This window comes from Erwinia sp. HDF1-3R, from assembly GCF_039621855.1.
GTDB lineage: Bacteria > Pseudomonadota > Gammaproteobacteria > Enterobacterales > Enterobacteriaceae > Erwinia.
In genome coordinates this window covers 1,721,833-1,837,175 of the sequence record NZ_CP155071.1, presented here as the reverse complement: position 1 = coordinate 1,837,175, position 115,343 = coordinate 1,721,833, and the positions used below count along the sequence as shown (strand labels likewise).

Sequence of the window (115,343 nt, the reverse complement as noted above, 5' to 3'; positions counted from 1 at the left end):
AGAAGCTGCCGCTTAACTTCAAAAAATATGCGGCGAAAGTCTCAATCGACACGTCGTCAGTTCAGTACGAAAACGACGACCTGATGCGTCCTGATTTCAACAACGATGATTATGCTATCGCCTGCTGCGTGAGCCCAATGATCGTCGGTAAACAGATGCAGTTCTTTGGTGCCCGCGCTAACCTGGCAAAAACCATGCTGTACGCGATTAACGGCGGCATGGACGAAAAAATGAAAATGCAGGTCGGTCCAAAAGAAGCCCCGATGATGGATGAGGTGCTGGACTACGATAAAGTGATGGCCCGGATGGATCACTTTATGGACTGGCTGGCTAAACAGTACGTGACCGCACTGAATGTGATTCACTACATGCACGACAAATACAGCTATGAAGCCTCGCTGATGGCGCTGCACGATCGTGATGTCTACCGGACTATGGCCTGTGGTATCGCAGGTCTGTCGGTGGCGGCTGACTCACTTTCCGCCATTAAATATGCGAAAGTCTCCACCATTCGTGATGAAGACGGCCTGGCGGTCGACTTCAAAATTGAAGGTGAATACCCGCAGTTCGGTAACAACGACTCCCGCGTCGATGATATCGCCTGTGACCTGGTTGAGCGCTTTATGAAGAAAATTCAGAAGCTGCACACCTATCGCGATGCGGTGCCCACTCAGTCCGTGCTGACCATCACCTCTAACGTGGTTTACGGCAAAAAAACCGGTAATACCCCGGATGGTCGTCGCTCAGGCGCGCCGTTCGGACCCGGCGCTAACCCAATGCACGGTCGCGATCAGAAAGGTGCCGTTGCCTCCCTGACCTCGGTGGCGAAGCTTCCGTTTGCCTACGCGAAAGATGGTATCTCTTACACCTTCTCCATTGTGCCTAACGCACTGGGCAAAGATGATGATGTACGTAAAGCCAACCTTGCCGGATTGATGGACGGGTATTTCCACCATGAAGCCAGCATTGAAGGCGGCCAGCATCTTAACGTTAACGTGATGAACCGTGAAATGCTGCTGGATGCGATGGACAACCCGGAGAAATATCCACAGCTGACCATCCGTGTTTCAGGCTACGCGGTACGTTTCAACTCGCTGACCAAAGAGCAGCAGCAGGATGTGATTACGCGTACCTTTACTAAATCTCTGTAACGTTTACGCTGAGAATAAGGGCTCCACATCGGTGGAGCCTTTTCCAGTCTTCTTTGCCAGCCGCCTTCAGGTTCTACGCTTCTCAGACTGCGGGCAAAAAAGACTTAACGCAGCTCACAGACTGCGACCCGCCACCGCGCGGGACTAACGTGGAGAATTCACCGCAATGTCAGTAAAAGGTCGCATCCATTCATTTGAATCCTGCGGGACCGTCGACGGCCCCGGCATCCGCTTTATCACCTTCTTTCAGGGCTGCCTGATGCGCTGCCTCTATTGCCACAACCGCGATACCTGGGATACGCACGGTGGTAAAGAGATAACCGTTGAAGAGCTGATGAAGGATGTCGTTTCCTATCGCCACTTTATGAATGCCTCCGGCGGCGGCGTAACCGCATCGGGCGGAGAAGCGATATTGCAGGCGGAGTTTGTGCGCGACTGGTTTCGCGCCTGCCATGCTGAAGGGATTAATACCTGTCTGGATACCAACGGTTTCGTTCGCCGCTACGATCCGGTCATTGATGAGCTGCTGGAGGTCACCGATCTGGTGATGCTGGATCTGAAGCAGATGAACGATGACGTGCATCAGATCCTCGTGGGAGTGTCCAACCACCGCACGCTTGATTTTGCCCGCTACCTCGCGAAGAAGAAAATCCGCACCTGGATCCGCTACGTGGTGGTGCCCGGCTATTCGGATGATGATGACTCTGCACACCGCCTGGGTGAATTTACCCGCGACATGGGTAACGTGGAGAAGATTGAGCTGCTGCCCTATCACGAATTGGGCAAGCATAAATGGGTTGCGATGGGTGAAGAGTATAAGCTTGATGGCGTTCATCCACCGAAAGCAGAGACCATGGACCGTGTAAAACATATACTTGAAGGCTACGGCCACAAGGTCATGTACTGACAGAAAAAGCGGTTGGGCCGAACGGCTGTTTGTTATGGCCGCAAGGCTTTGCCGCCGTTTTGAACATAGTACGCCTTCGGCGTGAGCGGCGCAGCTTCGGGGGTTATCATGACTTCTGCTCCGTCTTATACTTTGCCCCATCTATATACCGCGACCCGCCAAACTGCTCTTCACCGGACTGTGCCCACTCCCGTGTCTACTGCCAGAGCTGTAAATATAAAGGCCTGCAGTGCCTGCGGCATGAAATCATTGGAGCAGTGGATTGCTGAGCAGCAGCACATCATCTTTACCATACCTGCTGTGGCCCTTCTTTAACAACAACTGGCCACTACCAAACAGATTGTTCCGCTGCGCCAGGAAGAGATGATCGGACGTTTTTTCAGCCACGTTCCGGCACGCCATTTTAAGATGGTACATTACTCCGATTTTCTGGCTAACCGCAAACGGGGGAAGCTGTTCCAAAGATCTCCGAAACGCTGTCGGTGACTGGGCGGGAGATACCCAAACGTCCGGGATTAACGGGGCTGATGAAAGCGTTTATTGGTACTAATTCGTACCAATGTTTTTTGTGCAGGGACAGGCTGCGTTTAGCGGGATCTGAGGCCCAACCGTACGCAAATGTTTGCTAAGTGCGGCATTTAATCTGCCATCACAAATCAATACTAATAAAAATGCATTTTTTCATAGTGTTAGGATTACTAAGTTGCAAGCCCACTTAGGCTGGTATTTCTCACTTGATAAACAATTACCAGCCTTTTTATATGTTCCCGCTTACATTTTACTTACTTGTAGTTATTAATTTCCTCTCCACGAATAGCGCCCCACTCAAGTAATATACCAATCATTTCTTTCTTAGTGTATTTTATCGCATTATCTAACATTGCCTCAGCAGAATTAACTTTCCTAAATGCCTTATTCGGTTTTACTAGCCCATGATCCAAAAAATCTTTCAGAATTTTCTCATCCGCAGAGTGACCGCTTAGTAAAAACTAGATATCATAAAGAAAATTTGAAATTTTAATTAAATCCCTTCCAGTAAAGCTGAATTTTGATAATAACAAATCGACAACATCTTTTTTAGAGTGTTCTATAGCAAGCCTCATAACTTTACATGCTTCATCCTTGTTTCTAATATGTACTGAAAGAGCTTCAAAATTAGATGCTTTAACCGCATCCTCTGCACTTAATTCTCGTAACTTTACTTCTTTAAAAGTATCAGTGCTAACCATTCTCGGGACATGAAACTCTGGTTGAAATACAAAGTTCAGAATTTTATCTAAATTTTCGCTATCCAGGTTTTTATTCATAGCAAATTTTTTAAACTCTGTATCATTGCTGTTTCGAAGGAAATCTATGAGGTGTAACCCCAGTCCAAGCCTCATGTCTTTAGTATTAAAGATAGGAACATCTTTTATACCTTTTTCCCCATGAACATTACGGTCAATTTCACTTCTTACCTCAGAGAATTGACCTATGAATTTCTTATGTTCGTGCATAAATGCCGGTGGTATTCTGTTATCAAAATGATCAGTCAACGTCAGATACCCATGAGAAAACTGTTCATCAACTATATAAGCATTGGCTCCAAAATCTACAGTTGAATGGCGGGTATTGAGAGGGAGTTGAGCTTTATCGCCAGAAAATTCGACGCCAAAAAAAACAAAATCATGATTACTTAAACATTTTATATCTTCTGGGTAGGTATTTTTTGCAGTGCTAATCTCACTTGATTGCAACTTATTCAACGACATAATGTTAAGTATTCCAGCGGAATCTACCAAATTTGAATTACTTTGATGTCTGAAATGGATTTTGGCATCTACCACTTTACTTAGCAAAACCTTTTCCTGCGCGGTCATATTTTGGATTTTTTCTTTTATTTCAGTTAAATAATTTTTTGATACATTATTAAGATGCTGTAGTGAGTGTAATGAAGCTTTCCGTGCGGATGAATCTGTCAGAGCGATGCCTAATTCTCTGAAGTTAGAACCTTTAGAAAACATTCTATGATAGCTCTGAGCGGCCACTACTTTCTTAAAAAATGCTTTTATTACATCTGCACTTCTGTTCTTTAAATCACTACTCTTAAGAATTGTATCCGGAGAGTTTTGTATAGAAATACAATATTTCATGGTGTTACTTAGTCCCTTTGCAGTTTCTCTATCTGACGGAAGGCAAGCAAAATTATTTTGCTGATCATTTACTAATGAATGTGTTAACTTCATAACTAATTTCTCCTTGTATACATATTAATTTTGACTGAAATTATCGTGGCAGCCTATAATGTCAGGCCTTATTTTTTCAAATGTAAATCACTAATGAATTATTCTTATAATAGCCTGGGTCTTAAAAAATTTTTTTCCGCATCCTGACAACTGAAGTGCATCACTCTGCGAATTCAGGTTCTGGTCATCGGTTGAGATCCTGGCATATCCGATTAACATGATTTCACCCACATATTGTCAATATACTCGTTACTGTGACCTCGATGTTAACATCGTTTAACTTACCCGGTATATTAACAAACGCTCTTCAGTCGTTCTGTTTAAGCACAAAGCGGAAAACAGAAGTAAAGAAAACGACCGTATAGGTGACAGGTGACAGGTGACAGGTGACAGGTGACAGGTGACAGGTGACAGGTGACAGGTGACAGGTGACAGGTGACAGGTGACAGGTGACAGGTGACAGGTGACAGGTGACAGGTGACAGGTGCAAAATGTTAACAGGATATATGCGAGTGTCAAAAAAAGATGGTTCGCAGTCGGATAATTTACAGCGTGATGCGCTGATTGCCGCTGGTGTTATGGTTGCTCATCTTTATGAGGACCGGGCATCAGGCAAACGCGAAGATCACCCTGGGCTAGTAGCCTGTCTTAAAGCACTATGACCCGGCGAACGCTGTACAGACGTAGATCCCCTGATGGTCAACTGCGTTCTGACGGAATAAAACTTCTCAACCGGAATTAGACCTGTTAATTAAATTTTTTTATTGAAAGTATTATATGAATACGAATGGAAAAAATGGTCATTTATATTATATAACAAAATAGAATGGTCCTCTTTTACTATTATTACATGGCTTGCTGATGGATGGAAATTAATGGCTCACTAATGGGTTAGTTGAGACTCATAGCAAAAATTTTGTGTAGCATATCCTGATATGTTGGGGCAAGGAATGCGTGATAAACCAGTTGAAGCTGGTCTTTATGAGCAGGGCAAGCAGAAGAAACGGATGAATGGCCACTGTGACGGTTATAATTGTGTGAAACCAGAATGCGTGATTGTATGAAAACGCACTTAGCGTACGTTATCGTACGGATGGGCTTCAGCCCCCTTAGCCGGCACCCAGGCCTGTGCGCATGCGATGGAATCGCTGTTGGAAAGGCTACGGGGTATGGAGAAAAAGCGATGGCTACGAATGCTGGATCAGTGTGCCTGAAAAATGGATTTAAGGTTAAAATACAATTAAAAAGGCATTTGTACACATAAACTAACACATGGCCGCGCCATCAGCGGATGGTTCGTGCTGATATCCATGGTCAGATACTCTCAAAAGAAGCGATTGAAATTTCTAACCATGAACGAACAGTCAGCCAGCGGCCTCTCTGTTATCTGCCCTTCTCAGGCATGCGCCACCGGCGTAGCCTGCTTGTCTTCTTTACGCAGTAGCATGACCAGATAGACAAGGGCTACGGCTGCAATCATCACGAAGAGTACGCGATCCGAATAGTTTTGCATCAGCACCGAGGTCATTGCCGGGCCGAGCAGGCTGCCAGTGGTATAACTCAGCAGCAGCGCCTGGTTCATCGCCACCAGTTCATGATGCGCCACGGTCTCGCAGGCCCATGACATGGCGACCGGATAAAGGGTGAACCCGGCGCATCCGAGGATAAACAGGGCCGGCGCCATTGCGGCGTGGCTCATCATCGCCAGCGCGCCAAGGATCACCACGAATACCTGCACACGCAGCACCAGCAGGCGACCATAGCGATCGGCCAGGCGGCCCACCGGCCACTGCCCGACAATTCCGGCGCTGACCAGCAGCGCCATCCAGTATCCGACCGTGGCATCGCTCATGCCCTGATGCGAAAGATAGAGCGGCATCAGGCCATAAAGCGAACCGAGAAGGATCCCGGAGATGATGCAGCCATTGATGCCGAGACGCGCGCTGCGACGACGCAGCATCGGCCACATACGTCCGGGAGCGGCCTCCTCATCATCCCCTTTCGCCGTGATGCGGGTAAATACCAGCGGCAGCATGGCAGAAATCACCAGGGCGGTGACCCAGGGGAGAACCGTTAGCAGCGCCGTGCCTCCCTTGCTGACCACCAGCTGTCCGACAACGGTGCCAATATAATAAACGATCATATAGGCGGCCAGCAGCTGGCCGCGATTGCGCAGGGTACCGCTGCACAGCAATGCGCTCTCCACCACCACCCAGATCAGGGCACAGCCTATCCCGGCGACGAAGCGCCAAAGCGTCCAGGCCCAGAAGCCACTCTCCAGCCCCAGCGCCGCCGTTGCCATGGCGAACAGCACCGAAGCCAGATAGTAGCTGCGGTTGAATCCCAGCCGCTTAATGATTATCCCTGCAATTAGCGTGCCCGCCAGGTTACCGGTGTAGTAGGCCGAACTGACCACGCCTACCTGCCAGGTCGGTAAGGCATCATGCGTGAGCCACAGCGGCACCAGCGTATTCAGTACGGCGATGGCAATGGTCATCAAAAGCAGGCCGCAAAGCAGCACAATGACAGGGCGGGACCAGGTGGACATTGTCAGTTAATAACCAGAAATATGGGAGATTTTGCGCGCATAATGCCACCGGCATAATTAATGTCAATGGGCTTAAATCACGCTCAGCACGATTTGCCAGCGGACGCCTCAAACCGCCAATAAAAAAGCCCGCGGGCATCGCTGCCAGCGGGCTTTTAAACAAGGCTAATCCTGTTAGCCGATTGAGGTCAGGCCCTTCATATAGGGGCGCAGCACGTCAGGAACCCTGATAGTGCCATCGGCCTGCTGATAGTTTTCCAGCACCGCCACCAGCGTACGCCCAACGGCCAGACCTGAACCATTCAGAGTATGCACCAGACGTGGCTTCTTCTCCGTTTTGGTGCGGCAGCGGGCCTGCATGCGACGCGCCTGGAAATCACCCATGTTGGAGCAGGAAGAGATTTCACGATAGGTATTCTGCGCCGGAAGCCACACTTCCAAATCGTAGGTCTTACAGGCACCAAAGCCCATATCACCGGTACACAGCAGCACCTTACGATACGGCAGGTCAAGCTGCTGAAGGACTTTCTCGGCGTGACCGACCAGCTCCTCAAGCGCCTGCATGGAGTCTTCCGGACGCGTGATCTGGACCATCTCCACTTTGTCGAACTGATGCATACGGATCAGCCCGCGCGTGTCACGACCGTAAGCGCCCGCTTCAGAACGGAAACAAGGCGTATGGGCCGTAAACTTCAGCGGCAGCGACTCCTCTTCCAGAATTTCATCGCGAACCAGATTGGTCAGCGGAACTTCCGAGGTTGGAATTAATGCGTAGTCGCTGCTGGAGGCCTCTTCTTCCAGCGGCCGGGTATGGAACAGATCCTCACCGAACTTGGGCAGCTGACCCGTCCCGTACAGCGATGCGTGATTCACCAGGTAGGGTACGTAGGTTTCAAGGTAGCCATGCTGCTCGGTATGCAGATCCAGCATAAACTGGCTGAGCGCACGATGCATAAGGGCTATCTGCCCTTTCATCACCACAAAGCGCGAACCGGTTAGCTTAGTCGCAACGGCAAAATCCAGACCACCCGCCATTTCACCCAGTTCAACGTGATCGCGCACGCTAAAGGCCAGGTTTGCAGGCTCTCCCCAGCGGCTGACTTCCAGATTCTCACTGTCGTCTTTACCGTCAGGCACTTCATCAGCCGGTATATTCGGCATCGCCAGCGCAACGTCGCGAATCGCGTTCTGCAGCGTCTCTAGTTCAGCTTTCGCGGCGTCCAGACGTTCACCCAGTGCGTTCACTTCCTGACGCAACGGCTCAATATCTTCCCCACGCGCTTTGGCCTGGCCGATCGTTTTGGATCGGGAGTTACGTTCTGCCTGCAACGTTTCTGTTTCGACCTGCAAAACTTTACGACGCTCTTCGTGAGCACGTAACGTATCAACGTCCAGCTTAAAGCCCCGACGTGCCAGTTTTTCAGCGACTGCGTCTGGCTCATTACGCAGCAGATTGGGATCGAGCATGCTAGTCCTGTGCTTAATATGATTGAGTGAATAAAAGCGGGACGCATTCGATCAGCGAATGCGTTGAATTCCTTGCTAACCTTACCGCAACGCCACTGTCAACGATAGCGTTTTGTCGGGCTATTTTGATCCTGCTCAGCAAGCCAGGTGAGCTTTTCACCAATTTTACCTTCAAGACCGCGAGAGGTCGGCTGATAATAGCGAGTATGGGCCATTTTCTCCGGAAAATAGTCCTCTCCGGCCGCATAAGCATGGGGTTCATCATGCGCATAGCGATACTCCGCGCCCAGCCCCATCTCTTTCATTAGTCGGGTGGGGGCGTTACGCAGATGTTCCGGCACATCATAATCAGGATTTTCCCGCGCATCGCGCATCGCTGACTTGAATGCGGTGTAGACGGCATTACTTTTTGGCGCGCAGGCCAGGTAGACGATCGCCTGCGCGATCGCCCTTTCGCCTTCTGCCGGACCGACGCGGGTAAAACAGTCCCATGCCGAAATCGCCACCTGCATGCCGCGCGGATCGGCGTTGCCGACATCTTCCGACGCAATAGCCAGCAATCGACGGGCAACGTACAGCGGATCGCCACCGGCGGTGATGATCCTGGCGTACCAGTAAAGCGCCGCATCGGGGGCGGAACCGCGAATCGATTTGTGCAGCGCCGAGATAAGGTCGTAGTAGCGATCGCCCTTGTTATCGAATCTGGCGCTGCGTTCACCACTGACCTCATTCAGAAGCTTTGGCGTCAGTTCACGCTTGCCCTGAGCGTTGACTTCGGCCATATCGGCCATCATCTCCAGCGTATTGAGAGCACGGCGTGCATCGCCGCTCACCAGCGCGGCAATCATGCGCCGCGTTGCCTCCGGCAGTTCAATATTTTCCGCGCCGTAGCCGCGTTCGCTGTCGTTCATCGCCTGCGTCAGCACCGTTTCGATATCCTCATCGGTGAGTGATTTCAGCAGATACACTCTGGCACGGGACAGGAGCGCTGAATTCAGCTCGAACGAGGGGTTTTCGGTGGTGGCGCCGATAAAGGTAATGGTGCCGTCTTCAATATGCGGCAGGAAGGCATCCTGCTGGCTCTTATTGAAGCGATGGACCTCATCAACAAACAGGATCGTACGTCGCCCGGCATTACGGTTCTGCCTGGCCCGTTCAATGGCCTCTCGGATATCTTTGACCCCGGACGTCACCGCAGAGATGCGCTCGACATCGGCCTGACCATAATGGCCAATAATCTCGGCTAACGTCGTCTTACCCGTACCTGGTGGCCCCCACAGGATCATTGAATGCAGATGACCCGCCTCTATGGCGCGGGGAAGCGGCTTATCCGTCGCCAGCAGATGTTGCTGGCCGATATATTCAGCCAGCGTACGTGGCCGCATACGGGCGGCCAGAGGCTGAAATTCATTATGGGAGAAATCCAGAGACAGAGTGCTCACGCTGACCTCACTTACGCTGGTCGTCCAGCGTTACGCCTTTCGGCGGCGTAAAACGGAATTTATCGGCAGCGATTGCGCCATTTTGCTGGCTCTTAAGCGCGTAGCTACTGCGCTGACCGTCCTGCTCCACCGCGCTGAACTGATTGATTGTACCGTTGGTGGAGACGTTGATGGTGAACTGTTTCAGATTGCCATCAGCAGATTTTGGCGTCAGCTCAAAGTTGTCACCCAGCTGCTTAATATTGTACTGCTTCCAGTCACTGCCCTGGTTACGCGCAATCAGCATAAAGGGCGTATTGCTGGTGGCATCTTTCAGCCAGGATGCACTCACCTGCTCCACGAACGGATTGTAAAACCACAGGGTTTTACCGTCAGAAATCAGGGTGCTTTCGTCCGGTGCCGTCATATGCCAGTTAAACAGATCTGGCCGCTTGACCCACAGTTCACCTTCGCCGTCCTGCACCGACTGGCCGCTGCCATCGGTCACTTTTTGGGTGAAACTGGCGTGAAAGCTTTTGACCTTATCCAGACGCTGCTGCAGGTCAGAAGAAGCATCGGCGAATACGCTGGCCGATGCAAAAGCAGCCATCACACAGCAGGAAATCATCAGTTTTTTCATTACGGCATCCTTATTAAAACTTTTTTATCCCATAAGCGGGGAAGCATTCGTGGATAACTGTAGCCAGGGCCGGAGGATTACAACAGGAGATTATTCTGGTCGCTGGCAATAATAGTGTTATGGGGGCGTCTGCAGGAAACTCAACGGGCCAGGTTTTCCTGGCCCGTCTGTAGCGGCAAAAAGGTTAAAAACGACGACTACATTTCATGAGGCGGCGGGGAGAGCACCTCGCGGTTGCCGTTATGGCCCGGAGAAGAAACAATGCCCTGTGCCTCCATCTGTTCAATGATCCGTGCAGCACGGTTATAGCCAATGCGGAACTGACGCTGGACGCCTGAAATAGAGGCCCGGCGTTTTTCAACCACGAACAGCACCGCCTGATCGAACAGCGGATCCAGCTCCTCCTCACCGTCCAGACCCAGACCACCACTTTCACTCTCCTCACCGGCGGTAATGCTTTCAATGTACTGAGGACGACCGCGCGCCTTCCAGTCCTGCACCACCGCATGCACTTCCTGATCGCGGACGAAAGCGCCGTGAACGCGCACCGGCATTGATGAGTTCGGCGGCATATAGAGCATATCCCCCATACCCAGCAGGGATTCCGCGCCCGCCTGATCGAGGATCGTGCGCGAATCAATCTTACTGGAGACGGTAAAGGCGATACGGGTCGGAATGTTAGCTTTAATCAGGCCGGTAATCACATCAACCGACGGACGCTGCGTGGCAAGGACCAGATGAATACCTGCCGCACGGGCTTTCTGGGCGAGACGGGCAATCAGTTCTTCAACTTTCTTACCCACCGCCATCATCAGATCGGCAAATTCATCGACCAGCACGACGATGTAGGGCAGTTTTTCCAGCACCGGCGGCGTCATATCCATGCTGTCTCCCGGCTTCCAGAACGGATCGGGAATCGGTCGGCCCATCGCTTCTGCCTGCTCGATTTTCTCGTTATACCCGGCCAAGTTACGTACGCCCAGCGCTGACATGAGCTTATAGCGGCGTTCCATCTCGCCAACGCTCCAGCGCAGCGCATTAGCCGCATCCTTCATATCGGTAACCACTTCGGTCAGCAGATGAGGAATACCTTCATAGACCGACAGCTCCAGCATTTTCGGATCGATCATAATAAAGCGCACTTCTTCCGGCGTGGCCTTATACAGCATGCTGATGATCATGGCGTTAACGCCAACCGATTTACCCGATCCGGTGGTACCCGCGACCAGCAGGTGCGGCATTTTTGCCAGATCGGCGACCACCGGCTGGCCGGCGATATCTTTACCGAGCACCACCGCCAGCGGCGAAGGGTTATCGCGGAACTTAGCGCACTCCAGCACCTCACGCATGTAAACCGTCTGACGATGCTTGTTAGGAAGCTCCAGGCCGACATAAGGTTTACCCGGTATCACCTCAACCACGCGTACCGCAACGGCAGAGAGCGAGCGCGCCAGGTCACGGGAGAGGTTAGAGATACGCGCCGCTTTAACGCCCGGCGCCAGATCCAGTTCGAAACGGGTAATGACCGGGCCTGGAGAGATACCCACCACTTCTGCCTTGACGCGATAGTCGGCAAGACGTGCCTCAACCAGCCGTGCCGTTTGCTCGAGAGCGAACATATCAACCGGCTCTGCCTCAACGGGCGGAGCCGAAAGCAGATCCAGCGTCGGCAGCGGCGTGGTAGGTTTCTCCAGCGGCTGTTCATGGCGAACCAAAAATGGATGGAACAGGCTGTCAGGCGCTTTCGCCACGGGCTCCGGCCGTGGCGCAGCAGGTTCAGCCTGTGGGGCAGCAGGTTCAGCCTGTGGGGCAGCAGGTTCAGCCTGTGGGGCAGAGGTCTGCCACGAGGGAACCGTGGCCGCTGGCTGTGGCGCAGCGGGTTCAGCCTGTGGGGCAGAGGTCTGCCACGAGGGAACCGAGGTTTGCTGAGCGGGCTGCTGACTGTGCTGCTGCCACTGGGGCTGTTCCGCCGGCTGTTCCTGCTCTGACTCCGGCATGGCTGAGAGCGTGAACAGGGGCTCGCGTGGGCCATCATCCACCAGATCGTCAAGCGGAGAGAAATCAAAGGCACCAGCAGTATTCAGCGTAGCGGTCGACTGCGGATGTTCCGCAGCCTCACCGTAACGCTGCTGTTGCTGCTCACTGAACTGACGTGCCAGCGCGGCCTGCTGCTGTGACTCCTCATCCTCCCCGGTCAACTCTTCGCCATAGCGAACCTGCTGCTGCGCCATAAAGGCTTCGCGCAGGTGCGCTTCTTCCTGCATCGCCTCTTCACTCTGAGGCGCGGCAAACGGTGAGTCGGACCCATCCTGCTGCTGTCGCAGCTCCTCTTCTCTCGCTTTCTCCTCGGCAATACGCTGAGAAGGCAGTTTGATGCCATAGGAAGCCAGTTCACGCCGCGTGGGCAGCTTAACCGGGTTTGGCCGGGGCAGCGAGGGTCCGATCCCCTGCTTCACCTGCGGATTGCGACCCTCGCTGGTGGCACTAAAGCCGGGCATAAATGCTGCCGCCGAGGCTGCCGTTGTAGCCAGCGGCGCAGCATTATTCGCCGCCGGGCCAGCAGCGATATCAGCAGGCTGGACGGCAGGTGAGGCCGTGAACTCAAAGGGTGAAGAAGAGGAAGCCTCACGCCAGTTACCCATCTGCGGCCCATCGTCTTCATCCATTACCGGTCTTGAAGGTGCTGGGGTATCGGCCGGGACCTCGAAGCGATAAAGTTCTGGATCAGGTTCTGCCTGTGCAGCAGAGGCGGGGCCAGTGTCGTATACGGACGCGCCCTCTCTTACAGGCGCAAAGGTCGCGGCACCTGTAGACCCAGCAACAGCTACTGCACCGGTTGCTACTGCGGCGGTCGAAGCCAGCTGCGCATTGTTATCATTTCGCACGGATGTCTGACGGGCAGCAGAAGCCAGCAGCGCGTCGTCGTCATTATGCCCGGACGGCTGACGGGCAGCAGAAGCCAGCAGCACGTCGTCATCATTATGACCAGATGTCTGACGTGCAGCGAAAGCCAGCAGCACGTCGTCGTCATTATGACCGGATGGCTGGCGGGCAGCGGGAGCCAGCAGCACGTCGTCATGTCGATCGGCTGGTGGGTGGGCAGCGACAGATGACGCTTCCTCCGCGTCTTCGTCGTCGTAGTCGTCTTCATGCCAGCGGCGATCGTCACGAGAACGATTGCTGGCGAAGGTCAGCACGCCCATCACCGCGCCGCCAATTTTCTCGGCGATAGTGAGCCATGACCATCCGGTATAGAGCGTTAACCCAGCGGCCCAGATGCAGAGCAGCGTTAGTGTGCCGGTAGCGCCGTTGAACCAGGGCGCCATTGCATTGACAATCAGGCTGCCAATGACCCCACCGGAGGCAAAGTACCAGATATCATCCGCGTTAAGGGCTGCCAGGCCGCAGGTCGTGATTACCAGCGCCAGCACGCCAATCAAGCGCAGGCCGACCGCAAAATAGTCAATATAGTCCTGAGAGTGGCGCTGACTAAAGGTTATCCAGCACAGGCCCAGTATCACCGGCGGGATGGCGTAGGCCATTACGCCGAAAATAAAGAACAGCGTATCCGCAAGCCATGCGCCAATACCGCCGCCCAGGTTATGAATAGGTTCATGCCAGGCAGTCTGTGACCAGCTGGGATCGGAGGGATTGAAGCTCACCAGCGCAACCATCAGGTAGATGGCGAAAAGAGCGACAATAATCAGCAACGCTTCCAGCAGGCGACGCCCGCTGCTCAGAGGTTGCAGGGAAACTTCTTTATCTTCTGTGTATTCCTGGCTCAAGAGTTCTCTCCAGGTGCCCGTAAACTATGAAGGAAAAAACGCCGGGCAAGCCCGACGCTGAACCTGTATGAATTCACAGGAGTGTACCCAAATCCGACAGAATTTGCACCTGCCCTGTGTTACCGCGTCTTAATGACCAGGCGGTTACTTTGTTTCACTTCTTCCATCACCACGTAGGTCCGCGTATCGTTCACGCCCGGCAGGCGTAGCAGGGTTTCACCCAGCAATTTACGGTAGGCTGACATGTCGGGCACACGCGTTTTCAACAGATAGTCGAAATCGCCGGAAACAAGATGACACTCTTGAGTTTCCTCAAGTTTTTGCACGGCGGCGTTAAATTGTTCGAATACGTCAGGCGCGCCACGATTCAGAGTAATCTCAACAAATACCAGTAGCGAGGCATCGAGGTAGTGAGGATTGAGCTGAGCGGTGTAGCCCAGAATAAATCCCTGCCTTTCCAGACGACGAACACGCTCAAGGCATGGCGTCGGCGATAGCCCCACGCGTTTAGACAACTCGACGTTTGAAATTCGGCCATCTTTCTGCAGTTCATTTAAAATGTTGCGGTCGATTCTGTCGAGGTCTTTACCCGGTCGTTTTTTATTGTCTACCATTATTATTGTCTCTCTTAATGCCTTCCCTTTACCCGCCATACCCTGAACAATGCCGCTGTTACAGGGTTGTTTAAGTGAAGTCTGGCGCCTGTTGCGATTTTAAAACGCCCATCCGTATGACGCATGCTGTCTGTCCACACCATGCGTCATGACCAATGACAGACTGAGTTTATCCGGTAACGGCTAAAACACGGGATAAACCCGGTTCCGTCGGCCAGGATACCCTCTGCTTCCATTACTGTTTTCGCAAAAGACCAGCCGATTGTCAAAGTAAAACAACTAAAATCAGTACAACATGCCAAACGCGTGACTGCATGACTGTTTTTAAATGAATATTCCTGTATTTCTGCACCACAAAATGGCCTTCACTGCCCCATTTTGGGGCAGTCCTCCCGATAATGGCGCAGCCTGAATGGTTAAACCTTTTACATCTATTGCTAACAAAATTGCAGAACGCTTTTTTTGCTGCGCTAAATTCCCTACAATCAAAAAAAGTATGCCAGTTAAAAAAAGAGGGGCTCATGAGCACGGCCAAACACAGTAAATTACTTATCCTGGGTTCCGGCCCGGCAGGCTACACCGCAGCGGTGTATGCTGCGCGAGCGAACCTGAACCCGGTATTAATTACCGGTTTAGAAAAAGGCGGTCAGCTGACCACCACCACTGAAGTGGAAAACTGGCCCGGCGATCCCCACGATCTGACCGGCCCGCTGCTGATGGAGCGCATGCAGGAACATGCCGAAAAATTTAATACGGAGATTATTTTCGATCATATTCATACCGTCGACCTGCAAAACCGTCCCTTCCGTCTGACCGGCGACAGCGGTGAATACACGGCTGACGCGCTGATTATCGCCACCGGCGCTTCCGCCCGCTATCTGGGCCTGCCGTCAGAAGACGCGTTCAAAGGACGCGGCGTGTCAGCCTGTGCAACCTGTGATGGTTTCTTCTACCGTAACCAGAAAGTTGCGGTTATTGGCGGCGGTAATACAGCGGTTGAGGAAGCACTCTACCTGGCGAATATCGCCGCTGAAGTTCATCTGATTCATCGACGTGACAGCTTTCGCGCAGAGAAGATCCTGATCGATCGTCTGATGGAGAAAGTCCGCACCGGCAATATCGTTTTGCATACGCACCGCACGCTGGATGAGGTGTTGGGCGATCAGATGGGCGTTAGCTCGCTGCGCCTGCGCGCCACGGATGACGTTGAAAAAACGGAGGAGTTACAGGTCGCCGGACTGTTTGTTGCCATCGGTCACAGCCCAAACACCGCCATATTTAACGGCCAGCTCGAACTGGAAAATGGTTATCTGAAAGTCCAGTCTGGTCTGCAGGGTAATGCGACCCAGACCAGCATTCCAGGCGTATTCGCTGCGGGCGACGTGATGGATCATATCTATCGTCAGGCGATCACCTCCGCCGGAACCGGCTGCATGGCCGCGCTGGATGCGGAACGCTATCTCGACGGATTGGTTAAAAACTCTCAGTAAGTTGTTAAAACACTGCTTCAATTTTCCGGAAGGCGACCTTTGCAGGTCGCCTTTTCTTTTTGTGCACGGTAAAATCCCAGGAAATTTCCCCCGTTTATTATCGGGATATGGAGTGCAGCTCTGCCCTCCTCCCGTCGCACCGGCAGGTCATGAACAAAACAAGGCAACAATATCTATTACGCTGGCTAAGAAGTCAGAGCGCACAGGGTAAAGGCTGGCTGCGCCTTTCCATGCTGTTGGGCATGCTGAGCGCCGTACTGGTGGTCGGGCAGGCATGGCTGCTGGCTACGCTGCTTCAGGCCCTGATCGTGACGGGCCAGCCACGCGACACGCTGATCAGCCCCTTTATGCTGTTGTTGGTCTGCTTCTTTCTGCGCGCCCTGCTGGCCTGGGGGCGTGAAAAAGTTGGCTTCGAGTATGGCAAAGCCATTCGACAACGCCTTCGTCGTACCATTCTGGACAGGCTGCATCAGCTCGGCCCGGCCTGTATTCAGGGAAAACCCGCGGGCAGTTGGGCGACGTTGCTGCTGGAACAAATCGAGGATATGCAGGATTATTACGCCCGCTATCAGCCGCAGATGTTACTGGCGGTGTTTATCCCACTCACGATTCTGATTGCCCTGTTCCCGGTTAACTGGGCCGCCGCGCTGATCCTGCTGGCCACCGCGCCACTTATCCCTCTGTTTATGGCGCTGGTGGGCCTGGGCGCGGCAGAGGCAAACCGACGCAACTTTAGCGCGCTGGCTCGTCTGAGCGGTCATTTCCTCGACCGCCTGCGCGGGCTGGAAACGCTGCGCCTGTTTAATCGGGCAACGGCTGAAACCGCGCAGATCCGTGAGGCCTCCGCCGATTTTCGCCGGCGCACCATGGATGTATTACGCCTGGCCTTTCTCTCTTCGGCGGTGCTGGAATTTTTCGCCTCGCTTTCAATCGCCGTGGTCGCGGTTTATTTCGGTTTTTCCTACCTCGGCGAGCTTAATTTTGGTCACTACGGCACCGGTATTACGCTCTTCGCCGGATTTCTGGCGCTGATACTGGCACCCGAGTTCTTTCAGCCCCTGCGGGATATGGGTACCTTCTACCACGCGAAAGCGCAGGCGGTAGGCGGGGCTGATGCGCTGGAAACCTTCCTCAGCAACGCGGACACCCTCCCGGCCCGGCAGGGGAAAACGCTCATTGACCCTTCACCGGGCATCGCCCTTGAGGCGCGCAATGTCGTTATTACCAGCATTAGCGGTAAGGTTCTGGCGGGTCCGCTGAATTTCTCCCTTGCGGCAGGCCAGCGCGTTGCCGTAATTGGCCAGAGCGGAGCGGGGAAAACCTCCCTGCTGGGTCTTATTCTCGGTCATTTACCCTATCAGGGATCGCTGCTGATTAACGGCGTGGAGCTGCGCGACATCGAGCCGGGCTTCTGGCAGCAGCAGCTTGCCTGGGTAGGACAGAATCCTCATCTCCCTGCCCGTACGCTGCGTGAAAATATTGTTATGGACGGCAGCGACCATTCGGATCGCCTGCGTCAGGTTACTGCCCTTGCCGGGGTTGATGAGTTTCTTCCGCACCTGCCCGCCGGGCTGGAGAGCGAAACCGGTGAACACGCCCGGCATCTCTCTGTAGGCCAGGCCCAGCGCATTGCCGTCGCGCGTGCGCTGTACAAACCCTGCCGCCTGATGCTGCTGGATGAGCCGGGAGCCAGCCTGGACAGCCACAGTGAACAGCAGGTCAATCAGGCGCTCCACGACGCGTCATTCAACCAGACGACGCTGCTGGTCACCCATCAGCTTGAACAGCTGGATCGCTGGGATGAAATCTGGCTGATGCGCGAAGGGAAAATTATTCAGCGCGGCACCCATGGTCAGCTTGTTCAGTATCCGGGTGCCTTCACTGAACTGGCTTCACACCGACAGGAGCGCGCTCAATGACTACCCTGGCCCCTTTTTTCGCGCTTTATCGTCGTCATTTCTGGCGTCTGTCGCTGGGTATTGTGCTGGCGATCCTTACGCTGCTGGCCAGCGTCGGCCTGCTGACGCTCTCCGGATGGTTCCTGGCCGCCTCCTCCCTGGCGGGCAGCGCCGGACTTTACAGCTTCAACTATATGCTGCCTGCGGCGGGGGTTCGCGGGGCGGCCATCATCCGCACGGTCGCGCGCTACTTTGAGCGGCTGGTCAGTCATGATGGCACGTTCAGAGTGCTTGAGCATTTGCGGGTTTATACCTTTAGCAGGCTGATCCCCCTTTCACCCGCCGGGCTGGCTCCGTTCCGCCAGGGGGATTTACTGAATCGCCTGGTTGCAGATGTCGATACCCTCGATCATCTTTACCTGCGGGTTATCTCCCCGCTTATTGGCGCACTCTTTGTTATCATCGCCGTCACGGGGGGGCTGAGCTGGCTGGACGGAAGGCTGGCGCTGACGCTGGGGGGCCTGATGCTGCTGACGCTAATCCTGCTTCCGCCGCTGTTTTACCGTGCCGGACGTCCCACCGGAGAAGCGCTGACCCAGCTGCGCAGCCGCTATCGCACCGAGGTCACCAGCTGGCTCAACGGGCAGGCAGAGCTGACGCTTTATGGCGGCGAGGGCGCGTATCGCAGCAGGCTGGATACCACCGAAGCGGCATGGCTACGCGCACAGCGTCGTCAGGCCAGTCTTTCCGGGCTCTCCCTTGCCCTGCTCACCCTGATAACCGGTTTCACCCTGGTGCTGATATTCTGGCTGGCCGCCGGCGAGTCCGCTCTGCCGGGCGCACCCATCGCCCTGTTTGTCTTCTGCACCCTGGCGGCATTCGAGGCGCTGGCGCCCGTGGGCGGCGCGTTCCAGCATCTGGGACAGGTAATGGCCTCTGCCCGCCGCGTGACCCAGATTGTCAGTCAGCGGCCGGCCGTCCAGTTCCCCTCTGCCGGCCCGTCCGTTGGCGAACATGTACAGCTTGAGCTGCAAAACGTCAGCTTCAGCTACGACGGCAGGCATCAGGCGCTGCAAAACCTGTCGCTGACTCTCGCCAAAGGCGAGCATGTCGCGCTGCTTGGCCGTACCGGCTGTGGCAAGTCGACGCTGATTCAGCTGCTTACCCGTGCCTGGGATCCTCAGCAGGGTGTTATCCTGCTCAATAACCAGCCGCTTTCTGCCTGGAGTGAGCAGAGCCTGCGCCGCGCCATTAGCGTGGTCACACAGCGTGTTCACCTGTTTAGCGACACGCTGCGCGGCAATCTTTTGCTGGCGGCACCTGAGGCAACGGATGCCCGGCTCTGCGATGCGCTTCGCCAGGTTGGCCTGGCTGGCCTGCTCGACGATGATCAGGGGCTAAACGCGTGGCTGGGTGAAGGAGGAAGAGCGCTTTCTGGCGGGGAGCTGCGTCGCCTTGCCATCGCCCGTGCGCTGCTGCACGGCGGTGGCTTAATGCTGCTCGATGAGCCGACCGAGGGGCTGGATGCGGAAACAGAGCAGCATATTCTCCTGCTGCTGCGCCAGATAGCTCAACACAGAACCCTGATCATGGTTACCCACCGATTACAGGGGCTGGAGCATTTCGACAAAATTTGCCTTATGGACAGCGGTGAAATTGCTGAGCAGGGAAATCATCACGAATTAATCTCAAAACGCGGCCGCTACTGGGATTTTCACCAGCGGGTTGCGCTATAGTTTCTCCTCTCGTTCGACAGAGATTTTATCATGCGTCTGATCCAGCTTTCGAGGGAGTCGCTTAACTTCCCTCCTCCTGAAATGGCCCTCCGTGAGCCCAACGGCCTGCTGGCAATGGGCGGGGATCTCAGTCCCCCTCGCCTGCTCAACGCTTATCATCGCGGTATTTTTCCCTGGTTCTCACCTGGCGATCCGATACTCTGGTGGTCACCCGACCCGCGCGCGGTACTCTATCCCGGACGGTTTCACCTCAGCCGCAGTATGAAGCGTTTCCACCTGCGATCGCCCTATCGGGTGACGCTGAATCAGCGCTTTGCTGAGGTGATCGAAGGCTGCGCCACCGATCGTGAAGAAGGTACCTGGATCACCCCGGAAGTGAAGCGCGCCTGGCAACGTCTGTTCGAGATGGGCCACGCCCAGTCGGTAGAAGTTTGGCTCGACGGGGAGTTGGTTGGCGGCATGTACGGCCTGGCGCTGGGTCAGATTTTTTGCGGTGAGTCAATGTTCAGCCTGCGTGAGAATGCGTCGAAAACCGCGCTGCTGGTCTTCAGCCACTATTTTGCACAACAGGGCGGCCAGCTGATTGACTGTCAGGTGTTGAATCCGCATACCGCCTCGCTGGGCGCGGAGGAGATCCCCCGCGCCGACTACCTGCAAATTGTTCATGCATTGTCCGATCGTTCACTTGCTGAAGGCTGCTGGCAGCAGCAGACCCTTTTTTGATGCTATTTCTTGATGTTTTCCACGCAACCGGCGAGAACAGTGGTATAATATGCGCGTTTGGTATGTCGTCCGCCCTTCGCCTTACATCACTGGCGAGCCGGGATTGGCCTGGCAGGGAATATTAACGCAACTTGTCTTTACGCTTTTCAGCCCGCGCAGAAGCGGTTGAAAAACGCATTCTTAGCCCGCAATTCCCTCACGCGTTGACACCCATACACTACTCAGAATTAATCGTGAGCTCCTCTCTCAGCCGCGCTGCAGAGGGGCTGATGCTGGTGAATTCACCAACAATTCTTTACATAATACTTGAAATTCGGCATTATCTTGCCGGTTCAAACTAAGGTTGTAACACCCAGAGGATTCGATGGCCAAAGAAGACAATATTGAAATGCAGGGAACCGTACTGGATACGTTACCCAACACCATGTTTCGCGTTGAGCTTGAAAACGGACACGTGGTTACCGCTCACATCTCCGGTAAAATGCGCAAAAACTATATCCGCATCCTGACGGGCGACAAAGTCACTGTAGAGCTGACCCCGTACGACCTGAGCAAAGGCCGCATTGTCTTCCGTAGTCGCTAATACGCATTCAGTCGTGCTGCCGCATCTGCCGCAGCGCCCATAAAAAAAGGCCGGTTTAAACCGGCCTTTTTATTTATCTGCATTTAATGCAGTTCGCGCTCTGTTAGTGAACCGTCCCTTCCGTTTTACGCTTCTCAGCGCTAAGGAAGTGGTAAGTCAGCTTGTTGTTCTCTTTGTCCAGTGCGACAGAGACAGAGCCCCCGTCTACCAGCGATCCAAACAGCAGCTCGTTTGCCAGCGGTTTCTTGAGGTTTTCCTGCACGGTACGCGCCATCGGACGCGCGCCCATCGCTTTATCATACCCCTTCACCGCCAGCCAGTCACGGGCCTCATCACTGACTTCAAGCGACACGCCTTTCGCATCCAGCTGCGCCTGAAGTTCAACAATGAACTTGTCCACTACCTGATGAATCACCTCGGTATCAAGATGTTTGAACCAGATAATGTTGTCCAGACGGTTGCGGAATTCCGGCGTAAAGATCTTCTTAATCTCTTCCATCGCGTCGGTGCTGTTGTCCTGATGGATCAGACCGATGGATTTACGCTCGGTTTCCCGCACGCCAGCGTTAGTCGTCATTACCACGACCACATTGCGGAAATCGGCTTTACGACCGTTGTTATCGGTCAGCATACCGTTGTCCATGACCTGAAGCAGCAGATTGAACACGTCCGGGTGCGCTTTTTCAATTTCATCAAACAGCACAACCGCATGCGGATGCTTGATAACCGCATCGGTCAGCAGCCCACCCTGATCGAAACCGACATAGCCCGGAGGCGCACCAATCAGTCGGCTGACGGTATGACGCTCCATATATTCGGACATATCAAAACGCAGCAGCTCAATACCCAGCGCCTTCGCCAGCTGTACCGTCACTTCGGTTTTCCCGACGCCGGTCGGCCCGGCAAACAGAAAAGAACCCACCGGTTTACGGTCCTGACTCAGGCCAGCACGGCTCATCTTGATCGCTTCGGTCAGCGCTTCAATGGCATTATCCTGACCAAATACCAGCATCTTCAGGCGATCGCCGAGGTTTCTCAGCGTGTCGCGATCGGTCGCGGATACGCTCTTCTCAGGGATACGCGCAATACGCGCCACGACCGATTCGATATCCGCCACGTTAACCGTTTTCTTACGCTTGCTGACCGGCATCAGACGCGCCCGCGCGCCCGCTTCATCAATGACGTCAATGGCCTTATCGGGCAAATGACGATCGTTGATATACTTAACAGCCAGCTCCACGGCGGCGCGTACGGCTTTCGCCGTATAGCGAACGTCATGGTGCGCTTCATACTTCGGCTTCAGTCCGTTAAGGATCTGCACCGTTTCATCCACCGACGGTTCGGTAATGTCGATTTTCTGGAAACGACGCGCCAGCGCACGATCTTTTTCGAAGATGTTGCTGAACTCCTGATAGGTGGTGGAGCCCATTACCCGAATTTTCCCGCTCGAAAGCAGCGGTTTAATCAGGTTTGCGGCATCAACCTGCCCACCCGATGCGGCACCCGCCCCGATGATCGTATGGATCTCATCAATAAACAGAATACTGCTGTTATCCTGCTCGAGCTGCTTTAACAGCGCCTTAAAGCGTTTTTCGAAGTCGCCGCGATACTTAGTCCCGGCCAGCAGAGAGCCGATATCCAGCGAATAGATGGTGGCATCCTTCATCACTTCCGGCACTTCGCCCTGGACGATACGCCAGGCAAGCCCTTCAGCAATGGCGGTTTTACCTACGCCGGATTCACCCACCAGCAGCGGGTTATTTTTGCGACGGCGGCACAGCACCTGAACGGTACGCTCCAGCTCTTTATCGCGTCCAATCAGCGGATCGATTCCGCCGACGCGAGCAAGCTGGTTAAGATTGGTGGTGAAGTTCTCCATACGTTCCTCCCCCCCTGCCTGCTCTTCGTTAACGGGATTTTCCGCACCCGGCGCCTGGCCAGGTTCGTCTTTGCGCGTACCGTGTGAAATGAAATTAACCACGTCAAGGCGGCTGACCTCATGCTTACGCAGCAGATAGGCAGCCTGGGATTCCTGCTCGCTGAAAATAGCGACCAGTACGTTTGCCCCCGCCACTTCGCTGCGGCCGGATGACTGGACGTGAAAAACCGCCCGTTGCAGTACACGCTGGAAGCTCAGCGTAGGCTGGGTATCACGTTCTTCTTCGCTGACCGGCAAGACCGGGGTGGTTTGTTCGATGAAGGCTTCAAGCTCCTGCCGGAGAGCCACAATATCTACCGTACAGGCTTCCAGTGCCTCTCTGGCCGACGGGTTACTGAGCAGCGCCAGTAACAAATGCTCGACGGTCATAAACTCGTGACGGTGCTCGCGCGCTCTGGCGAAAGCCATGTTTAAACTGAGTTCCAGTTCTTGATTGAGCATAGGCACCTCCCCCAATAGATCGCCTTATTCAGGCTTTTTCCAGCGTACACAGCAACGGATGCTCATTCTCCCTGGCGTACTTATTGATATGAGCGACCTTGGTTTCTGCCACTTCAGCAGTAAAAACACCGCAGATCGCCTTTCCCTGATAGTGAACCGTAAGCATCAGTTGCGTTGCACGTTCTACATCATAAGAAAAGAACTTTTGCAGTACGTCAATAACAAATTCCATAGGTGTATAATCGTCATTGTTTAAAATAACTTTATACATCGAAGGTGGCTTGAGGCCTTCACGCAATTTGTCATCTGCAAGCTGTTCAAAATTAAGCCAGTCGTTAGTCTTTCCCATACGTACCCGGTTTGTAAACGTTGTCTGCTCACGCCAGCCCGGCATCATTCAGAGTAAGTTTAACACACTCAGAATTTTGCCCCGGCCCGATGCGTTTTTGTCGCAAAATAGTGCTTAGCGACCTTCATCACAAAATCGTCAATAGCGTTAACTGCCTCATATTTTGATGATTTTGTTGCCGTCATAACGTCCCCGATGCTTGACGCATTAAGCCATTTATCTACAGTACAGGCATAAGCTGGATGCGTTTTAACCAGCTTTGAGGCTATCTGCCTCACCACCCCACTCAATTGAATGTCTTGCGAGGGATGTAGAAGCATGGAGACGGGTACTGTTAAATGGTTCAATAATGCCAAAGGCTTCGGCTTTATCTGTCCGGTCAGTGGCGGCGAGGATATCTTCGCACACTACTCAACCATTCAGATGGACGGTTACAGAACGCTGAAAGCCGGACAGCAAGTCCAGTTTGATGTGCATCAGGGGCCAAAAGGCAATCACGCCAGCCTGATCGTTCCTGTAGAAGAAGCGATGGCCGTCGATGCCTGACCTTATCCTTAACACATTCTGACTAACCCTTGAATAAAATGCCAGCAACTCAGGCTGGCATTTCTATCTGTTACGTTTACCGACTTTACTAAGATTGGGATGCCGCGACATATTTCAAGGCCGCGAAATCAGACTTATTTCTGCTATTTTTCCTGATGCCACTTCCATCTGGTCCTGCGCTTTACTCAATATAGAAATTTAGCTAATTTAATGAGACATTTTTCTCCTCATGGATGACCAGGTGATCTACTCCGGACTGTTAACAATTCTGTTGCCCCTCATCGCTGGCTACCTGCTGCCGTCAAAAAACCCGACAGTCATAAAAGCGGTCAACCGACTACTGGGCTGGATGGTTTACATCATCTTGTTCTTTATGGGCATCAGCCTCGCCTTTCTGGATAACCTCGGTACCAATCTGCTGGCTATCTTCCACTACTGCCTGGTCAGCGCCGCCGCCATTCTGCTTTGCAATCTGCTGGCGCTGCGCGTGCTTGAATCACGTCGCCCCTGGCAGCACGCGCATCGGAGCCAGGCCCTGCCCTCGCGTGTGCATATGGCGCTGGAATCGCTCAAGCTGTGCGGCGTAGTGCTTGCTGGCTTTCTGCTGGGGCTGTGCCACTGGCCGCTGATGAAATTTGCCAGCCAGGCCAGTGAATACGCCCTGCTCTTCCTGCTCTTTCTGGTGGGGCTTCAGCTGCGCGGCAGCGGAATGACGCTGCGCCAAATCCTGCTTAACCGCCGTGGAACGATTGTCGCCATCGTCGTTTTCGTCAGCGCGATGGCAGGCGGGGCAATAGCAGCGCTTATCCTCGGCCTGCCGATAAAAACCGGACTGGCCATGGCCTCCGGCTTTGGCTGGTACTCGCTTTCGGGCATTCTGATGACTGAATCCTTTGGACCGGTTATCGGCAGTGCGGCATTTTTTAACGATCTGCTGCGTGAGCTGCTGGCAATAATGCTGATCCCGGCTCTGATCGCTCACCATCGCTCCAGCGCCCTCGGGCTCTGCGGGGCAACCTCGATGGACTTTACGCTGCCGGTACTACAGCGCAGCGGCGGAAACGAGATAGTCCCTGCGGCTATCGTCCACGGCTTTGTGCTGAGCCTGTTAGCCCCGGTACTGATCGCTTTCTTTTCTGCCTGAGTGACCGCACAGACGTATTCCTGTCTGCCTGAGTGCACGCTCAGTCACATTCCTGTCTGCCTGAGTGCATGCTCAGGCACATTCCTGTCTGCCTGAGTGCATGCTCAGTCACATTCCTGTCTGCCTGAGTGCATGCTCAGGCCTGCTCCTGCCTGCCCTGGTTTATCGCTCAGGCGTATTCGTGCGGTTTCCGGCATGCTGAGACGCCACTTTGCCTCCTGTCGACTATGCTCCAGTATTTATTATTTGTCAGAACGTGACCTGCTGACACCAGAAAGGAGCTACAGATGAAACAGTCCGTTGCCGCCCTCGTGGCTAAAACATTAGAAAATGCCGGCGTTAAACGTATCTGGGGCGTGACCGGCGACTCGCTGAACGGCCTGAGCGACAGCCTGAATCGCATGGGGACCATTGAATGGATGCCCACGCGTCATGAAGAAGTTGCGGCCTTCGCCGCCGGTGCGGAAGCACAAATCAGCGGCGAGCTGGCCGTCTGCGCGGGTTCCTGCGGGCCGGGTAACCTCCATCTGATTAACGGTCTTTTCGACTGCCACCGAAATCACGTTCCCGTGCTGGCCATTGCCGCACATATTCCCTCCAGCGAGATCGGCAGCGGCTATTTTCAGGAGACGCATCCTCAGGAGCTGTTCCGCGAATGTAGCCATTACTGTGAACTGGTTTCAAATCCTGAGCAGCTGCCTCAGGTGCTCGCAATCGCCATGCGGAAAGCCATTCTGAACCGGGGCGTCTCCGTGGTGGTGCTGCCGGGGGATATTGCTCTGCAGGCCGCACCGGAAGGGGCGACCGCTAACTGGTATCCGCCACAGCTGCCGGTTGTTCAGCCGCCCGCAGGCGAAATGGATAAGCTGGCCGCGCTGCTGAACGAGGCTGAAAACATCACCCTGATGTGCGGTGCGGGCTGCGCGGGCGCGCACGACGAGGTGGTCCGTCTGGCCGAAACGCTGAAGGCACCCATCGTGCATGCGCTGCGTGGCAAAGAGCACGTGGAATACGATAACCCGTACGATGTCGGCATGACCGGCCTGATTGGTTTCTCGTCCGGGTATCACGCCATGATGAACGCCGATACGCTTATTCTGCTCGGCACCCAGTTTCCCTACCGCGCGTTCTACCCTGCCGATGCCAAAATTATTCAGATCGATATCAATCCTGGCAGTATTGGCTCGCACTGCCACGTGGATATGGCGCTGGTGGGGGACATTAAATCGACGCTGAGCGCCCTGCTTCCCCAGTTGGAGATCAAAAGTGACCGCCGCTTCCTGGATAAGGCGCTGTCGCACTACGCCGATGCGCGAAAGGATCTCGACAGCCTGGCTAACGCCAATGATAATCAGGCGATCCACCCGCAGTATGTGGCCCAGCAGCTCAGCCGCTACGCCGACGACGATGCGATATTCACCTGCGACGTGGGCACGCCAACGGTCTGGGCCGCCCGCTATCTGAAAATGAACGGAAAGCGCCGACTTATCGGTTCGTTTAACCACGGCTCAATGGCCAATGCCATGCCGCAGGCACTCGGTGCACAGGCTATTGACAGGCAGCGTCAGGTCGTCGCCATGTGCGGTGACGGCGGCTTCAGCATGTTGATGGGCGATTTCCTCACCGTTGCGCAGCTTAAGCTGCCGGTGAAGCTGGTGATCTTCAACAATAGCGTGCTCGGATTCGTCGCTATGGAGATGAAAGCCGGTGGCTACCTGACCGATGGTACCACGCTGGAAAATCCTGACTTTGCTGCCATTGCCCAGGCCTGCGGCGTTAAAGGCCTCCGCGTGGAGCGCGCCTCTGACCTTGACGGCGCCATTCAGGAAGCGATGGCCTTTGACGGCCCGGTGCTGCTGGATGTCATCACTGCGAAGGAAGAGCTGGCGATGCCGCCGCAGATCAAAATGGAACAGGCGAAAGGATTTAGTCTCTATATGCTGCGGGCCATCATTAATGGTCGCGGCGATGAAGTGGTAGAACTGGCTAAAACCAACTGGCTGCGGTAAAACATTTGCAGGTCTTTTATTATACGGACGCTAAGGCGTCCGTTTTCATAAGAGGAACGCACAGATGATTGATTTACGCAGTGATACCGTCACTCAACCGAGCCAGCCGATGCTGTCTGCCATGATGACTGCCGAAACCGGCGATGACGTTTACGGCGATGACCCAACAATGCGTGCGCTGGAAGCGAAAGCCGCCGCGATTAGCGGGAAAGAGGCCGCGCTGTTTATGCCCAGCGGAACCCAGGCCAATCTGGTGGCGCTACTGTGCCACTGTCAGCGCGGGGAAGAGTATATTGTCGGACAGCTGGCGCATAATTATAAGTATGAAGCGGGTGGAGCCGCCGTTCTGGGCAGTATTCAGCCCCAGCCCATTCTGGCCGCTGCCGACGGTACCCTGCCACTCGATGTTGTGGAGCAGTTTATCAAGCCGGACGATTTCCACTTTGCTATCACCCGACTGCTCAGCCTGGAAAATACCCATAATGGCAAGGTGCTACCGCTAAGCTATCTGGCGCAGGCCTGGGAATTTACGCGACCTCACCGCCTGGCGCTGCATATCGACGGTGCACGTATTTTCAACGCCAGCGTGGCGCTGAACGTGCCGCTGACCGACATTACCCGCTACTGCGATACGCTGACCATTTGCCTGTCGAAAGGGCTGGGAACCCCGGTCGGGTCGCTGCTGTGCGGCAGCGCCGACTATATTCAACGCGCGCGCCGCTGGCGCAAAATGACCGGCGGCGCCATGCGACAGGTGGGGATTCTGGCGGCGGCGGGCCTGTATGCGCTTGAGCATAACGTCACGCGCCTGCGGGAGGACCACGATAATGCCGCCTGGCTGGCTGAGCAGCTGCGGGGGATCGGCGTGAACGTGATGGGTCAGGATACCAATATGGTGTTTGTCCGCCTGCCGGATGCACAGGTGGCCCCGCTTAAAAGCTGGATGCGCAAGCACGACATTGTGCTAAGCACCGGGCCGGTCACCCGCCTGGTTACGCATCTGAATATCGATCGTCCCGCCCTGGAGAAGCTGACAGACCACTGGCAGGCTTTCCTGGCGCAGCAGCCTCCGGGACAAACTGTCCACCCCGCTACGCCTGCTCCGAGCCATACTTATCCAGCAGCGCCTTAACAATGGCTTCGCTCTGGGCGTCCGGCAGGCCCCGATAGTCCTCCGGCCGGAAGTGCATCTGGAAGGCAGCAATCACCTGCTGCTGCTGCTGTGCTGACATGCCGGGCGTGACCTGGTAGCCGTAGCGCGCCAGTAACGTCAGCAATGGTCCCGCATCAACCGCCTGCTCAGGCGGCCTGCCTGCAAGCCAGAACGCGACCCGATCGGCGTCTGGCCAGGCACCCACGCCCTGGCTCGCCAGCCACTGCCAGGGAAACAACGGGCCGGGGTCCTGCTTGCGCTGCGGGGCAATATCGCTGTGCCCCACCACGTTTTGCGGCAAAATGCCGTAGCGATGGATGATATCCCGCGACAGCGGCACCAGCGCCGCGATTTGCGGGGCAGCGAACGGGTACCACTCGCGTCCGTGGAGCGCCGAGCGGTGATAGCCCTGATTCTCCAGTTCTATCCCCACCGAGGTATCGTTTATGCGGGTTGCTCCGCGCCAGTAGCTGCTGCCCGCATGCCATGCCAGCAGCTCTTCAGGAACCAGTTGGGATACGGTCGGCTGCCCCCCCTTCCGTGGCGGAGCCGCAGCGATCAGGTAATGTACGCTGACCTCGCGATCGGTCAGGATAGCCAGTGAAGTGGGGTAATCCTGCGCGGTATAGTGGATCACCAGCATTTTGATACGCGGCCGTGCCCCCAGAGCATGTTGACGCGAATCCACCACGTATCCCGCGTGCCGCTCCAGCCCCGTCGGGCTACAGGCACTCAGCATCAGGGCCAGAGTTGTCAGCAAAAGGGGCGTTAAAAATTTCATTTTCCCTACCTTTGGATGTTGATTCCGGCGGTAACCCAGCGGCTTCGTAAGCGTCTATACTTTATGCTAAAACAACGTCATTACTTTATGCTAAAACAACATCATCCCGAAACAATAAGGAAAATAAGATGAAATACCAGGCGATCGCCGTTTTGGCTCCGCTGGCGCTGCTGCTGAGTGCCTGTACCACGGTACAACCGGCGTACAAGGATATCGGAACCCGGATGAGTCCCTGCGTTGATGGTGGCCCGGATACCGTAGCGCAGAAATTCTATGACCTGCGCACCGGGCAGCCAACCCAGGGCTTACCTGATGCCCAGCTGTTGGCAAAATATCGCCCCTATCTCAGTGACAAGCTGTATCAGACGCTGCTGAAAGCCAGTGGTGAAGACGGCAGGGATCCCGCCCTGATGCAGGGAGATATCTTCTCCAGTCTGCCAGCCGGACCGGATTCAGCCAGCGTGGCTGATGCCTCAACCATTCCGAATACTGATGCACGTAATATTCCGCTGCGCGTCTCACTTAGCCGCAACGGTAGCAAGCCGGTGGAATGGCAGGATGAAGTGCTGATGGTGCGTGAAGGCACCTGCTGGGCGGTTGATGATATTCGCTATACCAGTCAGGCTCCCCACCTGGACGGTGGATCATTAAGCCAGCGACTGCTGAAATAGTTCTGCTCCATGCCGCCGCCTGGCGGCATGGGTATTACTGACCTGTTCATCCATCAGCATAGTGTTCCCATTTCCCTGCCTGCACCCGCCAGTCGACGGTTCCTGTTCCCTGCCGTCCCACATCCGTTGCCTGGGCATTCGCTCTAAATGACTGCCCTTTTATAGCGGATGTTAACTCTATATCTGCACAATGATTGCATAACTATGCCGTCAACGTTAAGATTCGCAGAATCAATTGCTATTCACTTATTGCGCATGAGTATTCAACTTAACGGAATTAACTGCTTTTACGGTGCCCACCAGGCACTGTTCGATATTCAGCTCACCTGCCCCGAGGGCGAGACGCTGGTTTTGCTGGGTCCAAGCGGTGCCGGTAAGAGCTCCCTGCTGCGCGTGCTTAACCTGCTGGAGATGCCCCGTTCCGGCACTCTGAGCATTGCCGGTAATCACTTCGACTTCAGTAAACCCCCGTCTGAGAATGCTATCCGCGAGCTGCGTCAGAATGTGGGAATGGTATTCCAGCAATATAATCTGTGGCCGCATCTGACGGTAATGCAGAACCTGACTGAAGCCCCCTGCCGCGTGCTGGGGCTGGGTAAAGACGCAGCGCGAGCCCGGGCGGATAAGCTGCTTGAGCGCCTGCGCCTGACAAAATTTGCCGATCGCTTCCCGCTGCACCTCTCTGGCGGCCAGCAGCAGCGCGTAGCCATTGCCCGGGCGCTGATGATGGAGCCAGCCGTGCTGCTGTTCGACGAGCCGACCGCCGCGCTGGATCCTGAAATTACCGCGCAAATTGTCTCCATCATTCAGGAGCTGGCCCAGACCCGGATCACTCAGGTGATTGTGACCCATGAGGTTGAAGTTGCCCGTAAAACCGCCACCCGCGTGGTCTATATGGAAAATGGTTTTATTGTTGAACAGGGTGATGCCAGTCGTTTTTCACAGCCGCAGACCGATGAGTTTGCCCACTATCTCTCGCATTAATGCAGGACATCATAATGAAAAAAATCGTACTTGCCGCGCTGTTAGCGGGTTTAAGCCTGAGTGCTACCGCCGCAGAAACCATTCGTTTTGCCACTGAGGCGTCCTATCCTCCGTTTGAATTTGTCGACTCTGATAACAAGATCCAGGGATTTGACGTCGATCTGGCAAATGCACTCTGCCGCGAAATGAACGCGACCTGCACCTTTACCAATCAGGCTTTTGACAGCCTGATCCCAAGCCTCAAATTCCGCCGTTTTGATGCCGTAATGGCCGGGATGGACATCACCGCCGAGCGCGAAAAGCAGGTGTTGTTCACTAAGCCGTATTACGATAATTCTGCGCTGTTTATTGCGCAGAAAGGCAAAGTGGCTTCCGTCGAAGCCCTGAAAGGCAAGCGCGTTGGCGTACAGAATGGCACCACCCATCAGCGCTATCTGGCGGATAAAATGAGCGGCGTCACCACCGTTCCTTACGACAGCTACCAGAATGCCGTTCTCGACCTGAAAAACGGTCGCATTGATGCGGTATTCGGTGATACCGCCGTGGTAAATGAGTGGCTGAAGCAGAATGCCAATCTGGCTTCGGTCGGCGATAAGGTTACCGATAAAGCCTATTTCGGCACGGGTCTCGGCATTGCCGTGCGCCAGGGGAATACCGACTTACAGGGTAAATTCAACGCCGCGCTCGAGAAAATCAAAGCCGACGGTACCTTCAAGACGATCTACAGCAAATGGTTCCAGCAGTAATTCCTGAATGAGCGAACTCTATCCTCTCGCAAGCGCCGCCGGTATGACCGTCGGCCTTGCTGTTTCTGCGCTGATCCTCGGTCTGATACTGGCGATGCTATTTGCTGCCTGGGAATCGGTTCGCTGGCGTCCTTTCGCCTGGATCGGCACGGGGCTGATGACCCTGTTTCGTGGCCTGCCAGAGATTCTGGTCGTGCTGTTTGTCTATTTCGGTGCTTCCCAGCTGCTGCTGACGCTGTCGGACGGCTTTACGCTCAATTTTGGCTTCTTCAGGCTGCCCGTCCAGGTGCAGATTGAGAATTTCGACGTCAGTCCGTTTCTCTGCGGGGTCATTGCGCTTTCCCTGCTCTACGCCTCTTATGCCTCGCAGACCCTGCGCGGCGCGCTGAAAGCGGTACCGCTGGGGCAGTGGGAGTCGGGTCAGGCGCTGGGCATGAAAAGAGCGGCGATTTTTTTCCGGCTGATCCTGCCGCAAATGTGGCGACATGCGCTGCCGGGCCTGGGCAACCAGTGGCTGGTGCTGCTGAAGGATACTGCGCTGGTTTCGCTGATAAGCGTCAATGACATTATGTTGCAGACCAAAAGTATTGCAGCCCGCACGCAGCAGCCTTTTACCTGGTATCTGGTTGCCGCAGCAATTTATCTGGTGGTGACCCTGCTGAGTCAGCAGGTATTGAAACGCCTTGATGCGCGCGCCACGCGTTTTGAGCAGGGGAATATCTGATGCTGAGCTATCTGCCTGACCTGCTGAAAGGACTGCATACCAGCCTGACGCTAACCGCCGCCTCGCTGGCGCTGGCGCTGCTTTTAGCCCTGCTGTTTACGGTGATGCTTGCGCTTAAAACACCGGTGCTAAGCCTGCTGGTGCGCGGCTATATCACTCTCTTTACCGGTACACCGCTGCTGGTGCAGATCTTTTTGATCTACTACGGCCCCGGTCAGTTCCCGTCACTCCAGTCAATCCCCTGGCTATGGCATTTTCTGTCCCAGCCCTGGCTTTGCGCCCTGCTGGCACTCTCTCTCAACAGTGCGGCCTACACCACCCAGCTGTTTTATGGTGCCGTACGCGCTATTCCCGCCGGTCAGTGGCAATCCTGCGCGGCGCTGGGAATGGATCGCAAAAATACGCTGCGTATTTTGCTGCCGTATGCATTGAAACGCGCCCTCTCCTCCTGGTCAAACGAGGTGGTGCTGGTATTCAAAGGGACGTCACTGGCTTATACCATTACGCTGATGGAGGTCATGGGCCAGGGTCAGCTGTTATATGGTCGCACCTATGACGTCACTGTGTTTGCCGCAGCGGGCCTGATTTATCTGTGTGTCAATGGCCTGCTGACGCTGCTTATGCGGTTTATCGAGCATCGCGCGCTGGCCTTTGAACGCCGTAACTAACCTTCCCGGTGGGTAGCCACCGGGAATCGTCGGGTAAAAGCCCTTCTTTGTGGGCTAATCCTGGGATAGCTCCCTTTCCGCCTGCGGCATACTGGGTCGCTGAAATAACGCAAGGACCGTTACCCCATGCTTAAAATCGCTCTGGCCCTGGTGCTTGCCTGTCTCAGCATCCAGGCAGAAGCCGGGTCTTCTCTGCGCTTCGCGACTTCCGGTAACAACCCTCCTTTTGAGTATCTGAACGACCGTAATCAGCTGGTGGGATTTGATATCGATCTGGCAAACGCGCTTTGTCAGCGCCTGAAGAGAAGCTGCCTCTTTACCAATAATACCTTTGACCGCCTGCTGCCTTCTCTTAAATATCATCACGATGATGCCATTATCTCCGGTATGGATATAACCGATGATCGCCAGAACGAGGTTGACTTTACCCAGCCCTATATAGGTAACTCAAGCCTGATGGTCGTGCCAAAAGGACGCTTCTGGCAAATTGCCCAGCTCAAAGGCAAACGCGTGGGGGTACGCAATCTCTCCACGCAGCAGGCCTACCTGCGGGACAGATGGCCTGAGATCATTGCGGTGACCTACGACAGCTACCAGAATGCTCTGCTGGATATCAGTAAGCATCGGCTGGATGGGATCATCGGCGATACGGTAGTGATTAGAAGCATGCTGAAAGTGCATCCGCAGCTGGCGACGGTGGGAGGGGAGATTTCCGACAGTCGCTACTTCGATAACGGGATGGGCATCGCAGTGCGCAAAGGGGATGACGAACTGCTAAACGCCCTGAATCAGGCCCTCCAGAGCCTGACCGGGGACGGTACCGTACGCCGGCTGGCGCTGCACTGGTTTGAGCCCGCGCAGCAGGAGTAGCAGCGGCCCTCCTACAGTTTACCCGTCCCTGCGTTTACCCGTCCCTGCGTTTACCCGTACCTGCACTTACCCGCCCCTGCGCGCCCGCTGAATATCCCTCAGCCGCTGCTTCTCTTCGTACGCCATAAATCGCCAGGCGATAAAACCGACGATGCCGACGACAAACAGGATCAGCGACGCCAGCGCATTAATTTCCGGATTCACGCCCCGGCGCACGGTGGCAAAAATTTGCATCGGCAGCGTGGTCGCCCCCGGTCCGGTGACAAAGCTGGCGATCACCAAATCATCCAGCGACAGCGTAAACGCCAGCAGCCAGCCGGTTACCATCGCTGGCGCAATCATGGGCAGCGTTATCACAAAGAAAACCTTAAGCGGCGCAGCGCCCAGGTCCATCGCGGCCTCCTCAATCGAGCGATCCAGCTCGCGCAGGCGGGCATTAATCACTACCGCCACATAGGCCGTACAAAAGGTCACATGGGCCAGCCAGATGGTCAGCATCCCGCGGTCGGCGGGCCAGCCAATGGCATGTCCCATTGCCACGAAGAGCAACAGCAGCGACAGGCCGGTTATCACATCCGGCATCACCAGCGGCGCAGTGAGCATAAAGGCGAAGCCGGTAGACCCTTTAAAGCGGCCAAAGCGCACGATGACCACGGCAGCAAGGGTGCCTAACAGCAGCGCCGCCGTCGCCGCCAGCGCGGCAATGCTCAGGCTTAGCGCCACGGCATCGATCATCGCGTCATCGTGAAACAAAACCTGATACCAGTGCAGCGAGAAACTCTCCCAGGCGGCAAGCTGCGATGAATTAAACGAATAGAAGACCAGCAGTGCCATCGGCGCATACAGGAAAAAAAAGCCCACTATCAGGATCGCGGTACGCCACGGCGAGCGGATTGTTGGCAGGCTGCTCATCCCTTTTCCCCCATCTCTTTATTCTGATGCTTGTGAAACCAGATGATAGGCAGGATGAGGATCAGCAGAATAATCACCGCCAGCGCGGAGGCGACCGGCCAGTCGCGATTGTTGAAAAACTCCTGCCAGAGCACGCGCCCAATCATTATGCTGTCAGGGCCGCCCAGCAGTTCGGGTATCACATACTCGCCAACGGCGGGAATAAATACCAGCATCGATCCGGCAATAATGCCGCCCTTCGTCAGCGGCACAATCACCTGGAAGAAGGTTTTCAGCGGGCGGGCGCCCAGATCCAGGGAAGCTTCCACCAGCGAATAGTCGATACGCGTTAGCGCGGTGTACAGCGGCAGCACCATAAACGGCAGGTAGCAGTAAACAATGCCAATGTAGACTGCGAGGTTGGTATAAAGAATGGCCAGCGGATGATCGATAATACCTGTCCACATAAGAAAACGATTAAGAATGCCATTATTATTCAGAATGCCCATCCAGGCATATACCCGTACCAGAAACGAGGTCCAGGAGGGCAGGATAATCAGCAGCAGCAGAATATTACGGGTGCCAGGTGCGCTATGTGCGACAGCCCACGCCAGCGGATAACCGATCAGCAGGCAGATAATCGTCGACACCGCCGCCACCTGCAATGAGTGTAGATAAGCATCCACATACAGCGGATCGTCAGTCAGGGTCAGATAATTGCCAACGTTCAGCACCATCTGGAGCTGGCCGTCTGCCCAGGTGACCAGATCGGTATAGGGCGGGATCGCGCGGGCGATATCGGCAAAGCTAATTTTAAGCACAATCAGGAAGGGCAGCAGGAACAGCAGCACCAGCCAGAGCCACGGCAGGGCAATTACCAGCCGTCGCCCCTGCCGCCTCTGTAGGCGATCAACGACAATGCCGAAGCGGCCCTGCGGACGGGCGGCGTGTTTCATCTCAGGTTCAGCCATCGCGCCCCCCTATACCGTCAGTACGACGCAGCTGTCGGCATCCCAGCGGAGACGCACTTCATCACCCCAGGTCGGAACGTCCTGGCGGAAGCGATGGGCATTTTGTAGCTGGGCAATGACGGTCTGGCCACTGCGCAATCTGACGTGATAGACCGAGAGATCGCCAAGGTAGGCGATGTGTACCACCTCCCCCACTGCCACATTGCTCTGCTCAGCAGGGATCTCATCGCACAGCATCACTTTTTCCGGGCGAAGCGCAACGTGAACCGGCACGCCATCCACCACCGAAGCATCAGTGCTGACTTTTAACGGTGAAAGCAGTCCCGGACAGTCGATCAGCAGACCATCGGGCTGGCGCTCGCGGAGCAGGCCCTCAAACAGATTTACCGTGCCAATAAATCCGGCGCTGAAGCGCGTGGTCGGGTGCTCATAAATCTCTTCCGGCTCACCAATCTGCACAAACTTGCCGCGATTCATAATCGCGATGCGTCCGGCCATGGTCATCGCCTCTTCCTGATCGTGGGTGACCATTACGCAGGTGGCGCCCACGCGCTCAAGGATATCAACCACTTCAAGCTGCATACGGTCGCGCAGTTTTTTATCCAGCGCCCCCATTGGCTCATCCAGCAGCAGCAGCTTAGGCCGCTTAGCCAGGCTGCGGGCCAGTGCGACCCGCTGACGCTGTCCACCTGAGAGCTGGTGCGGCTTGCGGCTGCGGTACTCCTGCATATGCACCAGCGCCAGCATCTCTGCCACCCGGCTGGCAATTTCCTCTTTCGGCAGGCGGTCCTGCTTCAGGCCGAAGGCAATGTTCTGCTCAACGGTCATATGCGGAAACAGCGCATAGGACTGAAACATCATATTAACCGGCCGCTGATAGGGCGGTACGTGTGAAAGATCCTGCCCGTCCAGCACAATCTGGCCGGAGGTCGGCGGTTCAAAGCCCGCCAGCATCCGCAGCAGCGTTGATTTCCCGCAGCCAGACGGGCCGAGCAGTGCAAAAATTTCGCCTTTATAAATGGTCAGATTGACATCATCTACCGCGTGTTGCCCATCGAAAGATTTAGTCAGGTTGCGGATCTCAAGCAGCGGGGTCAGGGCCCTGGCTGCTTTAGGTTGCGGACGGACAATAGCCTCATTCACTAACTTAACTCTCCGGCACTCTGAGGATTACGGCCAGTACGCCGTATGAAAGAGAGGGCAGAGGCTATTTAACGCCTCTGCGGTGTGAGCTTTACGCTGGCGGCGGTTATCTGCCGCGTTATATGAGCGTTGCCCGGGCGGCCGTTACTTGCCGCTTTTAACGCGCGTCCACGCGCGGGTGCGTACGCGGTCCAGTTTCGGATCCTGTACCTTCAGCACAAAGAGTTTCGCCATTGTCTCGGGCGTGGGGAAGATGCCCGGATTATTGCGGATATCCGCACTGATAAAGGGCAGCGATGCCTTATTACCATTAGCGTAGAACACCTTGTTGGAGATGTCGGCAATGACCTTTGGTTCCAGTAAATAATTCAGGAACTGATAGGCCTCATCGACATTTTTAGCATCTTTAGGAATAGCCAGGGTATCGAAGAAGGCCAGCGCCCCCTCTTTTGGAATACTGTAGGCAATATTGACGCCGTTTTTCGCATCAGCCGCGCGTTTCTTCGCCTGCAATACATCCCCGGCCCAGCCGATCGCCACACAGGTATTCCCGTTGGCAAGGTCGTTTATATACTGAGACGAGTGGAAGTAGCGAATATTAGGCCGGAGTTTCATCAGCAGATCCGTTGCCGCCCCCGAGTAATCTTTGGCATCGCTACTGTTAGGATCTTTACCGAGGTAGTTAAGCACGGTGGCAAAAATCTCTTCCGGCGCATCCAGGAATGAGACGCCGCAGCTTTTCAGTTTTTCGAGATTTTCCGGCTTAAGCACCAGATCCCAGCTGTTAACCGGCGCATCTTTACCCAGCGCGGCCTTCACCTTATCAACGTTGTAACCAATGCCCGTGGTCGCCCACAGGTAGGGAATGGCGAATTTATTACCCGGATCGTGCTGTTCCAGCTTCTTCAGCAAATCGGGATCGAGGTTGTTATAGTTTGGCAGCTTGCTTTTATCCAGCGGCTGAAATACCCCGGACTGAAGCTGACGGGCGAGAAAGCTGGACGAAGGCACCACCACATCGTAGCCGGTACTGCCCGCCATCAGTTTGCCTTCCAGCACTTCATTAGAGTCAAAAACGTCATACACCACGTGGATCCCGCTCTGCTTTTCAAAGCCGGGAACCGTATCGGGTGAAATATAATCAGACCAGTTATACACGTGCAGCGTCTTATCGGCCGCGCCAGCACCCGCTGAAACGGCCAGCAGCACGGCAGCCGCCACGCCCGACAGCCACTTTTTAGGTTGATTAAGCATATTTTCCATTCTCCGCACCAGAGGTAACCACAGCTTTTTCAAACAAGCAAAACGGCAGACGCCCGGCACGGCAGGGGCAATCAGTGAATGTTTATTCACTCTGCCGCCGGGATGAAAAACGCCAGCCCAGTCTACGTCATGCATATAACGTTGCTTCGCAAGAATAGTCCTCAGTGGCACTGGAGGCCAGCCCCTGGCGTAAAAAACAGCATTTATCGAATTTTCATGCACTTTCCCTCTACGGGATCGGCCAGACCCGGCCTGAGTGACGATAAATATCTGGTAGTAAAGGGCATTCGGCAGGATAAAAAAGGGTTTAAGGCAGGAACGGTGCAGGCTGGCGTGAAGATTAGAGTTAACCGCCTGCTAAAAGAAGGCGGTTAGACAGAGAGTAAGGCGTACAGGATGACTAAGCGGACCGGTTAATGGAGTAGCGCGTGTGAGCTGACAATCGCGCTGCGATCCTCTTCGTCGTCATCGCCGACCACCAGTAGCTGATTAGCAAAGGCTTCCAGCACCACCATTGAAATCTGCTCTTCACTCTGCTTCATAAAGTGCGCGAACTGGCCATAGGTCACCCCCGCCGTGACATTCAGCGACTGACAGACAATCAGCTTGGGCAGATTATCATCCTGAATATCGACAAAAGCCTTTACGGTCAGCGAGGATGCATTGATTTGTGACAGGTCGCCTACCAGCGGGATAAGCGCGGTCGGTTTAACTTCTGCAAGCGCGGAAAACAGGATGACGCCATCCATAAGATCGAGCTTGGCATCAAATACCCCATCAAAATTTTGCATATGCGGCAGATGGAGCGCCTGGCACGAGTCACACTCAAACCAGGTGATGCTTTGCTGATCCAGCCAACGTCGTATTACGTCAATATCTGGAACGACGAGTGAATCCATGTGATTTGTCTCATACCGCCTTAAAATTGCGCCCTAGCTTACGGAAAAATGCGGTCAAACACCACGACTGCGACGTAAATAAGCACTCGCTCGCGCGTTTTCAGACAGAAACCAGGGCGCTCCTCTCAGACGACTTTCACTACTAGCGCGTTGCCCAGCCCTGCTGATGCAGATACGCCAGCATAAACGGACGGCTCTCTTTGATAATCGTCTTCTGGATATGCTCGCTCCAGCTCTCGCGACGCGGGTTACTTTCGCGCGTGAGGTAATACTCTTCCTGCGCGTTGTCGTAGTCCGCCAGCACCTGAGGATCGATCGGCTGATAGCGGTTTTCATGGACCAGCATCGCCGTCGGCATCCGTGGTTTATGCTGCGGAGCCTGATCCGGGGTGCCGAGGCAGAGACCGAATAGCGGCAGAACATATTTAGGCAGGCCCAGCAGCTCGGTCACCTCGGCGATGGCATTGCGAATGCCGCCGATAAATACGCCGCCCAGCCCTAATGACTCGGCGGCGACCATGGCATTTTGCCCCATCAAGGCGGTATCGACGCAGCCAAGCAGCAGTTGCTCAGCCAGCCCCAGCTGCGCGTCCGGGCAAATTTGCTGATTACGATTGAAATCGGCGCAGAACACCCAGAACTCCGCTGCCTGGCCGACATACTTCTGACCGCCGGTCAGCGTAACCAGCTGTTCGCGCAGCTGCGGATGGGTGATACGGATAATCGATGAGCACTGCAAAAAGCTGGAGCTTGAAGCCGACTGTGCCGCATTAAGAATCGCCTCGCGCTGGTCATCTGCAATGGGTTTGTCCGTAAAGGCGCGAATTGAGCGGTGGGAGCAAAGCAGCTCGATGGTTGGCGTCATGGTGCACTCCTGTTTTACGCGCGACGGCGTAGTGAAAGCGTTGATACACTGAGGAGACCAAGGGTAGCAGGTGCAGCGGTTACGGGTAACGTTGAAAATGTATAATTCCTTGTCAAACCGCCGCAGCCCCCGCCAATCGCCCTATAGCCTGTGCAAATCAATGCGACAGGCAATACCTTCTTCCCTTATCCATTTGATGCGGGCATCATAGGCACCAGCGACCTATAAGATGTGATCTACATCACATATAAAATTTCGACCCTGAGGAGAAACACATGTTTGCAGTCATTTTTGGACGCCCGGCCTGCCCATACTGTGTACGTGCGAAAGAGCTGGCAGAGAAACTTACCGAAGAGCGTGAAGACTTCAACTTCCGCTATGTGGATATCCATGCTGAGGGGATCACCAAAGCCGACCTGGAGAAAACCGTGGGTAAGCCGGTTGAAACCGTGCCGCAGATTTTCCTCGATCAGACCCATATCGGCGGCTGCACAGAGTTTGAAGCCTACGCCAAAGAGAACCTGGGCCTGTTCCAGTAATCACGCAGAATTCCGCTGCGCCCCGCGCTGAGGGGGCAGCCATAAAAAGAGGGCCGATACCGTATCGGCCCTCTTTTTTTACGCCTTAACTGCCCTGAGTGCATATCTTTGCCCGTCCGGGACGGTTAATCGTGCTGATGCGTAATCAATGAACGACACAGCATCACGACAAGCGCCCCGGAACCACACCAAAACACCCCGCTGGTCATAAACGCCAGCTCCTGAAGCAGCGCGATGCACCCGCTAAAAAGGCGCAGATGCAGAATCAGCAGGCAGCATGGCGTCGCCAGCAGCGGGCCTAACAGGGCTACCGTCAGCGGAGATTCTTTGGTGGTTAGCGCCGCAATCGCACCGGGGATAGCAAACATCAGCAGACCCAGCTGCGCATGAGAATAGGCGTGCGTTTCGCTACCCATTTCATAACGTACCGCCAGAAAAATGACGCAATAAAGGATAAAACAGCCTGCCACGCCCATCCAGGACACACCTTTAAACACCACAGGATCTTCTCCCGGCAATTTATCTCGTATGCTGGCCACAATAGTCCACCGCCTTGTCTCTGTTAAAGAAGTTACAAAGAACCGCGTAAATGAGCGCGGCTTTTACTGGCTGAAAAAGAGTGAAGCGATTAAAATGGCGACCGTTTTACAGATGCTGAACTGTAATACGCGGATAATCCTGAACGTTGCCGCTGCTCTGACGGCAGCGCGTTAAATCTAGCGCAAAAAACCCTTTTTTTCAACACGTTACTAGTAAATAAGAAGTTAAACCGTGAATATAAACGTCGCAGAGTTGTTAAGTGGAAATGACATTCTGTTATTATTTGTCGTTCTGGCTCTTGGGCTATGCCTGGGTAAACTGCGGCTTGGCTCTGTCCAACTGGGCAATTCCATTGGCGTTTTAGTGGTTTCTCTTCTGCTCGGCCAGCAGCATTTTGGTATCAATACCAACGCCCTTAATCTGGGCTTTATGTTATTTATTTTTTGCGTTGGCGTCGAAGCCGGACCTAACTTTTTCTCAATTTTCTTCCGCGACGGCAAAAATTATTTGATGCTGGCTACGGTGATGGTTGGCAGCGCAGTCATTATTGCGCTTGGGCTGGGAAAACTGTTTGGCTGGGACATCGGACTGACTGCCGGCATGCTGGCAGGCTCAATGACCTCCACGCCGGTGCTGGTCGGCGCGGGCGATACGCTGCGACAAACGCTGCACGCCGGACCGTTGCTGACTCAGGCGCAAAATAATCTTAGCCTCGGCTACGCGCTCACCTACCTGGTGGGGCTGGTGAGTCTGATCGTTGGCGCACGCTATATGCCGAAGATGCAGCATCAGGATCTTCCCACCAGTGCTCAGCAGATTGCCCGCGAACGCGGCCTGGACCCTGACAGTCAGCGCAAAGTTTATCTGCCTGTCATCCGCGCCTACCGCGTCGGCCCTGAGCTGGTCGCCTGGACCGATGGCAAAAATCTGCGTGAACTTGGTATCTATCGCCATACGGGCTGCTATATCGAACGCATCAGACGTAACGGCATTCTCGCCAGTCCGGACGGTGACGCCGTGCTGCAACAGGGCGATGAGATCTCTCTGGTAGGCTATCCCGATGCGCACTCCCGCCTTGATCCCAGCTTTCGCAATGGCAAAGAAGTCTTCGATCGCGATCTGCTGGACATGCGGATCGTTAATGAAGAGATCGTGGTTAAAAATAATAATGCGGTGAATAAACGTCTTAGCCAGCTCAAGCTAACCGATCACGGCTGCTTTCTTAACCGGGTTATTCGCAGTCAGATAGAAATGCCAATAGACGACAGTATTATTCTGAATAAAGGCGACGTCTTACAAATAAGCGGTGAGGCACGACGCGTTAAATCCGTCGCTGACCGCATAGGATTTATCTCAATTCACAGTCAGGTCACCGATCTTCTCGCCTTTTGCGCCTTTTTCATTATCGGGCTGATGATTGGTATGATCACTCTGCAATTCAGTAACTTTAATTTTAGTATTGGTAATGCCGCCGGGTTATTATTTTCCGGGATCCTGCTCGGCTTTCTGCGCGCCAACCATCCCACCTTCGGTTATATCCCGCAGGGGGCGCTGACGATGGTGAAGGAGTTTGGCCTGATGGTCTTTATGGCGGGCGTGGGGCTGAGTGCAGGAAGCGGCTTGTCGCATGGCCTGGGAGATACCGGCCTGCTGATGCTGGGGGCGGGCCTGGTGGTGAGTCTGCTGCCGGTGGTTATCAGCTTTATGTTCGGCGCCTGGGTGCTTAAAATGAACCGCGCCCTGCTATTTGGTGCCATTATGGGTGCCCGCACCTGCGCCCCGGCAATGGAAATTATCAGTGATACCGCCCGCAGTAACATTCCTGCCCTTGGCTACGCCGGTACCTATGCCATTGCTAACGTTTTGCTCACCTTAGCCGGGACGCTAATCGTTATAATCTGGCCAATGGCAGGCGGTTAAAAAATATTTAGGAATTTCTGAGAACTTTTAATTAAGCGCGCAGTCCTAATTAGTGCCACTGCTTTTCTTTGAAATCCCCAAATTGTGGAGCCCGTTAATCGAATGATTAGCGGGTTTTTTTCTTTCTGCCACTCATCCCCCTCCCTGTTCTTAATGTTTCCTTAATCGCATTTCAGCACCATGCATTTTTGTCTTCATGAAAAACTCGCTTATGTCACTGCCCTTGATCCTTAACAAACGCACAACCGCTTTACCAATTAGGAATAGGTCTGTTTACCTTTTACCTGTTCGCTTTTACCTTATCCAGCTGTTATGGCTCGCGATTGCCGCCGTCCTGTTTACGTGGATATCGCGAGATGGCCGCTGGGATATGGCTATCAGCCGTGAATGGTTCGACCCGCTCACGCAGCAGTTTCCGCTAAAGGAGAATCGCTGGCTCAATCTGATAAACCATACGCTGCTGAAGGATACGGTGATTGTGCTGGCGGTGGTGGCCCTGATGGCGGGTATCGTCAGGCGGAACAGCAGACTGATATTGGTCACGGTGTTGATCGGCGTCGGCCCGCTGGTTGTCGGGATCCTTAAAGCGACCAGCGCGCACTCCTGCCCCTGGGATCTGATCGAATTTGGCGGCAAGGCAGTCTCTTACCCGCTGTTTTCGGCCATACCGCCGGGGAGCGGCCCGGGTGACTGTTTCCCGGGCGGTCATGCGTCAAGCGGCTTTGGCGTGATGGCGCTATTTTTCTGGTTCTGGCCACAGCGGCCAAAACTGGCCTGGCTCTGTTTTTTTGTCGGCGCTGCGCTGGGGATGCTAATGGGTTTTGGTCAGATTATGCGCGGCGCGCACTTTTTGTCTCACAATTTATGGGCTGGCTGGTGGGTTTGGCTAAGCCAGTGTTTTACTTTCGGATGCGTTTCGTATCTGCTTAATATGACGAGGAAATAATCATGATGGAAGAGCTAAACCGGACGCTGTTTCTCTGGATCAACGCCACACCAGAGTCGCCCGGATGGCTGATCACCCTGGCAACCCTTATTGCCCGCGATCTGATTGCAATCGTGCCAGTGCTTATCGTTGCACTGTGGCTCTGGGGGCCCAAAGGCCAGCTGAACTCTCAGCGCGAACTGGTGTTGAAAACCGGTATCGCACTGGGCTATGCGCTCACTATCTCATGGTGTATTGGCAATCTGTACCCGCATCCGCGTCCCTTTATGATCGGCCTGGGCTATCAGTTTCTGCATCATGCGCCCGATGACTCTTATCCAAGCGATCACGGCACGGCAATTTTTACCTTTGCCATTGCCTTTATGTGCTGGCATCGCGTCTGGTCCGGCATCATGCTGATGCTGATCGGGGCGGCCATCGCCTGGTCACGAATTTATCTCGGCGTACACTGGCCGATGGATATGCTCGGCGGCCTGCTGGTTGGCATGCTCTCCTGCCTGTTCGCTCAGGTGGCCTGGTATTTCTGCGGCAGACGACTGCTGGAAAATATCTCCTGGCTCTATCGCGTAGTCTTTGCGTTCCCTATCCGTAAAGGCTGGGTGCGCGACTAACGTGATAAAAAAGGGTGGAACAGGTTTTCATCCTAAGCTTTCTTCTCCGCATGATATTAGCGGGTTACGATGTAGCCCGCTGATAAAATCCGCAAACAGCCCACGATTTAATCAATCAAACCCGTCGATAACTCAGTTTTATACACCAGTAAAACCCCGTCCAGCCAGCGATTAAACCCCATCAATAACGCGCGACCAGTATATAACCCCAGAAACATTGTCATAACTGTGATTAGGATCGCCAGAAACTCCCTTCTGCCCTCTTCCTTCTTCTCATTCTGGTGGTAGAGTGTCGCCGTCTCGGGAAAAGAGTGAACTAAATTGCGCGACCGCATCAGGTGATATCGCAGGCAGGAGCGGTTTACTTCACTGTTTTTAATATGGAGATCATTATGGAATCATCTAAGGCGGCCACGCTTAATGTGCCGGTAGCAGAAGAGGCTGCGGCCTGGCGCAAAAGCGATACGATGTGGATGCTGGGCCTGTACGGGACGGCAATAGGAGCAGGCGTACTTTTTCTACCGATCAACGCCGGTATTGGCGGACTTATCCCACTGGTCATCATGGCGCTGCTGGCATTTCCCATGACCTTTTTTGCTCACCGCGGCCTGTGTCGCTTTGTTCTCTCCGGTAAAAGCCGCGGCGAAGACATCACCGGCGTGGTGGAAGAGCATTTTGGTGCCGGTGCCGGGAAGCTGCTGACCCTGCTCTATTTCTTTGCCATCTATCCTATCCTGCTGGTCTATAGCGTGGCGATCACCAACACCGTGGAGAGCTTTCTCACCCATCAGCTACACCTAACGGCTCCGCCGAGGGCGCTGCTGGCGCTGATCCTGATCGTCGGGCTGATGACCATCGTGCGCTTTGGTAAAGAGATGATCGTGAAGACCATGAGCGTGCTGGTCTATCCTTTTGTGCTGGTGCTGATGGCGCTGGCACTCTGTCTGATCCCGCACTGGAACAGCTCTATATTCCAGCACGTCAGCATGGCGGGCAGCGGTAAAGGGCTGTGGATGACGCTGTGGCTGGCCATTCCGGTGATGGTTTTTTCCTTTAACCACTCGCCGATTATCTCCGCCTTCGCCGTTGCAAAACGTGAAGAGTATGGCGACTACGCTGAGAAGAAGTGTTCGCGCATTCTTGCCCGCAGCCATCTGATGATGGTGCTAACGGTGATGTTTTTCGTCTTCAGCTGCGTGCTCAGCCTGTCACCAGCGAACCTTGCCGAAGCGAAAGCACAAAATATTTCGATTCTTTCCTACCTGGCTAACCATTTCGATACCCCGCTGATGGCCTGGCTGGCGCCCGTTATTGCGATGGTGGCAATCACTAAATCCTTTCTTGGGCACTATCTTGGCGCGCGGGAAGGCTTTAACGGCCTGATGGTAAAATCGCTTGGCAAACGAGGGAAGGATCTTTCCGAGCATAAGCTGAACAGAATCACCGCCCTCTTTATGCTGCTGACCACCTGGCTGGTGGCGACGCTAAACCCGAGTATCCTGGGGATGATTGAAACCCTGGGCGGCCCGATTATCGCGATTCTGCTGTTTCTGATGCCGATGTATGCCATCCATAAGGTGCCGGCCATGCGCCAGTACAGCGGTAAAATCAGCAACCTGTTTGTGGTGCTGGTGGGTCTGATTGCCATCTCTGCCATCGCCTGGGACCTGTTTTAGCTGTAACAAAAGAGCGGCCACGCAGGCCGCTCTTTCTTACTCACCATTATTGCTGCCGGTCAGGAAAACCACTTCCCAAACACGCTACTCAGCTTCATCATTACGAAATCCCAGGCGCGACTGAAAAAGCCCCCCTCTTCGACTGCCTCCATCGCCACCAGCGGCCGTTGTTCAATCGTCTTGCCGTTGAGCTGGAAGTCGATGACGCCAACCTGCTGATTTTTCTTAAGCGGCGCGGTGAGCTGCGGCTGAGAGAGCGTAAAGCTGGCTTTCAGATTTTTCATCTGTCCCTTAGGCAGAGTAATCGCTGCATCCTTCGCAACGCCGAGATTGACCTCTTTTTTATCGCCAAACCAGACCCGCTGGGTGGAAAAAGGCTTGTCGGCCTTGATCGGCGTAACGGTTTCGTAAAAACGGAAGCCCCAGGTCAGCAGCTTTTCACTCTCACGAAAGCGAATACCGTCGGTCGCCGCGCCCAGCACCACGGAGATCAGTCGCTGATCGCCATCCGTCGCCGAGGCGACAAGATTATTTCCCGCGCCGTTGGTATGGCCAGTTTTAATGCCGTCTACCTTAAGGTTAGTGCTCCACAGCAGGCGATTGCGGTTGTACTGGCGAATATGGTTAAAGGTGAACTCTTTCTCTTTATGCAGGGCGTACTCTGCCGGAACGTCGCGAATTAGCGCCTGGCCAATCAGCGCCATATCGCGCGCGGTACTGTACTGCCCGTCAGAATCCAGGCCATGCACGGTTTTGAAATGGGTATTTTGCAGGCCCAGCGCCTTAACGTAATTGTTCATCAGCCCGACAAATGCATCCTGGCTACCCGCCACATAGTCGGCCAGCGCAATGCTGGCATCGTTGCCGGACTGGATAATAATGCCCTTATTCAGTTCGGAGACCGGAATGCGATCGCCAGGCTTCAGAAACATCAGCGACGAGCCCTGCAGGATAGGATTGCCGGTTGCCCAGGCATCTTTGCCCACGGTGACCATATCGTCGTTGGTAATTTTACCCGACCTGAGCGCCTGTCCGGCCACATAGCTGGCCATCATTTTGGTCAGGCTGGCGGGATCGAGACGATCGTCAGCATGAGATTCCGTCAGCACTTTGCCGCTGTTGTAATCCATCAGGATCCAGGCTTTCGCATTGATTTCGGGCGGAGCAGGTGCCTCTTCTGCATGGGCAAAAGATAAGGTTAGCAGCATTAATGACGCGGAGGCGGAGAGCGTGTAGCTTACGGAGATGAGCGATTTCTTCATGGTGGGACCAGATATCCATTTGAAAGGTAAGAATTTTCACAGCGATGACGGGCACATGTCCTGCTACGCTATCGTTTCTATGCTCAAATTTGAACAGCAGTAGAGTAAAGATTTTTAGAGTTTATTAGATAATAACCTGACAATGACATCGAAGTGGCGGTTTTTTCGCCTTCACCGCCAGCGAAACCAGGCTAAATTCCGAATTTTTCCAAAACAGTTAAGTGCATCACATAATTCCGTTACCCTGAGGTCAATCTGGCTTAGGAGCAACACCATGGATTTAGCCCTTTTCGACCTTGATGAAACCCTTATTAGTGAAGACAGCACCGGTTTGTGGCTACGCTGGCTGGTCTCCCAGGGGTTTGCTCCACCTGAGCTGATCGAGCAGGAGCAGGCACTGATGGAACAATACTATGCGGGCTCGCTGTCGATAGAAGCCTATATGCAGACCATCCTGGCACCGCTAGCCGGCATGGGTACGTTAACCGTTTCCGGCTGGGTTCGTCGGTTTGTTCATCGCGATATCCTTCCCCGCGTTTACCCGGCTGCCCGCGAGCGCATGAGCTGGCATCAGCAGCGCGGTGATACCATTCTGGTCATTTCAGCCAGCGGCGAACATCTGGTGACGCCTATCGCGCAGCAGCTTGGCGCTCATGATGCACTGGCCATTGGCGTTGAGATTGTGGATGACCGCTACAGTGGAAAAACCTACGGCACAATGACCTATAAAGAGGGCAAAGTCACCCGCCTGCAGGAGTGGCTTAACGGCCAGCAGAAAGGGAAATTTAACCGCACCTGGGCCTACAGCGACTCGTTAAATGACCTGGCGATGCTGGAACACGCCGATCACGCCTGGGTTATAAACCCGGCCCAGCCCCTGCACACCCTGGCACAGCAGCGTGGCTGGGAAGTGTGCAACTGGGTCAGATAACCCCTTCTGCCGGGCGTGGCGGTGAGATATTACGCCGGGTCAGAGAGCCGCTTCTCAGGACCATGGCGGAGAAATGTAAAGCTGGGTCAGAGAACTGCTTCTCAGGACCATAGCGGAGAAATGTGACACCGGTCAGAGAGCGGCTTCCACAGCGCGCTACTGGCCGGATGACTCCGCCAGACCAACTTTAAGCAGCTTGCCGTCGTTCTCATCCGTCAGCACATACAGGTAGCCATCCGGCCCCGTTCTCACGTCACGGATGCGCTCCTTACGATCGGCCAGCAGGCGCTCTTTTTCCTCAATGTTTTTGCCGTCCACCGTCAGGTGGATCAGGCTCTGCTGCTTAAGCGCGCCGATAAATAAGCCATTTTTCCACTGCGGAAAGCGCGGGCTGTTATAGAACGCCATGCCGCTGATGGCGGGTGACACCTTCCACCAAAACGCAGGCTGCTCGGTGCCTGCCACCCTGCCCCCTTTCGATCCCGGGACTTTTTCCCCGCTGTAGTCAATGCCCCAGGTGGCGAGCGGCCAGCCGTAATTCTTGCCCTTGCTGAGGATATTAACCTCGTCTCCGCCGCGCGGGCCGTGCTCACTTTCCCACATCTCATGCGTCCAGGGGTTTAGCGCCAGCCCCTGAGGATTACGCATCCCCCAGGTCCAGACTTCGCTCCGCGCCCCGGCTTTGCCGACAAAAGGATTATCATTCGGCACGCTACCATCGGCATTCAGCCGTATTACTTTGCCGGTCAGTGACGCGGGATCCTGAGCCGTTTCAGCGTGGAAATTATCGCCAAAGGTAATATAGAGATATCCCTTATCATCAAAGGCCAGCCTGGATCCCAAATTAGCACCGCTGGAGAGCCTCGGCTGCTGGCGAAGGACCACCCGAAAATCTGTAAGCTGGCGGCTGTCCTGGCTTAGCGATCCGTAGCCCACCGCAGCACCTGCCCTGCCCTGACTGTCCGCTTCGGTCCACGTAAGCCAGACGCGACGACTCTGCGTAAAGTCCGGCGCCAGCGCCACGTCAAGCAGGCCACCCTGACGCTGCGCCCACACCTTCGGCACGCCGCTAACCGGCTGTGACAACCCCTTTCCGGGCTGCCAGAGGCGCAGCTGTCCCGCACGTTCGGTAATCAGCATACTCTGGCCATCCGGCATAAACGCCAGCGACCAGGGGTGATCCAATCCTTTCTGCAGCTCTTCTACGGTCACTTTCTGCGCCGCTGCCCCCTGACTCAGGGTCAGCGCGACGGCCAGAAAACTCAATTTAACGAATCGGGACATACCTTTCTCCTGATGGGAAGCATCAGATAAATCTAGTAAAAGGTGTCAAAGCGCGTGGAAGTTTTACAAAACATTAATCGGGGGTTCAGGGGCCGTCGGGGTTGTTTGGGATCGGATAAGTATTTTGACTATCCGATGCCCATATCACCCGATCCCCCATAAGCCCACATTTTATAGCCCAGCGAGGATTATTGTTTGGGATTAATCTTTATCGGCATGCTATAAAAACTTTACCCCCTATTTGCAGTTATTTAGACAAATCATCACATCTCATTATTTCAATTTAATCAGATGGGAATCTAATATTTTTATTAACGAACCAAAAAGTAAAGAAATTCCTGCCGGTATAACCACAACGAAGATGACTCACGTAATATTTCTTGCAGGTTCCATACGCCATTCGTCATCCCTCATGATAAACTGATTTGTTCTCAAAAAGTAAAACAGTGCTGTGTCCACATTATGCGGGTAAGATCAGGTTACCCTGATGCAAAAATGTTTGCAGAAGAATTTCCAAAGAGCATGCAGGGCTATGTGATATATATCATCTAAGATTCACGCCTTCAAGATTAATATCCCCACCCATACCAATCGTAATCTTAGCCACATAATGCGCATCTTAATCATATATTTCAGGTTTCTACATTAAAAAAGTATGTTAGAATGACACTAATTGGTTAAATTTCATAAGTGGGGTCAATTTTGAACGATATGGATTTTGTAAATGATCTTAAGGCGAACGGCTTCACTGAGAAAGATATAACTCGCTTAAGAGCAATAGTTGAGAATGTTCCAACGAAGGATCAGACGTTAGCTTCCATAGTACTTGACCTAAGCAAGCGTTTTTGGGGTGGTGTCATTGGGATGTTACTAATGGTAGTTATTGCCTTGCTTGGCAGAATATATGACACAGCGGAAAACTTTTTCATCTACCTGTTAGTTATTTGTTTTGGAGTGACGGTTATTTATATCGTCACCCCAATTAAATTGGCATGGAAAGCACATCGCTATATAGCTAAGAAAAAGTAAAAATTACTTGTGGTCAGTATTCATATCGTTAAGATTTTTTCCAATATCTATACCTTTCTTTGCTGCACCAGTTCCTTTGAGTATGAGAGCTGGTTTACTCATTGCCTGAACTTTCCTGTAATAATCGGAAGGAAGATAGTTGAATAGTCTCCAGGACTCAGGTTTCAAAGTTAACTTCAAAACCCCATAATACGATGTTGTAAAATCAATAGCCTGATAAGCTAAAAACCCCAATCTTTTGTCAAAGCCCATAAATTCAGCCACATCTTCATATGCATTTTGCATGAAGCTTGTTGGATTAGCACGTCCAAGAAGTTTTTCCGTACTTTCTATAGCTGAACCAGCACCATTCAGAACCAGACTACCCCCAGCTACAATTCCGATTATATTCCCAGTCGCTACAGAGCCTGCAATTAAAGTCGCACCTGCAACCATCTGCAACCCACCCAGTACAACACCTATACCATCTATGACATAACCGATGATTTTTTCATGATCATGATAGAACTGAACAGAAGCAGAAACTACTGCATGACCTGAACGTAGCATCCTGTCTTGTATAGTCAAATATTCATGCTCTTGCTTGAGATTCTGTATGCAAGCCTGGCACTCATTATCGGTACTCGCAGAGCGAATAACATCAAGCTGAAGAGTGATAAATGATTGAATTTCATCTTTAAAATTTATCCTTAACAGCGCGTCCTGGATATGCAGCAAGGATAGTGTATTAGCAATGCTATACAATTGATTTGCCTGAAGGTTTGCCATTGTCAGATAGTAGTCTGAAAACCTTCTGGGATTCACGTAGTTGTCCATAACCGTGCCTTTGTGTCATCATATGATCAGTACTTTATTTAAACAGATAGTATTGAGTAATCAAAGGGAGTTTTGAATATGAGTACCGATCTTTACCTGAGAATTGATGGCATCAACGGCGAGTCACTGGATTCTAACCATAAGGGCTGGATCAATATTGACTCCTTCTCCTGGGGGGCAAGCCAGGCAGGAAACATGAGTGTGGGCGGTGGTGGCGGAGCTGGAAAGGTTCAGTACCGTGATCTTACAGTACACGCCAGCATCGACAAGGCTATCCCTGCAATTATGCGTTATGTCTCCAACGGTAAACACATCAGCAAGGTTGAGCTGGCAATTTGTAAGGCCGGAGGAACTCAGATTGAGTACTGCCGTATTACTCTTGAGGATGTGCTAATCGTTGATGCAATGTTCAATGGTGCAAGTCAGCGTGATCTTGTTGGCATGACTTACCAGTTCCAGGCTGCGAAGGTCAAAACTCAGTACTGGGAACAATCGACTACTGGCGGTAAAGGACCAGAAACCCAATCAAGCTGGAACATTAAAGAAAACCGCGAATAAGCTTCATAAGACGCATTCTACGGGGTTAAATAACGGTTGTACTGACATTCCAGGCCGTTAGAATGCGTCTGGTCAGTACTGAAGGTCGTTATCCTGGTTCTCGCGACCCATGATTTATGTCAGTACTTCCAGACCCTGTAAATAATTCTGTGAAATTGCCACCGCATTAAAGGTGATCGCTCAGGCGGTCACCGAACTTTGATCTTACCCAGCAATAATGGACACGCGACTAAGTGAGTAAACTCTCAACCAGAGGTGACTCATAACAATTCCCGTGACGCATACGGGGCGACAACAGTATACATAGCTCTTTCAATAAATCATCACATCAAATAATTAAAATTAATGGACAATATTCATATTTTTTTTCGAACAAATCCGAATAGGACTGAAAGTACTATCGCTATAACGACAATGAAGATCACCAGCATGATATTGCTTGCCGGGTCCATACCCCACTCATAGTCCTTTGTAATAATATTATTTGATCGCAAGACATCAAACAGTTCTGAAGAAGACCAGAGATAAAGTTGGTTTATTGGCTTGATCCATGTAGTAACACAGAATGCTATTACTACACAGACAATCGCGGTAATTATTCTAAACATTACACTTCGCAAAATCTGGCACTCCTTTTACAGATACTTTTCCGTAAGCCATCAAACCTGAACGGGATCCAGGTACTTTACATTGCTGAGTACGAAGTAATGCTCTTCTGACTTGTTGAAAATCACTAACCTTGAAGAAAGTTATACATCCCCATGATTCACCTGAGCCATCTGGCCTTAACGGGTGTAGTCTGAACTGCCCACGCTTTACGCCATTTACAAAAACGCTATCTGACATGGTTTGAGCACTAAACAGGCCGAACCATTCATCGTGGTTTGTGTGGTTAACAAGATCCTTTAACTCGCGTAGCACCGTGTTGGCAAAACCTGAGGACGGCATTTTGACTATCCAGTAATCCCCAACTGGGATCGAACCGTAATCAGTAATATAGGAACAATTAATGTTATTGATGAATTTCTCACGTCCAGAAAGTACTGAGAATGTACCTATCCCATACACTGTAAGTACTGCCTTGCCTGAACGTCTGGCATCATCATCATAGGTCATACTCATTTGAATCATTATGTATTACTTTCCTGTAATCCCTATACTTAAGGAAGTATACACACTCATTCTAACTACGATCAAGGATTTAGCCTGGAGGGAAAAACGAGATAGCGCCACAAATAAAGCTTTCTCTTTGCTTAAAAGCAGCTGTAACTATTTGCCAGTAATAAGACTCTTTGAATTGTCCAATGCTGTTGTCAAGCTTCAGTACCTCCTGACGAAACTGGGCCCTGTGCTGTTTACCTGGCTTCCTGTTAGTTGATACAGACATTGTCATATGAGCGACGTCTGATCGAGGGTTTACTCACTTAGCGACGTATCCACTATTGCCGGGTAAGGCCATAGCAATTCTAAGCCTCCCTGAAGGACTCTAGCCCCTTTAATCCCCTCTGTTATTAACATTGCTGTATAAATTTTGCTTCGACCCCGGTAAAATCCCGCGCAAATTGCTGTGCTGAACTGGAAATGAGCTATGTCGCAAACTACAACAATGGCACCACGGGTCGGTTTCGTCTCGCTGGGCTGCCCAAAAAACCTGGTCGACTCTGAACGGATCCTCACCGAGTTGCGTACGGAAGGATATGAAGTTGTGCCGCGCTATGACGATGCGGAAATCGTTATCGTTAACACCTGCGGCTTTATCGACAGCGCGGTGCAGGAGTCGCTGGAAGCGATTGGCGAAGCGCTGAATGAGAACGGTAAGGTCATTGTTACCGGCTGCCTGGGCGCGAAGGAGAACCAGATCCGGGAAGTGCATCCGAAAGTGCTGGAAATTACCGGCCCTCACAGCTATGAGCAGGTGCTGTCCCACGTGCATCGCTACGTGCCTAAGCCACAGCATAATCCGTTCACCAGCCTGGTGCCGGAACAGGGTGTGAAGCTGACGCCGCGCCACTATGCCTATCTGAAAATTTCCGAAGGCTGCAACCATCGCTGCACCTTCTGCATCATCCCCTCTATGCGTGGCGATCTGGACAGCCGCCCTATCGGCTCGGTGCTCGACGAGGCCCGTCGTCTGGCGGAAGCCGGGGTCAAAGAGCTGCTGGTGATCTCGCAGGATACATCGGCCTATGGCGTCGACGTTAAACACCGTACCGGCTTCTGGAACGGTCAGCCGGTTAAAACCAGTATGGTCAGCCTGTGCGAACAGCTGGCGAAGCTGGGCGTATGGGTGCGACTGCACTACGTCTACCCTTACCCGCACGTTGACGATGTGATCCCGCTGATGGCAGAGGGCAAGCTGCTGCCCTATCTCGACATTCCGCTTCAGCATGCCAGCCCGCGCATTCTCAAGCTGATGAAGCGACCAGGTGCCGTAGAGCGTACGCTGGAGCGTATCAAGCGCTGGCGTCAAATTTGCCCTGAACTGACGCTTCGCTCGACCTTTATTGTCGGCTTCCCCGGCGAAACGGAAGAAGAGTTCCAGATGCTGTTGGATTTCCTTAAGGAAGCGCGGCTGGATCGCGTTGGCTGCTTCAAATACAGCCCGGTCGAAGGTGCAACGGCCAACCAGCTGCCGGACCCGGTGCCGGAGTCGGTAAAAGAGGAGCGTTACGATCGCTTTATGCAGCTACAGCAGGCTATTTCTGCTGAGCGTCTGCAGGAGAAAATTGGTCGTGAGATTCTGGTGATTATCGACGAAGTGGATGAGGAAGGCGCGATTGGCCGCAGCATGGCCGACGCCCCTGAAATAGACGGCGCGGTCTATCTGAACGGAGAGTTTAGCGTGAAGCCCGGTGACATTATTCGCGTGAAGGTGGATAACGCCGACGAATACGATCTGTGGGCATCTAAAATCTAGCCTCTATTCCCCTGCTCACCGCCGGTTTCGACCGGCGGTTTTTTGTATCGACAACCTCAGGTGAAGCGGCTGGCTTTAGCCAGCTACACATGACGCGGCAGGGGTTTAGCCCAATACACCTGACGCGGCCAGGCTCAGCCATATTTCGCCTGATGCGCCTTCTTCCGGGCCAGATAGTCCGCATCGGCCCGTAGCTTGTCCCACTCCGCTTTAAAAATAGCAGCCGCCGCGGCCTTCTCTTCGTTCAGCTCACGCGGTAGTACCAGGCGATCCTTATCATACTTGCGGCCGCCCTTGTGATTGGCATAGCGTCTGGCGCGGGTATACCCCATCTGAATAAACTTACGCGCCATATCCATGCCGACAAAATCATCGCTGGCGCGGTAAGCCTCAAACAGTTTCATAATTTCGTCAGCCGAGGCGCGGGCGATTTCAGGCGTGCGAAAGCGCCAGTGAGGGAGGATCTCACCCTTATAAGGCTCCACCATCAACACACCCTGCTCGCCGCGTCCTACCTGATAAAGCTCAGGATGCTGGCGGAAATCAATGCTCTTAAAGTCCTGTTCGTAATCGAATTCTTTCATCAGATCAGCTCTTTAGCTTAGGATCCAGCGCATCACGCAGGCCATCACCCAGCAGATTAAAAGCCAAAACGGTGAGAAATATCGCCAGGCTGGGGAATACCGCCACGTGTGGCGCCATCACCATATCTGCCCTGGCTTCATTAAGCATCGCGCCCCACTCCGGCGTTGGCGGCTGCGCGCCCAGCCCCAAAAACGACAGGCTGGCCGCCGTAATGATCGAGGTGCCGATTCGCATGGTGAAATAGACCACAATCGAAGAGAGGGTGCCGGGCAGAATATGGCGAACCAGGATGGTGAGATCCGATGCGCCGATGCTGCGTGCCGACTCAATATAGGTCATATGCTTCAGCACCAGGGTATTGCCCCGCACCAGGCGGGCAAAGGCCGGAATGCTGAAGATCGCGACGGCAATAATCACATTCGACATGCCGGTGCCCATGATCGCCACCACCGCAATCGCCAGCAGAATGCCGGGGAAGGCAAACAGCACATCGCTGATGCGCATGATAATGCGATCCCACCAGCCTTCGTAATAACCCGCCAGCAGGCCCAGCGCCGTGCCGATCGCAGCACCTATCGCCACCGAGACGAAACCGGAAATCAGCGACAGCCGCGTACCCAGCAGCACCCGGCTAAAAATATCGCGCCCAAGCGAGTCCACGCCGAACCAGTGCATCAGCGACGGGCCTTCCGTCAGCCTGTCGTAGTCGAAATAGTTTTCAGCATCAAACGGGGCCAGCCAGGGAGCCAGCACCGCCACCACAATCAGCAGCAGCACAAACAGACCTGCCGCTATCGCCACCGGCTGACGGCGGAAGCGCCGCCAGAACTCATGCCAGGGGGTGCGCACGCGATGCTGCGTTATAGTCGGCATCGCGGACAGCGCCGCGTTACGTCGCCAGTTTTTCATCGCGGGTCCTTATTTATAGCGAATCGCAGGGTTGATTGCGGCATAGAGCATATCGACAATCAGGTTAATCAGAATAAATTCCAGCGAGAACAGCAGCACTTCGGCCTGTACCACCGGGTAGTCGCGCATTTCAACCGAATCCACCAGCAGCCGTCCCAGGCCCGGCCAGTTAAACACTACCTCGACGACGATCGAGCCCCCCAGCAGGAAACCAAACTGCAGACCCATCATCGTCACCACCGGGATCATCGCATTGCGCAGGCCGTGCTTAACAATCACCCACGTCTCCCGCACGCCTTTCGCCCGCGCGGTACGCATATAGTCTTCCTGCATGACCTCGACAAAGGATGCGCGGGTAAAACGCGCCATGACCGCCGCTACCGCCGCACCCAGGGTTATCGACGGTAAAATATAGTGCCGCCAGCCGTCAGCACCCACCGTTGGCAGCCAGCCCAGCTGAACGGAAAATACCTGCATCAGCAGCATGCCGAGGGCAAAAGCCGGAAAGGAGATGCCCGATACGGCCAGCGTCATGCCCAGTTTATCCGGCCATTTATTGCGCCATACTGCCGACGTAATACCGATGGCCATACCAATAATCACCGACCAGACCATACTGCTTAACGTCAGCCAGAGCGTGGGGAAGAAGCGCTGCGCGATTTCGGTGGACACCGGCCGCTTAGTCACCATCGACTGCCCGAAATCGCCCTGTAGCGCGTGGGTGATAAAGTGCCAGAACTGATGGGTAATCGGCTGATCCAGCCCTAACTGCTGGCGCACCAGCGCTATCACCGTCGCATCGGCCTCCGGCCCTGCCACAAGGCGAGCCGGATCGCCCGGCAGCATATGAACAAACAGGAACACCAGAACCGCCACAATCAGCAGCGTGGGGATCAGTCCCAGTAAACGTCTGATAAAATAATTGAGCATGCGTTATCCTGCGCCTCAGACAGCCGCACCTTCCGGTGTGGAAGGTGCGGGCGTGTATCGGCGGGTTACTTCAGAGAGGCGTCGTCAAAGCTGAACGAGGTGTCAGGCATGACGTAGAAACCCGTCAGGTTTTTAGTATTGGCTGAAACCAGCTTTTCTACCACCAGCGGGGCCCAGGGCTGATCCTTCCAGATACGATCCTGCGCATCCTTATACAGCGACGCTTTTTTATCGCCGTCGGTGGTATTCAGCGCATCGGTCAGATCTTTATCCACCTGCGGATTGCTGTAAAAAGCGGTATTAAAGATGGTTGGCGGCCAGGACTGGGTGGCAAACAGCGGCGTCAGCGCCCAGTTAGCTTCGCCGGTAGAGGCAGACCAGCCGGTATAGAACATGCGTACGCCGCTCTCTTTCTGACCTTTATCCTCCACTTCCGCCGCGCGCTGCCCGGCATCCATCGCCACGACATTAACCTTGATACCGACCTGAGCCAGCTGCTGCTGGGTAAACTGCAACACCTTCTGCGCGGTACTGTGATTATGTGAAGACCAGAGCGTGGTGGTAAACCCGTTCGGGAAGCCCGCTTCCTTCAGTAGTTCGCGCGCCTTAGCCGGGTTGTACTCAGGGGCCGGATAGGCCTGGGAATACTGAATGGCAGGCGGCACAATGCCGCTAGCCGGGGTGGCATAGCCAGAGAAAGCTACCTTCACCAGCGCCTGACGGTTAATGGCGTAGTTAATGGCTTCGCGCACTTTAGGATTATCAAACGGCTTCTGGGTAACATTGAAGCTGATATAGCGCTGCATAATGGACGGTGAGGTCACCAGATCCAGCTTCGGATTTTTCTCCAGCAGCTTCGCCTGCTCATAGGGAATGGGGAAGGCAAAATTGGCTTCGCCGGTTTGCAGCATCGCCGCGCGGGTGTTGTTATCCACTACCGGACGCCAGGTGATGGTGTCCAGCTTCGGATAGCCCGACTTCCAGTAGCCCGCGAATTTCTTCACCTTCACAAAATCGGTTTGATTCCAGGTTTCCAGCTCGAACGGCCCGGTACCCACCGGATGGAAGCCGATATCCTTGCCGTATTTCTTCAGCGCGGTAGGCGAGATCATCGCTGCCGCCGGGCTGGCCAGCGTATTGATAAAGGCGGAGAACGGCTGTTTTAAGGTGATTTTAACCGTGGTGGGATCGACCACTTCCGTGGTGCCAACCGACTTAAACAGGTTGTAGCGCTTGAGATGGTTATCCGGGTTACTGGCGCGGTCAAGATTCACCTTCACCGCTTCAGCATTAAAGTCGGTGCCGTCCTGGAATTTAATGCCCGGGCGCAGTTTGATGGTATAGGTCAGGCCGTCGGGACTGGCCTGGTAGCTCTCGGCCAGCACGTTAGTCAGCTTCATCTCTTTATCAAAGCCAAACAGGCCCTGATAGAAGGATTTGGCAACCGACTGGGACAGCGTATCGTTGGCGTCGTAGGGGTCGAGGGTGGTGAAGTTCGATCCCACGGCAATCACCGCATCTTTTGCCGCCCAGGCCGGTAGCGCCGCCAGGCTGCCCAGAAGTCCGGCAGTTAACAGTATTTTACGTTTGCGGGTTATCATCATTTTGCATTCATCTCCTGTCCCTTCTTATTGTTGTGCTGCAATTCAGGCACCGCCGATAGCATGGCGGGCTACATAGTGTCCGGCGCTCACTTCAACCAGCTGAGCCACCTCCGGCTCGTCCCCCAGCGCACGAACCGCACTGGGAATTTCATCCACCAGCAGCGGCCTTTCGCGTCGACGATGACGGGGATCGGCCACCGGTACGGCAGACATCAGCTTGCGGGTATAGGGGTGCTGCGGATTTTCAAACACCGACTGCCGCGGCCCGATCTCCACAATCTGCCCAAGGTACATCACCGCGACGCGGTGGCTAATGCGCTCAACAATGGCCATATCGTGTGAAATAAACAGGAAGGCAATGCCAAATTCCCGCTGCAGGTCGAGCATCAGATTCACGATCTGCGCCTGAATGGAGACGTCCAGCGCGGAAACCGATTCGTCGGCAATCACTACTTTCGGGTTAAGCGCCAGCGCCCGGGCAATACAGATACGCTGACGCTGGCCGCCTGAAAACTCGTGCGGATAGCGCCGCGCATGTTCAGGGAGCAGCCCAACGCGCTGCAGCAGCCAGGCCACGCGATCTTCTGCCGCCTGGCCTTTAGCAATTCCGTGAACCAGCAGTGGCTCCATAATTGAAAAGCCGACGGTCAGCCGCGGATCGAGCGAGGCATAGGGGTCCTGGAAAATAAACTGGATGTCGCGCCGCAGATGCGAAAGCGCCGACCCGGTCAGCTGGTCAATCCGCTGGCCGTTGAAGGTGATAGAACCGCCCTGGCTTTCCACCAGCCGCAGCAGCGACCGCCCGGTGGTGGATTTGCCGCAGCCCGATTCGCCCACCAGCGCCAGCGTCTCGCCCGCATGCAGATCAAAACTGACCTTTTCTACGGCGTGGACCCGGCGCGTCACGCGGTTAAACAGGCCGCTGCGGATGTCAAAACGGGTCACCAGACCCCTGACCTGCAGGACCGGCTCCCCCTCATTTACCACGGTGTCCTGGGGTACGGCCGGGGCGGATTCGCCCTCGCTGCCCGCCAGCGGGAAATGGAGTGGGAAAGGGGTGCCGGTCATGGCACCCAGTTTGGGGACAGCGGCCAGCAGCGCGCGGGTATAGGGCTGCTGAGGACGCTGAAAAATATCCTCAACCGTGCCGGTTTCCACCACGTCGCCACGGTACATCACCTGTACGCGATCGGCCATTTCAGCCACCACGCCCATATCGTGAGTGATAAAAATCACCCCCATCTGCATCTCTTTTTGCAGTACGCGGATCAGCTGGAGGATCTGCGCCTGGATGGTGACATCCAGCGCAGTTGTCGGCTCGTCGGCAATCAGCAGCGCCGGTCGGCACGAGAGCGCCATCGCAATCATCACGCGCTGGCGCATGCCGCCCGACAGCTGGTGGGGAAAGCGGGAGAGCACGTTTTTCGCGTCGGGAATACGCACCAGATCGAGCATATGCTCCGCTTCTTTCAGCGCCTCGCGGTGGCTTTTCCCCTGATGAAGGCGCAGGGATTCGGCAATCTGCTCACCGACGGGAAACACCGGGTTCAGCGAGGTCATCGGCTCCTGAAATATCATCGCCATGTCTGCCCCGCGAATGCGGCGCAGCTGGGACTGGGGCGCGGACGTCAGTTCAACCAGCTGGTCATTGCGGCGGCGCAGCCATATTTCACCGCTGTCGATACTGCCGCCGCCCTGCTCTATCAGCCGCATCAGCGCCAGCGAGGTAACGGACTTCCCGGAGCCGGACTCGCCGACAATCGCCAGCGTCTCACCGCGCTGGACGTCCAGCGAAAGGTTTTTGACCGCCCGCGTCACGTCTCCTTCCTGACGGAAGCTGACGCTCAGATCCCTGACGGACAGAACCTGGTTCGCGGCAACGGCTGCTTTATTCGTCATCCTCCTGCTCCTTATTGTTCTCCGCGCCAGGTTCTTCCCGATAGATGCCGGTAACAGGCGCCTCGCCGACATAGCCGTAACCGCGATACATTCCCTCGCAGTTAAACGGCAGCGCGACGTTACCGGTACGGTCAATGGCTATCGCGCCGCCGCTACCGCCGAGTTCGGGAACCTTGTGCAGAATAACGCGATCGCTGGCCTGCGCCAGCGTCAGCCCGCCATATTCCATCTGCGCGGCAATGTCATAGGCAGCCAGCAGCCGCATATAGACCTCACCGGTGCCGGTGCAGGAGACGGCAACGGTGGCGTTGTTGGCATAACAGCCCGCCCCGACAATCGGCGAGTCACCTACGCGGCCCGCCTGTTTATTGGTCATCCCCCCGGTTGAGGTGGCGGCGGCCAGATTCCCTGCCAGGTCGAGCGCGACCGCCCCCACGGTGCCTAATTTGCGATCCGCGTCGAGCGGCTCGCCCGCGCTTCCGGCCATGGCGCCCGCTTCTCGCGCCACGTCTCCAGCGCCTCCGGCCACGCCTGCGTTGTCGCGCGGCCAGCCGGCTTTTTCGCCCTCGTCAGACTCGCGATATCCCGCTGCGGCACCGCCATGATCGAGTAGCAGCTGATGGGTGTTGCGCGCACGCTCAAGCTGTTCCCAGCGTGCGGCGGTGGAAAAGAAGTCAGGCGCAACCTGCTCCAGCCCCTGCCCGGCGGCAAACGTCTCCGCCCCGTCTCCAATGAGCAGAACGTGCGGGCTGTTATCCAGCACCGCCCGCGCGGCGAGGATCGGATTACGAATATGGCGAACGCCGGCAACGGCGCCAGCCTCAAGCGAGCGGCCATCCATAACAGAGGCGTCCAGCTCGTGCGTTCCCTCGTGGGTAAAGACCGCCCCTTTGCCCGCGTTGAAGAGTGGGCACTCCTCCAGCAGGCGTACCGCTTCGGTCACCGCATCCAGTGCGCTTCCTCCTGCGGCCAGCACCGCCTGACCACGGGCAACGATATCTGCCAGCGACTGAGTGTAGTGACGTTCCTGCTCTGCGCGCATACTGGCGCGGGCAATCGCTCCTGCTCCGCCGTGGATGGCGATAACTGCTCTGACCATAGCCGGTTTACCCTGAGTGCCAAATCAGCATGGAAAACACTGAGTTAGAATGATTTTATTTAATATTAGGACGTTTTTGACTATAGGCAGGCAATAAAGTGATGTAAAGCGGAATGTTTGCTGGCTGATAATAACGAAAAGTTCTATCTCATAACTGCCGGTGCGCTTACTGCTGCCGGGCGATGCATATCCTTTCCGCCGTTTACGTGACCCTGGCATGGATTCGCGCCATAATATTGCCTTCTGCTTTTACTGCCGCCCCCGATGGGGTGTGCCGGAGACACTATGGAATCCTTTACTGCGGGACTGATCTCCCTGGACGATGCGCTGGCGACCATGCTGGCACAAATTACCCCGGTCAGCGAAAGTGAAACGCTGCCTCTGATTGAGGCCGCTGGCCGCATTACCGCCGCCGACGTGGTCTCACCGGTAAACGTTCCCCCCTTCGCCAACTCGGCGATGGACGGCTATGCCCTTCGCCTGGCCGATGCGCAGGCCGACACGCTGACTGTCGCCGGAAAGGCCTTCGCCGGGGTGCCGTTTAGCGGCAGCTGGCCAGCAGGTAGCTGCATACGCATTATGACCGGCGCTCCCGTTCCTGTGGGTGCGGATGCGGTAGTCATGCAGGAGGAGACCGAACGGCAGGGCGAAGCGATCCGTCTGACGGCCACCGTTACCGCCGGGCAAAATATCCGCCTGCCGGGGGAAGATATCCGCGAAGGTGACAGTGTGCTGCGTGCGGGTACGCGCCTGGGCGCGGCGGAGCTGCCGCTGCTGGCCTCGCTGGGCGTACCGGAGGTTAAGGTGCTGCGCAGGCTTCGCGTCGCCGTTTTCTCCACGGGTGACGAGCTGCAAACCCCGGGCCAGCCGCTGGCACCGGGCCAAATCTACGACACCAACCGCCTGGCGGTAAAGCTGATGCTCGCTAAGCTGGGCTGCGAGGTTATCGATCTGGGCATTATCCGCGATGACCCGGATGCGCTTCGTGCGGCCTTTGACCAGGCAGACAGCCGTGCCGACGTCACCCTGAGCAGCGGTGGCGTGTCCGTTGGCGAGGCCGATTACACTAAACGTATGCTGGAAACACTCGGCGAAGTCACCTTCTGGAAGCTGGCGATCAAGCCTGGCAAGCCCTTCGCATTTGGACGACTCAAAAACAGCTGGTTCTGCGGACTCCCGGGTAATCCGGTATCCGCCGTGCTGACCTTTTATCAGCTGGTCCAGCCGCTGCTGGCGAAGCTAAGCGGCCAGCAGACCGCTGCCCTGCCGCCGCGCCAGCGGGTGAAGCTGGCCGGTAGGCTGAAAAAAACGCCGGGCAGGCTGGATTTCCAGCGCGGGATCCTTAGCCGCAACGATCGCGGCGAGCCTGAAGTGCGTAGCACTGGTCCCCAGGGTTCGCATGTGTTTAGCTCATTCAGTATGGCCAACTGCTTTATCGTGCTGGAGCGCGAGCGCGGCAGCGTAGAGGATGGCGAATGGGTTGAGGTTGAACCCTTTAACGCGCTGCTGGAGGGATAGGATGCTGCCCGAACTGCACCACGATGAGATCCTGCGTTATAACCGCCAGATTGTGCTGCGCGGATTTGACTTCGACGGGCAGGAGCGTCTGAAGGCCGCAAAAGCGCTGGTGGTCGGGCTGGGCGGCCTCGGCTGCGCGGCCAGCCCCTATCTGGCCTCCGCCGGAACCGGGCATCTGACCCTGCTGGACTTTGATACCGTCTCCGTTTCCAATTTGCAGCGACAGACGCTGCATACCGATGCGGATATCGGTCAGCCGAAGGTTGACTCTGCCCGCCAGCGTCTTAGCGCCCTGAATCCTCATATCAGCCTGCGCGCCATTCATGCCCGCTTAGATGACGCTGAAATGGCCGCGCTGATTGCAGAGCATCAGGTGGTGGTCGACTGCACCGACAACGTAGAGACGCGCGAACAGCTCAACCGGCTGTGCTATGCCAGCAAAGTCCCTCTGGTATCCGGAGCGGCAATCAGGATGGAGGGGCAGCTCAGCGTTTTCAGCTGGCAGGAGAGCGAGCCCTGCTACCGCTGTATCAGCAGGCTGTTCGGAGCGGAAACCCTGAGCTGCGTGGAGGCTGGCGTTATGGCACCGCTGGTTGGCGTTATTGGATCCTTGCAGGCGATGGAGGCCATTCGCATTATGGCCGATTATGGCGCGCGTCCGGCGGCTAAGCTGCTGATGTATGACGCGATGACGCTCCAGTTCCGCAGCATGAAAGTGGCAAAGGACCCGGCCTGCGAAGTCTGTGCTGGTCACACATAAATAAGTTTGTGGTCCTGATCTGGGGCTGTTTTGTTATCACTGCTGCATTTCTCAGCTAATTCAGGCGTAAACAGAACATTTCCTCTCACTGGCACTATATTTAAGCGGTAATACCCTGAGGAATTGGAGCGTTTTAATAATGTTTTCGCCACCCCGATCGCCACCTGACGTTAATATGAACAGCCTGCGAACATTAATGATCGCCTTTCTGTTTATCGTCAGCCTGGCCGTTATCCTGGTGAACGGCTGGATGATAATGGATACCTGGCAGCGCGGGGTGCGGGAGACCGAAAATGACGCACGCAACCTTTCCCAGTCAGTTTCAAAACAGTCGGAAGACTCCATTTTGCAGGTGGAACTGACGCTCGAGGATCTCCGCGATCGCATTAATCTGATGGGGCTGGATACCGAGCGGCAAAGAAACATTGCTAACCTGCTTCGTGAGCGTAAAGATTCACTGCCTCAGCTGCATGGCCTGTTTATTTACGATACAACAGGCACCTGGCTGGTGACCTCCGAGGGGGTTTTACAGCAGCACAGTAACAACAGCGATCGTGAATACTTTCGCTTCCACCGACGCAGTACCGATCCCGGAATGCATATTGGTAAGGTTATTCGCAGCCGCTCGACGGGCGACCTGGTTGTCCCCCTCTCCATGCGCTTAAGTAATCTGGACGGTTCCTTTCGCGGCGTGCTGCTGGCCACGCTGCGTATTGATTATTTTCGGCAGATATTTAGCTATTACAATATAGGCGACCAGGGGCTGATGGCGCTGATGCTTAACAACGGCACCGTGCTATATGCGCGTCCTTTCCCGGACAATACCATCAACCTCAATATTTCCAACAGTCCGCTGTTTAATCGACTGCTGAAAAGCGCCTCCAGCGGTACGGCCACCTATAAGGCCACTCTGGACGGCGTAGAGCGAATATTTGGCTATGCCACGCTGAAGCGATACCCATTGGTTGTGACCGTCGCCTACGGCAGTGCACAGCTGCGGCAGGCCCTGATGGCCAATCTGGTGATGTATCTTGTGCTCTGCGTAATGCTGCTATTGGTGATTGTTGCGATGGGCTACCTTCTGCTGCGCAATCTTAGCAAGCATATTCAGGATCAAATGGAGCTGGCGCAGGTTCGCGATCAGCTCACCGCAATGAATCATACGCTGCAAACGCTGGCGCTGGTCGATAGCCTGACCGGGCTTGCCAACCGACGCCGGTTCGATCTGTGGCTGGATCGTGCTCTGTTGCGGGCTAACAAGCTGAAAACGCCGATTGCGCTGCTGATGATCGACGTCGATTTTTTCAAGCGTTTCAATGATACCTACGGACACCTGGCCGGAGACGAGTGTCTGAAGCAGGTCGGCAGCGCCCTGTTGCAGCTGGTGCGCGGTCCTGAAGATCTCGTTACGCGCTACGGAGGTGAGGAGTTTGCGGTCATTCTGCCCGGTAGCGAGCGCGAGGAAGCGCTGCGCTATGCCCATAATGCCGTTGACGCTATCGCAGCGCTGGCGATTCCGCATTCCAGTACCGATATAGAGAGTAAGCTGGTTACCGTGAGCGTTGGGGTGCAGGTTATCGGAGGCGGCAGCGGTGATGCCACGCGTCAGGCGCTGATCGGTCTGGCGGATAAAGCACTTTACAGGGCGAAGGCGTCGGGGAAAAACCGGGTCGGTGAGGCGTAGTCGTAAATTATGTAGCGACAGTGCCGATGCGGCATTGACTCAGTGCTGTCGCCTGCGGGTTGTGCCTGATGCTGCACAGGCCTGGGGTGTCGCCAGCGGGTTGTGCCTTACCAGGTAAAAGCTCAGTAGTGCCGTCGCCAATGGGGCCTGGTTAGCTAAAGGCCTGTTGCATTCGCCTACGGGTGCTGCACAGGCCTGGGGTGTCGCCAACGGGTGGTGCCCGTCTGCTCCTTTGCATTGTGCTGGCTGCGGGTAACGGCAGTTTCGTGAGTCACAGGCGATTCTTGGGCAGGTTTAAAGCAAAGAGAAATCTGCAAATAAGACAACCTCCGTGCCAAAGCTTCAGGGCCGTAGCCTGGGGGTTGCGCACGGTGCGCTAAAGGCTCAGTGCTGTCGCCTGCGGATGGTGCCTTGCCAGGTAAAGGCTCAGTGCCATCGCCAATGGGGCCTGGTTAGCTAAAGGCCTGTTGCATTCGCCTACGGGTGGGGCCCGGTGCCAGGCGGTCCTCGCGCCGCGCGTGGCGCGGTGCCTTCGCTCCGCTCGTCGACCTTTCGGACCGGGCATGACGTGACATCCCTGTCCCGGCATACCCTTGTGCCAGCATCCCTGCTGGCCCATCCGGGTCTTCCTCTCTGCGCTCAGCGCTGCGGATTGCCTGTCACCGGGCCCCACCCGTCGGCTCCTTTGCATTGTGCTGGCTGCGGGTAACGGCGGTTTCGTGAGTAACAGGCGATTCTTGGGCAGGTTTAAAGCAAAGAGAACTCTGCAAATAAGACAACCTCCATGCCAAAGCTTCAGGGCCGTAGCCTGGGGGTTGCGCACGGTGCGCTAAAGGCTCAGTGCTGTCGCCTGCGGGTTGTGCCTTACCAGGTAAAGGCTCAGTGCCATCGCCAATGGAGGCCTGGTTAGTTAAAGGCCTGTTGCATTCGCCTACGGGTGCTGCACAGGCCTGGGGTGTCGCCAACGGGTGGGGCCCGGTGCCTGGCGGTCCTCACGCCGCGCTTCGCACGGTTCCTTCGCTCCGCTCGTCGACCTTTCGGAGCGGTCATGACGTGACATCCCTGTCCCGGCATGCCCTTGTGCCAGCCTCCCTGCTGGCCCATCCGGGTCTTCCTCCCTGCGCTCAACGCTGCGGAATGCCTGTCACCGGGCCCCTCCCGTCTGCTCCTTTGCATTGTGCTGGCTGCGGTTAAGGGCGGTGTCGGAGATTCCCGGAAACTCTTCGTCAGGTATGAATGCGTACAGGAAATATGCAATGACCAAAATAGTTGGGATATGAAGAAAATCAGAAGACTGAGAGTGCACAGTTTATTGTGACTGGTTTTTTCGTGGTGCAGATAAATGACCTGAATAGCGGCACCAAAAACTAAATCGAAAAGTGAGCCGAATCCTGCCCGAGAGCAAACCTTAACGGGGATAGGCTCGGAAATCTGCGGACAGATAAACGGTTTAACCGGAGCAGCTTAGCAGTCCGCGGACAGATAAACGGTTTTACCGGAGCAGCTCAGCAGCCCGCGAACAGATAAACGGTCTTACTCAAAGCGGCCCAGAAGCCTGAGAGGTGGATAATCCCTGCGGGTAACGGGTAATCCGCAGCGCTGCGGCGAAGACGGAAGGCCAGGCGAGGGCAGCAGGGATGCTGCACTCAAGGAGCGGCGGGCAGGGATGCCCGCTCGCGACCGGGCCGTCCGGCCTGAAGTCGGAGCCAAAGGCACCATGCGAAGCGTGGCGCGAGGACGCCCGGCAACCGCTGGGATTATCCACCGGCACAGCAGAAATTGCAGCCAGCACAACCCACCGGCCAAAGCTGGAATTATCCACCGGCACCGCAGATATTGCAGCCAGCACAACTCACCAGCGAACGCTGGGATTGTCTACCGCCACAACACATATTGCAGCCCGTTAGCCACTCCTGTGGGCTCACGGACTGCAAAAAAGTGGCTTACTTAGCTTGAAGTAGCTCAAAAACTTTGCGGATAAGTAAATGGTTTTGCTGGAAGCAGCTCAGCAGCCCGCGGACAGATAAACGGTTTTACTCAAAGCGGCCCAGAAGCCTGAGAGGTGGATAATCCCTGCGGGTGACGGGCATTCCGCAGCGCTGCGGCGAAGACGGAAGGCCAGGCGAGTGCAGCAGGGATGCTGCACTCAGGGAGCGGCGGGCAGGGATGCCCGCTCGCGACCGGGCCGTCCGGCCTGGAGCCGGAGCCAAAGGCACCAGGCAAAGCCTGTAGCTGCGACGCCCGGCAACCGCTGGGATTATCCACCGGCACAGCAGAAATTGCAGCCAGCACAACCAATCGGCTAACGCAGGCATTATCCATCGGCACCGCAGAAATTGCAGCCAGCACAACCCACCGACACAGCAGATATCACAGCCCGGCCCCCCATTCCATGAGCCTGACGCCGGGCTTCTTAAATCAGACGATACCCTGACTACGCAGATAATCTTCGTAATTGCCGGTAAAATCGTTGATCTTGCCGGGAACCATCTCAATCACCCGCGTCGCCAGCGAACTGACAAACTCACGGTCGTGTGAAACGAAAATCAGCGTACCTTCGTACATCTCCAGCGCCATATTCAGCGCCTCGATAGACTCCATATCCAGGTGGTTGGTTGGCTCATCCATAATCAGTACGTTCGGCTTTTCCATCATCAGCTTACCGAAAAGCATACGCCCCTTCTCACCACCGGAAAGAACCTTCGCGGGCTTACGGATATCATCCTGACTGAACAGCAAACGCCCCAGAATGCCACGCACGGCCTGCTCATCATCGCTCTCCTGCTTCCACTGGCTCATCCAGTCGAAAACCGTCAGATCGTCAGCAAAATCATGAGCGTGATCCTGAGCGTAATAACCGATACGCGCATTTTCAGACCACTTCACTGAACCCGTATCAGGCTGCAACTCACCCACCAGCGTTTTCAGCAGGGTCGTCTTACCGATACCGTTAGGACCGATAATCGCCAGCTTTTCGCCCACTTCCAGCAGCAGATTAACGTTCTTAAACAGCGGACCCTGGTCGAAACCTTTACTCACCGCCTCCAGCTCCAGCGCGTTGCGGAACAGCTTCTTATCCTGATCAAAACGGATAAACGGGTTCTGACGGCTTGAGGCCTTAACTTCTTCCAGCTTGATCTTATCAATCTGCTTAGCGCGCGAGGTCGCCTGGCGAGACTTCGAGGCGTTAGCGCTGAAGCGGCTAACAAACGACTGCAATTCGTTAATCTGCGCTTTCTTCTTGGCGTTATCAGACAGCAAACGCTCGCGCGACTGGGTCGCGGCAGTCATATACTCGTCGTAATTACCGGGGTAAACGCGCAGCTCGCCGTAATCCAGATCGGCCATATGCGTGCAGACCATATTCAGGAAGTGACGGTCATGCGAAATGATGATCATGGTACTGTTACGATCGTTTAGCACCTGCTCCAGCCAGCGAATGGTATCGATGTCCAGGTTGTTGGTCGGTTCGTCAAGCAGCAGGATATCCGGGTTAGAAAACAGCGCCTGCGCCAGCAGCACGCGCAGCTTCCAGCCGGGAGCAACCTCGCTCATCGGGCCGTAATGCTGCTCCAGCGGAATACCCACACCCAGCAGCAGTTCACCCGCGCGCGCTTCAGCGGTATAACCGTCCATTTCACCGTACTTCGACTCGAGATCGGCCACTTTATAGCCGTCTTCTTCGCTCATTTCCGGCAGGGCGTAAATGCGATCGCGCTCTTCTTTGACTTCCCACAGCTCACCGTGGCCCATGATCACCGTATCAAGTACCGTGTACTGCTCAAAGGCGAACTGATCCTGGCGTAGCTTACCGATACGCTCATTCGGATCGAGGGAGACATTACCGCCTGACGGAACCAGATCGCCGCCAAGGATTTTCATAAAGGTGGACTTGCCGCTACCGTTGGCGCCGATCAGTCCGTAGCGGTTGCCGCCGCCAAATTTGACAGAGATGTTTTCGAACAGCGGCTTACTGCCAAACTGCATGGTGACGTTACTGGAAACTAGCACAGGATTGCCTTTCGTTTGCGATGTGAGGGTGTGATTCAGCGCGCATTATGCCAAAAAAAAGGGGCGGCGAATACTCCACCGCCCCTCACGCGTTGTTTACTGCCTGTTAGTGGCTTTTTATCTCGCGTTTTGGCGCAGGCATCGGACGCGTTTCTACGTCATTGCTGAGCCAGTCGTGCAGGTAATGCTCAATCTGTTCCAGGCTGCGATTACGGGTTTCCGGTATGCATTTCACCACAAATACCGCGCCGAACAGGCCGATCAGGGCAAAGATAAAGAATGCGCCCGCCAGGCCTACCGTCGACAGCAGTATCGGGAATGCCAGGGAGATCAGGAAATTAGCAATCCACATGGCGAAGACCGCACCGCCCATAAAGATCCCGCGCAGGCGGGTCGGGAAGATCTCCGACAGCAGCAGCCAGGTGACCGGCGACAGCGCACCCTGCTGAAAGCTCAGGAACATCAGCATACCCAGCAGCACCAGATATCCCCGCATCACGTCAGGCTGACCGCCGATCGTTTCAGGCATAAAATAACTGACGCAACCGATAAACAGCAGACAGGCGGTGCAGCCAAACTGACCTATTTTTACCATAGTGCGGCGACCCAGCTTACCCAGCAGCCAGATACCGACAAAGGTCATAATCACCGAGATCGCCCCGTTGCTGATGGTGGCGAATAGCGCCGCATCGGTACTCATGCCTACGGCTTTCAGCATGGTAGGTGCGTAATACATGATGGTATTCACGCCCGAAAGCTGCTGGATCACCGCAATCCCTACACCAATAAAAAACAGCTTTAGCAGCCACGGCTTTCTCAGTTCGCGCAGGCTCGGCTTGCCCTTATTTTCATCCTCGGTCAGGGTTTCCTCAATTTCGGTCAGTTCCCACTCCACGTCACTTTTGGCGCGGGTACGTTCAAGCACCTGGCGCGCTTCCGCCAGCCTGCCCTTCATGGCATACCAGCGCGGGGAGTCAGGCATAAACATCATACCGATCCACAGTGCCACCGCCGGAATGGTGGCAATGGCCAGCATCCAGCGCCAGGTTTCATGACCGCCCCAGGCGGCGTTAAAACCGGCATTCGAGATATAGGCCAGCATCTGCCCGGAAACAATCATCAGCTCCTGAAGGGTCACCAATTGACCGCGCTTGTTCGCCGGGGCAATTTCAGCAATATAGACAGGCACCGTCGCGGCCGCGCCCCCTACCGCAACGCCGAGCACCAGGCGGAAGAAAATCATCCAGTTTACATCGGGTGCCATTGAGGTCCCCATTGCGCCCACGGCAAATATCGCTGCGAGGATAATGATGATTTTCTTACGCCCGGCGGAGGCAGCGAAATGACCCGAGATCAGTGCGCCAAAAGCGGCACCGAACAGCAGCGAGCTGGTCACCAGGCCGGTAGTAAACGGCGTCAGATGGAGCTCATCGCCCATAAACAACAGCGCCCCGGAGATAACGCCGGTGTCGTAACCAAAAAGCAGACCGCCCAGCGTGGCGATACAGGCGACAACCTTAACAAAGGGTTCCGTTTTGGAAGTACTGTTGGGGCCAGAGGCCCGGCTGGGCGTGAGATATTGTTCTTTCGACATAGTGATATCCTAACCTCGTCTTCTAAACCTGATGTAAAGGGATGTCGGAGAATGAAACGTCTTGTCCGACAATAGTCTGCTACCGCATTAATTTAGACCTTTTCTTTCATTTTAATTAACCATGAAAATTAAATTTTGCAACACAGCTCCCATCATCAGCTTGAAATTGTGACAAAAAGCACAGAGAGCGGCGTATACGGTTGTCTCAATTCTCACGCCATGCTATGGAACAGAGTCACCAACAAAGTGTTATTTTGGCCTGAATATTTCACTTTTACCCGGTATAAAATCCTCAGACGGGCAGTGTGTAAAATTATTATTCGATTAATCCTCCTTATCACCGATCCGGGAAGCCGCGCAACATCAGACAAAGGGCGTGAAAGCGAAGGCGGGAGAAGTGAGAGCCAAAGACAGGCTGAGTGAAAGCAAAAGCCCAAGAAGTGAGCACCAAAGAGAGGCTGAGTGAAAGCGAAGGCGGGAGAAGTGGTCGCGAAGGCAGTGGATGCAAGGCCAAAGACAGTCGCGATAAGCCCTTACTCGCATGGATCGATAACAGCGTGTAGTCGGGAAGACGGCCGCCCGGTTACTCGTCTGACGCAGGCAGTAGCAAGGGAGGCGCATCCCTCATCTGGCGCGCGCCGTTGCTATGGAGGTACATTCCTCGTCTGGCGCGCGCCGGTTATGAGGTGATCCTAAGGTGTTTTACTGCCGCTCACGGCCGGGCCGAAGACCGAATAATTTGGCAGCTGAACGTTTTGATACAGCTCCCAGCCCCCGCCAAGGGCTTTGTAAAGCGCAACCAGATCCAGGCTGGTCTGCACCCTGGCCGAGGCGGCCTGCTGCTTCGCCTGAGCCAGCTGACGCTGGGCATCCAGCGCATCAATAAACGTCGAGAGCCCCTGACGATAGCTGTCGTTAGCCAGATTAAAGGCGTTCTGTAGCGCATCGACCGTCTGATCCAGTCCCTCCACCTGCTGCTGATCGGTACGGTAGCTGACCAGTGCGTTTTCCACATCCTGCAGGGCGGTCAGGACCGTTTGTCGGTAGCCCAGCGCGGCATTAGCCTGTTCGGCGCGAGCCAGCTTAACGCTGGAAACCAGCCTGCCCCCCTGGAAGATGGGAATCGACAGGGACGGACCAAAGCTATAGAAATTACTGCTCCAGTTATCCAGGTAGCTGGCATCGGTATTACGCATGCCAAACTGCCCGGTTAACGAGAGATCGGGGAACAGCTGCGCTACCGATACGCCGATATTAGCGGTGGCGGCATGGAGCTGCGCTTCCGCCTCACGGACGTCGGGCCGTCGGCGGGCCAGCGTGGAAGGAATACCCACCGGCACCACCTGCGGCAGCGGTGGCAGGGTCTTAGACTGAGTTAGTTCAGCATCCAGCGCGCCCGGGGGCTTACCGATTAACACCGCCAGCCCGTTCATCGCCTGACGCATCTGCGCCTGATACTGCGGCAGCTGGGCTTTAAGTGAGTTCAGCTGCGCGCGCGCGTTTTCCACATCCATTTGTGGGGCCAGACCGTTACGCTGCTGACTTTGGGTCAGCTCCAGCGTCTGCTGCGCCACGTCAATCTGGCTTTGCAGCGTCTGACTGATTGACTGCGCGCCCCGCAGCTGCAAATAGGTACGGGCAACTTCGGCTTCCAGAGAAACCAGGGCATCGTTGCGGTTCTCAATCGACTGCTGTTGCTGCGCCTTCGCCATCTCAACCTGACGACGCACTTTGCCCCACAGATCTATCTCCCACGAGGCGTCAAAGCTCCCCTGGTAAAGCGTAACCGGCTTGTTCAGGCCATCCAGGGCCGAACGGGCCTGTGGGTTGAGCTGATCGGCCTGGTCATACACGCCGTTCGATTCCAGCTCGCCCTTAAGACCAAGCTGCTCACGATTGAGTGAGGCATTGCCGTTCACCGACGGGAACCAGGCTCCACGCGCCTGATTAAGCTGCTGGCGGGAGCCAGCGATGCGCAGCACCGCCTGTTGCAGGCTGATGTTGCCCGCAATGGCGCGATCGATCAGGCTGTCGAGCTGGGGATCGCGAAAGGATTTCCACCAGCTGGGATTGGTCTGCGTCGCCTGTGGGCGGGAACCGCCATCGCCCTGCATATCGTTGAAGGCCACTGGCGTCACCGGCTTCGGCGCCTGATAGTCTGGCCCGACGGAACAGCCCGACAGCGCCAGCAGAGTAACCATTAGCGTCGCTATCCGCGAATGCCGGAATAAAGGAGAAACGTTCATGTCAGTGTGCTCCAGCACTGCCCTCGCTCTTAATCGGCGCAAGCAGAAGACAAAAAGGGATAAGGATCAGGGCAACGATACTCATGCCCAAAAAGACGTCGATATAGGCCAGAATGCGCGCCTGGGCGATCATCTCTTTATACAGCTGTCCGGTGGCAATCGTAACCGGATCGCCTACCGCCGAGGTGAAATCTTTCACCCCCTGCGCCCAGCGTGCAACCGTCAGGTTAAAGGGTTCGTTCAACGCTGACATGTTGTGCACCATATTGGCACTATGCGTCTGTTCCCGTTCGGTGATCATCGCTGTCGAGAGCGAAATCCCAATCGAACCGGCCACGTTACGGCACATGGTGAACAGCGCCGAGGCATCAGCGTTAAGGCGCTGCGGAATGGTGACAAAGGCGACGGTGCTTAACGGCACAAACAGGAAGCCCAGCCCGATAGTCTGTGCGCTACGCATCAGTACCAGGGTGGTGAAATCCACATCTGGCGTCAGCGTCGCGGAATAGAGAAACGAGACGAACAGGCAGGTGAAGCCGAAGGCAATGATCCACCTGGCCTGCACGATGGGCATCAGCTTTATGACCAGCGGGATGGTCAGGACGATCAGCAGAGCGCCAGGCGAGAGCACCAGCCCGGACCAGGTGGCGGTGTAGCCCAAATCCTGCTGTGCCAGCTGAGGTATCACTACGGAGGTGCCATAGAGGATCATCGCCATCCCCCCCATCAGCAGGCTGGCAACCGCGAAATTGCGGTCTTTCAGACAGTGAAGATCGACCACCGGCTTTTTCGCGTACATCAGCCAGTAGACGGCTCCCACCAGCCCGATGGCGGTCAACAGGGCAAAGGTGACAATGAAGGGTGAGCTAAACCAGTCATCATCCTCCCCGCGATCGAGCATCACCTGCAGGCAGCCCAGCCCCAGCGTAATCAGCCCAATCCCGATATAGTCGATGCTGAGCTTACCTTTCGCCCATTTACGCTCCCACGGCGGATCTTCCAGCAGATGGTAAATAGCCAGCACGCTGAATATCCCAACCGGAATGTTGATAAAGAAAACCCAGCGCCAGCTGTAGTTATCGGTGATCCAGCCGCCGAGCGTCGGACCGAGGACCGGTGCCACAATGATCGCGATTGAGGACAGGCCAAACGCCTTACCGCGATCCTCTGCTTTGAAGTAGTCCAGCAGCACGGACTGCTGTACCGGCTGGAGTCCACCGCCGAAGAAGCCCTGCAGCACCCTGAAAAGAATGATCTGCCACAGCTCCGTTGCGATGCCGCACAGGAAAGAGCAGATGGTAAACATCACGATACAGATCAGGAAGAACTGCTTGCGGCCAAGCATACGGCTGAGGAAGGCCGAAATCGGCAGCACGATACCATTCGCCACCAGATAAGAGGTCAGTACCCAGGTCGATTCATCGTAGCTGGAGGAGAGCGTACCGGCGACGTGAGGCAGCGCCACATTGACGATGGTGGTATCCAGGATCTCCATGAATACCGCCAGCGTCACCGTTATGGCAACCAGCCAGGGGTTACTGGCTGGCTGCCAGCTCTGGCTGTCACTCATTCCACCGTCACCTTCGGTTCAACTGACAGACCCAGCGGCAGCGGTTTATTCGCATCCAGCCCTTTATCAATGATGATTTTAACCGGGACGCGCTGGACAATTTTCACGTAGTTGCCGGTGGCGTTTTCTGACGGGAAGGTCGAGAAGCGCGAGCCGGAGCCCATCTGGACGCTGTCAATATGCCCTTCAAGCTTCATATCCGGCCAGGCATCAACGGTGATATCAACCCTGTCGCCCGGTTTCATGCGCTCAAGCTGGGACTCTTTGAAGTTGGCGGTGACCCATACATTGGGTGAGACCAGCGAAAATAGCGCACTCCCTGCCTGCACCAGCGTCCCCACCTGAACGTTACGCTTGGTCACGAAGCCATCGTAAGGGGCGCGGACTTCGGTGTAGGAGAGGTTCAGGTTAGCGGTATTAAGCTGCGCCTGTGCCTGCTCTACCTGCTGTTGACGCGCTTCGACGTTGGTTTCCTGCTGACGAATTTGCAGCTGGATTTGCGAGGCAACTTCAACCTGGGCCTTTGCGCTCTCCAGTTCAGCGCGCGCACTTCTTAACTGCGCGCTGGCCGCATCAATATTACGCTGCGAGGTGGCACGAGGATCCACCCCACGCTGACGTTTGTAATCTTCCTGAGCGTTAAGCATATTCGCTTCGGCTTTCGCCTGCTGCGCCAGCGCCTGGTCTTTCTGCGCCGGATACTGTACGCGGGACAGCTCCAGTGCAGCCTGGGCCTGATGAAGCTGTGCAACCGCCAGCCCGAGCTGGGCCTGAGCCTGATCGCGCTGGGCGGTGTTATCACGCGGATCAATCACCACCAGCAGATCGCCTTTTTTCACCCGCTGGTTATCCTTCACCCGCAGCTCCGTTACGTAGCCAGACGCTTTCGGGGCAATAGTGACCGCATCCGATTCGGTAAAGGCATCGTCGGTGGTTTCGATATTGCGGTTGGTTAGCCAGTACCACAGCCCGATAATGATCATCACCACCACCACTATCCCCAGGATGATGAGCGGTTTCTTGCCCGGGCGCTTGCGCTCAGGCTCACCGTTATCCTGCTGGTCGCCATCACCCTGCTGATTATCGTTGCCCTGCGGGTTCTGGTTATCCTGCGGGTTACCGTTGTTCTGCGAGTTTTGATTACCCTGCGAGTTACCGTTGCCCTGCGAGTTTTGATTACCCTGCGAGTTACCGTTGCCCTGCTGGTTTTGGTTACCCTGCGCATTACCGTTGTTCTGCTGGTTTTGGTTACCCTGAGAATGCCCGTTATCCGGTGAATTCTGGTTAGCCTGTGAGGGTTGATTTTGCTGCTGATTGTTATTGCGACGACTCAGGTCATCATCTGAGGAAGAAGTTGATTGATTAGCCATAGTTCTCATCAGTTTACAGCGGGCCCCGTTCAGGCCCGGAGGATTCATTCTGCTATAACAATAGGACGTAAATTGACAAATGCCAGCGTTTCTTTACGAAGTCAGACCAGGCTGACTTTATACCGCATGAATGCCTAAAAATAGCGCCCAGCCGATCAGCAGCGCCCAGCCCAGCAGCGGCACGGAATAGAGGTGGAACTGCCACCAGATAGTACGGTCTTTAGCCATACGCAGCGCAATCAGATTCGCCAGTGAGCCGGGCAGCAGGCCAAACCCGCCAATATTGACCGCCCAGGCCAGCAGCGTGCTGGCAGGCAGCGATCCCAGAAGCAGAATGGTGGCAGGCACATTACTGATAACCTGCGACAGACCCGTCGCCATCAGATACTGGCCACCGGGAGGCAGATGCGCGATATAGCCCAGGGCGGACTGCACCACCGGCAGGCGGGTAAGAAGAAAGACATCAACAAACATCATGATAAACACCGCCAGCAGGCTCCAGTCCAGCGACAGCAGGATACGACGCGCCCGTAGCAGAAAGACGGCAAACACCAGCAGCAGACCCCAGACGGCCAGATCCACTTCCAGCGCCGTGATAAACAGCAGGTAGAGTCCGGCGCTGATCCACAATAGTGGACGCTGCCACTGCGGCGGGCTGCTCTCCTGCGAAGTGGACTGGATTCTCTCTGCGGCGAAAGCCACCCAGGTTAGCAGCAGCAGGCTGGTCACCAGTACCGCCGCCAGCGGCAGCATCTGCCAGATAAATGCGGCAAAACCGGCCCCGCCGTGTCGCCACAGCAGGATATTTTGCGGATTACCGATCGGCGTCAGCAGCGATCCGGCATTTACCGCCAGCGCCTCAAAGATGATCAGACGATTTATGGGCAGCGCGGAGTAGCGCTTGAGGGTCAGGGTGAGCGGCACCAGGATAAAGAGTGCGACATCGTTGGTCAGCACGGTAGACAGCAGCGCGGCAGCCGCCACCAGAAAAAGCGCCAGCCTTCGCTGGGTATGAAAACGCAGCACCAGCCGACGGCCCAGCACGTTGAAATAACCGCTGGATTCAATTCCCCGGGTGAGGATCAGCAGCCCACAGAGCGTGACGATAGTGGGCCAGTCCACGGCTGCGGGAAGCTGTGCCAGGGTAAAGGGTGCGAAGCAGGCCAGCGCCAGCCCCAGCAAAATTAACAGATGCAGTAAGCGATCCTGCAGAAAAGGCCGGAGCAGCGTTGCCATAGAGACTCACAAAGAGGACAGCGTTATTGTTGGTTTTCGTAAAACTGCTTAAAAATGGCCAGCGTCTCATCACTCACATGATGTTCTAGACCTTCGGCATCCCGCCGGGCGGTTTCCGGGCTGATACCGAGCGCCAGCAAAAAGGTTTCCACAATATGGTGTCGCTCGCGGCTCTCTTCCGCCAGCGCCTCCCCCTCTGCGGTAAGAAACACACCGCGGTAAGGAACCTGCTCGACAAGACCACCACCCGCCAGCCTTTTCAGCATTTTGGCAACGGTGGGCTGCGAGACGCCCAGGCGGGCGGCCATATCCACCTGGCGCGCTTCACCAAATTCACGGATCAAATCTGAAATAAGCTCAACGTAGTCATCAATCAGCTCACGACGATGGGCTTCACGTACCTGGCGGAAGCCTTCGACATGCTCTTCGATCTCTTTCAGTTGCGCGGGCACTGCACTTTTTGCGCGACGACTCATTCAGCTTCCTCTTAAGTATTCCTGACGCGTAGCTTCAGCCTCAGTAGTGTGTGCCACATTGTAAACGAAGCACGACGAAGCACAAATATTCGCTACATAGCACTGGCTACGAATTATAGCTCATGCTATAACTGTCTATAAAGCGTACGTATGACTGCGGAGGCCCATCTGATGAAAACACCCCTTTTGCTAAAGCTGCTCTGCCGCTCACCGTTTACGCTGCGGCTGATGCTGCTGGAGATGCTGACGCATCAAACGCCTGCTCCCTCTAAATGAGTTTTTAAACAGCCATAAAAAAATCCGCCACGAAGGGCGGATTTTTTTCGTGCCAGCCGGACCGGCTGTGGCAGTAGCAGCTTAGAAGCTGTAACCTACGCCAGCGATCCAGGTGCCAACGTCAACGCTACGGATACGGCTCTGCTCGTAACCTACGTCCAGAGCAACGTTCTGGATTGGGTTGAACTGCAGACCAGCACCGTAGGAGAAACCTACGTCGCTTGAATCAGCTTTGTCACGTACGGTAGTGTCGTTTTCCTGGAATTTGCCGTAGCCAATACCCACAACGCCGTAGATGCTAGCCCAATCGTTCAGGCGGTAAGCAGGACCACCAGTGATACCGTAGTACTGGCCTTTGTTATAAACGCCTGCATCGGTACGATCTTTTTCGGTGTAAGTGAAAGAACCGATCCAACCCAGTGGATCGCTGCCGTTTTCATAGCGATACTTCAGGTTAAAACCGTTAGCTTTGTTTGCTACACCCTGATAATCGCTCTGAGCGTAACCGCCGGTAACGGTGCTTTGCGCCATTGCTGAACCAGCAGAAACTGCCAGTACACAAGCCAGTGCTGAAAGACATGCAATTTTTTTCATAACCACCTCAAATGTGAAAGTACTTCTCTCCTGACAACGCTGGAAATATAACAAAACTTAGCCAGAAACTCTGCCCTGATTTTGTTGTCCAACACAATGTTTGGTGTAACAGAAGGTTAATGGAGTAACCTATGTCATTCTTTTTACTTATAAATACCCCCTTCAAACCAAAGTTCCGTAAAGGCGAAAAAAAATTGCTCATTAAGATTATTCCTAATTAAAAAGGCCCTTTCCTGACATAACTACACACTTGACTGGCCTTATCGCGACTTTTTTTCACCCTTCTTTACCGCTATCACTGCCCATCAAGTAGACTATTGTGAACGTTTACCTCGCTTCACTTACATGAACAAGGATGGTCACAGGATGTCTGCCGCTTCACCTTCATCTTCTGGTACAACCCCGCCCTGGCTCCCGGTGCTAGTGCTGCTCATTGCGATGACCTCAATTCAGGGCGGGGCCGCGCTGGCTAAAACGCTCTTCTCTGACGTAGGTGCGACCGGTATTACCGCGCTGCGCCTGGCCTTCGGCACCGTTATCCTCTGCGTTATTTTTAAACCCTGGCGGTTGCAGTTCAGCCGTCAGCAGATTACACCCCTGCTGCTCTATGGTCTGGCGCTGGGTGGAATGAATTATTCGTTTTACCTGGCGTTACGCACTATCCCGCTGGGCGTCGGCGTGGCGCTTGAGTTCACCGGACCGCTGGCGCTGGCGCTGGCTGGCTCCCGCCGTCCGCTGGATTTTCTGTGGGTGGTGCTGGCGCTTGCAGGGCTATGGTTCCTGCTGCCGCTCAGCAAGGATATTTCAGGGGTGGATCCTACAGGTGCAATGCTGGCCGTGCTGGCAGGCGGCTTTTGGGCAGTTTACATTCTCGCGGGCAAACGGGCAGGCGCTCATCACGGTCCGGCGACGGTGGCGATGGGATCGCTGATCGCGTCGGTGATATTTGTTCCCGTCGGACTCGCTTTTGCGCATAGCGGTATCTGGAGCCTGTCGATCATTCCGGTCGCACTGGCTATCGCCGTTCTCTCCAGCGCCCTGCCCTACTCACTGGAGATGGTAGCCCTCACGCGTCTACCCGCGAAAACTTTTGGCACCCTGATGAGTCTGGAACCGGCGATGGCGGCGATGTCGGGCATGCTGTTTCTTGGCGAGGTGCTATCGCTGGTGCAGTGGCTGGGCCTGCTGGCGATAATTCTGGCCTCCGTCGGTTCCACGCTGACGCTGCGTCCGCCAAAGCAGAAAATTATCCGGGTCGGTAAGTAAGTAGCCAGGCTCGCTTATCAGCCGGCCCGGGAGGTGAAAGGCGTATGCTATTCAACCAATAGGCATCACCTTTCCGGCAGGGTTAAAAACCGGTGCTATACTTAGTTCCGTACTTAATTAGGACAACCAACATTAAGAGGATATTAATGATGAGTACCGCTAAACTGGTAAAAACGAAATCTTCTGATCTGATTTTCACCCGTAACGATGTGGCTGACGACGAGAAAAAAGCCACCATAGAGGTGCTTAATCGTCTGGTTACCGAATTTATTGATTTGTCTTTGATTACCAAGCAGGCGCACTGGAACATGCGCGGTGCGAACTTTATTGGTGTACACGAAATGCTTGACGGTTTCCGTACCACCATTATTGACCATCAGGATACCATTGCAGAACGTGTTGTTCAGCTGGGCGGCGTCGCACTGGGGACCACCCAGATTGTTAACGACAGAACGCCACTGAAAAGCTATCCGCTGAACATCCACAGCGTACAGGATCATCTTAAAGCGCTGGCAGAACGTTACGCTATCGTGGCAAATGACACCCGTAAAGCCATCACCGAAGTTGAAGACGATGATACGGCTGATATCTTCACCGCCGCGTCGCGCGATCTGGATAAATTCCTGTGGTTTATCGAGTCTAATATCGAATAACTTTCGGTTACCGTGCGTCCGGCACGGTTAACATCAAAGGGTTCAGGAGCAGATGAATTTTCATCTGCTCTTTTCACGTCTGGAGGCAAACATGGCAAGCGGATGGGCGCACGACGACGCCGTACAGGAGCAGATCGACTCCACCATTGATGATGCAGTCAGCCGGGTACGCCGGGCGATACACCATGGCCCCAGCGCGGAGTATTGTGAGGAGTGTGGCGAACCCATACCCGAAGCCCGCCGTCTGGCTTTGCCTGGCGTACAGTACTGTGTGCAGTGTCAGCAGGCGCGGGATGAGCATCAAACCGCTACGTCCCTATATAACCGACGCGGCAGTAAAGACAGCCAGTTAAGATAAATATTCTAAAACCTCGATCGCTTTAGCATTTCTGCTACTGCATGCCGCTGCGTCTGTTGTTTTGCCGCACCGGTTTGCTACATATTATCCTGCACCATAAAGCATCAGGCGCACCACGTTAATGCACCTTCGTGGTGCGGTCACTTTGCTTTCTTCTCTTCTGATGATTAAAACGACTTTAATAGGCTGATTTACATAATATTCGTAAACCTGGCATAGTTTTTTCATATGGGAGCTGGCATACGTTTGGGTAAAGAGCTTGCCCGACTGCAATAAGGATAAAATGATGAAGTCGATTGTTAAGTTTTCCCTGGCTGCGCTGACGCTGGCGTTTGCCGTTTCTTCTACCGCCGCAGAAAAAAAACTGATTGTCGCGACCGATACCGCTTTTGTCCCGTTTGAATTTAAACAGGGTGACAAGTATGTCGGATTCGATGTCGACCTGTGGGCGGCTATCGCTAAACAACTCAATATTGACTATCAGCTGAAACCCATGGATTTCAGCGGCATAATCCCCGCCCTGCAAACCCATAATATCGATCTGGCGCTGGCTGGCATTACCATTACCGACGAACGTAAAAAGGCCATCGAATTTTCCGACGGCTATTACAAAAGCGGCCTGCTGGTAATGGTGAATGCCAACAACGATTCGATCAAAAGCATTGACGATCTGACGGGCAAAGTCGTCGCGGTTAAAAGCGGCACCGGCTCCGTGGATTACGCCAAACAGCACATCAAATCGAAGGATCTTCGTCAGTTTCCTAATATAGATAACGCCTATATGGAGCTGGGGACCAACCGTGCGGATGCCGTGCTGCACGATACGCCAAATATCCTCTACTTTATTCACACCGCCGGTAAAGGCCGCTTTAAGGCCGTTGGCGACTCCATCGAAGCCCAGCAGTACGGAATTGCTTTCCCGAAAGGCAGTGACGAACTGCGTGAAAAAGTGAACGGTGCGCTGAAAGTGCTGCATGAAAACGGCACCTATAACCAGCTGTATAAAAAATGGTTCGGTAGCGACCCAAAATAAGCTGACGGCCTTCTGGCAATTTTACGCGGGTACAGCCGTGCTGCTGCCCGCGTCTTTACTCCCCCTTAGCGGGTTTTTATCCGGAGAATAAATCATGCAGTTTGACTGGAGCGCCATCTGGCCATCAATTCCGGCCCTGCTCGAAGGCGCCCGCCTGACCCTGTGGATTTCCGTCCTCGGACTGATTGGCGGCCTGATTATCGGCCTGGTCGCCGGATTTGCCCGTGCCTATGGCGGCTGGCTGTCCCGTAACGTGGCGCTGGTCTTTATTGAGTTGATTCGCGGTACGCCGATTGTCGTGCAGGTCATGTTTATCTACTTTGCGCTGCCGATGGCCTTTACCGATTTACGCATTGACCCCTTTAGCGCGGCGGTAGTCACGATTATGATCAACTCCGGCGCCTATATTGCAGAGATCACGCGCGGTGCGGTGCTCTCCATCCACAACGGCTTTCGTGAAGCGGGCCTTGCGCTGGGGCTGTCGCGCCGGGAAACGCTGCGCTATGTGATTATGCCGCTGGCGCTGCGCCGGATGCTGCCCGCACTCGGTAACCAGTGGATTGTTAGCATTAAAGATACCTCACTGTTTATCGTGATTGGCGTGGCTGAGCTCACCCGCCAGGGTCAGGAAATTATTGCCGGGAACTTCCGCGCGCTGGAGATCTGGAGCGCCGTGGCCGTTATCTATCTGTTTATCACGCTGGTGCTGAGCTTTGTTCTGCGTCGCATTGAAAAAAGGATGAAAATCCTGTGATCGAATTTAAAAACGTCTCCAAGCATTTCGGCCAGACTCAGGTGCTGCATAACATCGATCTGACCATTAAGCAGGGCGAAGTGGTGGTGATTATTGGGCCGTCCGGCTCCGGCAAGTCAACCCTGCTGCGTTGTATCAATAAGCTGGAAGAGATAACCGAAGGCGAACTGATTGTCGACGGCCTGAAAGTCAACGACCCGAAGGTCGATGAACGCCTGATCCGCCAGGAGGCGGGTATGGTATTTCAGCAGTTTCATCTCTTTCCGCAGATGAATGCCCTTGATAACGTCGCCTTTGGCCCCATCCGCGTACGCGGCGTCAGCAAGGAAGAAGCGCGCCAGCAGGCGCAAGTGCTGCTGGCCAAGGTGGGTCTGGCCGAGCGGGCACACCATTTTCCCTCTGAGCTATCCGGCGGACAGCAGCAGCGCGTAGCGATAGCCCGCGCACTGGCGGTTCGGCCAAAAATGATGCTGTTTGACGAGCCGACATCTGCGCTGGACCCGGAACTGCGCCATGAAGTCCTCAAGGTGATGCAGGATCTGGCCGAAGAGGGCATGACCATGGTTATCGTAACCCATGAAGTGGGCTTCGCCAGAAAGGTCGCTTCACGTCTGATCTTTATCGACAAGGGTCGCATTGCTGAAGACGGTGCGCCCGATGAACTGATTGATAACCCGCCTGGCCCGCGTCTGCGCGAGTTTTTGCAGCACGTTTCGTAACAGACACAGGGTGGACGCGCGTCCGCCCTGCTCCCTCCTTGATCCTTAAATGCGGTGCACGCCTCTGGCAGGCGCTGAGCAGTCTATACTTTTTGGTCGACGCTGTTGTTTGCGCCACAAAGGAAGATAAAGATGTTGGTTACTCCCCCTCGCTGGCATTTCATTGGCCGGTGGCTGGTGATTTTTATGCTGTTTTGCATACCTGAACTTTCAAAGGCCGTCACCCTGCCCGCCGCCGCCGTTGCGGCTTCACAATCTCAGTCGTCCACTACCGACCAGCAGAGTGAGCCCAGCAGCGATCAGAAAAAGGCCGCCTGGGCTGCGCTGGCCGCCATTTTACAAAATGACAAGTCCCGCCAGGCGCTGATCGACCAGCTTAATCACGCGTCTGAAAGCCCTTCATCCACCGCAACGCCCACCCTGACGCGACCGGAAGACACTGAGGACAAAACCGTCCTTGAGAGCGTCACCGACGTCAGTCGCCATTTTGGTGGCCAGTTTCTTTATCGCGTGCAGGAACTCCAGCGCAATATCTCCGATGCGCCTCATAAGTCATTTAATCAGCGCACTTTTTTCAATGCCGTCAGCCACTTTGCAATGTTGGCTGTTGCGCTGTTCACCTTCTATGAGGTCACGGGGTGGCTGATGACGCCGCTTTACCGCCGCATGGGCGAGTGGGGAAGAAAGAAAAACAGTGACCGTACCAGCTGGCTGCATCTGCCTGCGATGATCGTCGGGGCATTTGTTATCGATCTGCTGCTGCTGGGCATTGCGCTATTTTTTGGACAAATACTAAGCGACAGCCTGAACGGCGGCAGCCGCACCATCGCCTATCAGCAGGGACTTTTCCTTAACGCCTTCGCGCTGATAGAGTTTTTCAAGGCAATCCTCAGGCTGATGTTCTGCCCGCGCTACGCGCAGCTTCGCTTTTTTCACCTGCCGGATAACCGCGCGAACTACTGGAACCGACGGCTGAGCTGGCTAAGCGGCGTTATCGGCTATGGCCTGCTGGTGGTGGTGCCTATCGTCTCGAATCAGGTTAATCTACAGGTTGGCGCGCTGGTGAACGTGGTGGTGATGGGGCTGATGACCGTCTGGGCGCTCTATCTGATATTTCATAACCGCCGCAATATTCAGCTTGAGCTACAGCGGCTGGCTGACCGTTCCCTGTCATTCTTTGCGCTGTTTATTCGCGCCTTCGCATTGGTCTGGCACTGGCTGGCAAGCGCGTATTTCATCGCGCTCTTTCTGCTTTCCATGTTTAATCCCGGCGACAGCCTGAAGTTTATGATGGCCGCTACCGTCCGATCGCTGGCAATTATCGGTATTGGTGCGCTGGTGTCGGGTATCCTGACCCGCTGGATCTCGAAGAAAATCACCCTCTCGCCCGATCTGCGCCGCAACTATCCTGAACTGCAAAAGCGCGTTAACGACTGGATTTCGGTGATGCTGAAGCTGGCGCGCATCCTGACCGTGTTTACCGTCAGCCTGATGCTGCTAAGCGCCTGGAACCTGTTCGACTTCTGGCACTGGCTGACCCAGGGCGCGGGAGTGAGGCTGGTCGATATCATCATTCGTATCGTGATGATCCTGTTCTTCTCTGCCGTCGGCTGGACGCTGCTGGCCAGCCTGATTGAGAGTCGGCTCGCTTCCGACTCCCACGGACGACCGATGCCGAGCGCGCGCACCCGCACGCTGCTCACGCTGTTTCGCAACGCGCTGGCGGTGATAATCACCACCATCACCATAATGATTCTGCTGTCAGAGATTGGCGTAAATATCGCGCCGCTGCTGGCCGGGGCTGGCGCGCTGGGCCTGGCGGTTTCATTCGGTTCGCAAACGCTGGTAAAGGACATTATCACCGGCATCTTCATCCAGTTTGAGAACGGTATGAATACCGGCGACCTGGTCACCATTGGCGCGATCACCGGCACGGTAGAACGAATGTCAATCCGCTCGGTAGGCGTACGCCAGGATACCGGGGCCTACCATATTATTCCCTGGTCATCGATCACCACCTTTGCCAACTTCGTACGCGGCATCGGCTCTTTTGTGGCGAACTATGACGTGGACCGCAGCGAGGACAGCGATCGCGTGAACGCCACGCTACAGGCGGCGGTCACCGATCTGATGCAGGATAAGGAGATTCGAGGGATGGTGATTGGTGAACCCGCCTTCGCCGGACTGGTCGGTCTGACCGACCACGGCTTTACCGTTCGCGTCTCCTTCACCACCCAGCCGCTTAAGCAGTGGACCGTGCGCTTTGCCCTGGACGATAAGGTCAAAAAGCATTTCGATGCGGCGGGTATTAGCGCACCGCACCAGCGGCTCCAGGTGATGCAAAGCGGAACAGAAGTTGACGGTGCGGCCAGCTTCCAGTCCCTGCCCGCACCGGAATAGCAGCATCTGGCCTAACGACGGCTCATCTGACGTTCGCGAAGCGGTTTATCCATAAAGCTCCAGGCGATAAACCGGCTTTGCTTCTGTCCCTGTGCCATATCAATCGTGCGCACCGCAGCGGCACCGACATTTTCCAGCGCCCGCCAGATCTCTGGCAGATTTTCCTTGCGTGAGACCAGCGAGGTAAACCAGATGCACTGGCGGGAGAAGGTCACGCTTTCATCAATCATCCGGCTGATAAAGGCTTTCTCGCCGCCTTCGCACCACAGTTCATCCTGCTGGCCACCAAAGTTGAGGGGCGCATGTTTATCCAGACCCAGATTGCGAACTTTACGCTGGCTACCCTGCTGCGCCTCTTCGGCAGAAGCATGGAACGGTGGATTACACATCACCGCGTGATACTGTTCATTTTTGTGAATGATACCGCTGAAAATAGCCTGGGGATCTTTCTGCCGACGCAGACGAACCCCGCGGTTCAGCCCCGGGTTGGCGGTGATAATCGCGCTGGCCGCCCGCATCGCCTCTTCGTTGACCTCACTGCCGGTAAAGCGCCAGCCATATTCACGGTGGCCGATCAGTGGATAAATGCAGTTAGCCCCGCAGCCGATATCCAGCAGGGTGAGATCGCGTGGCACAACGCCTTTGTTATCTTCGGCCAGCAGGTCCGCCAGATAATGCAGATAGTCGGCGCGGCCTGGGATCGGCGGGCAGAGAAATCCTTCCGGGATCGCCCAGCTTTCAATCTGGTAAAAATGGTGAAGCAGCGCCTGGTTGAGCACTCTCACCGCCGCCGGATTGGCAAAGTCCACCGTCTCATCACCGTACTGATTGACCGACACAAAGGTCGCCAGCGGCGGATGGCTGGCGATCAGCGCGGGGAAGTCATAGCGTCCGCGATGGCGGTTACGTGGGTGTAGCTGAGTTTTTACGGCGGTATTTTTCATGGGCGGCTCTCTTATCTTAAGGCGCGTAAGATACCTGCTGGCGTAAAAATCGTAAACCATTCCCGGCTTTTTTCCCTGCGGGAGCGGCTATTATAGTGAGTCATTCATTTTCTGAGGAGATACCATGTCGCGTACCCGCCACTCTTATCAACCCCGGCTTGGCCACGGCCTGCCGCACGACCCGCTGAATGCTATCGTTGGCCCGCGTCCAATTGGCTGGATCAGCTCGCAAAGTGCCGCCGGTGTCCGTAACCTCGCCCCCTACAGTTTTTTTAACTGCTTTAACTACCAGCCCCCGATTATCGGTTTTTCCAGTCAGGGCTGGAAGGACAGCGTGGCCAATATTGTCGCGACCGGCGAGTTTGTCTGGAACCTGGCTACCCGCGAGCTGGCGGTGGCAATGAATGAAAGCTCCGCCAGCGTGCCGCCGGGTGAGGACGAGTTCGCCCTGGCTGGCGTGACGGCCATCCCCGGTACGCAGGTGGCGGTGAGTATGGTGGCGGAAAGCCCGGTGAATTTTGAATGCAAACTGACGCAGGTGCTTCAGCTGGAGGGCGCAGACGGCGCGAAGCTCCAGCAGTGGATGGTGTTGGGTGAAGTGGTTGCCATTCATATCGATAACGACCTGCTGGAAGAGGGGATTTATCAGACGGCTAAAGCCCATCCTATCCTCCGCGCGGGCGGCCCGAGCGCCTATTACGCTATCAGTGACGATTTGCGTTTTGACCTGGTGCGCCCGGACGCCAGAAAATAGTGCGTTGCGGGTTAACCGTCAGTAAATGGATGGCGCTTAACCTGCCCGGCTGCGCCGCCGGGTGGTAGCCGGGAGGCAACTGCTGTATCCTGGTCAGGCACTACAATGTCTGGCCGCTTTCAACAACAGGAGTGAACGAGAGTGACAATGCAAAGAATTGCCATCGATATGGATGAAGTTATTGCCGATTTCCACCTTAAAATGCTCAATACCGTCAACGCACATTTTTCTCTGTCGCTGACCGCTAGCGAGTTGAACCTCTTCGATTTGCGCCATAAAAACCCTGAGATGCTCAATGAGATGATGGTGCTGGCCAGCGATCCAGACTTTTTTGCCGACCTGGATGTCATCGGCGACAGTCAGCGGGTGATTGCGGAACTGAGCAAGCGTTATGAGATATTCATTACCACGGCGGCAATGGAAGTTCCCTCCTCATTTAACGCCAAGTTCAGCTGGCTTAAGCGGCATTTCCCGGCCATCAGGCCCACGAATATTGTGTTCTGCGGTCTTAAAAGCGTTATCAATGCCGATTACATGATCGACGATAATGCCTTTAACTTTGAAAATTTCTGCGGTGAAGGCATTTTGTATACTGCCCCGCATAATTTGCAGGTGACCGGCTATCGTCGGGCAGATTGCTGGCAGGATATTGAGAGGATGCTGCTGTAGGCGCACGGTGCGGGCAGCCATTTTATGCTACTTTACATCAGCCAGATGACAGGACTAACACCCGGAAGGAGAGGACGATATGGCTATCCCCGTTTCGCTCATTGAAGACGCTATCGGCTGGCGCAGACAGCTGCATGCGCAGCCTGAACTGGGCTACCAGGAGATTAAAACCTCCGGCTGGGTGGCCGAACAGCTGCGCGCTGCCGGGCTTCAGGTGCATACCGGCCTGGGCGGGACAGGCGTGGTCGGTACGCTGGAAAATGGCCCCGGCCCCACCATTGGCTTTCGGGCCGATATGGACGCGCTGCCGATCACCGAATCGGGCAATCCAGTCTGGCGCTCGACGCAGCCGGGCGTTATGCACGCCTGTGGTCACGATGGACATACCGCGATGCTGGTAGCGGCGGCGAAGCATCTCAGCGCGACGCGGCGCTTTAGCGGCACCCTGCATTTCGTTTTTCAGCCTGCCGAAGAGAATCTTGGCGGCGCGCGTAAAATGGTGGCCGATGGCCTGTTTGAGCTGTTTCCAATGTCGGCTATCTATGGCATGCACAACTGGCCGGGCCTGCCCGTGGGCCATATGGCCGTAAACAGCGGCGCGATGATGGCGTCGCTGGACGCGTTTGAAATCACCCTGCACGGCAAAAGCTGCCATGCCGCCATGCCGGAAAACGGAGCCGACCCGGTGGTCGCGGCTGCCCAGCTAATTCTGGCGCTGCAAACCATTCCGGCCCGGCGTCTCTCTCCCCTCGCGTCCGCCGTGGTCAGCATCACGCAAATCAACGGCGGCGAGGCGATCAACGTTATTCCGGAGACCGTGGTGCTGCGCGGTACGCTACGCTGTCTTCAGGCCGATGTGCGGGCAAAAGTGAGGGAGATGATCGATGCCTTCGTCACCACCTTTACCGTCCCGCTGGGGATCGAGGGGCGGATCGAGTACCTGACGGACTATCCGGTGACCACCAATAACGCGGCCGAGGCGCTAAAGGTGCGTCAGTGTGCGCTGTCGCTGCTTCCGGCGGAGAACGTACACTGGGAGGTCAATCCCTCAATGGCGTCAGAGGATTTTGCCTGCATGCTGGAAGCCTGCCCCGGTGCCTATTTCTGGATTGGTGCAGATGGCGCGACGCCTTCGCCGCCGCTGCATAACGCGCAGTACGACTTCAACGATGAGATGATCGGCGAAGGCATTGCGCTGTGGAGTACGCTGGCTGAACAGCTCCTGCCGGCAAGCTAGTCAGCATTCAGCTTAATATCCGGCCTGTTCAATCTGCGCAAGCGCGCTTTCAACATCTCTCGCTCGCCCGGTTGCCACATAACAGCAGGCAATCTGCTGACGCAGCGGCTGCGGTATCGCGATTTCACGCTGCATACAGCGCGCGATCCACGCGGCCGTGATGGCAGCATCCTTCTCTGCCGGCAGCGCATCGCGGCCAGTCCCACTCTCTTCCTGACGCGGCAGCAGAACAACCGGCTTAGCACCGGCGATCAGGCTGATAGCCGGGCAGCGCTGCGGATTAGCATACACCTCACCTTCCGTACCGTTAAGCAGCAGCGCCCTGCCGCCGGTGGCGTGGAAAAACTTCGCCACCCGGGGAATATACTCCGGGTGAGAAACGCTGGAGAGGCGCAGGGCCGCGTCTTCGGCAAAGGGCGTGAGCAGCTTCGCCAGGGTATGCGCACTGTTACGTACGCCCATCCGCCAGCGCAGAGAGAGCTGTTTTTCCAGCGGCGGGCAGAGCGTGCCGACGGAGATAAACACCAGTTCCCCCCGATTAAGTTTATCCTGCGCCTGGGTCGCATCCGTTACCGCATCAATGCCCAGCGCCCGGAAAACCGCTTCGCTGGTCACTCGGGTAGGGTCGTCGCTCACCCCATGCACCAGCACCGGAAACCCCAGCGCCGAAAGCAGCAGCGCCAGCAGCGGCGTCAGATTCCCCTGCCTGCGCGCGCCGTTGTAGCTGGGGATCACCACGGGCATGGGCCGGCCGCTCGGGGGGGTGAGACGCGTTACCCGCTCCTGCATCGCCGCATAAAATCCCGGCATCTCTTCTTCGCCCTCACCCTTAATGCGCAGTGCGATAAGCATGCCGCCCAGCTCCAGCTCGGGCACCTCGTCCGCCAGAATGTGTCGATAAAGATCGCGCGCGGTAGCAAAATCAATATCGCGGGCGTGATTTTTCCCTCGCCCAATCTCTTTAATAATCTGTTTGTAGTCCATGCGGTTGCTCTGTTGATTCATTAACGTTTACGGCGCGTGGTCGATTTCCTGCCGCTCAGCATCGGGCTGACCGTGGGCAGCTTACCCTCGGGCATCGCCGGTTGTTCAATCGGGAACACCGGGAGTGCGCCCAGCAGGCGGGCGCCGTAGCTTTTCGTCAGCAGACGCCGATCGTAGATTACGATTTCACCGTAGCAGGTATGGCTGCGGATCAGCCTGCCGACCTGCTGAATCAGGTTAAACGAGGCGCTGGGCAGGCTCTGCACTTCAAACGGATAGCGGCGCAGGCTTTTCAACCACTCTCCCTCGGTCAAAATAACCGGACTGTCCACCGGTGGGAAAGCAATTTTATGAATATGCACCTGAGAAAGCAGGTCGCCCTTCAGATCCAGCCCTTCGGCAAAGGACTGTAGCCCAACCAGCACGCTGGTTTCACCCTGCTCAACCCGCTTACGGTGCAGCGCCACCAGCGCCGGTCGCGGTCTGTCCCCCTGCACCAGCATCATTAACCGCAGCTCGGGCAGATAAGCCAGAAACTGCTGCATCGCCCGCCCGCTGGCAAACAGCACCAGCAGTCCTTTGTGCTTTGCCTCTTTAATTTGCTGGCGGAAGAAGTGCGCCATCTCCGCCAGATGCTCGACCTCGGTAGCCAGCATCGGCTCGTAGCGCATTTGTGGTATCACCAGCCTGCCCTGCTCAATATGGTTGAAGGGAGAGTCCAGCGCGACAAAGCGATCGCTCACCTTTTCACTCAGACCGGACATCTCCTGTAGCCGCTGAAAGCTGTTCAGCGAGCGCAGCGTGGCCGAGGTCAGCACCACATGAGGAATTTTACGCCACAGCAGCTTTTCCAGCTGCTCGCTAACGCGGATCCCGGCACAGTGAAAGGTCAGGTGGGCGCTGCCCTCGCGGAGGTCGCGCGTCACCCACTTCGACACCGGCGCACCCGACGCCCGCTCCATTGCTGCCAGCCGCCACAGCTTGCTGCTGGCCTCGAACCAGCCCAGCGCCTTATTCATCTGGATCAGCGTTCGGTGCAGACGAACGACATCATACTGCCCGGACTTTTCGCTTAAATCGTTCAGCAGCGCCTCTGCCAGCCCGCGCAGGCCGTCGCTAAGCTTAAACAGCCGCGCGCACAGGGTGAGGATCTCCTCGGGCAGCAGACCCATTTCAAAGCGGTACTCCCCCTCCTGATTACCCGGCGGCAGAAACTGCGCCAGCAAATGTGACAGCTGCTGGAGCTGTTCACGCACTTCTTCACAGTGGGCTTTAAGCCGCTCCGGATTGCTTAGTGCGGGCGGCCTTTTCGGACGGAACTGCGCCATGCACTGCTCAACCAGACGGCAAAAAAGATCGAGCTGGAGCGTGGTCCAGCCGGGCGTGATATCACCGCTCATTTCCAGCGCATCGCGGGCGACGTCCGGCAGATGGTGTCCTTCATCCAGCACCAGCAGCAGATTTTTGGGCGGCGGGAGCACCGATTCCGTTTCCAGCGCCGCCATCACCAGCGCGTGATTAGCGACGACGACATCTGCCTGCTCAATTTCGCGGCGGGCAACGTAAAAGGGGCACTCGCGATACCAGTGGCAGTTACTGCCAAGACAGTTGGCCTTGTCGGTGCTCAAACGCTGCCACAGCGACTCTTCGATGGTGTCATCACAGTGGTCGCGCAGACCATCCCACTGATGGCGGTTACGCTTCTGTTCCAGCCCGGTGCAAAACGCCCGCTCCTCCTTACTGGCGGTCATATCATCATCAAGAAACAGCAGCAGATCGCCCTGCTTCTCTTCGTCGGTGGCCAGGGCAGAAAGATTGCGCGGGCAGACATAGCGTCGACGGCCAAAGGCCGCGGTGAAACGCAGGTCGGGGATGATTTTTTTCAGCAATGGCAGATCCTTGCTGAATATCTGATCCTGAAGGGCGACGTTGGCAGTACTGACCACCAGCGGCTTTTCCTCAGCCCGGCTGACGGCAATGCCGGGGATCAGGTAGGAGAGCGTTTTGCCGACGCCAGTTGGCGCTTCAATGGCCAGATGACGCCCATCGTCACCCGCCAGCGTTTTCGCCACTTCAGCGATCATCTGCCGCTGAGGAGCGCGGGAGATGAAATCAGGTATTTGCTGCTGGAGGGCCTTGTACCACTCCGCAATTTGCGCTTTTAACGCGACTGTTAGCGCCATGACAACCACATTTGTTCAGAATGGCCTGTATTTTTACACAGTATTCGGTCGGCGTCAGCTCTCCTCTGCAATCATTCGCCCGATCCCCGATGTCATTTCGACTTTGACTGACGCTACCTTGCCAGAAGCGCTCAGTAAGGTCCCGGAAGCACTCCTCACCCTCCCGCAGGCGCGTCGGTAATGACTTTACTCGCCCCCATCCGGCCAATAAAGGGCAAACGCAGCGCAGGCGACTTAACGTCGATACCAAAATTGAGGCCGGAAATATTGAACTCAATTCCCTCTTCAGCGCCCAGCGTCAGGCCTAAAACCCCCAGCAGAGAGATCTGCACGCCTCTGCCCGACGGCGGCAGGCCAACCAGATTATGCAGCGGGCGGTAATCCTTCCCGATGGCATTCGCGGGCAGATCCAGCCTCAGCGCAGGCACTTTCCTGCCAATATGCGCCAGAAATGTGTTGCTGTTTGGGCCGGGCCAGACGCGATAGGTATGAGGCCAGGGATAGCTTTTGATGGCGGCCTCAATATGCGGGATCATCGCCTCGGCCGCACTGCCGCGATGGTCTACCAGCAGACGAGGGGTAGCGCCAAACCAGTAGCCGTCGGGAAGCGCGTAGTTACGCCGCACCACGTTGCTGCTGCCCCAGCTGACCACCTCGTAACGGCTGTATACCGTTTCCCCTGCTTTTTTGAAGATAATCCAGGGATGAACTGCCACCAGGCCACGCCAGCCAAAGGTCGGCGCGGTGTAAACCTGCACTATCGCACTGTTGCGAAATGCGGCTGCGTCCGGGGCAATTCCGGCAGAATCACGACGGGCGCCAGACCAGCTCTGTCCGCTCAGCGCCACGCCGCTGTGGCTCGCACTGAGATAACTTTGCGCAAACGACAGCAGCAGCAGGCAGATAAAACCAATAATAAATATCTTCAAATAGAGCATGTGACGGGCCCGGGGAAGCAAAGTAAAGGGAGGGTCTTACAGAGTAGGCGATTCCGGCTGCGCCTGCCAGGGCGCTGTTACCGGCCGCATATGATGTTAGAGCACCCACCACCGCGTGGGCTATCGCCTGCGCTTCAGGATTCCCTTCGGTCAGTTTGTGGATCTGCTCTGCCAGATAAGGCGATGCCGCACCACTGATGGCCTGCCCAATATTTCCACCCATCAGTCCCTGCACAGCAGCGGTGGCCGCCTGGATAGCCTGCTGGATGGCACTGCCGGTGCCGTAAGGAGCCATCGCCGTGTTGTAAGCCTGATCGGCTATCTGTTTATCGGTAGGATTCAGGTTACCCTGACCGACGAGTTGTTCTCTGGCGGCCTGAAGGGCAGCCGGATCTTTCTTCGCTTTCGGCCCCTCTATCTCACCCTGCGTCCGCGCGATATCCCCAACCTGGCTTCCTATCTCCCCTATCAGCTGAAGTGTGATCGGCAGGTAAAACGATCCCGGCTCTATGGCCGGGATTATGGTGATTAGAATAGTTTAATTTTTATTAATCAGTGAGATACATGATGTCTTTTTTATTACCCATTGCAACAACTTCGCAAGAGGGTTCATCAAAAAAACCTAGCGGAAAGAAAATGATACCGCCATTTTTCCACGTTTCATTCATCCAATTTGATTTATCCATTTCATAATGTATTGTGTTTTTTTTATTTTCATCAATAGAAAAATAAACATTTTTTTCAATATTAATCAGGCTGTTAATTAATCCTTTTTTAGCTAAATTAATAGTTCCTATTCCGGAAAGGATTAGCCCATCCATACCTTTCCTAATAAAGTTAACTTTATCTAAAATGTCTTCAGTCTGAATGCCTCTATCTTTTAGTAAGCCCCATAGTTTTTTATGATTAACAACAGCATTGTCAGGCTGCGTAGCCGATAACTCAACTATAACTCTTAGTGTAATCTTTTCGATTTCATGGCATGGAAGCAACTTTTTGAGCATGACTTTTAATAAGGCTTCACTTCCTTCTCGCCTTGTCTGGCTCTCTATTTCCCAGCTAACAGCTGAGATGCCCGGACCTTTGATTGAGTAACGAGCATCAAAATTGGCTATCTCATTGGGAGAGGATATATTTTCTGCATACCTATATACAATATTAGTAATCATAATGATTCCCTTGTGGGTCATTAAAATGTGAACCACGATTTTGAGGATCATCTACACCAAAGAAATGTCCACCTGCATCATCTCTAATATAAACTTTCTCTGTGCCGCCTCCAGACTTTGGTAAATCAAATTCATATATATATCCGGGTTGTGGATTACCTCGTTTATCGACATTAGGATAAACATTACTTGGGCTTTGGCTAACAGGGATGCCTGACTGGCGCTTAGCCTCATTAAATGCACCAGCTCTACCGCTTCCTTCAGGCGATAAATTCGCAGGTTTATCACCTTCAGCAAGATAAACGTAGTCATCTTTATTTTGCTCAGGGATCGGGGTAACCGTGGTATTCCCGCCAGTATCCGGCGCTCCGTCAGTATTTCCGGTATTGCTGGCTCCCTGATCGTCAGACTGATCCGGCGTGATCAACGATATCCCTTTACTCTCACCCTGGCCTGGGTTAACCAGTTTTCCACCGGTCAGATCGTCATTCACCGGCACGGTTTCGGTTTTGCTGCCTGCTCCGCCTGCGTGTTGCTGACTCTGTGCTATCGCCATCATGACACAGCTGGTATTCGCCAGACAGGCCGCATCAAGACCCTGCTTAACAGCTTTGGTCAGCGCCAGCGCCGCCTGTTCATTCGCGCCGCCCTGGCCTGCTTCAGCCATTGCAGCCGCATCCAGCAACGATTTGGCCTGCATCATCTGCAACATGCCCATACTGGTCATATTATTGCTGATTTCGTTCTGGCCTGCCTGCGCCCCGGCTACGGCATCCGCTGTACTGTCACCGGCCAGACCGCCCGCAAGACCTGCCGCCAGGCTTCCCAGCCCAACCAGCGTCTGTTTCTGCTCCTCGCTCAGCTGGCTGACCGGCACGTCACCGTACAGCGCATTTGTAATGGCTTCACCCATTATCGCCGTGGTGGCTGCGCCCGCTGCGCCTGCTGCCGCAGAGTTACCCTGTGCGGCGGCGATAACGCCCGCCACTGCCGCATGGGCCATCACCCGGCTGGCTTCATCCGGTGCATACTGTTTGATGACTTCTGCGATATAGGGCGCTGAGGCTCCGGCTAATGCTGCACCGATATCGCCACCCGCCAGACCCTGCACCGCCGCCGTGGCCGCCTGGATACCCTGCTGGAGGGCGCTGCCTGTGCCCCATTTCTGTTGAGCCGTTTTGTAGCCGGAGGTTTCCGTCAGGGCTTTATTCCAGGCGGCACGCTCTTCCTCCTTCGTGGCATTCTCACCCGGCTCTTTAACGCCTTTCGCAGCCAGCTCTGCTTTACCGGCTTTTGTGGCTTCTATCTCACCCTGCGTCCGCGCAATATCCGCAACCTGACTCCCTATCTCCCCTATCAGCTGCGCCTCCCTCAGCCGCTGCTGCTCCTTATCCTTATCAAAGATTTCCGCCAGCCCCGGATTCGCATTCTCAACATCGCGGCTCAGCTCGGCCGGGATATAATGTTACTGATCCAATAGCTTTCTCTTGGCTTCATTTAATGCATTTTGAAGCCAATCAAAATTCATTGCACTAATATTAGATGAAAATTCAACCTTTATATCGTTTATCCCATCTTCTTGTTGTAAAAGTGCAATAAATTCATCATTTTGATAAATTTCAGCTATTAGATTTTCATAATCGACATCACTAGCGATAACAATTTTTAAGTGATTTTTACAATTCATAATTATGGTTCCAAAAATCCACGGAAGTTACCTTGAGGGTCAAATCTGGCCCCTCGTCCATCAAGGGCGATAACATCAAACCCTCCAAAACGATTCCCTTCTTTTACCGATGCTCCAGGTGCTTTTACTATCCCGTCTAATATTTTCTGTCCCTGTTCGTTGATTTGAGCAGGAGTACCTTTTGCAACAGGATAGACACTTCCTTCACGGCTGCCGTGTTTCTGTAATGCTCTGCCTGCAACGGCAAAATTGCCAGATTTAGCCGCTGGATCAATATTGGTTCCAGTTTTAGAAAGAGAATTTAATTCAAGCTGACCAAATTTACCGGCATTAATTTTACCTATATCTGCAGAGAGACTCTTCGCCACATTAGCAGCAACTGCCTCAGCTTTTGCCGCCGTTGCCTCTGCCGCTGTTTTGCCAATACCAACCGCACTGCCAGCACCCACGCCACCCGGCACGATAGCTTCCGATACCTGGATGCCGACGCTGTTCAGACATAGCACAACATTTCCTGCGCATGACTGGATTGCTGCATGGGCTGCCGCCGCGATTTCCGGTGTAGCCGCAGCCAGTAAACCACCGCCAAGCCCGGCAGGAAGTGCCACCATCAGCGCATCCTGCATCGCCAGCCCTTTCTGGCAGGAGGCTGAGCCAGGATTATCAGCACAGGATAGGATATTTTTCGCATGCTCCTGTGCAGCTTTTACCTGTCATTCCTCGGTTCCGCCACACAGAAGATTATTCTCAACAACAACGTTCCAGGCGCAAGGACTGGGATTGTTGTGCTATCTGCTTCGATTTTTCCTGTAATGCTGGTAGTAGATCCACCAACTGCCTATTGCTATCAACGATCCGGCGAAAGATGCAGCTTTGGTATATTTCCATATATCAGCCCAAACCAACTCAAATGGAATTTGATACATCAGCAGGATATAACCTCTTGTAAGAAAATATAAAAATAAAAAAACTATTATCATTGCTATGTTACATGCAACAAATAAGTATAGAAAAATGATGAACCACGATTCTTTTTTCATCATTGCTTCTTCCCATTACTATTTACGGCCTTACCAAGCTGATCATTAAGGATTTCTGTCGCTGCACTGGCTGATGTATTGCCTGCCATACCAGGTACTGGATTAACTGGTAAAGGCTTCGATATCCCCATCCCAACATCAACCCAGATCCAGTCTTTCCACGGTTTCATTGGGTTTAAAACTTTATCAAGAGGCAACTCAACTAATTTGCTACCGATTCCATATCCAATACCTGAAGCTGCACCACTTATGGCACCACCTTTCAGTGGATCATCACCTTTAAGATAGCTGGATGCAGCACCGCTGGCCGCATTAACTCCCATCGTTCCCCACAGCCCTGTTCCTGCCGTGAAAATACCTGTCCAGTAACCCAGAATCACATCATTGGGGTTCACTTCACCGTTAATCAGATAACCTACCCCGGCGTTTGCTCCTGCACCTATCAGACCGGTCGTCGCTGCCGCTGCGGGCAATAATGGCAAGGCCATCGCACTGCCCATTGCTGCCACCGCTGCTTCACAGGATATCGGCGTTCCTCCGCTACAGGCTTCCCTGATGGCTTCCTGGGTGCCCGATTCATATTTCTCTATCGTGCCTTTCTTATGGGCTTCTGCGGCAGCCAGCACATGAGCTAACGAGTTATTCTCAACGGTCGTTTTCCCTGCCTGAGCCGCAGCCACGGTATCCGCCGTGCTGTTACCAGTCAGTCCCCCGGCCACACCCGCCGCCAGGGTGGCCAGGGCGCTCACCGTCTGCTTCTCGGTCTCGCTCAGTTCGCTGACCGGTTTACCGTAGGCGTTCAGGGCGATCATCCCGGCCATTTCAGCCGTGGCCGCGCCTGCTGCACCGACCAGGGCGTTGTTACCCTGCGCCGCCGCCAGTGCCGCGTTGACTGCCGCGTGGGCCAGCACCTTACCGGTGTCATCCAGCCCGCTGCTGCCGATTACCCCGGCGATATACGGCGCAGAGCCGCCCGCAATGGCTTTCGCCAGGTCACCTCCCACCAGACCCTGTACCGCAGCGGTTGCGGCCTGGATAGCCTGCTGAACCTTACCACCGGTGCCGAATCCGCTGTCGTTAAACGCCTGATTATAGAACGTCTGGTAAGCCTGGCCGCTGATATCATCTGCTGTTGGCGTTTTGCCCGGATTGGCTTTGCGCCAGTCAGACTCTGCCGTTTGCAACTGATCCGGCGAGATGTCCTTCATTTTGTCGTTCGCCGCTTTCGTTGCCGCTATCTGGCCCTGCGTCCGCGCAATATCCGCAACCTGACTCCCTATCTCACCTATCAGCTGCGCCTCCCTCAGCCGCTGCTGCTCCTTCTCCTTATCAAATATCTCCGCCAGCCCCGGATTCGCATTCTCCACGTCGCGGCTCAGCTCACTTACGTCCTGCTGCTGCTTCGCCTGGTCACGGATAATAATCGTCCCTTCACTCACCGCCGCGTGGGTGGTCGAGCTGGCGCTATCTGAACCGTTCACCCCGGTCAGCAACGTGTTCGCCATATTTCCGGCGAACTGCCCGTCCACGCTACCGCCCGTGCTGACGCCCGTGCTCTGGTGCTCAACGCTGTAGTCCGCTCTGTTGTCGATATCGCTGAACCCCAGCGTGCCGGTATCCAGTTTATTCCGCTCTGACGCCGCCGTCGAGCCGATAACCGCCCCGTTGAGCTGCGTATGCTCGCCCACGGTAATATCAAAGCCGCCGCTGCCGGCAAAGATGCCCGTCTGATCGGTGACCGACTCCCAGCGGCTGTTCATGCTCTCCTGAGAAACGTTAACGCTGGCCGAGCCGCCGCCTGCCCCCGCACTGCCACTCGCGCTGGCGCTCTGCTGCTTCGCGTCATAGTGGTTTTTGTCCTGCTCGCTGGTCAGCGTCAGGTTACGACCGACCTCCAGCGTCACCGTTTCCCCCGCCACCTGCGCGCCGGTCAGCGTCGTATCCCGCCCGCTGATAAGGGTCACCTGATTACCCGCGTTAATCTGGCTTTCGGTATGGCTCAGAGCATCGGCGTTTTCATGGCCCTTCGCGCTGTTAACGCTCCCCGAGACGCTGAAGCCCGATCCTCCGGCCCCCACACCGAAGCCGACGCCAACCGCCCCACCTTTGCTGCTGTTTTTACTGCGCGTGCTTTCCTGCTCTGCGGCCGACAGCAGGTTGACATCGCGGTTCGCCGACAGCAGCAGATCATGCCCCACCTGAAACTGGCTGCCCTGCACCCGGATATCCCCGTCAGCGCCGGACACGCCGCTGCCGCTGGCGGTGATGCTCAGGTTGTGACCCGCCGTCAGGCTGCTGCCACGCTGGGTGGTCTGCTCAAGGCGACTCTCCGAGGTCGATGACTGGCTCCCCCAGGAGAGGTTCGCCCCCACCGTGTTGCCGTTCGCCGGATCGCTGCCCTTCGCCGCATCCATCTGCAGGGCCTGCCCGGCACTGACGCCGTTAAGCCCCGCCTGCACGCCCTGCAGGGCCGCCAGTCGCCCGCTGCTTTCGCTGGCCTGCTTCGCCGTGGTGACCGCCGTGTTCAGGGCGCTGCCCGCCGTGCCGGAAAGGGCCAGCGTCAGCCCGGAGCTTTTCTGCTCGGTGGTCTGCTTCTGCGACCGCTGGTTTTCTGCCGCCTCAATGTTCACCTCCTTCGCACTCAGCCGCATATCCTGTCCGGCCACCAGGTCAGAGCCGCCGATCAGCAGGACGTTGCCCGCCGTCAGGCTCAGGTTACCGTCCACGCTGCCTGCCGTCGCCGCCGCGCTGGTGCGACTGCTGAGGGTGTCGGTGGTCTTCACGCTCTGTTTACCGTAGCTGACGCCAATGCCGCCGGTGCCGGAGAAGCCGGTTTTTTTCTCCTCGTGGATCTGTCGCACCTCATGCTGTTCGTCCACGCTGGTCAGGCTGAGGTTGTTACCGGCATGGAGCATCACGTCCTGCGTGCCCACCACGCTGCTGCCCTGCACCTGCAAATCGTGCCCCGCCAGCATCGTGACGCTGTGGCCGTCAAGCTGGCTGGCTACCGCCGTCCGGTCGCTGAAGCTGTTGTGATCTACCGTTGTCTTACCGGACAGAAACCCGCTGCTGGTCGATTTAGTATACTGATCGAAGCTTTCCGTAGCCGTGCCGCTGTGGATACTCAGGTCATTACCCGCCTGTACGGTTAGCGCCTGGTTTGCTGATACCCTTGCCGCCGTCATGCTGAGGTCATTCCCCGCCAGCAGGGTCACCTCGCCGCCGCCCTGGATCAGGGTGCCCACCTCCCGGCTCTGCGCCTGACGCAGGGTGTCATCGCTGCCCCAGCTCAGGTTGTCCCGGCTGGCGGTCTCAACGGTGGTCAGGCTCAGATTATTCCCCGCCATGACCGTGGCACGGCTATTGTCGCCGCTGGCGGCGACAATAGCCGCCTTAAGATTCACGTCGCGCCCGGCCTGAATGTCGAGTAAACCTGCGTTATTGGTGACCGTTACGCTGCCCGCCTGGTTGATCGCCGTGCGGGCGGAATCGCCGTTAAGGCTGTCGTTGCTGCGGGTTGTGGTCGTGATGCTGATATCCCGTCCCGCTATCGCCGTCAGCCTGTCGCCGCCCTGTACGTGGCCGCCGGTATTGGTGATATCCGTTCGTGCCTGCAGCCAGACATCCTGCCCGCTGAGGGTGCCGCCCAGGTTGTTGATGTTATCCGCCAGCATCTGCATGCTCTGCTGCGCGCTAACCGTTCCACGGTTGGTCAGGTCGCCACTGAGCGCCAGCTGCACATTTTTACCCGCCAGCAGCGCCCCGCCGCCGTCAATGTCACCGGGCCTGACCAGACTGTATACCTGCGGGACCAGCACCTGCTGCATCGTGCCGTCCGGCAGCTGTACGGGTCGGGCGACCATCCAGACGATATCGCTGGTCAGCTCACTCATCTGCCTTGCCGTCAGGGCAATGCCGGGCGTCAAATTATGTTTCCTGCCAAAGTCGATGCCATTGTTCATCAGCGCTTTATACTGATCTTCGTCGTTCTGCTGACCGGCCAGATAGCGCTGCCCGGTCAGGGCGATGATCTGCTCGCGGATCAGCCGCTGCTCGTACCAGCCGTCGCCGAGCCGCTTATGAACGTTAGCCGGATCGGTTTTAAACGCCTGCAACATCCAGTCCGAGCTGAGCCACGCCTTTTCGCCGATAAAGCGTGGGTCGGTTTCAATCAGCCAGGCGCTGTCGCTTTCTGGTCGCATATGGAACAGGCTGCTGTCAGGCAGGCGGGTATCGGGGCCGGTAGTGCGTACTACGCTGTCCACCCCCTCCCGGGAGACCTCAAGAATTTTGCCGTAGGAGAGGTCGTCTGACCCCGCGATCGGCGCGATGCTGACGCCGCCGGTTCCCGATGGGTTGCCGCTAAGGTGGCTCTCCGGTTGATTATCCGGCGTCAGGCCGCTGCCCTCACCCGTGGTGTTGCCGCTGATGTAACCAGGGCGCAGGGCAATGTTCTGAATCACTACCGCTGGTTTCCACGCTTCGGTTACTACCCGCGGTGAATCGCCGCCGCTGTGCTGCTTACGGGTGTAGCGCCGGGTCACGCCCTCCTCTTTTATCTGGCGGGCGGCGACCGGTTCAATGTTATCCATCTGCGCCGCCGTTATCGCCAGCGTACCGCCTGCGATAATCTGACTTTTATCGTTAAGCAGCCGGTCAGCCCCGACGGTCATACTGCCACCGGCAATAATTTTCCCCGGATCGCTCTGCGCGATGCGGTCTTCGGTGATGGTGCGCGTGTAGTCGTAGTGGGTGAACTTATCGCCATCGGTGTTATGGCAAATCACGCCCACGATGCAGATGACCCACGTCTCGTCCTTATACATACTGATATCGTAGTCATTGACGTTATAGCGCACGCCATTATTCAGGCGGTCCACCTGGTATTCAGAAACCTGCTCCTGCGAGATCAGCACGTTTTCAGTACGAAAATGGTCATTGTGGTTATTGATGCTGGCGATATTCAGCGTCATATCCCCCGCCGACTCAAGGGTGGCGCTGTGATTATTGAGTGCACCGCCCTGTCCGACAGCCCGGTAATCGTCGCTGAGCGTTCCGCCCAGGGCCAGGCTGCCGCCGCTGTAGATCAGCGCGTGCTCGCGGTTATTTAGCGTACCAACGCCCAGATCCAGCTGCTGCCTGGCCGCAAGCGTGGCGGCATGGCCCGACGCGGCGAGGTTATTCAGCGTCCCGGCCTTTATCGCCAGCCAGTCACCGTAGATCCGCCCGGTCGCAACGTTGTTCAGAATCTGCGCGTTCAGGCGCGTATAGATGCCGTTGAGCAGGCCATAATTAGTCAGCGTGGCGGCGATCTCCGCCTGTAACAGCCCGGCAGCGATCTCCCCGGTGGCGCTGTTAAACAGCGAAGCGGCCCGGAGCGCGAGGGTGCCCCCCGCCTGCATCAGGCCGTGGTTAGTGAGCTGGCCCGCCGTGGTCAGCGAGAGCGCCCCCGCCGCTTCCAGTGAGCCGCTGTTAATAAAGTCCCGGCTGAGGCTGAGCGACATATTGCCCAGCGACAGCAGACGACCCTCCCCGCTCAGCCAGTCACTTCGCAGGCTCAGCCCCTGTCCGGCTTCGATATCCCCCGCCCTGTTGGTCAGGGTGGCAGCGCTGAGTGAGGCATTTTTAATCGAGGAGATCAGACCGCTGCTGTTATTCAGCCTGTCGGTGAGCGTCAGCGTCAGATCCTCATCGGCCAGCACTTCACCCTGGTGATTATCCAGCTGCTCCGCCGTAACCCGCAGCCTGGCGGCCTGCAGCCCGAGGGTACGATCGCTGCGTCGGGTATCCTGATTCATAATCTGTGCGGCACTAAGCAGCAGCGTCTGGGCGCTGTGGATAAGCCCCCGGGTATTATTGATCACCGCATCCTTTGCGCTCAGCACCATATCGCCCAGCGACTGAATGCGGCCCTGCTGGTTATTCAGCCCGGCGGTGGTCAGCCGCAGACTGCCTTTGCTGATAATCTGCCCCTGCTGGCTGTTGTCCAGCGCATGGCTGCTCAGCGTCAGTTCGCTGCCCGCGGCCAGCGTGCCCTGCTGGTTATTGATATCACCACTTTGCAGTGCAAGGCCGGTATGCGCACTGATAACGCCCGCCCGGTTAATCAGCGCCTGCCCGCTGGTATGCCAGTGCAGGTAAGAGCCGGACTGGATTGTACCGCTGCTGTTGTCCCAGTGCCCGGTCTCCAGCCGCGCATTACCGCCGCTGAGGATCAGGCCGCTGCGATTATCGCCCGCGCCGCTGCGCAGCGACAGCGCACCCGCACTGAGAATGCCGCTCTGCGCCCCGCTGTCGCGGTTCAGCAGCAGGCCGCCGTGGGTATCCACCATGAGGCTGCCGCCGCTGTGGATCAGTCCGCCGGAATTATCCAGCGTGCCGTTCAGGTTGAAGGTCATCTCACCGCTGCCGGTCTGGATAACCTCTCCGCCGCGGCCGGAGAGGCTGGCCGCGTTTACGGTGATGTGCCGGGCCTGGGTGGTAGCCTGGTCAAGCGTCAGCGCGCCGCCCTCCAGCAGCAGGGCGCCATTAGTCAGCAGGCTGCCCTGCGTACCCGACAGCGCTGACGCGCTGACGTGGAGCTGTCCCTCACCCGCATGGGTTATCCGGCCCCGGCTGTTAATCAGGCTGGCGGTGCTGAGCGTCAGGTTTGCGCCATTGCTGGCGATGCTGCCCCCGGTGTTATTAATGCCCGCCTGGTGCGCCAGCGTCAGATCTGCCTGGCCCAGCTGCTGCAACGTTCCCTGCTGGTTAGAGAGCTGATGCGCCGTCAGGCTGAGTCGGTCAGCGGCCAGGCTGCCGCCATCATTGTTTAGCTGCCCCCGGGTATTCAGGCTGAGGGTCTGGGTAGCGGAAATAACCGCGCGGGCGGTGCTGATATCGCCGGAGGAAGCGGTAACGGCAATATCGCGGCCCGCCGTCTGGCTGTCACTGAGATCCACCGAGGCACCCTGAACGCTGAGCTGCTCCGTCGCCAGCAGCTGTCCCTGCGCGCGTAATGCGCCGCTGCTGCTGAGGGTCAGGCTGCCGCCAGGTTTAGGCTGCCCGCGATCGTCAACGCCCGCGGCAAAGACGCTTTTGCGGCTGGCCTCAATAGTGGCGGCCTGTACGCGGATCTGCTGCCCGCTGGCGAGAGTGCCGCTGTGCGTCAGCCGCCCCGCGACGGAGATGGCAGAACTTTCCCTGGCATAGAGCGTCCCGCTGTTGCTGAGGTCGCCCCGCGTAGCCACATCAAGACGGTTCGCGCTGCTGATGCTTCCGCTGTTAGCAATATGGCCGTCGGCGGTGATCGCCACGCTACCCGCCGAGGTGCCGATATGCCCGGCATTGCGTACGCCAACGCCACCTTCGGTGCCGATCAGGCGAATTTTACCGGCGTACATGCCGCCCAGCTGCGCAACGTCAAGGGCAAACTGCGGCTTCGCCTCGCCCTCACCGGCCATTGCGCTGACGGTCTGGTGCGCGGCGTCAATATGATTGCGGCCGGTCGTCACCTTCAGCTCCCTGGCCTGGATCCCGGCATTGATATGCACCGCCCGGGCGATCAGGTCGGTGCTGTCCTGCTGGCTGCTGTCCATTCCCTGGCCGTGAACGGTAATCGTGCCCTGGCTGACGTCGTACCCGGCGATCTGGCCGTTGGTGAGCCGCGCCTGGCCGGTGGTGAGCGTGGCCCGGCTGGCATTAATAAAGCCGCAGCCGTTACAGCTGATCCCGGCGGGGCTGGCAATCACCACCTGCGCGCGCTGCCCGGCCACTTCGATAAAGCCGTTAAGCCGGCTCGGATCGCGTGAGTTAACCTCGTTGAGGATCACCCGCGCCTCGCCTTGCGCCAGCCACGGATTGCCCGCGACCCTGCCGCCCAGCGCCGTTTGTGCCGCCGTGCGCGAGTTATTCAGGATGACGCCTTTTTGATCCACGTCGAACTGGCTGTACTGATTGCGCGACACGCCCGCCGCGCTGGGCGTCTGAATATTGACCTGCGGCGTGCCATTGGCGCTGTTGATCACCGTCGGGCGCTGCCCACCCGGCGCGCCGCCGTCGGCAACCACCCCTGCCGATGCGGGCATAATCGCGCCCGTTGCCAGCAGTAGCGCAAAGCCCAGCGAAGAGAGCGCGGGGGCAAAAATTTCTCGTGCGCGAGTCACACTGCGTCGGCAGCTCCTTCGGCCCCGGCCCGCCGGGAGGATATCGGCCACCACCACAAGCATACTGCGGGCCTGACTGAAAATAACGCGAAAGCAGCGCGTGTTCATGATGATGTCCTTATCAGTAGAGCTAAAGTGCTAAGCGGTCAGTACGTGTCGGGTACGACGCGCTCAGTAATTCCAGTTCAGGTTGAAGCCGAAGCTTGCGCCGCTGGTGTGGTATCCCGCGGGTTTTGCCAGCGGCACCCCGGCAAAGAGGTCATAGCCGGTATTCAGGGCGCTACCGCGCAGCCCGACGGCGCCACCGGCCAGATGTCGGCCCAGCAGATCGCTGCCCCGGCTGCCGGTTTCACCGTAGTCCACCGCCAGATAGAGCTGCTGCGCCGGGACGGGCGTTGCCCAGCCAATATCGTTACGTACCGTCCAGCCGCTGTCGGCGCTTAGCGAGCGTTCACCGTCAAAACCCCGTACCGTCCAGCGGCTGCCAATAGAGAAGCGGTCCTGCGGGGTCAGTGACGTGCTGCTCATCTGGCGCAGATACTGGCTGGTAAAGCTGAAGCGCTGCGCGGATAGCGTAAAAGGCACGGAAAACTGGCCGTTTAGCTGAAGAATTTTCGCCAGCGCAGTACCTTCTCCCCAGGCTTCGGAAGGTGCCGGGATGGCGCCAAACCAGCGCGTTCCTCGCTGATAGCTGACGCCCGCATCGAGCGTCGCGGCACCGATATAGTGTCGATGCTGCAAACCCAGTCGCCACGCGGAGGTATGGCTGCGCTGGACGCCGATTTCGGTGTCATCAAGGTAGCTGCGCGTCTGGCGGGAGAGCAGATCCCAGCTGAGGGTGGTTTTCTGGCTGCCGGTGCGGTGCAGAACGCGGCTGAGCTGGCCGTTCAGGCTCTGGCTAACCCCGCTGTAGCGCACATCGGCGTAGCGTCCTGCCACCGTCTGAAGATAGCGGTATTTGCTGGCGGTCATCCCAAGCAGCCAGTAGCCAAACGGCACGGAGTAGTGGCCGGTCAGATTTTTACTGTTCTTATCGCCGCCGCGCGCCAGGTCGTGGCTGGCCGATACATAGAACAGATCGCTGAGCGACAGCGGATTGTCCAGATAGAAGGTCACTCCTCCCTGGATGCGTCCGGTGCCGGTAGCGCCCGCATCATCAAGAGAGGCGCCCAGCCGCCACATTTTGCGCTGATGCCAGTCTATGCTGACGTCGCTCTCGCCGGGTTTAGCGCCGGGTGACAGCGACATCTCTGCCGTCACCGTGGGAAGCCGCTGGAGATTTTCCAGTCCCTGCTCGACGTCGCGCAAATCGAACAGCGTTCCCGCGCGCGTCGGCAGCGCGGTCCACAGGTTAACGTAGCGCCCGCTTTGCGGCGTCAGGCTGACGGCACTGGCTTTGCCGGCAAACAGCTGGAGGGTGAGCGAACCCTGAGTCAGATCCTGCGCGGGTGCAAGCACCCGGCTGGTGACATAGCCGCGATCGATAAGCAAATTTTGCAGGGCGCTCATTAGCAGGTTGATGCCCTGCGCGCCGAGACAGCGGCCGCTGGCCTGATTTGCCAGGCGCTGGAGCGGGAGCCAGTGGGGAAAGTCCTCTGTCCCCTTTAGCAGGATCTGCTGGAGTGGGAAGCAGGGAGTCTCATCAGGAAAGTGCAGCCTGGAGCTGCCCGAAGCGGGTGGCGAAAGACGTACGTCAGGCGTAGCGGGCTGAAGCTGTTGTTCAAGCGCCCTCTGCCGCTCCTGCTGGTGAATAATGGCTTCAGATTCAGGCGCGGCGATGGCCGCGCTGCTAAAGAATAGCGCCTGCGCGCTCAGCAAGGCTGCCGCGCAGCAACGCTGTAAAAAATCCCTTTTCACCTTTCACTTCCCTGTTGGCTAAGTCCGTTATTGGCGTTAATTAATCCTTAATCAACCCCGTTTACGCGCGGCATTCTATTCGTTGCCCGTTTAATATTCAATCAAAGATGTAATAAAATGAGACGAGTTTATCTCGGTGCAAACGCGGCGGACGAAAGTGCGCCGTCGCTCCTCAGAGACCGGGGACATCAGAACATCAGAACTCAATTTTCACAGACAGGGGTTGTACGCCGGAACCACCGACAGCATTATTAAAGGCATTTATACATAACGGTCGTGGCCTCGGGCTCGCCGTCGGTGGAAAGCGCATACCCCGGGATCTGTCCGCTTATTTTCCAGCCCTGCGTCAGATAAAGCTGTTCTGCCACATCGCCGCTGCGCGTATCCAGCACCAGCAGCGTTCTGCCTGCCTGCCGGGCAAGCTGCTCGGCACGGGACAGCAGCTGACGGGCGATGCCGCGCCGCCTGGCCTCCGGATGCACCAGCAGCTTAGCGATTTCAGCGCGGTGTGCGCCATTGGGCATCATGCCCAACACCAGGATAACCGTCGCAACTATCCTGCCGTCAAGGCGCGCAACCATCAGCTGGCGATCGCCGCTTTTCAGGCTGGCGATGACCCCGTGCCAGAAATGGCGCATGGGTTCAGGATCCAGACTGACAAAGCCCACGCTGGCACCCTGCGCTACGCAGGCGCTCAGCACATTACACAGTTCAGCCTGCTCAGCGCAGGCCAGATCGGCAGTAAGCAAATCCCAGGAAAGCGTCATAAAAATTACCTTAGTTGTGTTCAGTGGATCGGTTGCGTGTGCAGTTCTTAAGCACGGCAGACGACCAGCGCGTAGTGTGCCCCTTCTGCTTCGGGTGCGTGAAACGAAGAGCGCCCGGAGAGATGAAACCGCAGAGAGTCCCCCGCTTCCAGTCGCCACTGCCGATCGTTCATGTTGAATAACAGCACGCCGTCAAGTATCCAGAGATGCTGCTCGATTCCGGCGACTGGCGGGGCATCGTAGTTGATCAGTGCACCCGCCTTAAGCCGTGCTTCCACCAGCTCGCCCAGAAAGCCTGTTGCGGGAGGCGAAACGCTACGTCTTTCAAAGCCGCTCTGGCGATCGCACCAGACGTTTTGCGCCGCCGGACGCAGATGCACAGGCCCCTCCTCATCAACGCCGCTCAGCAACCGCGACAGGGTTAAACCCCAGGCGATGCACAGTCGGTTAAGCAGCGAGGCGGTCGGGCTGGTTTCCGCGCGTTCGATCCTGGAAAGTGATGCGCGGCTAATGCCTGTCAGATCGGCCAGTGCCTCCAGCGACCAGTTCCTCTCCAGACGAAGCTGAGCCAGGCGTTGAGCAAGACGATGTTCAGCGAGTGAAATGTGCAGCGTTGTTGATAACATATAAACACTTGCCGATTCAACGATACTGGTTGTTTTGTCATTATGTTTTCTTGCTATAAGATTTTTTATGCCTGTTGGGTATAGTTTGTGTGAGTTTCTGACTCAGAGATTAAATATCAAGCTAAGCTATGCTTTACGCGAAAAAATCATTGACAGGATACTGACATCACATAACGATAGTTTTAGCGAAAAAAAACCGGCGAAATTAACAAAGTGTCAGAAAGTATGATTACGTCTGCCACCACGCTTACCCGAATAATATGTACAGACATAATGCCGTTATTAATACAGCTGGCTACGATAGTAGTAACTATTGCTGTTTCTGTAAACTACATCATCGCAATTTAATTTCTAGTGATGATGTTCGTATACCTGTATTTTGTCATAAGAATGACTCAACGCAGACTTCCGTTAATGAGAGCGGTAGCCATAACGGCTAAAAAGATGTCTGGCGGAATGTTTGATCTGATGCAGTTATTGCCGGTGATAAGTCATTTCACACCACAGATAAAAGCAGAAGCAGGTTCATGAGATTCGTGAACAAGAATGTGTCGAAACAAGTAGCGGTACGCAACGAGTTCTTCTTTTTTGGGATTAGCTCCGCTCTGCTGTCGGTTCTATTCTGTTCGGTTATATTATTCTCTGTCTATATGCTGACTAAAAACGGGAATATTACCAGTGGTAGTCTGGTAATGATCGCTGCCTTTTTGTTCCAGATATTCCTCCCAATGAACCAGGCCGGATTTGTTTTCCGTCAAATAAAAATGGCCCGGGCTGATATTGATTTATACTGCACCGAAACAGAGGATGTTATCCCCTCAAATACCCTACCGTCTCCCTTTGCTGACAGGACTCACCTCAGTGCGATCACTGAATGGCTGAAAAGATTCGGGTTCGATAAGCCGCTCAACCATGTTATCCGTGGTTTCGGCAGTAACCTGTCAGGTGGTCCGAAGAAGAAGTTAGGTGTCATGCTCTCTTATGGCAAGCCGTACAGCCTCATCGTGTTTGATGAGCCAACCAAAGGGTTTGATGAATCCGGAGTAAATGCCTTCCGTGAATATCTGATGCATGAGACCAGAGACAAATATGTACTTGTGATCACACACGATGAGCGGTTACTGGGTTCGTGTTCTGATACCAGTATTGTACGAATGAACAACAACAAGGAGCTGGCCTGTTAATAATTTTATTAGCCGCGATATTATGGAAGAATTTAGCCGCCAACACTTTCGAAAATCGCCTTTTGTACTGACCGGTGTCGACGCCAGTAAGCTGGTGAGCTGGACGGCATTAAACAAGACGCTGGAGAAAGACATTCTTCATTACCCCAGAGTAAGGCTTGCCAATGATAACTGGCCGGAAATGAGGGGCTATGGCGGGTTTGTCAGATATTCTTACAGCCAGTCCGGATACAGGACGCCCCACATAAACAGACACCAGTTATATAAATGCTACGCGAAGGAGCAACACTTGTTCTTGACCGCTGCCAGGCGTTTTTTGACTCAGTAGAGGAATGCAGGATAGCATCAAATATAATAGGGGTCTGAAGCCCAGTAGTACGGAAACGTACGCTAAGTGTGTTTTTTAACCACGATATGAAGGGTGATATACACCACCTAACCCCTCAACAGTTTGAAAAAATGGTCTGTACTCAGCTTTACCAGCTTGAACTGGTAAATATGGAGCAGCCAGGTACAGCCCCGCCTCATTAACCCGCTCTCTTTTTACTAATCCGTTTCCCTGCGGAGGATGTTCGTTGTCCATCTGCTAAAGTAGCTCGTTTTTTAGCCATTATCATCACGATAACCTCACCGACATTTGTTCAAAACCCCCATCAACACCGGCGTTATATCTTTTATGCACATTTATCTGCAAACAAGTAAATGAGGTTATCTGCAATCAATAAATCGTTAGCTGCAAAACAATCAGTGTAAGTATCCCGCTAAAACAGCCCATTCACATTTAGAGATCTTCCGGCATACTTGCTCTGCTAATGAAGGAGATCGCTATGCGTAAAGCACGATTCACCGAACACCAGATTATTGCTGTCCTGAAGTCTGTCGAAGCTGGACGTACCGTGAAAGAGGTCTGTCGTGAGGCCGGGATTTCCGAAGCCTCCTGTTACAACTGGAAAGCGAAGTACGGGGGGATGGAAGCATCTGATATTTAAAAGATCAAAGATCTGGAAGATGAAAATCGTCGTCTCAAACAGATGTTTGCCGATCTGAGTCCTGAATGCCGGGCGCTGAAAGACGTCATCGAAAAAAAGCTTTAAAACCAGCGATAAAGCGTGAGCTCGCCAGCTATCTGACGACGCAGTATACGATGAGCATACGCCAGGCATGCAGGATATTATCGCTGAGCAGGACGGTGTTTCGTTATCAACCGGATACGCGTCTGCTAAAACTTAATTTTCGTCGTAGGGGTAAACAACGCCTGCCTGTGCGTAATCCGGCCCCGCTGGCAACGCCGGAAGCACTTAACCAAAGCGGGTCGATTGATTTTATGCACGACGCGCTGACATGCGGCCGACGTTTTCGGACTTTCAACGTCGTGGATGATTTTAACCGTGAAGCTCTGGCTATCGAAATTGACCTGAATATCCCGGCGCAGCGGGTCGTCAGGATGCTGGACAGGATAGCAGCAACCCGTGGATATCCGCTGAAGATGCGGATGGATAATGGGCCGGAACGGGTATCACTGACTCTGGCGCAATGGGCTGAAGATCATGGTGTGATGCTGGAATTTATTAAGCCGGGTAAGCCGACCCAGAACGCGTTTATCGAACGTTTTAACCGGACGTACCGGACAGAAATACTGGATTTTTATCTGTTCAGAACACTGGATGAAGCGCGGGAAATAACGGAGCGCTGGCTGAATGAATACAACAGTGAGCGGCCTCATGAATCCCTGAATAACCTGACGCCGGAAGAATATGGGCTGATGGCTGAGAAACTGGAAATCTCAAAAAGTGCGTGGAACTAAAGCTGGGATACTTACATCAGCACCACGAAGCCTATTTTACAGACTATAACGCGGGATTTTTGGTCGTGTATTCAATATGGTGAATACACGACCCGATTTACGGGTTCTCTGAGCAAGTGGGCTTACAGACAAACTTGATTATAAAAAAATTATGATGCTATTTTAAGAAAATCTTCTTTTTTCCCATCAAATACTATATTAAATTGATTGAGATAAACAACTCTATCAGCAAATTCAAGTAAATTTTTACTGCGTGTGAATAAAATCATTGTTGTGTCATCCTTTAATTTATTCCTAAGAATGTTTGAAAGTTTCTGTTCTGTCCCAGTGTCAACATGAGCTGAGGGTTCATCAAGAATGAAGTATTTTTTGTCAGAGAAATGCAACCTTGCCATTTCTAACATTTGTAATTTATCTTCAGATAATTTTTTTATAGGGGTTGAAAAAATCCCATCAGGATAATATTCAGGAAGCCATGATAAAAAATCCAGTGTCTGTAATTCCTTTATCAAAGAATCACTCGTAACATTAGAACTAAAAATAGAATCATGTAAATTCCGATAAAACACAAAACCACGTTGAGGAAAATAGAACGAACTTCCTTTTCCATTTTCTTGATTGAGACCATCGGGTAAAAAAACCTCACCTTTCTCAGGTTGATAAATACCACAAAGAATATGTGATAGTGTAGTTTTTCCACAACCCGGGGGACCAATGATGGCAATTTTTTCACCCGGAGAAAACTCGAGATTGATTGAATTAAAAACGTTCAAATCATGATTATAGCGGGATAAGGTCGTTACATTTTTTAAACTCCACTTTGATGGATCTCTGATAACCGTAGATTTGAAATCATTGGATTTTTCAGTTAGTTCATTGATTTCCTTTATGCTCTTTGACAGTTCTCGGTGGAAGGGTAAAAATCCAAGCAGCATTGAAGTTGACTGGGTTATTTTCCCAGACAAAATTATTGTAGCAAACATCGCTGAGGAGGAAATAATATGATTTGAAATCAGATAGAAAGCAGTTAGAACAATAGCGACCGTTTGAAGAGACGTTAGGAATGAAAAAACTGAAGAACTATTATTTTTCTTAGCCAACTTAATTGCCTCAGCACTGTTGGACGACTGCACCTTTTGTGAATATAATGCCGGAAAATAATCCATCAAACCGTTGAGCTTGTAATTATCGATAAGTTCAGTAGGGAGGCCGGAATTTGCGTCATTCTTAAAATCAGAATCATCAGGAGACATTTTATCAATGTAAAACGTAGCGATTATCTGTAGAAAGAAAACGGCCAAAGGGACTAATGCAAGCCATTTAGCGATAACGGCTATAGCCACAATATGTGTTAAAAGGAAAATAGCATCAATGTAACCTGAAGATAATAAAACCCAAAGCCCCAGACGAAACTTGATTAGATTATCAATTCCTTTTTTTCTCAAATCCTGCCAATCATCTTTTCCTGAAGAAATTGGCGTCATAAATGAATTAAGTATTGAAGGCTCCCTGAATAAACTAAAAGATGACACCATATTAGAAACTAACCGGATTCGTTTCTTTTTTAAAACAATTTCGAAAGAAAAGGAAAGTAACATGATTATCGATAGCGTCCACAATGAATTTTCTGCAGAGGCTGGTATTATCCTGCCATAAACCGCATTCATGTACAGTGGAATGCTCAATGACAACAGACTAAGACAAAATGAAAGTGAGAAAAATTCAATGAGACCCGCCCGTTTTCTCAGCCAGAAAACCATTAACTCTAATAAATTTAAACTCCTTTTCTCTCTGGTACTAAAGAATCCCTTCATCTCATCACAATCGATTAAATTCATTTTATCGTCCGTCACCGACCACCTGTTTCCTTTCCTGTATAAAACAATACTCTGCGAGCGGGAAACACCAGTATCACAGGACGAATCTATTTTGAAAAAAACACCATCGGTTAATCTTTCTATATATTCTAAACAATCTTCATATTGATTGTTTTTATTGTAAATTTCATAGACAAAGCCGATTGAATAGACTGGTAATTTTTTATCATGGTGGGACAAAATACCATTAACAGCACAAATGAAAGATAAGAAGGAATCATCACTTACTTTAGGATTCATATATTATATTTTACTTAATTCTGATGGCGATTGACAAAGAGTATCTTGTATCAAAAACACTCTGGCATAAAAAGACATAAATATATATTAAGAATCATTAGGCCAATTTAGTATTATGAAAACAGGGGGCAAGTTTTGGGAAAATTTAGGATGCTTTTTTTCCGATTAAGCTGCATGTATAACATGAACAGATGAATGGTCGATTCTGTTCTCATAAACATCGGCTTGCGACGTCTGGTCGTAATGATGATCCCATTCATTGCTTGTTGAAAACTTGACAACATTATCGTCTTTATTGTTTATAATAATATCTATATTATGTCCTTTGTACCAAGAGTTATTGAAAAGAGAATCGAAATTACCAACGATAGATTTATGTTGCACTTTTGAAACATCAACAATATTAAAGTTCTTAGTGTTT

At 54.8% G+C, this 115,343-nt stretch carries 94 protein-coding genes and 4 pseudogenes (2 of these 98 only partly in view); 46 read left to right on the top strand and 52 right to left on the bottom strand.

Annotated features, from left to right (window positions below):
• Both pflB and pflA read left to right on the top strand, forming a co-directional pair.
• On the top strand, positions 1 to 1,151 hold the 3' portion of the coding sequence (pflB, locus tag AAGR22_RS08455) for a formate C-acetyltransferase (protein ID WP_067702826.1). Its footprint begins 1,132 nt before the window's first position; the window shows 1,151 of its 2,283 coding nt (coding positions 1,133-2,283); the start codon falls outside the window, past its left edge; its stop codon occupies positions 1,149 to 1,151.
• A 166-nt stretch (positions 1,152 to 1,317) separates the two neighbouring features.
• Positions 1,318 to 2,058, top strand: a complete 741-nt coding sequence (gene pflA / locus AAGR22_RS08450) for a pyruvate formate lyase 1-activating protein (RefSeq protein ID WP_345831266.1) — start codon at positions 1,318 to 1,320, stop codon at positions 2,056 to 2,058.
• A 246-nt stretch (positions 2,059 to 2,304) separates the two neighbouring features.
• On the opposite strand, the gene AAGR22_RS08445 is transcribed toward pflA, so the two are convergent.
• From AAGR22_RS08445 to AAGR22_RS08435, 3 genes and pseudogenes are all read right to left on the bottom strand, one after another.
• A complete protein-coding gene (locus tag AAGR22_RS08445; protein ID WP_345831265.1) occupies positions 2,305 to 2,445 on the bottom strand; it encodes a hypothetical protein in 141 nt (46 codons plus the stop codon).
• A 395-nt stretch (positions 2,446 to 2,840) separates the two neighbouring features.
• Positions 2,841 to 3,917, bottom strand: a pseudogene (locus AAGR22_RS08440) (T3SS effector OspC family protein).
• 492 nt (positions 3,918 to 4,409) lie between these two features.
• A pseudogene (locus AAGR22_RS08435) lies at positions 4,410 to 4,502 on the bottom strand (recombinase family protein); the annotation flags it as partial.
• Between the two features lie 272 nt (positions 4,503 to 4,774).
• Here AAGR22_RS08435 and AAGR22_RS08430 point away from each other — a divergent pair.
• A pseudogene (locus tag AAGR22_RS08430) lies at positions 4,775 to 4,942 on the top strand (recombinase family protein); the annotation flags it as partial.
• A gap of 737 nt (positions 4,943 to 5,679) precedes the next feature.
• On the opposite strand, the gene AAGR22_RS08425 reads toward AAGR22_RS08430, so the two are convergent.
• The 6 genes from AAGR22_RS08425 to lrp all read right to left on the bottom strand — a co-directional run bounded on the left by AAGR22_RS08425 (position 5,680) and on the right by lrp (position 14,758).
• Positions 5,680 to 6,831: an MFS transporter gene (locus AAGR22_RS08425; RefSeq protein WP_345831264.1), complete on the bottom strand. Its 1,152-nt coding sequence runs from the start codon at positions 6,829 to 6,831 to the stop codon at positions 5,680 to 5,682.
• A 174-nt stretch (positions 6,832 to 7,005) separates the two neighbouring features.
• Positions 7,006 to 8,298 (bottom strand): serine--tRNA ligase, encoded by a 1,293-nt coding sequence (gene serS / locus AAGR22_RS08420; RefSeq protein ID WP_345831263.1) that lies wholly within the window; start codon positions 8,296 to 8,298, stop codon positions 7,006 to 7,008.
• Positions 8,299 to 8,396: 98 nt separating this feature from the next.
• A complete protein-coding gene (locus AAGR22_RS08415) occupies positions 8,397 to 9,740 on the bottom strand; it encodes a replication-associated recombination protein A (protein WP_067702814.1) in 1,344 nt (447 codons plus the stop codon).
• 7 nt (positions 9,741 to 9,747) lie between these two features.
• Positions 9,748 to 10,359 (bottom strand): outer membrane lipoprotein chaperone LolA, encoded by a 612-nt coding sequence (gene lolA, locus AAGR22_RS08410; RefSeq protein WP_067702811.1) that lies wholly within the window; start codon positions 10,357 to 10,359, stop codon positions 9,748 to 9,750.
• 197 nt (positions 10,360 to 10,556) lie between these two features.
• Entirely contained in the window at positions 10,557 to 14,144 is a 3,588-nt protein-coding gene (locus tag AAGR22_RS08405; protein WP_345831262.1) for a DNA translocase FtsK 4TM domain-containing protein, read from the bottom strand.
• A gap of 119 nt (positions 14,145 to 14,263) precedes the next feature.
• Complete coding sequence (gene lrp, locus AAGR22_RS08400) at positions 14,264 to 14,758, bottom strand: leucine-responsive transcriptional regulator Lrp (RefSeq protein ID WP_006118610.1); 495 nt, start codon at positions 14,756 to 14,758, stop codon at positions 14,264 to 14,266.
• Between the two features lie 521 nt (positions 14,759 to 15,279).
• On the opposite strand from lrp, the gene trxB reads away from it, so the two are divergent.
• The 5 genes from trxB (at position 15,280) to infA (ending at position 21,188) form a co-directional block, all read left to right on the top strand.
• A complete protein-coding gene (gene trxB, locus AAGR22_RS08395; RefSeq protein WP_067702805.1) occupies positions 15,280 to 16,248 on the top strand; it encodes a thioredoxin-disulfide reductase in 969 nt (322 codons plus the stop codon).
• 149 nt (positions 16,249 to 16,397) lie between these two features.
• On the top strand, positions 16,398 to 18,167 hold the full coding sequence (gene cydD / locus AAGR22_RS08390; protein ID WP_345831261.1) for a cysteine/glutathione ABC transporter permease/ATP-binding protein CydD: 1,770 nt from the start codon (positions 16,398 to 16,400) through the stop codon (positions 18,165 to 18,167).
• On the top strand, positions 18,164 to 19,882 hold the full coding sequence (gene cydC, locus AAGR22_RS08385; RefSeq protein WP_345831260.1) for a cysteine/glutathione ABC transporter ATP-binding protein/permease CydC: 1,719 nt from the start codon (positions 18,164 to 18,166) through the stop codon (positions 19,880 to 19,882). Before cydD ends, cydC begins: the two co-directional genes overlap by 4 nt.
• A gap of 30 nt (positions 19,883 to 19,912) precedes the next feature.
• Positions 19,913 to 20,605: a leucyl/phenylalanyl-tRNA--protein transferase gene (gene aat, locus AAGR22_RS08380; RefSeq protein ID WP_067702799.1), complete on the top strand. Its 693-nt coding sequence runs from the start codon at positions 19,913 to 19,915 to the stop codon at positions 20,603 to 20,605.
• A gap of 364 nt (positions 20,606 to 20,969) precedes the next feature.
• Positions 20,970 to 21,188, top strand: a complete 219-nt coding sequence (gene infA / locus AAGR22_RS08375) for a translation initiation factor IF-1 (RefSeq protein WP_002211347.1) — start codon at positions 20,970 to 20,972, stop codon at positions 21,186 to 21,188.
• Positions 21,189 to 21,291: 103 nt separating this feature from the next.
• Here the strand turns inward: infA and clpA are convergent, their stop codons facing one another.
• Together clpA and clpS are read right to left on the bottom strand one after the other, a co-directional pair.
• A complete protein-coding gene (gene clpA / locus AAGR22_RS08370) occupies positions 21,292 to 23,568 on the bottom strand; it encodes an ATP-dependent Clp protease ATP-binding subunit ClpA (RefSeq protein ID WP_067702796.1) in 2,277 nt (758 codons plus the stop codon).
• A gap of 28 nt (positions 23,569 to 23,596) precedes the next feature.
• The gene (gene clpS / locus AAGR22_RS08365; protein ID WP_067703691.1) at positions 23,597 to 23,917 is read right to left on the bottom strand and encodes an ATP-dependent Clp protease adapter ClpS; all 321 of its coding nucleotides are present in this window, start codon (positions 23,915 to 23,917) and stop codon (positions 23,597 to 23,599) included.
• A 318-nt stretch (positions 23,918 to 24,235) separates the two neighbouring features.
• Here clpS and cspD point away from each other — a divergent pair, with 318 nt between their 5' ends.
• The 4 genes from cspD to ltaE all read left to right on the top strand — a co-directional run bounded on the left by cspD (position 24,236) and on the right by ltaE (position 28,748).
• The gene (cspD, locus tag AAGR22_RS08360) at positions 24,236 to 24,463 is read left to right on the top strand and encodes a cold shock-like protein CspD (protein WP_067702791.1); all 228 of its coding nucleotides are present in this window, start codon (positions 24,236 to 24,238) and stop codon (positions 24,461 to 24,463) included.
• Between the two features lie 244 nt (positions 24,464 to 24,707).
• Positions 24,708 to 25,607 (top strand): lysine exporter LysO family protein, encoded by a 900-nt coding sequence (locus AAGR22_RS08355; protein ID WP_345831566.1) that lies wholly within the window; start codon positions 24,708 to 24,710, stop codon positions 25,605 to 25,607.
• A 287-nt stretch (positions 25,608 to 25,894) separates the two neighbouring features.
• On the top strand, positions 25,895 to 27,616 hold the full coding sequence (gene poxB / locus AAGR22_RS08350; protein WP_067702788.1) for a ubiquinone-dependent pyruvate dehydrogenase: 1,722 nt from the start codon (positions 25,895 to 25,897) through the stop codon (positions 27,614 to 27,616).
• A 64-nt stretch (positions 27,617 to 27,680) separates the two neighbouring features.
• Positions 27,681 to 28,748 (top strand): low-specificity L-threonine aldolase, encoded by a 1,068-nt coding sequence (gene ltaE / locus AAGR22_RS08345; RefSeq protein WP_345831259.1) that lies wholly within the window; start codon positions 27,681 to 27,683, stop codon positions 28,746 to 28,748.
• Here the strand turns inward: ltaE and AAGR22_RS08340 are convergent.
• Positions 28,708 to 29,550: an N-acetylmuramoyl-L-alanine amidase gene (locus AAGR22_RS08340; protein ID WP_345831258.1), complete on the bottom strand. Its 843-nt coding sequence runs from the start codon at positions 29,548 to 29,550 to the stop codon at positions 28,708 to 28,710. The genes ltaE and AAGR22_RS08340 overlap by 41 nt on opposite strands.
• A 128-nt stretch (positions 29,551 to 29,678) precedes the next feature.
• Between AAGR22_RS08340 and AAGR22_RS08335 the strand changes: the two genes are divergently transcribed.
• The 6 genes from AAGR22_RS08335 (at position 29,679) to AAGR22_RS08310 (ending at position 34,213) form a co-directional block, all read left to right on the top strand.
• Positions 29,679 to 30,221, top strand: coding sequence for a lipoprotein (locus AAGR22_RS08335; RefSeq protein ID WP_345831257.1), 543 nt, complete (start codon positions 29,679 to 29,681; stop codon positions 30,219 to 30,221).
• 255 nt (positions 30,222 to 30,476) lie between these two features.
• Complete coding sequence (gene artP / locus AAGR22_RS08330) at positions 30,477 to 31,205, top strand: arginine ABC transporter ATP-binding protein ArtP (RefSeq protein WP_345831256.1); 729 nt, start codon at positions 30,477 to 30,479, stop codon at positions 31,203 to 31,205.
• Between the two features lie 14 nt (positions 31,206 to 31,219).
• Positions 31,220 to 31,951, top strand: coding sequence for an arginine ABC transporter substrate-binding protein (gene artJ, locus AAGR22_RS08325; protein ID WP_345831255.1), 732 nt, complete (start codon positions 31,220 to 31,222; stop codon positions 31,949 to 31,951).
• A 7-nt stretch (positions 31,952 to 31,958) separates the two neighbouring features.
• Entirely contained in the window at positions 31,959 to 32,675 is a 717-nt protein-coding gene (gene artQ / locus AAGR22_RS08320; RefSeq protein WP_345831254.1) for an arginine ABC transporter permease ArtQ, read from the top strand.
• The gene (artM, locus tag AAGR22_RS08315) at positions 32,675 to 33,343 is read left to right on the top strand and encodes an arginine ABC transporter permease ArtM (RefSeq protein WP_345831253.1); all 669 of its coding nucleotides are present in this window, start codon (positions 32,675 to 32,677) and stop codon (positions 33,341 to 33,343) included. Before artQ ends, artM begins: the two co-directional genes overlap by 1 nt.
• Before the next feature lie 126 nt (positions 33,344 to 33,469).
• Positions 33,470 to 34,213: a transporter substrate-binding domain-containing protein gene (locus tag AAGR22_RS08310; RefSeq protein ID WP_345831252.1), complete on the top strand. Its 744-nt coding sequence runs from the start codon at positions 33,470 to 33,472 to the stop codon at positions 34,211 to 34,213.
• A gap of 66 nt (positions 34,214 to 34,279) precedes the next feature.
• Here AAGR22_RS08310 and potI read toward each other — a convergent pair whose 3' ends face one another.
• The 4 genes from potI to potF all read right to left on the bottom strand — a co-directional run bounded on the left by potI (position 34,280) and on the right by potF (position 38,472).
• A complete protein-coding gene (potI, locus tag AAGR22_RS08305) occupies positions 34,280 to 35,125 on the bottom strand; it encodes a putrescine ABC transporter permease PotI (protein WP_067702761.1) in 846 nt (281 codons plus the stop codon).
• Positions 35,122 to 36,075 carry a putrescine ABC transporter permease PotH gene (gene potH, locus AAGR22_RS08300; RefSeq protein WP_345831251.1) on the bottom strand — a complete coding sequence of 318 codons (954 nt, stop codon included), beginning with the start codon at positions 36,073 to 36,075 and terminating at the stop codon, positions 35,122 to 35,124. The genes potI and potH overlap by 4 nt, the downstream gene beginning before the upstream one ends.
• A gap of 9 nt (positions 36,076 to 36,084) precedes the next feature.
• Positions 36,085 to 37,218 (bottom strand): putrescine ABC transporter ATP-binding subunit PotG, encoded by a 1,134-nt coding sequence (potG, locus tag AAGR22_RS08295; protein WP_067702759.1) that lies wholly within the window; start codon positions 37,216 to 37,218, stop codon positions 36,085 to 36,087.
• Between the two features lie 144 nt (positions 37,219 to 37,362).
• The gene (gene potF / locus AAGR22_RS08290) at positions 37,363 to 38,472 is read right to left on the bottom strand and encodes a spermidine/putrescine ABC transporter substrate-binding protein PotF (protein WP_067703683.1); all 1,110 of its coding nucleotides are present in this window, start codon (positions 38,470 to 38,472) and stop codon (positions 37,363 to 37,365) included.
• A gap of 225 nt (positions 38,473 to 38,697) precedes the next feature.
• Between potF and AAGR22_RS08285 the strand changes: the two genes are divergently transcribed.
• Positions 38,698 to 38,856, top strand: coding sequence for a hypothetical protein (locus AAGR22_RS08285; protein WP_345831250.1), 159 nt, complete (start codon positions 38,698 to 38,700; stop codon positions 38,854 to 38,856).
• 38 nt (positions 38,857 to 38,894) lie between these two features.
• Here the strand turns inward: AAGR22_RS08285 and AAGR22_RS08280 are convergent, their stop codons facing one another.
• Both AAGR22_RS08280 and nfsA read right to left on the bottom strand, forming a co-directional pair.
• Complete coding sequence (locus tag AAGR22_RS08280) at positions 38,895 to 39,380, bottom strand: YbjN domain-containing protein (protein WP_345831249.1); 486 nt, start codon at positions 39,378 to 39,380, stop codon at positions 38,895 to 38,897.
• A 142-nt stretch (positions 39,381 to 39,522) separates the two neighbouring features.
• Positions 39,523 to 40,245, bottom strand: coding sequence for an oxygen-insensitive NADPH nitroreductase (nfsA, locus tag AAGR22_RS08275; RefSeq protein WP_345831248.1), 723 nt, complete (start codon positions 40,243 to 40,245; stop codon positions 39,523 to 39,525).
• 275 nt (positions 40,246 to 40,520) lie between these two features.
• On the opposite strand from nfsA, the gene AAGR22_RS08270 reads away from it, so the two are divergent.
• Positions 40,521 to 40,784 (top strand): GrxA family glutaredoxin, encoded by a 264-nt coding sequence (locus AAGR22_RS08270; RefSeq protein ID WP_067702747.1) that lies wholly within the window; start codon positions 40,521 to 40,523, stop codon positions 40,782 to 40,784.
• Between the two features lie 125 nt (positions 40,785 to 40,909).
• On the opposite strand, the gene ybjM is transcribed toward AAGR22_RS08270, so the two are convergent.
• Positions 40,910 to 41,323, bottom strand: a complete 414-nt coding sequence (gene ybjM / locus AAGR22_RS08265; protein WP_345831247.1) for an inner membrane protein YbjM — start codon at positions 41,321 to 41,323, stop codon at positions 40,910 to 40,912.
• Between the two features lie 232 nt (positions 41,324 to 41,555).
• On the opposite strand from ybjM, the gene AAGR22_RS08260 reads away from it, so the two are divergent.
• The 4 genes from AAGR22_RS08260 to AAGR22_RS08245 all read left to right on the top strand — a co-directional run bounded on the left by AAGR22_RS08260 (position 41,556) and on the right by AAGR22_RS08245 (position 46,477).
• The gene (locus AAGR22_RS08260) at positions 41,556 to 43,244 is read left to right on the top strand and encodes an aspartate:alanine antiporter (protein WP_067702738.1); all 1,689 of its coding nucleotides are present in this window, start codon (positions 41,556 to 41,558) and stop codon (positions 43,242 to 43,244) included.
• A 211-nt stretch (positions 43,245 to 43,455) separates the two neighbouring features.
• The gene (locus AAGR22_RS08255) at positions 43,456 to 44,190 is read left to right on the top strand and encodes a phosphatase PAP2 family protein (RefSeq protein ID WP_345831246.1); all 735 of its coding nucleotides are present in this window, start codon (positions 43,456 to 43,458) and stop codon (positions 44,188 to 44,190) included.
• 5 nt (positions 44,191 to 44,195) lie between these two features.
• Positions 44,196 to 44,801, top strand: coding sequence for an undecaprenyl-diphosphate phosphatase (gene ybjG, locus AAGR22_RS08250; RefSeq protein ID WP_067703680.1), 606 nt, complete (start codon positions 44,196 to 44,198; stop codon positions 44,799 to 44,801).
• Positions 44,802 to 45,193: 392 nt separating this feature from the next.
• On the top strand, positions 45,194 to 46,477 hold the full coding sequence (locus tag AAGR22_RS08245) for an HAAAP family serine/threonine permease (RefSeq protein ID WP_345831245.1): 1,284 nt from the start codon (positions 45,194 to 45,196) through the stop codon (positions 46,475 to 46,477).
• A 59-nt stretch (positions 46,478 to 46,536) separates the two neighbouring features.
• On the opposite strand, the gene AAGR22_RS08240 is transcribed toward AAGR22_RS08245, so the two are convergent.
• Positions 46,537 to 47,739, bottom strand: a complete 1,203-nt coding sequence (locus AAGR22_RS08240) for a serine hydrolase (RefSeq protein WP_345831244.1) — start codon at positions 47,737 to 47,739, stop codon at positions 46,537 to 46,539.
• Positions 47,740 to 48,013: 274 nt separating this feature from the next.
• Here AAGR22_RS08240 and AAGR22_RS08235 point away from each other — a divergent pair, with 274 nt between their 5' ends.
• Positions 48,014 to 48,670 (top strand): HAD family hydrolase, encoded by a 657-nt coding sequence (locus AAGR22_RS08235; protein ID WP_345831243.1) that lies wholly within the window; start codon positions 48,014 to 48,016, stop codon positions 48,668 to 48,670.
• 156 nt (positions 48,671 to 48,826) lie between these two features.
• Here AAGR22_RS08235 and AAGR22_RS08230 read toward each other — a convergent pair whose 3' ends face one another.
• Positions 48,827 to 49,954: a PQQ-dependent sugar dehydrogenase gene (locus tag AAGR22_RS08230; RefSeq protein WP_345831242.1), complete on the bottom strand. Its 1,128-nt coding sequence runs from the start codon at positions 49,952 to 49,954 to the stop codon at positions 48,827 to 48,829.
• Positions 49,955 to 50,656: 702 nt separating this feature from the next.
• Between AAGR22_RS08230 and AAGR22_RS08225 the strand changes: the two genes are divergently transcribed.
• Positions 50,657 to 50,983, top strand: a complete 327-nt coding sequence (locus AAGR22_RS08225) for a hypothetical protein (protein ID WP_345831241.1) — start codon at positions 50,657 to 50,659, stop codon at positions 50,981 to 50,983.
• A 3-nt stretch (positions 50,984 to 50,986) separates the two neighbouring features.
• Here the strand turns inward: AAGR22_RS08225 and AAGR22_RS08220 are convergent, their stop codons facing one another.
• The gene (locus AAGR22_RS08220; RefSeq protein ID WP_345831240.1) at positions 50,987 to 51,799 is read right to left on the bottom strand and encodes a DUF4225 domain-containing protein; all 813 of its coding nucleotides are present in this window, start codon (positions 51,797 to 51,799) and stop codon (positions 50,987 to 50,989) included.
• 78 nt (positions 51,800 to 51,877) lie between these two features.
• On the opposite strand from AAGR22_RS08220, the gene AAGR22_RS08215 reads away from it, so the two are divergent.
• On the top strand, positions 51,878 to 52,357 hold the full coding sequence (locus AAGR22_RS08215; RefSeq protein ID WP_345831239.1) for a type VI secretion system tube protein Hcp: 480 nt from the start codon (positions 51,878 to 51,880) through the stop codon (positions 52,355 to 52,357).
• A gap of 600 nt (positions 52,358 to 52,957) precedes the next feature.
• On the opposite strand, the gene AAGR22_RS08210 is transcribed toward AAGR22_RS08215, so the two are convergent.
• Entirely contained in the window at positions 52,958 to 53,488 is a 531-nt protein-coding gene (locus AAGR22_RS08210; RefSeq protein WP_345831238.1) for a DUF2778 domain-containing protein, read from the bottom strand.
• 457 nt (positions 53,489 to 53,945) lie between these two features.
• Here AAGR22_RS08210 and rimO point away from each other — a divergent pair, with 457 nt between their 5' ends.
• Positions 53,946 to 55,274: a 30S ribosomal protein S12 methylthiotransferase RimO gene (rimO, locus tag AAGR22_RS08205; protein WP_345831237.1), complete on the top strand. Its 1,329-nt coding sequence runs from the start codon at positions 53,946 to 53,948 to the stop codon at positions 55,272 to 55,274.
• A gap of 134 nt (positions 55,275 to 55,408) precedes the next feature.
• Here rimO and AAGR22_RS08200 read toward each other — a convergent pair whose 3' ends face one another.
• The 6 genes from AAGR22_RS08200 to AAGR22_RS08175 form a co-directional block, all read right to left on the bottom strand.
• Complete coding sequence (locus tag AAGR22_RS08200; protein WP_067702701.1) at positions 55,409 to 55,858, bottom strand: DUF4385 domain-containing protein; 450 nt, start codon at positions 55,856 to 55,858, stop codon at positions 55,409 to 55,411.
• Positions 55,859 to 55,862: 4 nt separating this feature from the next.
• Positions 55,863 to 56,768 (bottom strand): glutathione ABC transporter permease GsiD, encoded by a 906-nt coding sequence (gene gsiD, locus AAGR22_RS08195; protein ID WP_067702698.1) that lies wholly within the window; start codon positions 56,766 to 56,768, stop codon positions 55,863 to 55,865.
• Positions 56,769 to 56,777: 9 nt separating this feature from the next.
• The gene (gene gsiC, locus AAGR22_RS08190; protein ID WP_345831236.1) at positions 56,778 to 57,698 is read right to left on the bottom strand and encodes a glutathione ABC transporter permease GsiC; all 921 of its coding nucleotides are present in this window, start codon (positions 57,696 to 57,698) and stop codon (positions 56,778 to 56,780) included.
• A gap of 65 nt (positions 57,699 to 57,763) precedes the next feature.
• On the bottom strand, positions 57,764 to 59,302 hold the full coding sequence (gene gsiB, locus AAGR22_RS08185) for a glutathione ABC transporter substrate-binding protein GsiB (protein ID WP_345831235.1): 1,539 nt from the start codon (positions 59,300 to 59,302) through the stop codon (positions 57,764 to 57,766).
• A 42-nt stretch (positions 59,303 to 59,344) separates the two neighbouring features.
• Entirely contained in the window at positions 59,345 to 61,201 is a 1,857-nt protein-coding gene (gene gsiA / locus AAGR22_RS08180) for a glutathione ABC transporter ATP-binding protein GsiA (RefSeq protein ID WP_345831234.1), read from the bottom strand.
• The gene (locus tag AAGR22_RS08175; protein ID WP_345831233.1) at positions 61,191 to 62,300 is read right to left on the bottom strand and encodes an isoaspartyl peptidase/L-asparaginase; all 1,110 of its coding nucleotides are present in this window, start codon (positions 62,298 to 62,300) and stop codon (positions 61,191 to 61,193) included. The genes gsiA and AAGR22_RS08175 overlap by 11 nt, the downstream gene beginning before the upstream one ends.
• 285 nt (positions 62,301 to 62,585) lie before the next feature.
• Here AAGR22_RS08175 and moeA point away from each other — a divergent pair, with 285 nt between their 5' ends.
• From moeA to AAGR22_RS08155, 4 genes are all read left to right on the top strand, one after another.
• Positions 62,586 to 63,818, top strand: coding sequence for a molybdopterin molybdotransferase MoeA (gene moeA / locus AAGR22_RS08170; RefSeq protein WP_345831232.1), 1,233 nt, complete (start codon positions 62,586 to 62,588; stop codon positions 63,816 to 63,818).
• A 1-nt stretch (position 63,819) separates the two neighbouring features.
• On the top strand, positions 63,820 to 64,578 hold the full coding sequence (gene moeB / locus AAGR22_RS08165; RefSeq protein WP_345831231.1) for a molybdopterin-synthase adenylyltransferase MoeB: 759 nt from the start codon (positions 63,820 to 63,822) through the stop codon (positions 64,576 to 64,578).
• A 139-nt stretch (positions 64,579 to 64,717) separates the two neighbouring features.
• On the top strand, positions 64,718 to 66,262 hold the full coding sequence (locus tag AAGR22_RS08160) for a diguanylate cyclase (protein ID WP_345831230.1): 1,545 nt from the start codon (positions 64,718 to 64,720) through the stop codon (positions 66,260 to 66,262).
• A gap of 1,637 nt (positions 66,263 to 67,899) precedes the next feature.
• Entirely contained in the window at positions 67,900 to 68,169 is a 270-nt protein-coding gene (locus tag AAGR22_RS08155; RefSeq protein ID WP_345831229.1) for a hypothetical protein, read from the top strand.
• Between the two features lie 130 nt (positions 68,170 to 68,299).
• On the opposite strand, the gene AAGR22_RS08150 is transcribed toward AAGR22_RS08155, so the two are convergent.
• From AAGR22_RS08150 to ompX, 9 genes are all read right to left on the bottom strand, one after another.
• Positions 68,300 to 68,611: a hypothetical protein gene (locus AAGR22_RS08150; RefSeq protein WP_345831228.1), complete on the bottom strand. Its 312-nt coding sequence runs from the start codon at positions 68,609 to 68,611 to the stop codon at positions 68,300 to 68,302.
• A 69-nt stretch (positions 68,612 to 68,680) separates the two neighbouring features.
• Entirely contained in the window at positions 68,681 to 70,273 is a 1,593-nt protein-coding gene (locus AAGR22_RS08145) for an ABC-F family ATPase (protein WP_067702675.1), read from the bottom strand.
• Positions 70,274 to 70,379: 106 nt separating this feature from the next.
• A complete protein-coding gene (locus AAGR22_RS08140) occupies positions 70,380 to 71,867 on the bottom strand; it encodes a sugar porter family MFS transporter (protein ID WP_067702672.1) in 1,488 nt (495 codons plus the stop codon).
• Positions 71,868 to 72,559: 692 nt separating this feature from the next.
• Entirely contained in the window at positions 72,560 to 74,113 is a 1,554-nt protein-coding gene (locus tag AAGR22_RS08135; RefSeq protein WP_345831227.1) for an efflux transporter outer membrane subunit, read from the bottom strand.
• 1 nt (position 74,114) lies between these two features.
• The gene (locus AAGR22_RS08130; protein ID WP_067702665.1) at positions 74,115 to 75,683 is read right to left on the bottom strand and encodes a DHA2 family efflux MFS transporter permease subunit; all 1,569 of its coding nucleotides are present in this window, start codon (positions 75,681 to 75,683) and stop codon (positions 74,115 to 74,117) included.
• Positions 75,680 to 77,053, bottom strand: a complete 1,374-nt coding sequence (locus AAGR22_RS08125) for an HlyD family secretion protein (protein WP_345831226.1) — start codon at positions 77,051 to 77,053, stop codon at positions 75,680 to 75,682. Before AAGR22_RS08125 ends, AAGR22_RS08130 begins: the two co-directional genes overlap by 4 nt.
• A gap of 117 nt (positions 77,054 to 77,170) precedes the next feature.
• On the bottom strand, positions 77,171 to 78,289 hold the full coding sequence (locus AAGR22_RS08120; RefSeq protein WP_345831225.1) for an SLC13 family permease: 1,119 nt from the start codon (positions 78,287 to 78,289) through the stop codon (positions 77,171 to 77,173).
• 23 nt (positions 78,290 to 78,312) lie between these two features.
• On the bottom strand, positions 78,313 to 78,765 hold the full coding sequence (gene mntR, locus AAGR22_RS08115) for a manganese-binding transcriptional regulator MntR (protein ID WP_067702659.1): 453 nt from the start codon (positions 78,763 to 78,765) through the stop codon (positions 78,313 to 78,315).
• A 357-nt stretch (positions 78,766 to 79,122) separates the two neighbouring features.
• Complete coding sequence (gene ompX, locus AAGR22_RS08110) at positions 79,123 to 79,635, bottom strand: outer membrane protein OmpX (protein WP_067702657.1); 513 nt, start codon at positions 79,633 to 79,635, stop codon at positions 79,123 to 79,125.
• Between the two features lie 366 nt (positions 79,636 to 80,001).
• Between ompX and rhtA the strand changes: the two genes are divergently transcribed.
• The 7 genes from rhtA (at position 80,002) to ybiO (ending at position 86,818) form a co-directional block, all read left to right on the top strand.
• A complete protein-coding gene (rhtA, locus tag AAGR22_RS08105) occupies positions 80,002 to 80,901 on the top strand; it encodes a threonine/homoserine exporter RhtA (RefSeq protein WP_345831224.1) in 900 nt (299 codons plus the stop codon).
• A gap of 149 nt (positions 80,902 to 81,050) precedes the next feature.
• The gene (gene dps, locus AAGR22_RS08100; RefSeq protein ID WP_345831565.1) at positions 81,051 to 81,554 is read left to right on the top strand and encodes a DNA starvation/stationary phase protection protein Dps; all 504 of its coding nucleotides are present in this window, start codon (positions 81,051 to 81,053) and stop codon (positions 81,552 to 81,554) included.
• Between the two features lie 91 nt (positions 81,555 to 81,645).
• Positions 81,646 to 81,912: a DksA/TraR family C4-type zinc finger protein gene (locus AAGR22_RS08095; RefSeq protein WP_067703669.1), complete on the top strand. Its 267-nt coding sequence runs from the start codon at positions 81,646 to 81,648 to the stop codon at positions 81,910 to 81,912.
• Positions 81,913 to 82,198: 286 nt separating this feature from the next.
• A complete protein-coding gene (glnH, locus tag AAGR22_RS08090; RefSeq protein WP_067702652.1) occupies positions 82,199 to 82,945 on the top strand; it encodes a glutamine ABC transporter substrate-binding protein GlnH in 747 nt (248 codons plus the stop codon).
• Between the two features lie 94 nt (positions 82,946 to 83,039).
• Entirely contained in the window at positions 83,040 to 83,699 is a 660-nt protein-coding gene (gene glnP / locus AAGR22_RS08085; RefSeq protein WP_067702649.1) for a glutamine ABC transporter permease GlnP, read from the top strand.
• Positions 83,696 to 84,418: a glutamine ABC transporter ATP-binding protein GlnQ gene (gene glnQ / locus AAGR22_RS08080; protein ID WP_067702647.1), complete on the top strand. Its 723-nt coding sequence runs from the start codon at positions 83,696 to 83,698 to the stop codon at positions 84,416 to 84,418. Before glnP ends, glnQ begins: the two co-directional genes overlap by 4 nt.
• 132 nt (positions 84,419 to 84,550) lie before the next feature.
• Complete coding sequence (gene ybiO / locus AAGR22_RS08075; protein WP_345831223.1) at positions 84,551 to 86,818, top strand: mechanosensitive channel protein; 2,268 nt, start codon at positions 84,551 to 84,553, stop codon at positions 86,816 to 86,818.
• Between the two features lie 11 nt (positions 86,819 to 86,829).
• On the opposite strand, the gene rlmF is transcribed toward ybiO, so the two are convergent.
• A complete protein-coding gene (gene rlmF, locus AAGR22_RS08070; protein ID WP_067703667.1) occupies positions 86,830 to 87,762 on the bottom strand; it encodes a 23S rRNA (adenine(1618)-N(6))-methyltransferase RlmF in 933 nt (310 codons plus the stop codon).
• Positions 87,763 to 87,886: 124 nt separating this feature from the next.
• Between rlmF and AAGR22_RS08065 the strand changes: the two genes are divergently transcribed.
• The 3 genes from AAGR22_RS08065 to AAGR22_RS08055 all read left to right on the top strand — a co-directional run bounded on the left by AAGR22_RS08065 (position 87,887) and on the right by AAGR22_RS08055 (position 90,422).
• A complete protein-coding gene (locus AAGR22_RS08065; RefSeq protein ID WP_345831222.1) occupies positions 87,887 to 88,516 on the top strand; it encodes a flavin reductase family protein in 630 nt (209 codons plus the stop codon).
• A gap of 147 nt (positions 88,517 to 88,663) precedes the next feature.
• Entirely contained in the window at positions 88,664 to 89,185 is a 522-nt protein-coding gene (locus AAGR22_RS08060; RefSeq protein ID WP_345831564.1) for a 5'-3'-deoxyribonucleotidase, read from the top strand.
• 79 nt (positions 89,186 to 89,264) lie between these two features.
• The gene (locus AAGR22_RS08055) at positions 89,265 to 90,422 is read left to right on the top strand and encodes a M20 aminoacylase family protein (RefSeq protein WP_345831221.1); all 1,158 of its coding nucleotides are present in this window, start codon (positions 89,265 to 89,267) and stop codon (positions 90,420 to 90,422) included.
• Between the two features lie 12 nt (positions 90,423 to 90,434).
• On the opposite strand, the gene ybiB is transcribed toward AAGR22_RS08055, so the two are convergent.
• The 3 genes from ybiB to AAGR22_RS08040 form a co-directional block, all read right to left on the bottom strand.
• Entirely contained in the window at positions 90,435 to 91,406 is a 972-nt protein-coding gene (gene ybiB, locus AAGR22_RS08050) for a DNA-binding protein YbiB (RefSeq protein ID WP_345831220.1), read from the bottom strand.
• 20 nt (positions 91,407 to 91,426) lie between these two features.
• On the bottom strand, positions 91,427 to 93,589 hold the full coding sequence (gene dinG, locus AAGR22_RS08045; protein WP_345831219.1) for an ATP-dependent DNA helicase DinG: 2,163 nt from the start codon (positions 93,587 to 93,589) through the stop codon (positions 91,427 to 91,429).
• A 155-nt stretch (positions 93,590 to 93,744) separates the two neighbouring features.
• The gene (locus AAGR22_RS08040) at positions 93,745 to 94,527 is read right to left on the bottom strand and encodes a DUF3750 domain-containing protein (RefSeq protein WP_067702633.1); all 783 of its coding nucleotides are present in this window, start codon (positions 94,525 to 94,527) and stop codon (positions 93,745 to 93,747) included.
• A 115-nt stretch (positions 94,528 to 94,642) separates the two neighbouring features.
• Between AAGR22_RS08040 and AAGR22_RS08035 the strand changes: the two genes are divergently transcribed.
• Positions 94,643 to 95,059, top strand: a complete 417-nt coding sequence (locus AAGR22_RS08035; RefSeq protein WP_345831218.1) for a hypothetical protein — start codon at positions 94,643 to 94,645, stop codon at positions 95,057 to 95,059.
• Positions 95,060 to 95,075: 16 nt separating this feature from the next.
• On the opposite strand, the gene AAGR22_RS08030 is transcribed toward AAGR22_RS08035, so the two are convergent.
• Both AAGR22_RS08030 and AAGR22_RS08025 read right to left on the bottom strand, forming a co-directional pair.
• Positions 95,076 to 95,696, bottom strand: a complete 621-nt coding sequence (locus AAGR22_RS08030) for a hypothetical protein (RefSeq protein ID WP_345831217.1) — start codon at positions 95,694 to 95,696, stop codon at positions 95,076 to 95,078.
• Positions 95,686 to 96,807 carry a VENN motif pre-toxin domain-containing protein gene (locus AAGR22_RS08025; RefSeq protein ID WP_345831216.1) on the bottom strand — a complete coding sequence of 374 codons (1,122 nt, stop codon included), beginning with the start codon at positions 96,805 to 96,807 and terminating at the stop codon, positions 95,686 to 95,688. The genes AAGR22_RS08030 and AAGR22_RS08025 overlap by 11 nt, the downstream gene beginning before the upstream one ends.
• 57 nt (positions 96,808 to 96,864) lie before the next feature.
• Here AAGR22_RS08025 and AAGR22_RS08020 point away from each other — a divergent pair, with 57 nt between their 5' ends.
• Entirely contained in the window at positions 96,865 to 97,176 is a 312-nt protein-coding gene (locus AAGR22_RS08020) for a hypothetical protein (RefSeq protein WP_345831215.1), read from the top strand.
• On the opposite strand, the gene AAGR22_RS08015 is transcribed toward AAGR22_RS08020, so the two are convergent.
• The 6 genes from AAGR22_RS08015 to AAGR22_RS07990 form a co-directional block, all read right to left on the bottom strand.
• Complete coding sequence (locus AAGR22_RS08015) at positions 97,162 to 97,383, bottom strand: hypothetical protein (protein ID WP_345831214.1); 222 nt, start codon at positions 97,381 to 97,383, stop codon at positions 97,162 to 97,164. The genes AAGR22_RS08020 and AAGR22_RS08015 overlap by 15 nt on opposite strands.
• Positions 97,384 to 97,385: 2 nt before the next feature.
• Positions 97,386 to 98,009, bottom strand: a complete 624-nt coding sequence (locus tag AAGR22_RS08010; RefSeq protein WP_345831213.1) for a hypothetical protein — start codon at positions 98,007 to 98,009, stop codon at positions 97,386 to 97,388.
• 413 nt (positions 98,010 to 98,422) lie between these two features.
• Positions 98,423 to 106,675 (bottom strand): hemagglutinin repeat-containing protein, encoded by an 8,253-nt coding sequence (locus AAGR22_RS08005; RefSeq protein ID WP_345831212.1) that lies wholly within the window; start codon positions 106,673 to 106,675, stop codon positions 98,423 to 98,425.
• A gap of 63 nt (positions 106,676 to 106,738) precedes the next feature.
• Positions 106,739 to 108,346: a ShlB/FhaC/HecB family hemolysin secretion/activation protein gene (locus AAGR22_RS08000; protein ID WP_345831562.1), complete on the bottom strand. Its 1,608-nt coding sequence runs from the start codon at positions 108,344 to 108,346 to the stop codon at positions 106,739 to 106,741.
• 329 nt (positions 108,347 to 108,675) lie between these two features.
• Positions 108,676 to 109,191, bottom strand: a complete 516-nt coding sequence (locus tag AAGR22_RS07995; RefSeq protein WP_067702619.1) for a GNAT family N-acetyltransferase — start codon at positions 109,189 to 109,191, stop codon at positions 108,676 to 108,678.
• 47 nt (positions 109,192 to 109,238) lie between these two features.
• Positions 109,239 to 109,817, bottom strand: a complete 579-nt coding sequence (locus AAGR22_RS07990) for a helix-turn-helix domain-containing protein (RefSeq protein WP_345831211.1) — start codon at positions 109,815 to 109,817, stop codon at positions 109,239 to 109,241.
• A 527-nt stretch (positions 109,818 to 110,344) separates the two neighbouring features.
• Between AAGR22_RS07990 and AAGR22_RS07985 the strand changes: the two genes are divergently transcribed.
• Positions 110,345 to 111,001, top strand: a complete 657-nt coding sequence (locus tag AAGR22_RS07985) for a hypothetical protein (protein ID WP_345831210.1) — start codon at positions 110,345 to 110,347, stop codon at positions 110,999 to 111,001.
• A gap of 827 nt (positions 111,002 to 111,828) precedes the next feature.
• Positions 111,829 to 112,805: pseudogene (locus AAGR22_RS07980) on the top strand (IS3 family transposase).
• A 149-nt stretch (positions 112,806 to 112,954) separates the two neighbouring features.
• Here the strand turns inward: AAGR22_RS07980 and AAGR22_RS07975 are convergent.
• Positions 112,955 to 114,922, bottom strand: coding sequence for an ATP-binding cassette domain-containing protein (locus AAGR22_RS07975; RefSeq protein WP_345831209.1), 1,968 nt, complete (start codon positions 114,920 to 114,922; stop codon positions 112,955 to 112,957).
• Positions 114,923 to 115,087: 165 nt separating this feature from the next.
• Positions 115,088 to 115,343, bottom strand: partial view of a hypothetical protein gene (locus AAGR22_RS07970; RefSeq protein WP_345831208.1) — the end only. 4,181 nt of this gene lie beyond the right edge of the window; the window shows 256 of its 4,437 coding nt (coding positions 4,182-4,437); the start codon falls outside the window, past its right edge; it ends in the stop codon at positions 115,088 to 115,090.

What these genes read in the sequence shown, in the direction of transcription:
- rimO (WP_345831237.1), top strand. Translation starts at nt 53,946, where the DNA reads ATGTCGCAAACTACAACAATGGCACCACGGGTCGGTTTCGTCTCGCTG.
- lolA (WP_067702811.1), bottom strand. Translation starts at nt 10,359, where the DNA reads ATGAAAAAACTGATGATTTCCTGCTGTGTGATGGCTGCTTTTGCATCG.
- potI (WP_067702761.1), bottom strand. Translation starts at nt 35,125, where the DNA reads ATGAGCAGCCTGCCAACAATCCGCTCGCCGTGGCGTACCGCGATCCTG.
- clpA (WP_067702796.1), bottom strand. Translation starts at nt 23,568, where the DNA reads ATGCTCAATCAAGAACTGGAACTCAGTTTAAACATGGCTTTCGCCAGA.
- AAGR22_RS08015 (WP_345831214.1), bottom strand. Translation starts at nt 97,383, where the DNA reads ATGAATTGTAAAAATCACTTAAAAATTGTTATCGCTAGTGATGTCGAT.
- ybiB (WP_345831220.1), bottom strand. Translation starts at nt 91,406, where the DNA reads ATGGACTACAAACAGATTATTAAAGAGATTGGGCGAGGGAAAAATCAC.
- cydC (WP_345831260.1), top strand. Translation starts at nt 18,164, where the DNA reads ATGACTACCCTGGCCCCTTTTTTCGCGCTTTATCGTCGTCATTTCTGG.
- gsiD (WP_067702698.1), bottom strand. Translation starts at nt 56,768, where the DNA reads ATGAAAAACTGGCGACGTAACGCGGCGCTGTCCGCGATGCCGACTATA.
- gsiC (WP_345831236.1), bottom strand. Translation starts at nt 57,698, where the DNA reads ATGCTCAATTATTTTATCAGACGTTTACTGGGACTGATCCCCACGCTG.
- gsiA (WP_345831234.1), bottom strand. Translation starts at nt 61,201, where the DNA reads ATGACGAATAAAGCAGCCGTTGCCGCGAACCAGGTTCTGTCCGTCAGG.
- AAGR22_RS08030 (WP_345831217.1), bottom strand. Translation starts at nt 95,696, where the DNA reads ATGATTACTAATATTGTATATAGGTATGCAGAAAATATATCCTCTCCC.
- AAGR22_RS08160 (WP_345831230.1), top strand. Translation starts at nt 64,718, where the DNA reads ATGTTTTCGCCACCCCGATCGCCACCTGACGTTAATATGAACAGCCTG.
- clpS (WP_067703691.1), bottom strand. Translation starts at nt 23,917, where the DNA reads ATGGGAAAGACTAACGACTGGCTTAATTTTGAACAGCTTGCAGATGAC.
- AAGR22_RS08060 (WP_345831564.1), top strand. Translation starts at nt 88,664, where the DNA reads ATGCAAAGAATTGCCATCGATATGGATGAAGTTATTGCCGATTTCCAC.
- cydD (WP_345831261.1), top strand. Translation starts at nt 16,398, where the DNA reads ATGAACAAAACAAGGCAACAATATCTATTACGCTGGCTAAGAAGTCAG.
- glnP (WP_067702649.1), top strand. Translation starts at nt 83,040, where the DNA reads ATGCAGTTTGACTGGAGCGCCATCTGGCCATCAATTCCGGCCCTGCTC.
- cspD (WP_067702791.1), top strand. Translation starts at nt 24,236, where the DNA reads ATGGAGACGGGTACTGTTAAATGGTTCAATAATGCCAAAGGCTTCGGC.
- AAGR22_RS08425 (WP_345831264.1), bottom strand. Translation starts at nt 6,831, where the DNA reads ATGTCCACCTGGTCCCGCCCTGTCATTGTGCTGCTTTGCGGCCTGCTT.
- AAGR22_RS08010 (WP_345831213.1), bottom strand. Translation starts at nt 98,009, where the DNA reads ATGCAGGATGCGCTGATGGTGGCACTTCCTGCCGGGCTTGGCGGTGGT.
- AAGR22_RS07995 (WP_067702619.1), bottom strand. Translation starts at nt 109,191, where the DNA reads ATGACGCTTTCCTGGGATTTGCTTACTGCCGATCTGGCCTGCGCTGAG.
- AAGR22_RS08220 (WP_345831240.1), bottom strand. Translation starts at nt 51,799, where the DNA reads ATGGACAACTACGTGAATCCCAGAAGGTTTTCAGACTACTATCTGACA.
- AAGR22_RS08210 (WP_345831238.1), bottom strand. Translation starts at nt 53,488, where the DNA reads ATGATTCAAATGAGTATGACCTATGATGATGATGCCAGACGTTCAGGC.
- aat (WP_067702799.1), top strand. Translation starts at nt 19,913, where the DNA reads ATGCGTCTGATCCAGCTTTCGAGGGAGTCGCTTAACTTCCCTCCTCCT.
- ompX (WP_067702657.1), bottom strand. Translation starts at nt 79,635, where the DNA reads ATGAAAAAAATTGCATGTCTTTCAGCACTGGCTTGTGTACTGGCAGTT.
- AAGR22_RS08095 (WP_067703669.1), top strand. Translation starts at nt 81,646, where the DNA reads ATGGCAAGCGGATGGGCGCACGACGACGCCGTACAGGAGCAGATCGAC.
- mntR (WP_067702659.1), bottom strand. Translation starts at nt 78,765, where the DNA reads ATGAGTCGTCGCGCAAAAAGTGCAGTGCCCGCGCAACTGAAAGAGATC.
- dinG (WP_345831219.1), bottom strand. Translation starts at nt 93,589, where the DNA reads ATGGCGCTAACAGTCGCGTTAAAAGCGCAAATTGCGGAGTGGTACAAG.
- AAGR22_RS08055 (WP_345831221.1), top strand. Translation starts at nt 89,265, where the DNA reads ATGGCTATCCCCGTTTCGCTCATTGAAGACGCTATCGGCTGGCGCAGA.
- serS (WP_345831263.1), bottom strand. Translation starts at nt 8,298, where the DNA reads ATGCTCGATCCCAATCTGCTGCGTAATGAGCCAGACGCAGTCGCTGAA.
- AAGR22_RS08215 (WP_345831239.1), top strand. Translation starts at nt 51,878, where the DNA reads ATGAGTACCGATCTTTACCTGAGAATTGATGGCATCAACGGCGAGTCA.
- trxB (WP_067702805.1), top strand. Translation starts at nt 15,280, where the DNA reads ATGAGCACGGCCAAACACAGTAAATTACTTATCCTGGGTTCCGGCCCG.
- moeB (WP_345831231.1), top strand. Translation starts at nt 63,820, where the DNA reads ATGCTGCCCGAACTGCACCACGATGAGATCCTGCGTTATAACCGCCAG.
- AAGR22_RS08135 (WP_345831227.1), bottom strand. Translation starts at nt 74,113, where the DNA reads ATGAACGTTTCTCCTTTATTCCGGCATTCGCGGATAGCGACGCTAATG.
- dps (WP_345831565.1), top strand. Translation starts at nt 81,051, where the DNA reads ATGAGTACCGCTAAACTGGTAAAAACGAAATCTTCTGATCTGATTTTC.
- AAGR22_RS08140 (WP_067702672.1), bottom strand. Translation starts at nt 71,867, where the DNA reads ATGTCGAAAGAACAATATCTCACGCCCAGCCGGGCCTCTGGCCCCAAC.
- gsiB (WP_345831235.1), bottom strand. Translation starts at nt 59,302, where the DNA reads ATGATGATAACCCGCAAACGTAAAATACTGTTAACTGCCGGACTTCTG.
- glnH (WP_067702652.1), top strand. Translation starts at nt 82,199, where the DNA reads ATGAAGTCGATTGTTAAGTTTTCCCTGGCTGCGCTGACGCTGGCGTTT.
- potH (WP_345831251.1), bottom strand. Translation starts at nt 36,075, where the DNA reads ATGGCTGAACCTGAGATGAAACACGCCGCCCGTCCGCAGGGCCGCTTC.
- AAGR22_RS08130 (WP_067702665.1), bottom strand. Translation starts at nt 75,683, where the DNA reads ATGAGTGACAGCCAGAGCTGGCAGCCAGCCAGTAACCCCTGGCTGGTT.
- AAGR22_RS08200 (WP_067702701.1), bottom strand. Translation starts at nt 55,858, where the DNA reads ATGAAAGAATTCGATTACGAACAGGACTTTAAGAGCATTGATTTCCGC.
- artQ (WP_345831254.1), top strand. Translation starts at nt 31,959, where the DNA reads ATGAGCGAACTCTATCCTCTCGCAAGCGCCGCCGGTATGACCGTCGGC.
- AAGR22_RS08240 (WP_345831244.1), bottom strand. Translation starts at nt 47,739, where the DNA reads ATGAAGAAATCGCTCATCTCCGTAAGCTACACGCTCTCCGCCTCCGCG.
- rlmF (WP_067703667.1), bottom strand. Translation starts at nt 87,762, where the DNA reads ATGAAAAATACCGCCGTAAAAACTCAGCTACACCCACGTAACCGCCAT.
- potF (WP_067703683.1), bottom strand. Translation starts at nt 38,472, where the DNA reads ATGCTTAATCAACCTAAAAAGTGGCTGTCGGGCGTGGCGGCTGCCGTG.
- AAGR22_RS08245 (WP_345831245.1), top strand. Translation starts at nt 45,194, where the DNA reads ATGGAATCATCTAAGGCGGCCACGCTTAATGTGCCGGTAGCAGAAGAG.
- AAGR22_RS08235 (WP_345831243.1), top strand. Translation starts at nt 48,014, where the DNA reads ATGGATTTAGCCCTTTTCGACCTTGATGAAACCCTTATTAGTGAAGAC.
- artP (WP_345831256.1), top strand. Translation starts at nt 30,477, where the DNA reads ATGAGTATTCAACTTAACGGAATTAACTGCTTTTACGGTGCCCACCAG.
- artJ (WP_345831255.1), top strand. Translation starts at nt 31,220, where the DNA reads ATGAAAAAAATCGTACTTGCCGCGCTGTTAGCGGGTTTAAGCCTGAGT.
- AAGR22_RS08280 (WP_345831249.1), bottom strand. Translation starts at nt 39,380, where the DNA reads ATGGATTCACTCGTCGTTCCAGATATTGACGTAATACGACGTTGGCTG.
- lrp (WP_006118610.1), bottom strand. Translation starts at nt 14,758, where the DNA reads ATGGTAGACAATAAAAAACGACCGGGTAAAGACCTCGACAGAATCGAC.
- ltaE (WP_345831259.1), top strand. Translation starts at nt 27,681, where the DNA reads ATGATTGATTTACGCAGTGATACCGTCACTCAACCGAGCCAGCCGATG.
- ybjG (WP_067703680.1), top strand. Translation starts at nt 44,196, where the DNA reads ATGGAAGAGCTAAACCGGACGCTGTTTCTCTGGATCAACGCCACACCA.
- artM (WP_345831253.1), top strand. Translation starts at nt 32,675, where the DNA reads ATGCTGAGCTATCTGCCTGACCTGCTGAAAGGACTGCATACCAGCCTG.
- moeA (WP_345831232.1), top strand. Translation starts at nt 62,586, where the DNA reads ATGGAATCCTTTACTGCGGGACTGATCTCCCTGGACGATGCGCTGGCG.
- AAGR22_RS08335 (WP_345831257.1), top strand. Translation starts at nt 29,679, where the DNA reads ATGAAATACCAGGCGATCGCCGTTTTGGCTCCGCTGGCGCTGCTGCTG.
- AAGR22_RS08125 (WP_345831226.1), bottom strand. Translation starts at nt 77,053, where the DNA reads ATGGCTAATCAATCAACTTCTTCCTCAGATGATGACCTGAGTCGTCGC.
- AAGR22_RS08065 (WP_345831222.1), top strand. Translation starts at nt 87,887, where the DNA reads ATGTCGCGTACCCGCCACTCTTATCAACCCCGGCTTGGCCACGGCCTG.
- AAGR22_RS08040 (WP_067702633.1), bottom strand. Translation starts at nt 94,527, where the DNA reads ATGCTCTATTTGAAGATATTTATTATTGGTTTTATCTGCCTGCTGCTG.
- AAGR22_RS07975 (WP_345831209.1), bottom strand. Translation starts at nt 114,922, where the DNA reads ATGAATCCTAAAGTAAGTGATGATTCCTTCTTATCTTTCATTTGTGCT.
- pflA (WP_345831266.1), top strand. Translation starts at nt 1,318, where the DNA reads ATGTCAGTAAAAGGTCGCATCCATTCATTTGAATCCTGCGGGACCGTC.
- poxB (WP_067702788.1), top strand. Translation starts at nt 25,895, where the DNA reads ATGAAACAGTCCGTTGCCGCCCTCGTGGCTAAAACATTAGAAAATGCC.
- AAGR22_RS08285 (WP_345831250.1), top strand. Translation starts at nt 38,698, where the DNA reads ATGCACTTTCCCTCTACGGGATCGGCCAGACCCGGCCTGAGTGACGAT.
- AAGR22_RS07985 (WP_345831210.1), top strand. Translation starts at nt 110,345, where the DNA reads ATGAGATTCGTGAACAAGAATGTGTCGAAACAAGTAGCGGTACGCAAC.
- ybiO (WP_345831223.1), top strand. Translation starts at nt 84,551, where the DNA reads ATGTTGGTTACTCCCCCTCGCTGGCATTTCATTGGCCGGTGGCTGGTG.
- AAGR22_RS08120 (WP_345831225.1), bottom strand. Translation starts at nt 78,289, where the DNA reads ATGGCAACGCTGCTCCGGCCTTTTCTGCAGGATCGCTTACTGCATCTG.
- infA (WP_002211347.1), top strand. Translation starts at nt 20,970, where the DNA reads ATGGCCAAAGAAGACAATATTGAAATGCAGGGAACCGTACTGGATACG.
- AAGR22_RS08175 (WP_345831233.1), bottom strand. Translation starts at nt 62,300, where the DNA reads ATGGTCAGAGCAGTTATCGCCATCCACGGCGGAGCAGGAGCGATTGCC.
- AAGR22_RS08005 (WP_345831212.1), bottom strand. Translation starts at nt 106,675, where the DNA reads ATGAACACGCGCTGCTTTCGCGTTATTTTCAGTCAGGCCCGCAGTATG.
- AAGR22_RS08255 (WP_345831246.1), top strand. Translation starts at nt 43,456, where the DNA reads ATGTCACTGCCCTTGATCCTTAACAAACGCACAACCGCTTTACCAATT.
- AAGR22_RS08155 (WP_345831229.1), top strand. Translation starts at nt 67,900, where the DNA reads ATGCTGCACTCAAGGAGCGGCGGGCAGGGATGCCCGCTCGCGACCGGG.
- AAGR22_RS08270 (WP_067702747.1), top strand. Translation starts at nt 40,521, where the DNA reads ATGTTTGCAGTCATTTTTGGACGCCCGGCCTGCCCATACTGTGTACGT.
- AAGR22_RS08230 (WP_345831242.1), bottom strand. Translation starts at nt 49,954, where the DNA reads ATGTCCCGATTCGTTAAATTGAGTTTTCTGGCCGTCGCGCTGACCCTG.
- AAGR22_RS08340 (WP_345831258.1), bottom strand. Translation starts at nt 29,550, where the DNA reads ATGAAATTTTTAACGCCCCTTTTGCTGACAACTCTGGCCCTGATGCTG.
- AAGR22_RS08310 (WP_345831252.1), top strand. Translation starts at nt 33,470, where the DNA reads ATGCTTAAAATCGCTCTGGCCCTGGTGCTTGCCTGTCTCAGCATCCAG.
- AAGR22_RS07990 (WP_345831211.1), bottom strand. Translation starts at nt 109,817, where the DNA reads ATGTTATCAACAACGCTGCACATTTCACTCGCTGAACATCGTCTTGCT.
- nfsA (WP_345831248.1), bottom strand. Translation starts at nt 40,245, where the DNA reads ATGACGCCAACCATCGAGCTGCTTTGCTCCCACCGCTCAATTCGCGCC.
- rhtA (WP_345831224.1), top strand. Translation starts at nt 80,002, where the DNA reads ATGTCTGCCGCTTCACCTTCATCTTCTGGTACAACCCCGCCCTGGCTC.